The following is an 80,954-nucleotide window of genomic DNA, read 5'->3' on the forward strand; positions in this document are numbered from 1 at the left end:
GTGCCCGGCAGCGTCGTACCCTCACCACAGACCCTGGAACTCCTCGCCGCGCTGCTTACGGGAGACTGGGAGACCGCGGACGCGAGCGAACCGCGGTACGTCCGGGAGGGCAGCGGGCTGGTGTCCGCCTACCTGCACTGGCATCTGGAGCGCGGGCTGAGATCCCTGCGCTACGTAGAGAAGCAGACGTAGAGAAGCAACCCTGAGAGGGAGACGAGAACCACCATGGTCGTACGCGGGATCCTCGGTCGTCAGCGCCGCGAGTACCGGACGCCGGAACCGCACCCGTCCGGCGCCCGGGCGCCCAAGCTCCCCGGTGAGCTGATCCCCGAGCACGTGGCGATCGTCATGGACGGCAACGGCCGCTGGGCGAAGGAGCGCGGGCTGCCCCGCACCGAGGGGCACAAGGTCGGCGCCGAGCGGGTCCTCGACGTGCTCCAGGGCGCGATCGAGGCCGGCGTGAAGAACATCTCGCTCTACGCCTTCTCCACCGAGAACTGGAAGCGCTCGCCCGACGAGGTCCGCTTCCTCATGAACTTCAACCGGGACTTCATCCGCAAGACCCGCGACCAGCTCGACGAGCTCGGGATCCGGGTGCGCTGGGTGGGCCGGATGCCCAAGCTGTGGAAGTCGGTCGCCAAGGAGCTCCAGGTCGCCCAGGAGCAGACCAAGGACAACGACAAGCTCACGCTGTACTTCTGCATGAACTACGGCGGCCGGGCCGAGATCGCCGATGCCGCGCAGGCCCTCGCCGAGGACGTGAAGGCGGGCCGCCTCGACCCGGCCAAGGTCACCGAGAAGACCCTCGCGAAGTACCTGTACTACCCGGACATGCCCGACGTGGACCTCTTCCTGCGGCCCAGCGGCGAGCAGCGCACCTCCAACTACCTGCTCTGGCAGAGCGCGTACGCCGAGATGGTCTTCCAGGACGTCCTGTGGCCCGACTTCGACCGCCGTGACCTGTGGCGGGCCTGTGTCGAGTTCGCCTCCCGGGACCGCCGCTTCGGCGGGGCCGTCCCGAACGAGGAGCTGCTCGCCATGGAGGAGGCGATGAAGGGCGACCCGGAGGCCTGAGCCCCCGACCCGCCCTTCACCGACGTTCACCGACTACGAAGGACTCAGCTGGTCGTCACCGCCGTGTCGTCGATCACGAAGCTCGTCTGGAGCGAGGAGTCCTCGACCCCGGTGAACTTCAGCGTGACCGTCTGACCGGCGAAGGCCGCCAGGCTGAAGGACTTCTGGACGTAACCGCTGGCCGCGTTGAGGTTCGAGTACGTGGCCAGGGTCGTCGACCCGGCGGTCACCGTCAGCTTGTCGTACTGCGTGCTGGTGGTGGTCTCCGCCGTGTCGATGTGCAGGTAGAAGGTGAACGTGGTCCCGGTGCAGCCGCTCGGGACCGTCACCGACTGGGAGAGCGTGTCGGTGTGGGTGGAGCCGTAGCCGTCCAGCCACGCCTTGTAGGAGCCGGTGCGGGCGGCCTCGCCGCTGGCGTTGGTGATCACTCCGCTGGACGCGGTCCAGGTCGTGTTGCCCGACTCGAAGCCCTGGTTGCCGAGCAGCTGCGTCGAGGTGCAGCTGCCGCCGCCGGCCGCGTTCACGGTCCAGGTGAAGGACGCCGTGCCCGTCGCCCCCGTGCTGTCCGTCACCGTGACCGTGGTGCTGGAGGTCCCGGCCGTGGTGGGGGTGCCGGTGATCGCGCCGGTCGAGCTGCTGATCGACAGACCGGCGGGCAGACCGGTGGCCGCGTAGCTCAGTGAGCCGCTGTTGGTGCTGCTCGCGCTGATCTGGAGGCTCACGGCGGTGCCGACCGTGCTGGTCTGGCTGCCCGGGTTGGTCACCGTCACGCCGGTCGACGGCACGGTGATGTGGCTGCCCACGTTGATGCCCGCGAAGGCGTTGCCGACCCCGGCGTACTGCGTGGAGCTGGTGCCGTACAGGGCCGCGGCCGCGTTCAGGGCGGCGGTGCGGGCGCCGGCGTAGGTGGTGCTGGACGTCATGTACGTCGTCAGCGCCTTGTACCAGATCTGGAGGGCCGCGGCCCGGCCGATCCCGGCGACGGCGACCCCGTCGGAGGTCGTGCTGGTGTAGGTCACGCCGTTGATGGTCTTGGTGCCGCTGCCCTCGGAGAGCAGGTAGAACATGTGGTTCGCGGGCCCGGACGAGTAGTGCACGTCGAGGTTGCCGACCCCCGAGTACCAGCTGTCCGCCGAACTGCCGTCCTTGCTCGGCTTGTCCATGTACCGCAGCGGCGTGCCGTTGCCGTTGATGTCGATCTTCTCGCCGATGAGGTAGTCACCGACGTCGGTGGAGTTGTTGGCGTAGAACTCCACGCCGGTGCCGAAGATGTCGGAGGTGGCCTCGTTCAACCCGCCGGACTCACCGGTGTAGTTGAGCCCCGCCGTGTTGGAGGTGACGCCGTGGCTCATCTCGTGCCCGGCCACGTCCAGCGAGGTCAGTGCGTGCGTGCCGCCCGAGCCGTCGCCGTAGGTCATGCAGAAGCAGTCGTCGTCCCAGAAGGCGTTGACGTACGACGAGCTGTAGTGGACGCGGCTGTAGGCGGCCACCCCGTCGTTCTTGATGCCGCTGCGGCCGAAGGTGTTCTTGTAGAAGTCCCAGGTCTCCTGGGCGCCGTAGTGGGCGTCCACACCGGCGGTCTGGGTGTTGGAGCCGGAGCCGGTGCCCCAGGTGTCGTCGGCGTCGGTCATCAGGGTGCCGGTGCCCGACGTGCCGTTGTTGAGGCTGTACGTCTTGTGGCCGCCGCGGGTGGTGTCGTACAGCTGGTACGTCGAACCGGACAGCGTGGTGCTCAAGGGCACCGTGCCGCTGTACTGGCTGTTGCCGGTGCCGGTCTCCACGCCCTCGTAGCGGGAGAGTTCGGCGCCGGTCGTGGCGTCGGTGATGACGTGCAGCTTGCTGGGCGTGCCGTCGTCCTGGAAGCCGGAGACCACCGTCTCCCAGGCGAGCTTCGGGGTGCCCGAGCCGGCCCAGATCACCTTGCGGGCGCTCTGCGCGGCGGGGTTCTCGGCCTTGAGCGCCTTGGCGGTCCTGAGGGCCTTCGTCTGCGCTGCCGCCTTGCTGAAGGTGGCGGTCGTGGACTTCACCGAGACGGTACGGCGGTTGTTGTTGAAGGTGGTGCTCACGGTGCCGGCGGCCAGGGAGGCCGGGGGCGTGTGCACGACCAGGTCGCCGCCGAGGACGGGCACGCCGTCGTAGGTGCGCTCGTAACGGGTGTGCAGAGTGCCGTCGTTGTCCTTGACGACGTCCTTGACGACCAGTTTCTCCTTGGCGCCGAGGCCGAGGGAGTCGGCGGTCGCCTCGGCCTTGCCGGACGCGCTCTTGATCAGGGCCGTGCGCTGGGCCGGGGAGAGCTTGGCCTCGAGACCGCCCGTGCGCAGCGGGCTGGGGTGGGGGGAGGCGGGCCCCGCGGCGGCGGGGACCGTCTGGACGCCTACGGCGAGGAGGGACGCGGCGGCCACCAGGGACGCGGCGACGGCTGATCTTCGTGGGGAGGGTCTCACTCGTACTCCTACTGCGACGACGGGGTGGAGGTGCCGTGCGGGAACTGCGTGAGAGCTGGAGGGAGCGTGGCACGGTTGTCCGGGTCATGTCATGCAAAGGAGTACGAGCCAAGGGTTATCCCTCGGCTCTGCTGTGTGTTTCCTGTCGGTCAGCCCTGGGCGGCGGCCGCGCAGTCCGCGCAGGTGCCGAAGATCTCCACGGTGTGCGCCACGTTGACGTAGCCGTGCTCGGCGGCGATCGCGTCGGCCCACTTCTCGACGGCCGGGCCCTCCACCTCCACGGCCTTGCCGCAGACCCGGCAGACCAGGTGGTGATGGTGGTCGCCGGAGGAGCAGCGGCGGTACACGGACTCGCCGTCGGAGGTGCGCAGGACGTCGACCTCGCCCGCGTCGGCGAGGTTCTGGAGGGTGCGGTAGACCGTGGTCAGACCGACCGCGTCGCCCTTGTGCTTGAGCATGTCGTGCAGTTCCTGCGCGCTGCGGAACTCGTCGACCTCGTCGAGGGCCGCCGCCACGGCGGCCCGCTGCCGGGTGGCGCGGCCCTTCACGGGCGGTCCAGCGGTCGTCACGGGTTCCTCCTTCGTTCGGCTCCTGCCGGGCCATTGTGCCAGCCCGGCCTGTGCCGGGTCAGACTCCGGCCGTGCCCTCCGGTGCCCGAGTGGCCGGAATCGCACACTCTGCGGGGTCCCCGGCCGGCTGCCGGGCGGCCACCGCGCGGGCGCGGCGCCGGGCCAGCGGAGTGGCGAGGGCGGTCAGCAGGATGAACGCGGCGATGGTGAGCAGCACGATCGTCGCACCGGGCGGGACATCCTGGTAGTACGAGGTGACGGTGCCGCCGATCGTCACCGTCACCCCGATCGCCACCGCGATCGCGAAGGTGGCCGCGAAGCTCCGGCTGAGCTGCTGCGCCGCCGCCACCGGCACCACCATCAGCGCGCTGACCAGCAGCAGTCCGACCACGCGCATGGCGACGGTCACCGTCACCGCGGCCGTGACCGCCGTCAGCAGGTTGAGCGCGCGCACCGGAAGACCGGTGACGCGGGCGAACTCCTCGTCCTGGCTGACCGCGAAGAGCTGCCGGCGCAGACCGAGGGTGACGAGCACGACGAACGCGGCCAGTACGCAGATCGCGGTCACGTCGGACGCGCTCACCGTCGACAGCGAACCGAACAGGTACGACGTCAGGTTGGCGTTGGAACCGCCGGGCGCGAGGTTGATGAACATCACGCCGCCGGCCATGCCGCCGTAGAAGAGCATCGCGAGGGCGATGTCGCCCCGGGTCTTTCCGTACCAGCGGATCAGCTCCATGAGGACCGCACCGAGCACCGAGACCAGGGTCGCCATCCACACCGGCGACCAGGAGAGCAGGAAGCCGAGGCCGACGCCGGTCATCGCGACATGGCCGATGCCGTCGCCCATGAGGGCCTGGCGGCGCTGGACCAGGTAGATGCCGACCGCGGGGGCCGTGATGCCGACCAGGACGGCGGCGAGCAGGGCCCGCTGCATGAAAGCGTAGTCGAGGAGGTCCATCAGCTCAGCAGTCCTGTGCGCATCGGCTCGTGCTCGGGGGAGTGGGGGTGGACGTGGTCGTGTCCGGGCAGGGCGTGCTGACCGACCGCGCGCGGGGGAGGGCCGTCATGCAGGACGCAGCCGTCCCGCAGCACGACCGCGCGGTCGATCAGCGGCTCCAGGGGGCCGAGTTCGTGCAGCACGAGCAAAACCGTGACGCCCCGCGCGACCTGTTCCTCCAGTGCCCGCGCCAGCACCTCCTGGCTGGCCAGGTCCACGCCCGCCATCGGCTCGTCCATGATCAGGAGCTCGGGTTCGGCGGCGAGCGCGCGGGCGATCAGGACACGCTGGTGCTGGCCGCCGGACAGGGCGTCGACCGAGTCCTTCGCGCGGTCCGCCATGCCGACCATTTCCAGGGCCCGCCGTACGGCCTCGTGGTCGGCCCTGCGGAGCATCCCGAAGCGGGCGCGGGAGAGCCGGCCGGAGGAGACGATCTCGGTGACGGTCGCGGGGACCCCGCCCGCGGCGGTGGTGCGCTGCGGGACGTAGCCGATGCGGGCCCAGTCGCGGAAGCGCCCGCGCGGGGTGCCGAAGAGTTCGATCTCGCCCGCGGCGGTGGGGACTTGGCCGATGATCGTGCGGATCGCGGTGGACTTGCCGGAGCCGTTGGCCCCGAGCAGCGCGACGACCTCACCGCGCTCCACGGTGAGGTCGATGCCGCGCAGGACAGGCCGCGAGCCCAGGTCGGCGCGGACTGAGCGCAGAGAGATGACGGGCTCGGTCATGCCGTCCTCCGGTGTCATTTCGCTCCCAGGGCGCCCTGGAGGGCCTTGAGGTTGGCTTCCTGCACCGCGAAGTAGTCCTTGCCGCGGGACTTGGCGGTGATGCCCTCGATCGGGTCGAGGACGTCCGTCTTCAGCCCGGCGTCGGAGGCGATGGTCTTCGCGGTCCTGTCGCTGACGAGCGTCTCGTAGAACACGGTGGTGACGCCGTCGGCCTTCGCCATCGTCTCGAGGTCCTTGACGCGGTGGGCGCTGGGCTCCGACTCGGGGTCCAGGCCGTTGATGGCCTCCTCGGTGAGGCCGTAGCGCTCGGCGAGGTAGCCGAAGGCGGCGTGGGTGGTGATGAAGACCTTGGAGTCGGTGTGCGCGAGGCCGTCCTTGAACTTCGTGTTCAGGGCGTCGAGCTTCTTGACGAGGGCCGCTGTGTTGGCCTTGTAGTCGGCCGCGTGGTCCGGGTCGGCCTTCTCGAAGGCGGCGCCGACGCCCTGGGCGACCTCGGCGTACTTCACGGGGTCGAGCCAGATGTGGGGGTCCTTGCCGCCCGCTTCCTCGCCGTGCTCGTCGTCGTGCTCGGCCGCGTGGCCGCCGACCTCGTTGCCGTGCTCCTCCAGGGAGGTCAGCGTGGTCGCGTCGATCTTGGTCTTGATCCCGGACTGGGCGACCGCGTCGTCGACGGAGGGCTGGAGGTTCTTCAGGTAGAGGACCGCGTCGGACTCCTGGAGCTGCGCGGTCTGCTTGGCGCTGATCTCCAGGTCGTGCGGTTCCTGGCCGGGCTGGGTCAGGCTGGTGACGTGCACGTGGTCCCCGCCTATCTGCTCGGCGAGGAAGGCCATCGGGTAGAAGGACGCGACGACGTCGAACCTCCCGGTGTTCCCCGCGGCGGCGCTGTCGGTGGAGCACGCGGAGAGGGCGGCGAGGGCACCGGCGGCGGCGACCGCGGGTATGAGGCGTCGTCGTACGTTCATGACAGTCATTTTCATCAAATATGGAAACGGTTGTCAACAAAGCCCTGGCCCCGAACCGATTTGATACCGGGGGTGGCCACGCCGGTAACCTGAGGCATTCGCTGCCGTCCATTCGTCATGAAGAGAGCACCGTGGCCGCCGACAAGATCGACACCATCGTCAGCCTGAGCAAGCGCCGGGGCTTCGTTTTCCCCTGTAGTGAGATCTACGGCGGTCAGCGCGCCGCCTGGGACTACGGACCGCTGGGTGTCGAGCTGAAGGAGAACCTGAAGCGTCAGTGGTGGCGCTACATGGTGACGTCTCGTGAGGACGTGGTCGGTCTCGACTCGTCCGTGATCCTGGCCCCCGAGGTCTGGGTCGCCTCCGGTCACGTGGCCACCTTCTCCGACCCGCTGACCGAGTGCACCTCCTGCCACAAGCGGTTCCGCGCGGACCACCTGGAAGAGGCGTACGAGGCCAAGCACAAGCGCGCCCCGGAGAACGGCCTGGCGGACGTGAACTGCCCCAACTGCGGCAACAAGGGCCAGTTCACCGAGCCCAAGCAGTTCTCGGGCCTGCTCTCCACCCACCTCGGCCCGACCCAGGACACCGGCTCCATCGCCTACCTGCGCCCCGAGACCGCCCAGGGCATCTTCACCAACTTCGCCCAGGTGCAGACCGCTTCGCGCAAGAAGCCGCCGTTCGGCATCGCGCAGATGGGCAAGTCCTTCCGCAACGAGATCACGCCCGGCAACTTCATCTTCCGCACCCGCGAGTTCGAGCAGATGGAGATGGAGTTCTTCGTCAAGCCGGGCGAGGACGAGAAGTGGCAGGAGTACTGGATGGAGCAGCGCTGGAACTGGTACACCGGCCTGGGCCTGCGCGAGGAGAACATGCGGTGGTACGAGCACCCGAAGGAGAAGCTCTCCCACTACTCCAAGCGCACCGCCGACATCGAGTACCGCTTCCAGTTCGGCGGCAGCGAGTGGGGTGAGCTGGAGGGTGTGGCCAACCGCACCGACTACGACCTCAGCGCCCACTCCAAGGCCTCCGGCCAGGACCTCGTCTACTACGACCAGGAGGCCGGCGAGCGCTGGACGCCGTACGTCATCGAGCCGGCGGCCGGTGTCGGCCGCTCGATGCTGGCGTTCCTGCTCGACGCCTACGTCGAGGACGAGGCCCCCAACGCCAAGGGCAAGCTGGAGAAGCGCACCGTGCTGCGTCTCGACCACCGTCTCGCCCCGGTGAAGGTCGCGGTGCTCCCGCTGTCCCGCAACGCCGAGCTGTCCCCGAAGGCCAAGGGTCTCGCCCAGGCGCTGCGCCAGAACTGGAACATCGAGTTCGACGACGCCGGCGCGATCGGCCGCCGCTACCGCCGCCAGGACGAGATCGGCACGCCGTACTGCGTGACGGTCGACTTCGACACCCTCGACGACAACGCGGTGACGGTCCGCGAGCGTGACTCCATGAAGCAGGAGCGCGTCTCCCTCGACCAGATCGAGGGCTACCTGGCGAGCCGCCTGGTCGGCTGCTAGTCGGTCCGTCTTTCTCGGCCTTTCTCGGCCCCCGACGCAGGCCCTTGCGGGCTCGTGTCGGGGGCCGTTTTTTCTTCGCGAGGAGTGACAGCTGACAGATATTGAAATCTGTCAGCTGTCATGTCAGAGTGGAGGGCATGACGCTACGCACACGCACCCTCGGAACCACCGGCCCCCAGGTCTCCGCCCTCGGCCTCGGCTGCATGGGCATGTCGCCCATGTACGGCGACGTGGACCGCGAGGAGTCGATCGCGACGATCCACGCCGCCCTGGAGGCGGGCGTGACCCTGCTCGACACCGGCGACTTCTACGCCATGGGCCACAACGAGATGCTGATCGGCGAGGCCCTGCGCACCGCCCCCGCCGCCCGCCGCGAACAGGCCCTGCTGAGTGTGAAGTTCGGTGCGCTGCGCGGCCCGGGCGGTGAATGGTCGGGCTACGACGGCCGCCCCGCCGCCGTGAAGAACTTCGCCGCCTACTCCCTCCAGCGCCTCGGCGTCGACCACATCGACGTCTACCGCATCGCCCGGCTCGACCCGGACGTCCCGATCGAGGAGACGGTCGGCGCGATCGCCGAACTCATCGAGCAGGGCCACGTCCGCCACGTGGGCCTCAGCGAGGTCGGCGCCGACACCATCCGCAGGGCCGCCGCCACCGCACCCGTCTCCGACCTCCAGATCGAGTACGCGCTGATCTCGCGCGGCATCGAGGAGGAGGTCCTGCCGACCACCCGTGAACTGGGCATCTCCATCACCGCCTACGGCGTCCTGTCCCGCGGCCTGATCTCCGGCCACTTCTCCGCAGACCGGCAACTGGCCGCGAACGACTTCCGGGCCCACTCGCCCCGCTTCCAGGACGGCAACCTCCAGCACAACCTGAACCTCGTCGAGGCGCTCCGGAAGATCGCCGAGCAGAAGGGCGTCACCGTGGCGCAGATCGCCATCGCCTGGGTGCTGGCGCAGGGCGAGGACATCGTGCCGCTCGTCGGCGCCCGCACCCGGGAGCGGCTCACGGAGTCGCTGGGCGCCCTGGACGTCGTACTGGACGCCGACGACCTGCGCGCGATCGAGGACGCCGTGCCGGCCGACGCGGCGGCGGGCGAGCGCTATCCGGCCGCGCAGATGACCCACCTGGGCAGCAAGTAGCGAACGCCGTGCCAGGTACGGTCTAGGACATGGCACCGACCACCGAGACCCTGACCGCGGAGCGCATCCTCGAAGCCACCGAGGAGGTGCTGCGCCGGCACGGGCCCGCCAAGGCCACCGTGGTCGACGTGGCCCGCGCGCTCGGCGTCAGCCACGGCAGCGTCTACCGCCACTTCCGCACCAAGGCGGCGCTGCGGGCAGCGGTGATCAAGCGCTGGCTGGACCGTACCTCCGTGTCCCTCGCCGGTATCGCCGCGGACGAGGACCGGACACCGCAGACCCGGCTGCGCGACTGGCTCGCCGACCTCTTCGAGGCCAAGCGCCGCAAGGCGGGGGACGACCCCGAGCTGTTCGCCACCTACATGGTGCTGACCAGGGAGGCCGGCTCGGTGGTCGACGAGCACATCGCCGACCTCACCGGCCAGCTCACAGGCATCATCGAGGCGGGCACGGCCTCCGGCGCCTTCACCGGGGACCCGGCGGCCCAGGCCCGTGCCGTCTTCCAGGCCACCGGCCGCTTTCACGACCCCGCGTACTTCACCGAATGGGAGCGCCCGGAGGCCGACGGCGACTTCGCGGCGCTGGTGGAGCTTTTGCTGAGGGGGCTGCGGAACGGCTAGGCGGAGGGCCGGGCGGACAGGGCGGGCGTGCGGCCCAGGCGGAGGGGCGGACGGACCGGTCGGGCGGCCCAGGCGGACGGGGCGGGCGTACGGACGACGGGCCAGGTGTGCGGAGGCGTACGGACGTCGGGCCAGGGGTGCGGAGGCGTACGGACGACGGACCAGGTGTACGGGCTAGAGTGTGCCGCCCGGCCGAAGAGAAGGCGAGCGAGCCGATGTCCTCCACCATCCGCAGGGCCGTCATCCCCGCCGCCGGCCTCGGCTCCCGGCTGCTGCCGCTCACCAAGGCGACGCCGAAGGAGATGCTCCCGGTCGGCGACAAGCCGGTCATCGAGCACACCGTGCGCGAGCTGGTGGACTCCGGCATCACCGACATCACCATCGTCGTCTCCGGCGGCAAGTCCCTGATCCAGGACCACTTCCGCCCCAACCCCGCCCTGGTCGAGCAGTTGCGCGCCGACGGCAAGAGCGCCTACGCGGACGCCGTCGAGGAGATCGCCGAGCTGGCCCGCCGCGGCCACATCACCTACCTCGACCAGCAGGGCCCCTACGGCAACGGCACCCCCGTCCTCAACGCCGCCCGCTCCTTCGGCGACGAGCCCGTCCTGGTGCTGTGGCCGGACGACGTGTTCGTGGCCGAGGTGCCGCGCGCCCAGCAACTGATCCGGGCCTACGAGCAGACCGGCTGCCCGGTCCTCGCCCTGATGCCGATGGACCCCGTCGAGTCCCGGCGCTACGGCGTCCCGGTCGTCCAGGAGGACCTCGGCGGCGGCACCCTGCGCATCACCGGCCTGGTCGAGAAGCCCGACCCGGCCGCCGCGCCCTCGTCGTACGCGGCCATCGGCGGCTATGTCATCACCCCGGGCATCGTCGACGAACTGCGCGAGCGCACCCGGCGCTGGTACGAGCACCGCACCGGCGAGATCTACCTGACCGACGCCGTCAACGCCTACGCGGCGACCCGGGCGGTGTACGGCCAGGTCATCCAGGGCCGCTGGTACGACACCGGCAACCCGGCCGACTACCTCGTCGCCCAGATGGCCCACGCCCTGGCCCACCCCGAGTACGGCCCCCTGCTGCGCGGCCTGGTCGGCGAACTGGACGCCCCCGAGGGCGCCTGAGGACCGGTGGGGTCCGGTGGGGTCCGGAGGGGTCCGGTGGGGTCCGGTGGGTCAGCCCCCCGACGGATCCACCGTCGCCTGGTGCGCCTCCGCCAGGTGTTCCTCCGCCTTCAGCCAGGGCAGGAACTGCGCGGCCCGGCGCCAGCCGCAGGTCTCGCAGCTGATCGTGCGCTGGGGGCCCTTGCGCAGCACCTGGACGACGTGTTCCCGCCCGTCCTGGTCCCGGCGGCTCACCCTGCTCGTGTTCGTCTGCACCATGTGCCTCGCCTCCGGCAAGGAGTGTGCAGCAAGAACAACATCAACAGCAGTGTCTTCACGGGGTGTTCGCCGGGAGCCGGGCCGGGTCAGCTCATCGTGCGCGGCAGGCGCAGGCTCAGCACACCCGTCAGGGCCACCCCCGCCAGCTGCACGAGCAGCGTCGTCACCAGGGCGTCCCGCATGCCCAGGCCCGGCACCAGGGCGAGGAAGAGGCTGCCCAGCGTGGCCACGCCCAGGGCCAGCGAGGCCTGCTGTGTCGTGACCATCACGCCGCTGCCCACACCGGCCCGCGCGGGCGGCACCTCGGACAGCACCAGCCGCAGGACGACGGGGAGTTGGAGCGCCTGGCCGACCCCGGCGACCGCACCCCCGGGCAGCAGGGCGACCAGACCCAGGTCGGACCAGGAGTACCGGGCCGCCAGGATGATCAGGACGAGTCCGGCCCCCTGGATCAGCGCGCCCGCGGTCACCACCCGGGTGCCCCAGCGGGAGATCAGCCGCGGTCCGGCGATCGACGTGAACAGGAACGTCACCGCCAGCGGGACCAGAGCCAGGCCCGCCTGGACGGGGCTGCGGCCCGCGCCCTCCTGGAGCGCCACCGCGATCACGAACATGAAGCCCGCGAAGCCCATCGAGAACGGCACGATCAGGACCAGGCCCCGGCGCAGCGACACCAGCGCGAGGAGGCTGGGCGGCACCAGCGGCGTACGGCCCCGGCGGTCCGCCCTGCGCTCCACCGCGAAGAACGCCCCCGCGAGGAAGGGGAACGCCGCCAGCGACAGCCACGTCCACAGCGGCCAGCCCGCCGCCCTGCCCTCGGTCAGCGGGGCCAGCAGCGCCAGCAGGGCCGCGGCGAGCAGGACCGTGCCGGGGACGTCCACCGGCTCCGGGCGCGGGGAACGGGTCTCCGGGACCGCACGGGCCGCGAGCAGCAGGCCGACGAGCACGACCGGGACGTTCACCAGGAACGCGGCACGCCAGCTCGTGCCCGCGATGTCCGCCGCCACCAGGACCCCGCCGAGGATCTGGCCCGCCACCATCGCAAGGCCCGCGGTGGCGCCGTACAGGCCCATCGCCCGGGCCCGCCGGGGTCCGGCGGTCGCCGACTGGATGGTCGCGAGCACCTGCGGCAGCATCGCCGCCGACGCGGCCCCCTGGGCCACCCGGGCCGCGACCAGCGCCCACGCGCTCGGTGCCAGCCCGCATGCCAGTGAGGTCAGCCCGAACGCGGCCATGCCGCCCAGGAAGAGCCGGCGCCGCCCGAACAGGTCGCCGAGCCGGCCGCCGAGGACCAGGAGGACGGCGTACGCCAACCCGTAGCCCGCGACGACGAGTTCGAGGACCGACTCGCTCGCGGACAGGTCCGCGGCGATGGTCGGCAGCGCCACGTTGACGATGAAGAAGTCGATGAGGGGGAGGGCCGCGGCGAGCAGCACCGTGAACAGCCCGAGGCCGCCCAGCTCGGGTGGCGCGGCGGGGCGGGCGAGGCGTGGAGTCGTCGTTTCGGTGGTCACGGTCTCGAGCCTGCGCCTGCTCACAGAGGGGTACCAGAGTGTCCTTATCCTGGTAGAAGAACCACCTGGCAACAGGGTCCCGGTGCGGGCAGGCTGGAGGCATGACGACCATGGCCCAGGAGACCGCCGCGCCCGTGACGCCGTCCGTCTCGGAGATCCGGCGCCATGAACTCGCCGCCTTCCTGCGGCACCGCCGCGAGCACATCACCCCCGAGCAGGTCGGTCTGCCCCGCGGCCGCAGGCGGCGCACCCCGGGACTGCGCCGGGAGGAGGTCGCCCACCTCTCCGCGGTCGGCGTGACCTGGTACACCTGGCTGGAGCAGGCCAGGGACATCCAGGTGTCCGTACAGGTCCTGGACGCCCTCGCCCGCGCCCTGCTGCTCGACCCGAGCGAGCGCTCGCACCTCTTCCAGCTCGCCGGCGCGGTCGACCCGACCCCGGCCACCAGCTGCCCGTCGATCACCCCCGGGCTCCGGCTCGTCCTCGACCAGCTGGGGCCGATCCCGGTCTGCGTGTCCAACAGCCGCTACGACATCCTGGCCTACAACCGCACCTACGGCCTGCTGCTGTGCGACCTGGACGCGGTGCCCCCGCAGGACCGCAACGCCATGCTGCTCTCTTACACCCACGAGGAGTGGCGTTCCTCGATCGTGCACCTGGCCGAGGTGCAGCGGCTCATGGCCGCCCGCTTCCGCGCCGGGATGGCCGGGCATCTGGCCGAGCCCGCCTGGAAGACGCTCCTGAAACGGCTGCGCACCGAGTCCGCGGAGTTCCGCGAGATCTGGGACCGCCACGAGGTCGGAGCCTCCCGCCCGCGCCGCAAGGAGTTCCTCAACCGGTACGTCGGCCGGATCGCCGTCGACCACACCGACCTGTGGCTCGGCCCCGAAACAGGCTCCCGCCTGGTCACCTACGCCCCCGCCGACGAGGAGTCCCGGCAGCGACTGGAGAAACTGCACGCGATCGCCCTGGAGCGGGCCGCTCGGGCTGCGTGAGCGAGATCTCAACCGCCTTTCCGCGTCGGCTCCCACCTCCTCCCATGCGGCAGATGGATGCAACATGCACCTGACGTATTGGATCAGCCGCTCGTCCACTCGATGTACTTCCCGGACTGATCGAGGCCGCCCCCGAGCGCGGCCCAGTCACAGGGGAGAGCAACAACGTGTACGAGCAGTTCCTGTCGGCCAGGCTCCGTGATCTGCGAGCGGGCGGGCAGTACCACCCGAGCCTGGAGGGTGCCCTCGGCGAGAAGCCCCTCACCTCCCCGCACGTTCCTACGTCCGTGAGCAAGGACTCCGGCTCGCCCGCGCCCACCTGACGTGGGGCAGGGACCGCATCAACGACCACCGCCCGACCGTCGGCGTCACCAGCGAGGTCATACAGCAGCTTCACCAACATCGTCCGCGTGTCTGGCGGCGCGAGGACGGTCAGGAACGCACCCTGTGCGAGGTGGACACCCGGGACGCCCAGGTTCCCGACGCACAGCGCGCCGTCGTCAAACTGCGCCGACTCGCCCTGGACGTCGTACGTCATGTCGCCGACGGGACCGCGCCGAGGGTGCCGTTCGCCGGGCTCGCCGAGTCCGTCGCCACGCAGCGCCTGCTCAACGACATCGAAACCACCGCCCGCAGCACCGGCCCGGCCCGCTACTTCCCGCAGGGCCGCACCCCGGTGACCGAAGTGGACTGGGAGCGCCTCGGATGACCACACCCACCCCCACCACCCCCATGAACCGGCTCTTCATCCTCGTCCTCGGCGCCTTCGCGCTCGGCCTCGACGCCTACGTCATGGCCGGGCTGCTGCCCAAGGTCGCCGCCGACCTGCACACCAGCGAGTCCGCGGCAGGACAGATGGTGACCCTGTTCACCCTGTGCTACGCCCTCGCCGCCCCGGTCTTCGCGACCGCCCTGGCAGGACGGCCCGCCAAGACCGTCCTCACCGCGGCACTCCTGCTGTTCACCCTCGCCAACGCGCTGACCGCCGTCGCCGGCAGCCTGGCCGTGCTGCTCGTCGCCCGGGCCCTCGCGGGCGTCGGCGCCGGCGTCTACTCGCCGATGGCCGCCGCCACCGCCGCCTCCCTCGCCGGTGAGGAGCGGCGCGGCCGGGCCCTCGCCCTGGTCATGGGCGGGATGAGCATCGGCACGGTGATCGGCGTGCCGGTGGGTGTGCTGCTCGCCGACCATGTCGGCTGGCGCGGCACGCTCTGGCTGATCACCGGCCTCGGCGCCGTGGCCGTCACCGGGGTCGCCCTCGCCCTGCCCCGCCTGGCGGCCACCCCGCCGCCGCCCCTGCGCGAACGGGCCCGCATCCTGGCCCGGCGACCCGTCGCCGCGATCGCCGGCGTGTCCCTGATCGCCGGGGTCACCAGCCTCGGTCTGTACACCTACCTCGCACCCTTCCTCGCCGACGCCGGCGGTATCGACGGGACGCTCGGCGCGATGTGGGCCTGGGGCCTGGGCGGGGTGGCCGGAAGCCTGCTGATCGGCCGGATCGTCGATCGCACGGGACGGCCGTACGCCGTCGTCACCGTCGTCCTGCTCCTGCTGTGCCTCTCCCACCTGCTGCTGCCCCTCGCGGCCGAGACCACCTGGCTGCTCGCCGTGCCGCTGGGGGTGTGGGGCGCCACCGGCTGGGCGCTCCAAGTGCCCCAGCAGCACCAGCTCATCGCCGCCCGCCCCGACCAGGCGCCCGTCGCCGTCTCCCTCAACAGCTCGGCCGTCTACCTCGGCAGCGCGCTCGGTTCCGCCCTGGGCGGGGTCGTCCTCGCATCCGGAGTGGCCCCCGCGGACCTGCCGTACTGGACGGGCGGCCTGGTGGCGGTCGGGCTGATGCTGCACCTGGTCCTGGTCCGGATGCCCAGGCCCGCGCACTCGGACCACGAGAGCCGGCCGGAAGCGCGGGCGCCGGAATCGGTCACCGCGCGTGAGTAGTACCGTCGTGGCAATGGACGTAGGACTGCACCAGCTGCGCTGCTTCCTCACCCTCGCGGAGGAACAGCACTTCACCTGGGCCGCGGAACGGCTCGGCATCCCCCAGCCCACGCTCAGCCGCACCATCCGCAGGCTGGAGGAGCAGGTCGGCTGCCACCTGCTCGACCGCACCACCCGCCACCCCCGGCTGACCCCGGACGGCGAGCGGCTCCGCGCCGAACTCCAGGTGCTGCTGCCCCGCCTGGAGGCGGCCCTGCGTCCCGTCCCGCAGGACGAACCTCTCAGCCTGGGCTACACCTGGGGCTTCCCCCGGCGCCGCGGCCGGGACGCCATCGACCTGGTCGAAAGCCGGCACCACATCCTGGTCGAGCCGGTGCGCCGGGACGAGCGGTTGGCCGGCGTGCACACCGGGGCGGTGGACGCGGCGCTGCTGTGGGGAGCCGTGGAGGACCCCCGCCTGCACGCCGTGGAGATCGCCCGCGAGGAGAGGGTCGCCGCGGTGTCGGTCCGTTCCACCCTCGCCACCCGGCCCCGGGTGAGCTGGCGCGACCTGGGCCGCCGCTGCCTGGTCCTCAACACTGTCAGCGGCACCCTCACACCGGATGACTGGCCGGTGGGGGCCCGCCCCGAGGTCGGGGCCGAGGCCGCCAACCTGGACGAGTACCTGCACGCGGTGGCGGCCCGGCGGGGTGTGGGCGTCCTTCCGGCGTCGGTGGCGAGCCAGCACCCCGACCCCGATGTCCTCTACCTCCCGCTCACCGGAGCCCCGCCGGCCGTCCTCCACTACGCCTTTCCGCGCACCAACCCGCACCCCCACGCGGAGCACCTCGCCGAGGCGCTGCGGGACGCGGGTCGGCCCGCGCTTCAGAACGCCTGATCACATCCCCGTCCGGTGGGGTGAGCGGGCCGGGTTCGGGCACTCGGGCGGTCCGGAGGGGAGATCCCCACAGGCGAGCGAGTCGGGCGAGGCGAGTCATGGCCGAGCAGAAGTCGTCGCAGCAGGCAGCGCACACGTCCCCGGACCAGGCATCGGAGAAGGAACCGCAACAGCTTCCGCAGCCGCTGCGGGCCGCCGTGTCGGTGCTGGGGAAGGTTCCCGGGGCCGGGACGGTGGGCCGGGTGGCCGGCGGGGCCCTGGACCGGGTCGGGGCGGTGTCCCCGCGCGGCCGGCGGTACGCCGTGTACGCCGGCGCCGGAGTGCTCGGTGTCGCGGGCATCGTGGAATGGCCGATCGCGGTCACCGGGGCGGCGGTGGCCTGGCTGACACAGCCGAGGCCGGGGGAGGGGGACGCCAGCGCCGGACCGTCGGGGGACGCGAGCGCCGCGCCATCGGGGGACACGAGGGCCGCGCCTTCGGGGGACGCCAGCGCCGAGCCTCCGGGGGATACGAGCGCCGAGCCTTCTGGGGACGCGAGCGCCGAGCCTTCGGGGAATACGAGCGCCGCGCCTTCGGGCGACACGGGCGCCGCGCCTTCGGGGGACGCCGCGGGCGGGCCCACGCCGAAGGTGCTGGCCGCCTCGCACGGATCGCCTGGAGCGGCGACCGCCGCCGCTGCGGCCACCTCCTCGTCGCCCTCCGGCAAGCTCCCCCCGCACGAGAGCCCGTCGGTGCCGCCGGGGCAGGGCGGTCCTGGGGGGTCCACCACGGGACGTAACCGGTCCGGCCACTGAGAGCGAGCGATGAACCAAGCACTCCTCACCCGCCCCAAGACCACCGCCGCGAACCTCCTCCTGGCCGGCCCCCGGCTGCTCGCCCGCGCCACGCCCCCCGCGATCGGCGCCGCCGCCGGAGCCGCGGCCGGAACGGCCCGCGCCGGCGTACGCACCGCCGACTTCGCGGCCCGCGCCGCCAGAGCGGCTCGCGCGGCCCTCCCGGGAGCGCCCCAGGACTGGCGAGCGGGCCCCCGCGTCCACGTGCCCTTGCGCACGCAGGAGACGGACGAACGGGCGGACCAGGGGCAGGAACACCGCGCCCGCCGCCTCGCCGCCGCTCTCGCCGAGCACCCCGACATCGTGCTGGCCTACTGGGACCGAGGTCTCGGGCGGCTGGTCGTCACCGCCGCCGAGGGGGTCGCCACCGACCGGGTCGTCGCACGGGTGGCCGCACTCGCCGAGCGACACGGACTCACGGCGGCCGGCGCACAGGACGTCGAGGAACTCGCCCACCCCGGCGACCCCGGCTCGGTACGGACCGCCGCCCTCGCGCTCGGCGCCGACGCCGTCGGGGTGGTCGCCGCGGTCACCGGGTCCGCGCTGCGGCTGCCCGCCTCGCCGCGGCCGCTGACCGCCGGAGTGATGCTGCTGCGCGAGAACCCCCGCTTCAGGGGCTGGCTGCGAGGCCGGCTCGGCGCCGCACGGACCGACGTGGCGCTCGCCGTCGTCAACGCCGCCGTGCACGGCGCCGGCCAGAGCCCCACCTCCCTGCTGCTCGACGGCACCCTGCGCGCCTGCCAGTTGGCGGAGGCGATCGTGCGGACGGCCGCCTTCGAAGCCGTCCACGACGACCTGTGCGTCCCCGAACGGGACAGCGTGCCCGGGGACCCGGCCCTGCGCCCACCGCCGCTGCCCTCACCCGCCCAGGAGTACGCGGGCCACGCCTCCGCGGGCAGCCTCGCCGGCGCTGTCGCCGCGCTGCTCGTCAAGCACGACGTGACCGAGGCCGCGGAGGCCGTCCTCGCCGGCTCCCCCAAGGCCGCCCGCTACGGCCCCGCCGCCTACCACGCCGTCCTGAGCGCCGCCCTGTCCCGCTCCGGCGTCCTGGTGCGCGACCCGGACCGGCTGCGCCTGCTGGAGACCGTCGGCACCGTCCTGCTGCACCCGAGCGCCCTGCGCACCCCGGGCGCGGGCGCCGACCCCTGGGCCGAGCCCGTACTGGACGCGGCCCGCCGCGCCGGACTCCGGGTCGTCGTCCTGGACGACCCGGCCCTCGCAGACTTCACCGGCCTCGCCGACCAAGTCGTGTCCGCGGAAAGGCCGTTGAGGGAGGTCGTCGACCGACTCCGCGACGAGAGCGAGGACGGGGCCGGCGTCCTCACCGTCGCCCGCCCGCAGGACGCCGACGTCGTCGCCGGACTCCTCCGCGGCGACATCGCCGTCTCCCTCACCGACGGCGGCTGCGCGGTCGCCTGGGGCGCCGACGTCCTCGCCCCGCGCGGACTCCCCGACGTCTGGCGGCTGTTGACCGCCGTCCCCGCCGCCCGCGCGGTCGGCCGCCGCTCCCAGACCCTGGCCCGGTCCGGCGCCGCCCTGTCCGGACTCCTCGTCGCCGTCGGCGAGTCGGGCCGCGGCGGCCGCCGTACGGCACTCCCCGGCCTCCGGCACGCGCCCGTCGACGCCGCCGCGGCCGCCGCCCTGCTCAGCGGCGCCCGTGCCGCCCTGCGCGTCGCGGCCGCCGGCCTGCCCCACCCGCGACCCAGGGTGGCCTGGCACGCCCTGCACCCGGACGACGTACGCGACCGTCTGGAGCGGGACGCGCCCCCGGAGCCCACGCTCGTCGAACAGACCACCGGACGGGTGCGCGCCGGCGCCGAGACCGTCGTACGACTGCCCGTGCTGGCACCCGCCAGGTGGTCGGCGCAGCTCGCCAGGGCCGTGCGCGGGGAGCTCGACGACCCGCTCACCCCCGTCCTGGCGGTCGGTTCGGCCGCCTCCGCGATCCTCGGCTCCGCGATGGACGCCCTGCTGGTGGTCGGCGCCCTCGACCTGAACGCGCTCGTCGGCGGGCTCCAGCGGCTGCGCGCCGAGCGGGCCCTGTCCGGGCTGCTCGCCCAGCAGCAGCAGAAGGCCCGGGTGGCTGAGCCGGACCACGACGAGGAACCGCACGTGGTCGACGCCGCCCGGCTCAGCCCCGGTGACGTCGTCGAGCTCACCCTGGACGACGTCGTGCCCGCCGACGCCCGCCTGTTGTGGGAGGACGGCCTGGAGGTCGACGAGTCCGCGCTCACCGGCGAGTCCCTCCCCGTGAACAAGCACACCGACCCGAGCCCGCGCGCCCCGGTCGCCGAACGGCACTGCATGGTCTTCGAAGGCACGACCGTGGTCGCCGGACGGGCCCGCGCGGTCGTCGTGGACACCGGCGAACGCACCGAGGCCGCCCGTGCCGTGGCGCTCGCCGCCCGCACCCCGGCCGCCGGCGGAGTCCAGGCCCGGCTCCAGGAACTCACCCGCAAGGCCCTGCCGTTGACGATGGCCGGCGGCGCCGCCGTCACCGGCCTCGCCCTGCTGCGCGGCACACCCCTGCGGCAGGCCGTCAGCGGGGGAGTGGCGGTCGCGGTGGCCGCCGTACCGGAAGGGCTGCCGCTGGTCGCCACGGTCGCCCAGCTCGCGGCCGCTCGCCGGCTCAGCGCGCACGGCATCCTGGTCCGCGCCCCGCGCACCCTGGAGGCGCTGGGCCGCATGGACACCATCTGCTTCGACAAGACCGGCACCCTCACCGAGAACCGGCTGCGCCTGGTCCGGGTCACCGATCCGGACGGCACCGCCCGCACCCCCGGCGAACCCGGCGCCGACGGCCCGCTGCGCGTCGCCGCCCGCGCCTGCCCCCAGCTCGACGGCGACCCCGGGCAACGCCCGGCCCACGCCACCGACGAGGCCGTCCTGGACGCGGCCGCCCCCGACGAGCACTGGACCCAGCTGGAGGGCCTCCCCTTCGAGGCCGCCCGCGGCTACGCGGCCGCCGTCGGACACTCCGGCGACGACACCCCGGTCCTGGTGGTCAAGGGCGCCCCGGAGACCGTCCTGCCGGCCTGCGCCGGCCTCCCCGCCGACGCCGAGGACCGTGCCCACTCCCTCGCCGCCGACGGACTGCGCGTCCTGGCGGTCGCCCGCCGTACGGTCGACGGGGACACGCAGGCCGTGCTCGAAGAGCCCCTGCGGAACCTGGAGTTCGTGGGCCTGCTGGGCCTCGCCGACGTTCCCCGGGAGACCTCGCCCGCGCTGGTGCACGGGCTGCGCGAGGCCGGCGTACGGCCGGTCGTGCTGACCGGCGACCACCCGCGGACCGCCCACGCCATCGCCACCGACCTCGGCTGGCCCGAGGACGCCACCGTCGTCACCGGGGACGAACTCGCCGCCGCCGACCGCTCCGCGCGCTCCCGGATGCTGCGCGACGCCGATGTGGTGGCCCGGGTCGCGCCCGAGCAGAAACTCCAGGTCGTCGAGGCCCTCCGGGACGCCGGCCGGGTCGTCGGCATGGTCGGCGACGGCGCCAACGACGCGGCCGCCATCCGCGCCGCCGACATCGGCGTCGGCATCAACGCCCGCGGCTCGGCCGCCGCCCGCAACGCCGCCGACCTCGTCCTCACCGGCGACGACCTCTCCGTCCTCATCGAGGCCGTCCGCGAGGGGCACGCCCTGTGGCACAGCGTCGCCGACGCCATCGCCATCCTCATCGGCGGCAACGCGGGCGAGGTGGGCTTCGGCATCCTCGGCACCCTCCTCTCCGGCGCCGCGCCCCTGTCCACCCGCCAGATGCTCCTGGTGAACCTCTTCACCGACCTGTTCCCGGCGATGGCGGTCGCGGTGACGCCCACGGAGCGGCCCACCGACTCCGGCGACGACCCGTCGGTCGACACGGTCCTGGGCCCCGCCCTGACCCGCCAGATCCGCGCCCGGGCCCTCACCACCTGCCTCGGCGCCACGGTCGCCTGGCTCATCGGCCGCTTCACCCCGGGCACGGCCCGCCGCTCGACCACGATGGCCCTGTGCGCGGTGGTCGGCACGCAGTTGGCCCAGACGTGGGCGGACAGGAAGGAGAGTCCTCTGGTCCGGGTGACGACCCTGGGCTCGGCGGCGGTGTTGTTCGCGGTGGTGGAGACCCCGGGCGTGAGCAGCCTCTTCGGCTGCACACCGCTGGGGCCGGTGGCGTGGGCGGGGGTGGGGGCGGCGATCGGACTGGCGGTGGCGGGCCAGAGGTTCGTGCCGGCGGTGGAGCGAACGGTACGAGATCGGTTGGGGTGATGAGACCTACCCAGGGGCGCGGGGAACTGCGCGACCAGCCCCCACTGACCCGCACCCGCAGAACTACGCGCTGACCCCCGCTGCTTCGCGCACCTCCGCAGACTCCAACCGCTCAGCCGCACGCTCAGCAGAACGCCGGGCCCACGGCCCAGTGGTCACCGCGCCGAGCACCAGCACGGCAAGCCCACAGGCCGCCAGAATCCACCACCCCGGCACCGCAGCGGACACGAACTTCTCCTTGTACGACGAGGAGCTCAACCCGGACGCCAGCACCGCCCCGATCACCGCCACCCCGAGCGTCTGCCCGAGCTGACGGCTGGTGGAGGCGACGGCCGCCGCAACCCCCGCCTGGGCGCGCGGCATCCCCGACACCGCCGTGTTCGTGATCGGCGCGTTGACGAACCCGAACCCGATCCCGAACACCACGTACCCGAGCAGCAGCGTCACGTCGGACGTCTCCGCGTCGAAGGCCGCGAAGAGGACCCCGCTCGCCGTCATGGCGAACCCCGCGACCAGCAACGGCAACCGCGGCCCGCGCGAACCCACCAGCCGTCCGGCCAGCGGCGCGCACAGGAACATCGGTACCGCCATCGGCAGCATCCACAGGCCGGCGTGCAGCGCGTCCAGGCCCCGGACGTTCTGGAGGTACAGCGTCGAGAGGAACAGGAACCCGCCGAGACCCGCGAACGCGCTGATCGCGATCACGGTCGCCCCGCTGAACGGCGCGGACCGGAAGAACCGCAGGTCGATGAGGGGTTCGTCGCGCCGGGGCTCGTACCAGAGGAGTCCCGCCAGCGCTACGGCGGCCACCGCGACGAAGGGCAGCACCGAGCCGAGGGCGGAGGTCGGGGCCTCGATGATCGCGTACGTCAGCGAGCCGAACAGGGCGATGACGAGGACCTGTCCGACCGGGTCGGGCCGGCGGGCCCTGGGTGCCCGGGACTCGGGGACGTACCGCAGGGTGAGCAGCAGCGCGGCGATTCCGACGGGCAGGTTGACCCAGAAGATCGAGCGCCAGCCGACCGCGTCCACGAGCACGCCGCCGACCAGCGGACCCGCGGCCATGGAGATGCCGACGACCGCGCCCCACACCCCGATGGCCCGGGCCCGCTCGCGCGGGTCCGTGAAGGTGTTGGTGATGATCGACATGGCGACCGGGTTGAGCATCGAGCCGCCGACCGCCTGCACCATGCGGAAGGCGATCAGCGCGTCCAGGTTCGGTGCGGCGGAGCACAGCGCGGAGCCGATCGTGAAGACGACCAGACCGGCCATGAAGACCCGCTTGCGGCCGATCCGGTCGGCGGTGGAGCCGGCCAGCATCAGCAGGGAGGCGAGGACGAGGGTGTACGCGTCGATCGTCCACTGGAGGCCCGCCGTGCTCGCGTCCAGGCCGCGCTGGAGGGCGGGCAGGGCGACGTTGAGGGCCGTGGTGTCGAGGCTCACGATCAGGAGGCTCATGCAGCAGATCGCGAGCACCAGCATGCGTCGGCGAGGGCTGAGCTCGGGCATGGGGGTCATCGTACGCCGATTTCGATAGTGCGTCTAACTAATGGTCGGTACATGATCGATGCACGGGTACCCCGGGGCGTGCGTGACAACGGGTACCCCGGGGCGTGCGTGACAATGGGGGAATGTCCACGACCGTCCCGCCGCTCCAGATCGGCCCGCACACCGTCCAGCCGCCCGTCGTCCTCGCCCCGATGGCCGGGATCACCAACGCGCCCTTCCGCACGCTGTGCAGAGAGTTCAGCGGTGGCAAGGGCCTGTTCGTGAGCGAGATGATCACGACCCGGGCGCTGGTCGAGCGCAACGATAAGACCATGCAGCTGATCCACTTCGAGGAGAGCGAGAAGCCTCGCTCGATCCAGCTGTACGGCGTCGACCCCGTGACCGTCGGCAAGGCCGTCCGCATGATCGTGGAGGAGGACCTCGCCGATCACATCGACCTGAACTTCGGGTGTCCGGTGCCGAAGGTGACGCGCAAGGGCGGGGGTTCGGCGCTGCCGTTCAAGCGGCCTCTGCTGCGGGCGATCCTGCGCGAGGCGGTGAGCGGGGCGGGGGACCTGCCGGTCACGATGAAGATGCGCAAGGGGATCGACGACGATCACATCACGTACCTGGACGCGGGGCGGATCGCGGTCGAGGAGGGTGTGACGGCGATCGCGCTGCACGGGCGTACGGCGGCGCAGCACTACGGCGGCACCGCGGACTGGGACGCGATCGCGCGGCTCAAGGAGCATGTGCCGGAGATCCCCGTGCTCGGGAACGGGGACATCTGGTCGGCGGCGGACGCGTTGCGGATGGTCCGGGAGACCGGGTGCGACGGGGTCGTCGTGGGGCGGGGGTGTCTGGGGCGGCCTTGGCTGTTCGCCGACCTCGTGGCGGCGTTCGAGGGGCGGACCGATTTCCGTCGTCCCGCGCTGCGGGAGGTCGCGGACGTGATGGTCCGGCACGCGGCCCTGCTCGGGGAGTGGATCGGGGACGAGGCGCGGGGTGTCATCGACTTCCGCAAGCACGTGGCCTGGTACCTGAAGGGGTTCGCGGTCGGGTCGGAGATGCGGAAGCGGCTGGCGATCACGTCGTCGTTGGCGGAACTCCGTTCCGGGCTCGATGAGTTGGATCTGGATCAGGCGTGGCCGGTGGGGGCGGACGGGCCTCGGGGGCGGACGTCGGGGAACAACCGGGTTGTGCTGCCGGACGGGTGGCTGAAGGATCCGTACGACTGTGCGGCGGGGGTTGGAGAGGACGCGGAACTGGACACGTCGGGGGGTTGAGTGCGGCGTGGTGGGGGCGGGCGTTTTTGCGCAGTTCCCCGCGCCCCTGGAGGCCTGCGGCGGCCCGCGCGGCTTCGGTGGGGGCGTGTGTAGCGCGTTCCGTCCGGTGGATGGGTCGGTGCCGGGATGGGGGGTATCCGTCCTCGGTCCGGCGGCTCGGTCCCTCGGTCAGTTCTCGGTTCCGGACGCCGGCCGCTGCGGGCGGACACCCCCCACCCCGTCCCCTGCGCGCCGTCAGCGTCTGCACGAGCGTCCACATGACCCACCCAGGGGCGCGGGGAACTGCGCGACCAGCCGCAACGGACCCGCACTCGCCGAACAACCGAGCCCGGCACCCCCGTAGGCACCCTCCTCACCCGCTGGACGGATGCTTCGTCGAGCCGTACGCCGTCAGGAAGCGGTCCCTGAAGGCGCTCATCTTCCAGACCGGCGCGTCGTGGGCCGGCTTCAGGCCGTCCGTCCAGTTCCAGGACGTGATCCTGGCGAGGACCTTGGGGTCCTTGGCGACGATCGAGATCGGTACGTCACGGCTCGCGTTCTCGCCGCTGACCCGGGCGATCGGCTGGTGGTCGCCGAGGAAGACGAGGACCGTGTCGTCGGTGCCGTAGCGCTCCAGCCACTGGGTGAGGGAAGTGACGGAGTAGGAGATGGACTTGCCGTACTCCTGCTTGGAGCGGGTGGGATTGGCGATGATGTCGGAGGCCTTGTTGCCGGCTTTCTGGATGGCCTTGAAGATCGAGCCGTCGCCCAGGTCGTCCCAGTCGACCATCTTCGGGATCGGGGCCCACGGCTGGTGGCTGGAGGTCAGGATGATCTCGGACATCAGCGGTTTGTCGCGCTTCTTGCTGTGGACCTGCTTCTGGTAGGCCTCCAGCGCGTACTGGTCCGGCATCGTGGACCAGCTGAACTTGGGTCCCTGGTAGCCGAGTTGGAACGCGTTGTAGACCTTGTCGAGGCCGTAGTACTTCTGCTCGGGCCAGCCCTTCTGGACGCCCGGCATCACCCCGACCGTGTCCCAGTCGCCGGTCTTCTTGAAGGCCTTGGTGAGGCTGAGGTGGTTGCTGGCCATGACCGTGCGGTAGCGCTGCTGGTTGTCGATCCAGAGGCCGGAGAGGGTCGTGGAGTGGCCCAGCCAGCTGCTGCCGCCGTACGTCGCCGAGGTCAGCCAGCCGCTCTTCGCGTGGAAGCCGGCCTTGGCGAGGGCCGCGGTGCTGGTGTCGAGGGTTTTGTCGACGCCGGGCGCGATGAGCGGGTCCTCGATGGCACTGCGGCCGTAGCTCTCGATGAAGGTGAAGATCATGTCCTTGCCCCGCAGGTCGGGTACCAGCTGGGAGCCCGGCGTGTTCCCGAACGCGTCGACCTTGGCCACCTTCTCGAACGCCGCCTCGTCCCGCAGGGTGGACACCACCCGCTGCGCCTGGATCCCTGTGAGCGCGGCGGTGTGCTCGGAGGCGAGCGGCGGGCCGAGGATCTGGAGGCCGAGGGCGGAGCAGGTGATCCAGACGGTGGCCGCGACGAGCGTGCCCCGGACGGCCCGCTGCCGGTGCCGGGCCAGCAGGCCGCTGAGCCGGACCGTCGCCAGCGTCATGACGGTCGGCACCAGGAGCACGAGGACGATCGCGGCGACCATGGCGGCGATCGCCACGCCCCGGCCCATCGAGTCCGCCACGTACGACTGCGCGTCGTTGAGCAGTTCCCAGTCGAGGACCGGGTTGAAGGCCCGCCCCAGGTAGTCGTTGAACCCCATGTCGAGCAGGTTGAGGATCGTCATCACCCCGAGCCCGACGCCGGCCGCCACGGCCACCGCCAGCCGTGGGCGACGCGGCAGCGCCAGCACCAGGGCGGCCCCGAGGATCGCCTCCGCCGGAAGCCGCAGGAACTCCCCGGCGTGCAGATTGGTGATCTTGTTCGGCAGCAGCAGGGCCCCGAGGACGAGCAGCGCGGCGAGGGTGTTCAGGGTCCAGCGGGTGTTCCGTACGGCGGTGGGGTGCGCGTCCCGCCAACGGGCATACCGTGACGCCTTCTCCGCCTCGGTCACCTCGGCCTCGGGTGACGTGGTCTCTGCAAGGGTCTCGGACACCCGAGGGTCCTTCCGTACGGGTCCTGGTAGGAGGCGGACCCGACAGGGGGTCTCGAATCCGCCACATTCCCGTACGGCCCGTCTCGGGCCACAGTTCACGTCCCAGGGCAAACACCGCCCCAACGCTTGGTCAACGGTCGGGTGAGGGCCTCAAGGGGCGCGGGGCCGTATCGATGTGCGGCTCCGCCGCGTGGGCGCGACCAGCCCCCACCGGCCCGTAGCCGCCACACAACCGTCCCACCCCTCCGATCAGGCGCCACCAACCGCCGTCAGCAGAGCAAGCGGCGCCGCCGCCGACCGAGCCTCCCGCACACACGCGTGCGGATACGGCACCGGCTCCCCGTGCGACTCCCGCCCGTAGCCGGCCAGGACCTCCGGCAGCCGGTGCCCGGTCGCCGTCGCCGCGTCCACCAGCCCGTGCGCCACCGCCCGCGCCTCGTCGTGCAGGCCGTACCGCGCCAGGCCCAGCGTGATCAGCGCGTTGTCGTGCGGCCACACCGAACCCCGGTGGTACGACAGCGGGTGGTAGGCCGGCTGGCCGGACGCCACCGTGCGCACGCCCCATCCGGAGAAGAAGTCCGGCTCCAGCAGCCGTCGTCCCACCAGCTCCCCGTACTCCTTGTCGAGCAGCCCCGACCACAGCAGATGACCGGCGTCGGAGGCCAGCGCGTCGACGTGGCGGCCCTCTCCGTCCAGGGCGAGGGCGGGGAAGGCGCGGTCCTGCATCCAGAAGTCCCGCTGGAAGCGGTCCCGGAGATCGGCCGCGGCCTGTTCGAGGAGGGCTCCGTAGGTCTCGTCCTTCCACGCCGTGCGGGCGAGCCACGCGGTGCGGCGCAGCGCGTCGTAGGCGTAGCCCTGGGCGCCCGCCGCCATCACCGGTCCGCCGGCCCGGGTGCCGTCGGCGCCGCAGATCGCGCCGGGGGAGTCCTTCCAGTTCTGGTTGGCCAGGCCGCCCTGGTCAGCGCGGTAGACGAGGTAGCCGCGGGAGGTCAGGCCGCCGTGGTCGAGCATCCAGCCGATCGCGGCACGGGCGTGGGACTCCAGGCGCCGGGCGAGCGAGACGTCCCCGGTCTGTTCCACATAGGCGCCGAGGAGGACCAGGAACAGCGGGGTGGCGTCGACCGAGCCGTAGTAGCGGCCGTACGGCACCTGCCCGAAGTGCGCCAGCTCTCCGTGCCGTACCTCGTGCACGATCTTGCCGGGCTGGGCGACGGAGGCCGCGTCGGTCTCCGTGGCCTGGGTCGCGGCGAGCGCGGGCAGGGTGGCTGCGGCCAGCTGGGGGCGGTAGGGGAGGGCGAAGAGAGAGGTGAGGAGGGCGTCCCGGCCCAGGAGGGTCAGGAACCAGGGGGCCCCGGCGGCCGGGACACGCAGGTCCTCGCCGTCCGGGCCGGTGGCCGGAACCTGGAGCGAGGCCAGGTCGGCGAGACCGCGGGCGCAGGCGGCCGCCAGCTCCGGCCAGCCGGTCGGGAAGGCCACGCCCTCCACGAACTCGCCTTCCAGCGACAGGAGTTGACGGTTCAGGGCGGCAGGAGAGCTCGGTACCCGGCGGGCCCGCTTGTCGCCGTGCGGGCGGGCCAGTACGCGCAGGGTCAGCTCGGCCGAGCCGTGCGGTTCCAGGTCCAGCGTCCACACCAGGCGCCGGGCTCCGGTGCCCGTCTCCTCGACGCCGTCCGGGGCGGGCTCGGCCGTCACCGTCGTGCACGAACGCCATTCGCGGCGCTGGTAGCCGAACTCCACGCCGTCGTCGAGGACTTCGCGGGTGCGGGTGGCGCCGGGCTTGGTGTAGGTGCGGTAGTCGGAGCGGAGTTCGAACTGGTCCGTGAAGTCGGCGTCTGCGGTGACCGCGAGCCGGACCGTGGTCGGCACCGGGCGGTTGCTCGTCACCCGCAGGGATTCGACGAACGAGCCGTCCCCGACCGCCTGTTCGCGGAAGAGGGTGTGGGCCGGGGGTTCCTGGCGGCCGCCGCGCGGGACCAGGACACAGCGGGCGGTGTCGCCGTCGGCGACCGGCGAGAGGGTCTCGGGGACCGCGCCGTCGACCGTGAGCTGCCAGCGGCTCAGGTGCCGGGCGTCCCGTACGAACAGCCCGTCCGGGAAGCTGCCGCCCCGGACCCCGCTGATGTCCCCGCCGTCACCCACGGCAGCGAACGTCCCGCCGTGCACGAGCAGATGATGCCGGTCCGTCATCGCCGGTTCCCTCCCTTGAATCCCATGTCCGCCGTGACTGTGGTGCTGTTCGTGCTGTTCGTGCTGTTCGCGATCGTGGTGCCGTGCGTCGCCGACATCCCGCCAGGGAGCGTGGTGTCGCCCGCGGACTCGCCGTGCAGCAGGTCGAGCGCGAGCGCCGCCGTCCAGCTGAAGCCGGTCGCCCCGCAGCCCTCGCCGGTGTACGGGTCGACGTACTCCGCGAAGTCGGTGGCCGCGGCGAGTTCGAGGGCCGACTCCCGCAGGGCGTCCGCCTGTTGGCGCTCGCCGTGGGTGCGCAGCCCGCGCTCCACGAGCCACGCCGTGTTGAACCAGGCCGGGCCGCGCCAGTAGCGGTGGGCGTCGAAGGCCTCGCCGAGGAGGTCGTAGCTGGGGAGGAGGCGGGTGGTGGTGCCGAGGCCGAAGTGCGGGCCGGCGGCGGTGCGCAGCAGCGCCGTGACGATGTCCCGGGGGAGACCGGGCAGGAGCAGGGGGACGAGTCCGGAGACACCGCGCTCGGGGATCAGACCGGGGGCCGGGGCCGGGGCCGCGGGGGCCGGGGCAGGAGTCGGGGCCGGGTCCAGGTCAGGGGCGGGGGCCTCGTGCCCGGCGGTCGGCCGGGCGGGCGGCCGGTGCGGGGAGAACACCGGCCCGCGGTCGCCCGCCGTGGCGGCTCCGACCGTGGCGTGTCCGACCGGGGCGTGTCCGACCGGGGCCTGTCCGGCCGTGACGTGTCCGACCGTGGCCTGTCCGACCGCGTCGCGTCCGACCGGCGCCTGTCCGGCCGTGACGTGTCCGACCGCGTCGCGTCCGACCGCGTCATGTCCGACCGAGGCCTGTCCGACCGTGTCGCGTCCGACCGCGTCATGTCCGGCCGCGTCGCATCCGGCCGAGGCGGGCCCCCGCAGGTCCCGGCAGAGGAACATGCCGCTCGCCGGGTCCCACAGCCGCTCCACCAGCGCCTGTGTCAGGCGCTCCGCGCGCGCGTGCCGGGCCGTGCCGGTCGCGCCCAGTTCGTCGGCGATCCGGGCCAGCGCGTGCTCGGAGGCGATGAGCAGCGCGTTGAAGGCGGGGTCCTCGACGGCGAACTCACCGGTGCCATCGGCGTACCCGGCGTCCCGGTAGTCGGCCGCCAGGCGCACGTACCGCCCGTAGTCCAGATCCGTCGGCCGGTCCTCGGCCGCCCCGTGGTCGAGGTCGGCGCGGCGGAAGGAGCGGGCCGGGGCCGGGGTGACGCGGGACAGGGGGAGGTCCCAGGCGGGGCTGTTGTCCATACCCTGTTCCCAGGGGTGCACGACGGAGGCGAGGCCGCCGCCGCCGAGATCGCGGCGGTGCAGGAGGTAGCGGTGCCAGGCCGCCAGACGCGGGTACACGCGGGCGAGGAAGCCGCGGGACCGGGAGAGCCCGGGGTCGGCGCGGTGCACCAGCCACGCGGCCAGCGCGTGCACCGGTGGCTGCACGATCCCGGACGTCTGTACGGTGCGCGGGGCGCCCGCGGCGCGCCCCGCGGTCGAGGAGCGCCAGAAGTCGGGGCTCGGAAAGTACGCGTCGAGCGGTACGGAGGGGTTGAACACGATGTGCGGGATCCGCCCGTCGCCCCACTGGGCCGTCAGGAGGGTCTCCAGCTCGGTCTGCGCCCGCAGCGGCGAGAGGTGGCGCAGGCCGATCGCGATGAAGGCGGAGTCCCAGGACCACTGGTGCGGGTACAGGCCGCGCGAGGGGACGGTGGAGGCGCCGGTCCAGTTGGCCTCCAGCACCCGCGCGGCCCTGGCGTGCAGGGAAGGCGGTGAACCCGGCGGATCGTATGCGATCGAGCGCTCGGTGGAAGAGGTGACGAGCTGGGCAGTGCGATCCACTCGGGACTCCCCGAAAGACGTGTGGCTGACCGGTTCGGTCAGGGCTACCGTAGGGTTACGTCTATTTAACACGCAAAACCCAATATGTAATGCACAGTTGAGAAACACAAGGGGGTGCGCATGGCTGGACGGAGTCAGACCGGCGCCGGAGATCTGCTCGAACTGGTCCGCAGCGGGCGAGCCGTCACGCGCGGAGCGCTCCAGCAGGCCACCGGACTGTCCCGGGCGACCGTCGGCCAGCGCCTCGACCGGCTCTTCCGCGCGGGCTGGCTGCGCGAGGGCGCCGGCGGCCCGGTGGACTCCCCGCTGGGCGGCCGCCCCTCCATCACCCTGGAGTTCGACGACGCCCATGCCGTCGTCCTGGCCGCCGATCTCGACACCCGGCACGCGCGCGCGTGCGTGCTCTCCCTGACCGGCGAGATCCTCGCCGAGCACAGCGGCACCCTGGTGATCGAGGACGGCCCGGACGCCGTCCTCGGCGAGCTGGGCCGCTGGTTCGCCGAGCTGCTGGAGAAGGCGGGGCAGCGGGCCGAGGAGGTCTGCGGCATCGGGCTCGCCGTGCCGGGCCCGGTCGACCTGGAGAGCGGCCGGGTGGTCCAGCCGCCGATCATGCCCGGCTGGGACGGCTACGACATACGAGGCCGCCTCGCCCGGGCCTTCACCGAGCACACCGGCTCCGGCCCGGTCCCCGTGCTCGTCGACAACGACGCCAACCTCATGGCGTACGGCGAACAGCGCACCGGCCACCCCGACTGCTCGGCCTTCGTCCTGGTCAAGGTCTCGACCGGTATCGGCGCCGGAGTCGTCGTCGACGGCTCGGTCTACCGGGGCATCGACGGGGGTGCGGGCGACCTGGGGCACATCCGGGTGCCGGCGGGTGCGGAGGCGCTGTGCCGGTGCGGTTCCTACGGCTGTCTCGCCGCCGTCGCGAGCGGTGGTGCCGTCGCCCGGCGGCTGGCCGCGACCGGGGTGCCGGCGGCCTCCGGCTCGGATGTGCGGGACCTGCTGGCGTCCGGGCACCCGGGGGCGGCGGCGCTCGCGCGGGAGGCGGGGCGGCAGGTCGGGGACGTACTGGCGACGGTCGTGACGCTGCTGAACCCGGGGGTCCTGATGATCGCCGGAGATCTGGCCGGAACTCCCTTCCTCACCGGCGTCCGGGAGCTGCTGTACCAGCGGGCGCTGCCCCGCTCCACGGCCCGCCTCGAGGTGGTCACCTCGCGGCTGGGGGAGCGGGCCGGGCTGGTCGGGGCGGGTGCGCTGGTCGTGGAGCACCTGTACGCGCCCGAACGGGTCGAGGAGCGGTTGCTGGCGATGGGCGTATGACGTCCGTGTTGCGGTCCGGATACCCGTCCGCATGGTGAAATCCGGGCCGCTGTGGCAGCGTGATTCTCGCCACGCCTGATAGGGGTCGCGCTCGAATGAGCGGATCTTGGGCGACTGCACTTCTGAAAGGGGTGGCACTGAGTGCCACCCCTTGATCGTTCATCGATCGAAATCAGATGTGGCTACAGGGTGCTCATGTGAGCGGAAAGGGGGGTGGGTGAGCCCCTCCGTGTTCAAGAAGTGAAAACATTCGACGGCTGTCGCTTGCCAAGCTTTGACTTTCGATCCGCTGGCAGACACCTGGTTACGGGCGTATGACGCCCGAGCAGACGTACCCAGAAGCCTTCGATCTGGGTATGTTCCTCGCCGTCAGGGCAGCCACCGCGTCCTCGAGGGAGTCGAGACCCGTGTCGGAAAACAAAGAACCCCACGTAGCCAAGTTCGTCTACGACTTCACCGAGGGAAACAAGGACCTCAAGGACCTCCTGGGTGGCAAGGGCGCGAACCTCGCCGAGATGACCAACCTGGGACTCCCCGTTCCCCCCGGCTTCACCATCACGACGGACGCCTGCAAGGTCTACCTGGACAGCGGTGAGGAACCCGCGGCACTGCGTGACGAGGTGAGTGCGCACCTCGACGCGCTGGAGCAGCGCATGGGCAAGAAGCTCGGCCAGGCCGACGACCCGCTGCTCGTCTCCGTCCGCTCCGGCGCCAAGTTCTCCATGCCCGGAATGATGGACACGGTCCTGAACATCGGCCTCTCCGACAAGTCGGTCCAGGGTCTCGCGGCACAGGCCGGCGACGACCGCTTCGCCTGGGACTCCTACCGGCGCCTCATCCAGATGTTCGGCAAGACCGTCCTCGGCGTCGACGGCGACCTCTTCGAGGAGGCCCTCGACAAGGCCAAGGAGGCCAAGAAGGTCACCGTCGACACCGACCTGGAGGCCGCCGACCTCAAGAAGCTGGTCACCGCCTTCAAGAAGATCGTCAAGAAGGAGGCCGGCCGGGACTTCCCGCAGGATGCGCGCGAGCAGATGGACCTCGCCATCCACGCGGTCTTCGACTCCTGGAACACCGACCGCGCCAAGCTCTACCGCCGCCAGGAGCGCATCCCCGGCGACCTCGGCACCGCGGTCAACGTCTGTTCGATGGTCTTCGGCAACCTCGGCCCCGACTCCGGCACCGGTGTCGCCTTCACCCGCGACCCCGCCTCCGGCCACCAGGGCGTCTACGGCGACTACCTCCAGAACGCCCAGGGCGAGGACGTCGTCGCGGGCATCCGCAACACCGTGCCGCTCGCGGAGCTGGAGCAGATCGACAAGAAGTCGTACGACCAGCTGATGCAGATCATGGAGACGCTGGAGAACCACTACAAGGACCTCTGCGACATCGAGTTCACCATCGAGCGCGGTCAGCTGTGGATGCTCCAGACCCGGGTCGGCAAGCGCACGGCGGGCGCGGCCTTCCGGATCGCCACCCAACTGGTCGACCAGGGGCTCATCGACGAGGCCGAGGCGCTCCAGCGCGTCACCGGCGCCCAGCTGGCCCAGCTGATGTTCCCCCGCTTCGACGAGGACGCCAAGGTCGCGCAGGTCGGCCGGGGCATCGCGGCCTCGCCGGGCGCGGCCGTCGGCAAGGCGGTCTTCGACTCGTACACCGCGGTGAAGTGGTCCCGTTCGGGCGAGAAGGTCATCCTCGTCCGGCGGGAGACCAACCCCGACGACCTCGACGGCATGATCGCGGCCGAGGGCATCCTGACCTCCCGCGGCGGCAAGACCTCTCACGCGGCCGTCGTCGCGCGCGGCATGGGCAAGACCTGTGTCTGCGGCGCCGAGGAGCTGGAGGTCGACACCAAGCGGCGCCGGATGACGGTTCCGGGCGGGCACGTGGTGGAGGAGGGCGACCTGATCTCCATCGACGGGTCGTCCGGCAAGGTCTACCTGGGCGAGGTCCCGGTCGTCCCGTCTCCGGTCGTGGAGTACTTCGAGGGCCGGATGCACGCGGGTGCCAACGACGCCGACGAGCTGGTGGAGGCGGTGCACCGGATCATGGCGTTCGCCGACCGCAAGCGCCGGCTGCGGGTGCGGGCCAACGCGGACAACGCCGAGGACGCCATGCGGGCCCGTCGCTTCGGCGCGCAGGGCATCGGACTGTGCCGTACCGAGCACATGTTCCTCGGCGACCGGCGTGAGCTGGTCGAGCGGCTGATCCTGGCCGACACGGAGGCCGAGCGCGAGGAGTCGCTGAAGGCGCTGCTGCCGCTCCAGAAGCAGGACTTCGTCGAGCTGTTCTCGGCGATGGACGGGCTGCCGGTGACGATCCGGCTCCTCGACCCGCCGCTGCACGAGTTCCTCCCCGACATCACCGAGCTGTCGGTCCGCGTGGCGCTTGCGGAGTCCCGCCAGGAGCCGCACGAGAACGAACTGCGCCTGCTCCAGGCCGTGCACCGGCTGCACGAGCAGAACCCGATGCTGGGCCTGCGCGGGGTGCGCCTCGGTCTGGTGATCCCGGGTCTGTTCACCATGCAGGTGCGGGCGATCGCCGAGGCCGCGGCCGAGCGGAAGAACGCCAAGGGCGACCCGCGCGCCGAGATCATGATCCCGCTCGTCGGCACCGTCCAGGAACTGGAGATCGTGCGCGAGGAGGCCGACCAGGTCGTCGCGGAGGTCGAGGCGGCCACCGGTGTGGAGCTGAAGCTGTCGATCGGCACGATGATCGAGCTGCCGCGCGCCGCGCTGACCGCCGGTCAGATCGCGGAGGCGGCGGAGTTCTTCTCCTTCGGCACGAACGACCTCACCCAGACGGTGTGGGGCTTCAGCCGGGACGACGTGGAGGCGAGCTTCTTCACGGCGTACCTGGAGAAGGGCATCTTCGGAGTCTCCCCCTTCGAGACGATCGACAAGGACGGGGTCGGCTCCCTGGTGAAGCTGGCCGCGGAGGCCGGCCGGCGCACCCGCCCCGACCTCAAGCTCGGTGTCTGCGGTGAGCACGGCGGTGACCCGGAGTCGGTCCACTTCTTCCACCAGGTCGGTCTGGACTACGTCTCCTGCTCCCCGTTCCGCATCCCGGTGGCCCGCCTGGAGGCGGGGCGCGCGGCGATCACGGCGAACGGCAGCGACCACCGGTAGGCCCTCGCCGGGCCACTGGACCCCGGAACCGCCGCCCGTCCCCGACCCTCAACCGATGGGCGGCGGTTCCGGATCACGAGAGAGGGCGGCACCCTTGTGCGGGGGTGCCGCCCTCTCGTACGTCCCTCGCGGACACCTCTCTCGTGCGCCCCGGGCGGGCGCTGCTACCGTCACGCGATGTCCAAGAGCGAGATCGACGCGGTGACCGCCGAGTTCTTCGGGGCCTTCGACAACCGGGGCGGCAGGACCGCCGACGTCGGGCGGGTCCGGCGGCTGGTCCTCCCCGAAGGCGTGATCGTCAAGACCGGTCCCGAGTACACGGTCTACACCGTGGAGGGGTTCATCGAGCCCCGCCTGCGGCTGCTGACCGAGGGCCGGCTGGTCGAGTTCTCCGAGTGGGAGACCTCCGACCGCACCGACATCGTGGGGGACATCGCCTCGCGGGTCGGTACGTACCGCAAGTCCGGGATCCTGGACGGGGAGCCCTTCGACGGCGGCGGGACCAAGACGATCCAGTTCGTCCGGACCCCGCAGGGATGGCGTATCGCGGCGCTGGCCTGGTACGACCACGCCTGACCGGCGTGGGCGGGGCGGCGGCGTGGGTGCGGACTGCGTCAGCGTGTCGCTCGGCGTCTGCGGGCCGAGGCCACCAGGGCGCCACCGGTCAGCAGGACGGTCGAGCCGACGGCGGCGAGGTACACCGCGGTGTCGCCGCCGCCACCGGTCTCGGCGAGGTCCCGGTGCCGGCTGCCGGGGTCCTCTGCGGCCACGGTGTCGTCGTGGGCCCGGAAGTCCGCGGGCGGCTGATCGCAGCCGATGCCGTCGCCGTCCCGGTCGAGATGGCTGCCGTAGTGCTCGTCGCCCCTGGGGAGGTTCGCGTACCCGGCGGCGTAGGCCTCGGCGCAGTTCGCGAACGGGTGGTCGCCGTCATGGGCCGAGGCGGCACCCGGCAGCACGGCCAGGGCCAGCGCGGCGACGACGATCGCGCCGGGCTTGCGGAGCAGTTTCACAACGGGTCCTTCCGGGTTCGTGAGAGGTGACGAACCTAGTGAGACGCCGGTGCCGTGTCGGCGACATGAGAAACCCGTGACGCGAACGTGACGTGACCGGACGGTAGCTCTCCGCAAGCGTGACACTCGCTCAACTGTCGCAGGCCACGCCGTCGTTGTCCCGGTCCAGGTGGGAGGCGTAGCCGGGCTCGCCCCGGTGGATCGGCGCGGCACCGGCGGCGCGCGCTTCGGTGCAGTTCTTGTAGTAGACGCTGCCGGAGCCGGAATCGGACTCCGAGGCGCCGGAGTCGGCGTTCGCCCGGGCCGTCACCGTCCTGGTGACCTTGACCGTCTTCGTAACGGTCACCGTGGGCGCCGGTTCCGGCTCCGGCGTCGCCGTGGCGGTCGTCGTGACCGTCACCGTCGGCTGCGGCTTCGCGGCCGCGGGCTTGGCGTCGGTCGTCGTCTTGTCCTGATCGCCGGCGCCTATGCCGGCACCGAGGAAGAGGGCCAGCGCGAGAGCCGGCAGCACGTACCGCTTCCGGGCCCACTTGGGGGCGGTCCGGGGCGCGGTCGGCGGCGCCGGCGGCCACGGCGGCGCGGGCTGCGGCTGTGGCGCGTACGGGTTGGTCATGTCGTCCCCCTGAAACGTGTTACGTGAGGAGGTGACCGTAATGCGCAGGTCGCGGTTGTGGAGGTGAAGTGTTCATTCCGTGACCAATGCATGTCATGCGGATGGCCCCGGCCGCCTACTCCCCGCGCGCCCGCCCCTCCTAGGCTGGCCCGCAGTCGTCGAGGGAGGTAACGCCGTCATGCCCGGATGGAACGAGAAGGCCATCCCCGATCAGAGCGGACGCGTGGCTGTGGTCACCGGGGCCAACAGCGGGATCGGGTACGCCGCCGCGCGGGAGCTGGCCCGCAAGGGTGCCCGCGTGGTGCTCGCCTGCCGCAGTGAGCGGCGTGGCGGCGAGGCCCGGGACCGGCTGCTGGGCGAAGTGCCGGGCGCTGAGGCGGAGTTGGCCCGCCTGAACCTCGGAGACCTGGCCTCCGTGCGGGAGTTCGCGACCTCGTACCCCTACGACCGCCTCGACCTGCTGATCAACAACGCCGGCGTGATGGCGCTGCCGTACGGCACGACCGCGGACGGCTTCGAGACGCAGTTCGGCACCAACCACCTGGGCCACTTCGCCCTGACCGGCCTGCTGCTGCCCTCGATCCTCGCGACACCCGGCGCGCGTGTCGTGACGGTCTCCAGCGGGATGCACGCGGTCGCCAACATCGACATCCACGACCTCAACAGCGAGCGCCGTTACCGCCGCTGGATCGCCTATGCCCGCTCCAAGACCGCCAACCTGCTCTTCGTCCACGAGCTGGCCCGCCGGCTAGCGGCCCACGGCTCCGACGTGATCGCCGCGGCGGCGCACCCCGGGTACGCGGCCACCAACCTCCAGACCGCGGGCGTGCAGATGGAGGGCCGCACGGTGGCGGAACGGTTCATGCGGGTCGGCAACCGCTTCTTCGCCCAGTCCGCCGAGGCCGGCGCCCTGCCCACCCTCTACGCGGCCACGGCCCCCGATGTCACCCCGGACTCCTTCACCGGCCCCTCCCTCGCCGGCTGGCGCGGCGCCCCGGCCCCCTCCTGGCGGGCCCCCTGGACCCGCAACGACGAGGCGGGCAGGCGCCTTTGGTCCGCCTCGGAGGAGCTGACCGGGGTGACGTACGACGCCTTGAAGGGCTGACCCGTGCACAGGGTGAGGGTGGTGTTCAGGAAGTGACCGACCGGACCGCGCTGCTGGTCGGCCTGCGCCGGTTCGGCGAGGAGGGCCGTCCGGCCTCCGAGGCCGCGCGCTGGGTGATGCGAGAGATGGGGGACGACTTCAAGGTCTTCCCGCTCATGGTCCACTTCTTCAGCGCCTATCACGTTCCGGTGGCCCGCCTCCGGGAGATGGAGTGCTGGGAGGGCCTGGGCCTCGGCGGACCTCTCACGGACGCCCAACTGGACGAGGTCATCGGCCCGCTGAGGGTCCGGGAGACGCCGCTGTCCTGAAGGGGCGGTCACCACAAGGTGCCGCCCCTTCCCGCGCGCTCCTACGCCGCCCGCACCTCGTACGTCGCGATCCGTACCGACTCGTCGTCCAGGCACTGCCCGGTCTCCAGGTCGAAGCGCTGCTTGAGGAGGGGTGAGGCCACGAACGGGCGGCCCTGGTGGGTGCCGGTCAGGCCGCGGGAGAGGACCGCCGCGCCGCCGAAGGGGTCGCGGTTGTCGACGGCGTACAGATTGCCCGCGCGGTCGCGGAACAGGGCCGCCTGACGGCCGTCGGGCAGCAGGGCCGCCACTCCGCGGCCGGGGAGCAGCCGGGTCAGGTCGCAGACCGCGAACCAGTCGCCGTCCAGCTGGAGTTGGACCTTGAGGTCGGTGGTCTCGGGTGCCAGGGTCATCGCTGGGCGCTTCCTTCCAGGGGACGGTGGCCGATGGTCAGCAGCGGCAGGTCGGGCTTGATCTGCTCGCGCTCGGGGACGAAGCCGACGACCGGGTCGGGGGTGTCCGGCGCGTTCACGAAGGACACGAACCGGGCGAGCTTCTCGGGGTCGTTGATGGTGGTCGCCCACTCGTCGGCGTAGTGCGCCACGTGGGCCGTCATCAGGGACTCCAGCTCCTCGCAGATGCCGAGGGAGTCCTCCACGACCACGTCACGGACGTGGTCCAGGCCGCCGGGGATGCGCTCGAGCCAGGTCGAGGTGCGCTCCAGACGGTCCGCGGTGCGGATGTAGAACATCAGGAACCGGTCGATCAGCCTGACCAGTTCGGCGTCGGTGAGGTCCTGGGCCAGCAGGTCCGCGTGGCGCGGGGTCGCGCCGCCGTTGCCGCCGACGTAGAGGTTCCAGCCGCTCGAGGTGGCGATCACGCCGAAGTCCTTCGACTGGGCCTCGGCGCACTCGCGGGCGCAGCCCGACACCGCCGACTTGAGCTTGTGGGGCGACCTGAGCCCCCGGTAGCGCAGCTCCAGGTCGATCGCCATGCGGACCGAGTCCTGGACGCCGTAGCGGCACCAGGTCTGGCCGACGCAGGACTTCACGGTACGGAGGGACTTGCCGTAGGCGTGCCCGGACTCGAAGCCGGCGTCCACCAACCGGGTCCAGATCAGCGGGAGTTGTTCCACTCGCGCGCCGAACATGTCGATGCGCTGACCGCCGGTGATCTTCGTGTAGAGGCCGAAGTCGCGGGCGATCTCGCCGATCGTGATGAGCCCCTCGGGGGTGATCTCACCGCCGGGGATGCGCGGGACGACCGAGTAGGAGCCGTTCTTCTGGATGTTGGCGAGGAAGTGGTCGTTGGAGTCCTGGAGTGCCGCCTGCTCGCCGTCCAGGACGTAGCCGCTCGCGCCGATCGTCGGGGCGAGGGAGGCGATGATCGAGGCGACGGCCGGCTTGCAGATCTCGCAGCCGTCGCCGCCCCGGGCGCCGTCGCGACCGTAGCGGTCCAGGAGGTCCTGGTAGGTGTTGATGCGCAGGGCGAGGACGATCTCGTAGAGCTCCTCGCGGGTCTGCGAGAAGCAGCCGCACAGGCCCTTGTCGACCTCGACGCCGGACGCCTCCAGCTCGGCGGTGACCAGCTGTCCGAGCACCTTGACGCAACTGCCGCACGTGGTACCGGCCTTGGTGCACTTCTTCACCTCGGGCACCGTCGTGCAGTTGTGCTCGGTGACCGCCCCGCGGATCGTGCCCTTGCGGACGTTGTTGCAGGAGCAGATGATCGCGTCGTCCGGCAGTGCGGTCGGGCCGAGCTGCACCGACTCCCCGGCACCGGCGGGCAGAACCAGCGACTCGGGCTTGACCGGCGGGACCGAACCGGTGAACGCCTTCAGCGTGCCGTACGCCTCCGCGTCGCCGACCAGGATGCCGCCGAGCAGGGTGCCGTCCCGGCCGATGACCAGCTTCTTGTACAGGCCCGCGCGGGAGTCGGAGTACACGACGTCCAGGCAGTCCGCGGTCGCGCCGTGCGCGTCGCCGAAGGAGGCCACGTCCACGCCGAGCAGCTTCAGCTTGGTGGAGAGGTCGGCACCGACGAACGAGGCCTCGTCGGAGGCGATCGTCGCCGCCGCGGTCTCGGCCTGCTCGTAACCGGGGGCCACCAGGCCGTACACCCGGCCGTCGGCGGCCAGCGCACACTCGCCGATCGCGAACACGTGCGGGTCGGCGACCGTACGGCACTGCTCGTCGACGGTGATGCCGCCGCGCTCGCCGACGGTCAGGCCGCAGTCGCGGGCCAGCTGGTCGCGGGGGCGGACACCGGCGCTGAACACCACCAGGTCGGTGGCGAGTTCGGAGCCGTCGGACAGCTTCATGCCGGTGACGGCGCCGTTCTCGTCGACCACGATCTCCTGGGTGCCGACGCCCGTGTGGACGGTCAGGCCCATCCCCTCGATGGTGCGCAGCAGCGCCGCGCCACCGCCCTCGTCGACCTGCACCGGCATCAGCCGCGGCGCGAACTCCACGATGTGGGAGGTGAGTCCGAGACCCTTGAGCGCACCGGCCGCCTCCAGCCCGAGCAGACCGCCGCCGACCACGGCACCGGTGGTGCGGGTCCTCGCGTACTCCTCGATGGCGAGCAGGTCCTCGATCGTGCGGTAGACGAAACAGCCCTGGGCGTCCTTGTTCGGCACCGGCGGGACGAACGGGTACGAGCCGGTGGCGAGGACGAGGACGTCGTAGTCGAAGATCTGCCCGGACCTGGCCGTGACCTTCTTCGCGGAGCGGTCCACCGTGACGGCCGGGTCGCCGACGTACAGCTCGATGCCGTGCGTCTCGATGAACTCCATGTCCGTCATGGACAGTTCCTCGGGCGTCTTCCCCGAGAAGTACGAGGTGAGCGCGACGCGGTCGTACGCTGGACGCGGCTCCTCGCAGAGCACGACCACGCGGTGGGTCGCGGTCAGGCCGCGCGTGGCGAGGGCTTCGAGGAAGCGCTGGCCGACCATGCCGTGGCCGACGAGGACGATCGTGGGGGTGGCCTCTGTGGCCTCCGGGGTGGCGGTCATCAGGAGCCTCCATCGTTGGTGAGCAGGTGGAGCAGCGGGCCGCCTGCGGGGAGCGGTTCCGCTCCCTCCCAGGCGCGGGCGAGCGCGCCGACGGTGCCGAGTTCGCCGACGAGGACCCCGCCGACCAGGCGGTCGTCGCGGACGACGACCTTGCGGTAGGTGCCGCGGGTGGCGTCCGCGAGCTGGACGACGTCGTCGCCCGGCAGCGCCTCGGTCTCGCCGAACGCGGCCAGGTCGAAGGCGGTCTGTCCGGTGAGCGTGAGCCGCGTCAGTGAACGGGTGCCGGTGTAACGGGCGTTCGCGCGCCCGGCCAGCAACTCAGCCAGGGCATCCGCCTGTTCGAGAGCCGGGGTGGCGAGTCCGTAGACGGTGCCGTCGTGCTGGGCGCAGTCGCCGATGGCGTGGATGTGCGGGTCGGAGGTGCGCAGTTCGTCGTCCACGACGATGCCCTTGCGCACGTCCAGGCCGGCGGTCTGCGCGAGACCGACCCGGGGGTGGACCCCGCAGGCCAGGACCACGATCTCGGCGTCGAGCGTGTAACCGTCGGCCATCTCGACCGAGCGGACCGCGCCCCCGACACAGCGCACGTCCCGCACCCGCAGGTCGGTGTGGACCTCGACTCCGAGGTCCCCGAGGTGACGGCGGACCAGCTTGGACGCGCTCGGGTCGAGCTGGCGCTCCATCAGCCGTTCGGACTGCTGGGCCAGGATCACCTGGGCACCGCGCTGGGCGAGCGCGCGGGCCGCGGAGACGCCGAGGAGCCCGCCGCCGATCACGACGGCCTTCACCCCCGGCCGGACCGCCTCGGACAGCCCCAGGCAGTCGTCCATGGTGCGGAACGCGTGCACGCCCTTGGGCAGTTCGTGGTCCGCGGTGAACAGACCGCGCAGCGGCGGCAGCACCGGGTTGGAGCCGGTGGCCAGGACCAGCGTGTCGTATGCGATCTTCGAGCCGTCGGCGCACGCGACGGTCCGGGCCCCGCGGTCGATGCCGGTGACCCGGGCACGGGTCAGCGCGGCCGGCGCCGGGAGCGCGATCACGTCGGGGGTGTACCGCCCGGCCAGCACCTCGGCCAGGAGCACCCGGTTGTACGGGCGGTGCTCCTCCTCGCCGACGAGCGTCACGGGCGTGCCGAGCTCTCCGAGCCGCCGGGCGAGCCGTACGCCCGCGAGGCCGGCGCCGATCACCACCACACGCGTATTCGAGGTCATGATGTCGAGCGTGCGTTGCGGGTGTTACCCGACCGCATCGCGTCTGTTTCCCGTGAGGAACGCTGCCCTCAGTCGGCACCGGCGCCGGGTGTGAGGGTTCGGCAGGGGCGCCGGGGGCGCGGTGTGAGGAGGCCCGCGCGCGGGTGGATGAGGCCGTGAGGGATCCGCGCGTGCGGGTGGATGCGGCCGTGAGGGTTCACCGCGTGCGGGTGGATGCGGCCGTGAGGGTTCCCCGCGTGCAGGTGGACGCGGCCGTGAGGGTTCCCCGCGTCCAGGTAGGTGCAGGGCACACGAAGGGCGTCCCGTAGGGTCGCGATCATGCCCGACATATCGCTGACCACGGTCGTTCTCCTGTGCCTCGCGGCTCTCGCGGCCGGCTGGATCGACGCCGTGGTCGGCGGCGGGGGCCTCCTGCTGCTGCCGGTCCTGCTGCTCGGTCTGCCCGCGCACACCCCGGCCGCGCACGCGCTCGGCACCAACAAGGCGGTCGCCATCGTCGGCACCTCCGGGGCGGCGGTGACGTACGCCCGCAGGACACGGGTCGACGTACGGCTCGCCGTCCGCATCGGGATCGCGGCCCTCGCCGGCTCCTCGACGGGCGCGTTCCTCGCGGCCGGGATGAGCACGGAGGTGCTCAAGCCGCTGATCATGGTCGTGCTGCTGGGCGTCGCCGCCTTCGTGATCCTGCGCCCCGCCTTCGGCACCGCCCCCGCGACCGGCCCGGCCACCCGCCGCCAGGTCCTCGCCGCGATCGGCCTCGCCGGCCTCGGCATCGGGTTCTACGACGGTCTGATCGGCCCCGGCACCGGCACCTTCCTCGTCCTCACCCTCACCGCGGTCCTCCACCTGGACCTGGTGACCGCCTCCGCCACCGCGAAGATCGTCAATTGCTGTACCAACGCGGGAGCCCTCGCGATGTTCGCCTGGCAGGGTGCGGTCCTGTGGCAGCTCGCCGCGCTCATGGCGGTCTTCAACCTCGCCGGGGGCACCCTGGGCGCGCACACCGCGCTGAAGAAGGGCAGCGGTTTCGTCCGGGTCGTCCTGCTGACCGTCGTCTTCGCGCTGGTCGCGAATATTGCGTACGAACAGTGGCTCGCCTGACGTTACGGTGACGCGGTGACGACTCAGGTGATCGTGCTCAACGGCGGCTCCAGCTCCGGCAAGTCGGGCATCGCCCGGTGTCTCCAGGCGGTCCTGCCCGAGCCCTGGCTGGCCTTCGGGATCGACGGGTTCGTGGACTCGCTGCCGGCCGCGCTCCAGTCCTCGGACGAGGGCATCGACGTCGCGGCGGACGGCGGGGTGAGCGTCGGCGAGGAGTTCTCCCGGCTGGAGGCGGCCTGGCGGGCCGGGGTCGTCGCCACGGCATGGGCGGGTGCCCGGGTGATCGTCGACGACGTGTTCCTGGGCGGTGCGCACTCCCAGGAGCGGTGGCGCAAGAGCCTCGACGGCCTGGACGTGCTGTGGGTCGGCGTGCGCTGCGACGCCGAGGTCGCCGCGGGCCGGGAGATCGTGCGGGGCGACCGGGCGCGGGGGATGGCCGAGAAGCAGGCGGAGCTCGTCCACCGGGGCGTGGTCTACGACCTGGAGGTGGACACCACCCGCACCGAGGCCCTGGCGTGCGCGCGAACCATCGCGGAGGCGGTCGTCAGCGGCACCCCGTAAGCATCGCGAGCCCCGTCAACGGCTCCCCGTCAGATGCGCGAACACCACCACGTTCCCCCGGTAACCGGTCGCGCGTGAGTAACCGCCGCCGCAGGTGATCACCCGCAGCTCGGGCCTGGCCGCCGCCCCGTACACCTTCTCGTCGGGGAAGCCCTTCGCGTCGTACACCTCGACCGCGTCCACCGTGAACACCGCCACGCTGCCGTCGCGCCGGTCCACCTCGATCGCACTGCCCTTGCCGAGGGCGCCGAGGTCGTAGAAGACGGCGGGCCCCTCGGCGTTGTCCACGTGCCCGGCGACGATCGCGGTGCCCTTCTCACCGGGGGTGGTGCCGGCCTCGTACCAGCCGGCCAGGTTCTTCTTAGCGGCCGGCGGGACGTCGAGACTGCCGGTGCGGGTGAGGGCGAGGCCCATCAGGGGCGCGTCCACCCGGATCGAGGGGATGCGGATGCGGTCCGGCGGGGACGGCGGCAGCGCGGGCGCCGCGTCCCGTCCGGCGCCATCGCCCTGGGCGGAACGCGCCTGGGCGGCCGACGGCTGCGGCGGGGCGTGCGTCTCGTTGCCGCTGTGCAGCAGCCACGCGCCGCTGCACAGGGCCATCACGGTCACCCCGGCTATCGCGGTGTTCCCGAGTCCTCGGTTGCGCACAGGAGCTCCTCTACGGCCGGCCTGCCCGTCCCCCTCCGGGCCGCGAGGGGCGTCGGACCCGGAGGGGGAGGGGACATGCGGTACCGGCGGACGGACAGCGGAGGGTGTCCGTCACATCCCGTCGCCTCTCGCCCGGCGATGCAGGAGCCAGGTACCGCCCGCGGCGGCGACGGCAAGAGCCGCCACGCCGCCCGCGGTCTGCACGGGGTCGGGGCCGAGCGCGCCACCGACCCCCGTCTTCACACTTCCCCTGGGATGCACCGGCTGCCGCTGCGAGGTCAGCGACACCACCAGGTCACCGGTCACCCGCCGCCCGCTCTGCGCGCAGGTCGCGACGATCTCGTACGTCCCCGGCTGCGCGCTCGGCGGCACCCGGAACCCTCCGGTCGTGTCGCCCCCGTGCGTGCTGGGCGCCAGCGTGAAGGGGCCCGCGCCGACCGCGCTCGCGTCGCCGGCCGCGGCACCGTCCTCCCCGCACGCCGCCGTGGTCACCGTGACCTGCCCGCCCGGCACCACCGAGGACGGGAGGATCTCCAGTCCCCCCGCGTCCCCGGCGTGGGCCGGCGCGCAGACGAGTCCCGCGGCGGCGACGGCGAGCGCGCTGCCGGTGAGCAGGCGGACGGTGGTGCGCATGGTGCTCCCTCGAGCTCTCGGGTGGGGATCCCTGTGCCTTCGAGGTAAGTGGCAGTGGACCCGGACCGCTTCCTGAGAGGGCGTCAGAAATACGGTGAATGGGTGTCAGATCTGCGCGCGGCCCGGTCGGTCGTCCGAAGTTTCAGCAGGTCACCGCCGTACGGCGGAGGTGTCGTGGGCGAGAAGCGGAAGGGTGCGGCACGCGCGTGTGAACGGGTGACGCTCCCGGCGCCGCGCACGCTTGACCTCAACTTTGGTCGAGGTATCAGGCTGTCCTCCATGCAGACAGACACCGCTCAGACAGACACCGCTCAGACGGACACCGCTCGCACGGGCATCGCTCACCCGGACACCGCTCCGCTTCGCGTCGTCCTCGTCATCGGCAGCAACCGGCACGGCCGCTTCGGCCCGGTCGTCGCCGACTGGCTCCTCGACCGGCTGCGCGACCGCGACGACCTGGTCGCCGAGGTCGTGGACGTGGCCGAGGCCGACCTGCCCATGTCGTTCGCCTCGCCTCCGGCGCCCTCCGCCGTCACCCCGAAACTCGCGTCGGCCGACGCGTTCGTCGTCCTCACCCCCGAGTACAACCACTCCTTCCCGGCGGGCCTGAAGAACCTCGTCGACTGGCACTTCACCGAGTGGCAGGCCAAGCCGGTGGCCCTCGTCTCCTACGGCGGCGTCTCGGGCGGGCTGCGGGCCGTGGAACACCTGCGCCAGGTCTTCGCCGAGCTCCACGCGGTGACGGTGCGGGACACGGTGAGCTTCCACAACGCCGGCTCGTCCTTCGAGGACGGCCGCCCGAAGGACCCCTCCGGCCCGGACGCGGCGGCGAAGACGATGCTGGACCAGCTGGTGTGGTGGGGCAGGGTGCTGAGGCAGGGGAGGACGGCGATGCCCTACACCCGGTGAGGCCCTGCACCCGGTGAAGTCCAACGCCCAGGGAGGCCGAACACCCGGTGAGGCCGAGCCGGACGCCCCTCAGTGCCCGGCGAGCGCCTCGTCGATCGCCCGCTGACCCACCTCCGCCAGGACCGGGTTCTTCCCGCCCCGGTAGTAGTGCACCGCGCCCACGCCCCAGCACAGGGCCCACGCGCGTCCCCGTTCCCAGGTGGCGTCGTCGAACTCCGCCGCCTCCCGGAACAGCCGGCGGCTCTCGCCGGTGAACACGGTCCACGCCGGCAGGGTGTCCGCCGTGGGTTCCCCGACGCCGAGGCAGCCGAAGTCGATGACGGCGGTGAGACGGCCGTCCACGGCGAGCAGGTTGCCGGGGAGGAGGTCGGCGTGCAGCCAGACGGGCGCGCCGTCCCACCCGGGCAGTCGGCCGGCCTCGTCCGCGAGGGCGGTCGCCCCGTTCGCGTCCAGGAGGCCGGCGGCGCCGAGGTCCTGGATCGCCTCCCGGGTGCCGTCGTCGAAGAGGTGCAGGGGCCCGGGACGGTAGGAGGCCGGCCCGCCGGTCACGTCGACCGCCCGCAAAGCGGAGACGAACCGCCCCAACTCCACCGCGGCGTGGGTGAGTTCGGTGAGCGGTGAGTCGTAGGCGTTGTCCCCGTCCAGCCACCGGTACACCCCCCAGGGCAGCGCGTACCCCCGGCCGGGTTCCCCCTTGGCCAACGGCTCCGGCACCGCCAGCGGAAGCCGGGGTGCCAGCAGGGGCAGCCACCGGTGCTCGAACTCCACCTGGTGCCCGCCGCCGGGCAACCGCGGCAGCCGTACGACCATGTCGTCCCCGAGCCGGAACATCGCGTTGTCCGTCCCGGCCGACTCGACGCGGGAGACGGGGAGTTCGCCCCAGCGCGGAAACTGGTCGGCGATCAGCCCGCGCACCAACTCCGCGTCGATGTCGAGCTCGTCGGCGTGCATCTTCGTGGGGGACGACATGGGGCTCCGGGGGAGGGGGCGGGCATCGGCGGTGGAGCGTATCCACGGGGAGGAGTCCGCTGCCATCGCTTTTCCCGTGGGGAGGCGTCCGCTGCCATCGCGTTTCTCGCGGGGAGGAGTCCGCTGCCATCGCGTTTCTCGCGGAGAGGAGTCCGCTGCCATCCCTTTTCCCCCGCGGGAGGAACACTCTGCCCTCGCTCTCTCCCCCCCCCCCGGCCCCAGTGCGTGATCAGCCCCCGCTGCCGGACGAGAAACCCTCCGCGAGCGTGCGATGCCGCCCCGCCGCCTGCCGGGCCTCGGCGGACGTGACCGGAGACCCCGGCAGAGTGCCGATGCGCTCGATCTCGTCGGCGAAGCGCAGGTGCTCGGCGGGCGTGCTCCCGGCAGGCCAGACAGGTCACCCGGTCGGGCCGCGGCGAGGTCATGGCGTACGGCACCGTCAGCCCGCACCCGGTGTCGACGACGCTCGGCAGGTCCCCGGCGATCCCGAACGTGGCTGCGAGCATGGTGCGCACGGCGGCCTCGCCACGCACCACCTTCACCTCGACATGGATGTGCGGATCGTCCACGCCCACCTACCGTCTCGTTCCGTCACGGGTACGGCCGCCCCGGACTCCGGGGCGGCCGTGTCACACGTCGCAGGACGACGGATCGTCAGTTCACGTTCACCGCGCTCCAGGCGGCCGCCACCGCGTTGTACTCGGTGCTGCCCGCACCGTACAGGTCCTTCGCCGCGTTCAGCGTGGCCGTCCGCGCCCCCGCGTAGTTCGTCGAGGACGTCATGTAGACCGTCAGCGCCCGGTACCAGATCGCGCCCAGCTTGTCCCGGCCGATGCCGGTGACCGTGGAGCCGTTGGAGGTGGGGGAGTTGTAGCTGACGCCGTTGATGGTCTTCGGACCGCTGCCCTCGGCCAGCAGGTACGCGAAGTGGTTCGCGACCCCGGAGGAGTAGTGGACGTCGAGGTTGCCCACCGAACTGCTCCAGGAGTCCGCGGACTTGCCGTCCTTGGAGGGCTTGTCCATGTAGCGCAGGGCGTCCCGGCCGAAGCCGGAGCGGACGATCTTCTCGCCGATGAGGTAGTCGCCGAGGTCCGAGGAGTTGCCCGCGTAGAACTCCACCAGGCTGCCGAAGATGTCGGAGGTCGCCTCGTTGAGCCCGCCGGACTCGCCGGAGTAGGTCAGCGCCGCCGTCTTCGACGTCACGCCGTGCGACATCTCGTGCCCCGCCACGTCCAGCGACACGAGCGGGCCGAGCTGCGTCCCGTCACCGTCGCCGTACGTCATGCAGAAGCAACTGTCGTCCCAGAAGGCGTTGTTGTAGTTGTTGCCGTAGTGGACGCGGTTGTAGGAGCCCTTGCCGTCGCCGCCGATGCCGTTCCGCCCGTGGACGTTCTTGTAGTAGTCCCAGGTGACGTCGGTCCCGTACTGCGCGTCCACCGCCGCGGTGGCCCGGTCCGACGTCGCCCCCGTGCCCCAGTGGTTGTCGGCGTCGGTGAACAGGGTCGCGGGGGCCCGGCTGAAGCAGATGTTCAGGAAGCACAGGTCGGTCTTGTTGGCGGCGTCCCCGGTGTAGGTGTTCCCGCGCGTTGCGTCCTTGAGCTGGTACGTCGATCCCGACTGGGTGGTGTTCAGTGCGACCGTGCCGCTGTACAGCGACTTCCCGTCGCCGGCGGCCTGTTCGATGCTGTCCCAGGCGTCGATCTGGGCCCCCGTGCGGGCGTCGGTGAGGACGGTCCGGGCGACCGGGTTGCCGAGCGAGTCCTGTGCGGCCGCGTTGGTCTGCCAGGCCAGCTTCGGCGCCCCGTGCAGGGCGTCGACGACCAGCTGCGGCTTGGCGGTGAGCTTCTTCAGCGTCTCGCCGAGGTTGGCCGCCCGGAGCGCGTTCGTCGCGAGGCCGGCGGCCTTCGGGGCGGACACGGCAGGGGTCACGCTCGACAGGGAGATCGCGGCCTTCGTGGCGCGGGAGGAGCTCTTGTACGCCCCGTCCGGAGCCAGGTGGACCACGAAGTCGCCGCCCAGCACGGGCAGTTGACGGTAGGTGCGGTCGTAGCGGACGTGCTGCGTGCCGTCGGGGTCGACGATCACGTCACGGACCTTGGTGCGCTGCGCGGAGGTGAGGCCCAGTGCCGAGGCCTGGTCGGCCAGGACGGACGCCGCGTTGTCGAGCGCGGTGGCTCTGGTGGGCCGCTCGGCGGCGCCTGCGGCGGGGGAGAGGGCGGCGGCCAGCAGGGTGGCTGCGGTGGCGGCCACTCCGGCGGTGGCGAGCCGACGGGAACGGGCACCTCGGACGTACGGCCGTATCCGACTCATCGGTCTCCTCAGAACGGCGCCAGTGGGGCGCGTGGGGGTGGCGCGGACGTTGTCGAAGATTTAAGAGGTCATGACAAGCCGTGTCCATACCGCGTCACGTGCAGGTGTGTGAGGGGAGAGAATCGTTTCTGTGACCCCTGTACGGCTCCCGTTCTTCGTCTACGGCACCCTCCGCCCCGGCGAGGTCAACCACGACCTCTTCCTGCGTGGCCGCGTCCGCTGCGAGGAGCCGGGCCGGCTGCCCGGCGCGCTGCTCTACGACGGCCCCGGATACCCGTACGTCGTCGAGGAGCCGCACGGCGGACCGGTGTGCGGTGAGCTGGTCACCGCGGACCCCGGGGAGTACGACGAACTGCTCACCGCTCTCGACGAGTTGGAGGAGTACCGCCCGGGAGACCCGCGCAACCTCTACGAACGGGTCGCCCGCGAGGTGGTGCGCGTCGCCGACGGGACGGCCGTGCGCGCGTGGGTGTACGTGGCCGCGCCCTCCGTCGCCGTACGCCTGCGCTCGCGCGGCACGCTGATCGGGAGCGGCGACTGGCTCACCCGGCGTCCTGCCGCTCCACCGCCTCCACCCGCACCGCGCACGCCTTGAACTCCGGCATCCGTGACGTCGGGTCCAGCGCCGGATTGGTGAGGGTGTTGGCGCGGCCCTCGCCGTACCAGTGGAAGGGCATGAAGACGGTGTCGGGGCGGATGCCGAGCGTGATGCGGGCCGGGGCGACGGCCCGCCCGCGCCGCGAGACCACGGCCACCGGATCGCCCTCGGCGGCCCCGAGCCGCTCCGCGAGCCGCGGGTGCAGCTCCACGAAGGGTCCCGGCGCGGCGGCGTTCAGCTCGTCCACCCGGCGGGTCTGCGCGCCGGACTGGTACTGCGCCACGACCCGCCCGGTCGTCAGCAGTACCGGGTACTCCGCGTCGGGCTCCTCCGCGACCGCCCGGTGCGAGACGGGGACGAAGCGGGCCCGGCCGTCGGGGTGCGCGAACCGGTCCAGGAAGAGCCGCGGGGTGCCGGGGTGCGCCGCGGTGTCGCCAGCCGGGCGGGGCTGAGCCGTGGTGTCTGCGGTCGGGTGGGGCTGCGCTGCGGTGTTCCCGGTCGGCCCGGGCTCCGCCGTGGTGTCTCCGGTCGGGTGGGGCTGCACCGTGGTGTTCCCGGTCGGGCGGAGCTGCGCCGCGGAGTCCCCGGTCGGGCCGGGCTCCGCCGTGGTGTTCCCGGTCGGGCCGGGCTCCGCCGTGGTGTTCCCGGTCGGGCCGGGCTCCGCCGCCGTGTCCTCGGTCGGGCAGGGCCAGAACACCCCGTTCTCCTCGGCGAGCCGTCGGTACGTGATCCCGGAGTAGTCCGCCGGACCGCCCGCGCTCGCCCGCCGCAGCTCCTCGAAGACCTCCTCGGGGTCGGTCGGGAAGCCCTTCTCCACCCCCAGACGGTCGGCGAGTTCGTGCAGGACCTCCAGGTCGCTGCGGATGCCGTCCGGGGGCGAGATCGCCTTGCGGCGCAGCAGCACCCGCCCCTCCAGGTTGGTCGTCGTGCCCGTCTCCTCGGCCCACTGCGTCACCGGCAGCACCACGTCCGCGAGAGCGGCCGTCTCCGACAGCACGACATCGCAAACGGCAAGGAAGTCAAGGGACTTGATGTGCTCCTCGATGTGCGCGGCACGCGGCGCCGACACCACCGGGTTGGACCCCATCAGGAGCAGGGACCTGATGTCGGTACCGAGCGCGTCCAGCAACTCGTAGGCGCTGCGCCCCGGTCCGGGCAGCGTGTCGGGGTCCACGCCCCACACCTCGGCGACATGGGCCCGCGCGGCCGGGTCGTCCAGCTTGCGGTAGCCGGGCAACTGGTCCGCCTTCTGGCCGTGTTCACGCCCACCCTGTCCGTTGCCCTGCCCGGTCAGACACCCGTACCCGCTGTACGGCCGACCCGCGCGCCCGGTCGCCAGGCACAGGTTGATCCAGGCGCTCACGGTGTCGGTGCCCTTGGACTGCTGCTCGGGCCCGCGCGCGGTGAGCACCATCGCGGACTCCGGCTCGCAGAACAGCCGTACGGTCTCCCGGAGTTGGGGAACGGGGACGCCGGTGATCCGCTCGACGTACTCCGGCCAGTGGGCCATCGCGGCGGCCCGCGCGTCCTCCCAGCCGACCGTGCGCTCCCGGACGTACTCCTCGTCGACCCGGCCCTGAGCCACCACCAGGTGCAGCAGACCGAGGGCGAGGGCGAGGTCCGTGCCGGGCCTCGGCATCAGATGCAGGTCGGCCTGCTCGGCGGTCCTGGTCCGGCGCGGGTCGATGACGATCAGCGTGCCGCCGTTCTCCTTCAGCTCGGTGAAGAACCGCAGGGCGGGCGGCATGGTCTCGGCGGGGTTGGAGCCGACGAGGATCACACAGCCGGACTTCGGGATGTCCTCCAGCGGGAAGGGCAGCCCGCGGTCCAGGCCGAAGGCCTTGATGCCGCCGGCCGCCGCCGACGACATGCAGAAGCGGCCGTTGTAGTCGATCTGCGAGGTGCCGAGGACGATCCGGGCGAACTTGCCGAGCGTGTACGCCTTCTCGTTGGTGAGGCCGCCCCCGCCGAAGACCCCGCACGCGTCCGGGCCATGTTCCGAGCGCGTGCGGGCCAGCCCCCCGGCGATCCGGTCCAGTGCCTCGTCCCAGGTCGCGGGCACGAGCGTGCCGCCGGTGCGCACCAACGGGGAGGTCAGGCGCACCCGGGAGGAGAGCACCGCGGGCGCGGTACGGCCCTTGCCGCACAGCGCGCCCCGGTTCACCGGGAAGTCCGCGCGCTCACCGACCTCGACGGTCCCGTCCGGGGCGGGGGTCAGGTTCATCCCGCACTGGAGGGCGCAGTACGGGCAGTGCGTGGGCGTCGGGGAGTTCGGCATGTCCCTCAGCGTGCTTCGGCCGTGTTACGCCGGGGACGGCCCCGTGTTACGCACCCAAGACGACGACCTCCCGTCCGGCGCCCGGAAGCCGTGAGGCACGGACCCGTCCACCGGGTGGCCGCCGCCGGACGGTACGGAAGGTGCCTGCGATGTGAAAGACACCACATGTGGCGCGTTTTCTCGCGTAGTTGGCCGGTCACGCCTTGTTGAGTGTTGAAAAACCGCTACTACAGTCGAGCGCGGATCCAGCTTGGCGCCAGGCACCCCGTCATGCGAGAAGCCAGCCAGGAGGTTCCCCCGGCATGTCTCTGCGCCTGCTGACCAACCGTGATCAACACCTCTTCCGGGCCTACGGCCACGGTCCTGCCGTCCCCGTGCCCGACCCGCTCGTCCACCGCGCCGTCGAACGCCGGGCCGCCGCGGCCCCGCACGCCGTGGCGGCGGAACACGCGGGAGCGACGATCACCTACGGCGAGCTCGACCGGTACGCCGACGCCCTCGCCGCCCGCCTGATCCGCGAGGGCGTACGGCCCGGCGACCACGTCGGACTCTTCGTACGCCGTTCCGTCCCGATGCTCGTCGGCCTGCTCGGCATCCTGAAGGCGGGTGCCGCCTACGTCCCCCAGGACATCGGCCTCACCCCCGCGCCCCAGCTCGCCCACGTGATCGGCGCCGCCCGGACCCGGATCGTCCTCACCGTCGCCGAGCACGCGGGCCGCGTCCCCCGGGGCCCGCACGTGATCACCCTCGACGAACCGCTGCCGTACGAGCCGGCCGGCGCACCCGCACGGGCCGTCCGCCCGGACGACGGCTGCTACGTCCTGTTCACCTCGGGCACCACCGGCCGCCCCAACGGTGTGAAGGTCACCCACCGCAACGTCGCCAACCTCCTGCTCACCGAACCGGGCGGCCTCGGCATCCGCCCCGGCGACCGGGTGGCCCACCTCCTCAACGTGGCCTTCGACATGGCGGCCTGGGAGATCCTCGGCTGCCTCACCCACGGCGGCACCCTCGTCATCCGCGGCCGGGACCTCACGGCGGCGGCCCGGACCGCCGACGTCCTGATCGCCACCCCGACCGTGCTGTCCGGGATCGACCCGGCCGCCTGCCCGCGCGTCCGCACGGTCGCCGTGGCCGGGGAGCCCTGCCCGCGCCCGCTGGCCGACCGCTGGGCCGCGCGGGCCGCCTTCCACAACTGCTGCGGGCCCACCGAGACGACCATTGTCAACACCATGAGCCGCCACGACCCGGCGGCCCCGCTGCTGACCATCGGCCGCCCGACCCCCAACAACACGGTCTACGTCCTCGACGCCGACCGGCGTCCGCTGCCGATCGGCGCGGTCGGCGAGATGTGGGCGGGCGGCGCCGGTGTCTCGGCGGGCTACCTGGACAACCCGGCGCTGAATGCCGAGCGCTACGCCCCCGATCCCTTCCTCGGCGGCGAGCACCGCATGTTCCGCACCCGGGACCTCGGCCGCTGGACCGCGGACGGGCAGCTCGAACACCTCGGCCGCACCGACGACCAGGTCAAGGTCCGCGGCTTCCGCGTCGAGCTCGACTCCGTCTCCTCGGTCCTGGAGTCCGTCGAGGGCTGCGCCCGCGCGGTCACCCTCAGGCGGGACGCCCGCACCCTGGTCTCCTTCGTCTGCCCGGCGGACGTCGACCCCGACCGGGCCCGGCGGGCGGTCGCGGACGCGCTGCCGTACTACTGCGTCCCCGAGACTGTCATGCCCCTGCCATTCTTACCGGAGACGGACCGGGGCAAGATCGACAAGGCGGCGCTGCTGCGGCTGGCCCTGCACGGCGAGTCCCTCCAGGGAGCGGTCCGATGACCACGTCGCTCGACCGGGACACGGTCGACCTCCCGCCGCTGCTCCCCGGCGTCCGGCGTCTGCTCAAGCACCCGCGCCTGATGCACTACAACCGGCTGGCCGCCCTGGTGATCGCCGCGAACCTCGGCTTCCTGTACGCCGGTTGGGCGCCCACCCCGGCGACCATGGGCCGCGCGGCCCTCGTCAACCTGGCCCTGGCCGTGCTCGTCCGCCAGCAGTACGTCGTCAACCTCTTCTTCCGGCTGGCCACTTGGCCCCCGACGAGCTGGCCGCTGCGGATCCGCTGGACGCTCGGGAAGGTCTACCACTTCGGCGGACTGCACGTGGGCGGAGCACTGGCAGGCACGGCCTGGTACCTGGCCCTGACCGTCGCAACGCCCAACGGCCCCTCGACGGCCGTCGGTTGGGCGCTGATCGCCCTCCTCGCGCTCATCGTCGCCACCGCCCTGCCGCCCTTCCGGTCCCGTCACCACGACCACTTCGAGAAGATCCACCGCTTCGGCGGCTGGACGGCCCTGGCCCTCTTCTGGACGCACACGCTCCTCGCCGCTCCCGGCCCCTTCGACGTCACGGTCCTCGCCGTCGTCACCTTCAGCGTGGCCCTGCCCTGGCTGCGGCTGCGCAAGGTCGCCGTACGCCTCGAACGGCCCTCCCCGCACGTGGTGCTGGCCCGCTTCGACCACGGCGAGACCCCCTTCGCGGGCTCGTCCACCGCGATCAGCCGCAGTCCACTGAAGGAGTGGCACTCCTTCGCCAACGTCCCCGCCCCCGGCGAACCCGGCTTCCGGCTCACCATCTCCCGGGCCGGCGACTGGACCGGCGCCTTCATCGACGACCTGCCGCCGAAGGTCTGGGTCAAGGGCATCACCACCGCCGGCGTCGCCAACATCGAGACCCTGTTCACGAAGGTGGTGTACGTGGCGACCGGCAGCGGCATCGGCCCCTGCCTGCCCCACCTCCTCGCCGCCGAGGTGCCCTCCCGCCTGGTCTGGGCCACCCGCGACCCCCGCACCACCTACGGCGACGCCCTGGTCGACGAGATCCTCGCCGTCCAGCCGCACGCCCTGGTCTGGGACACCTCCCGGCACGGCAAGCCCGACATGGTGCGCCTCGCCTACGAGGCCTACCGGGACTTCGGGGCAGAGGCCGTCATCTGCATCTCCAACAAGAAGCTCACCTGGCAGGTGGTGCACGGCCTGGAACGGCGGGGCATCCCGGCGTACGGCGCGATCTGGGACTCGTAGAGAGGGATGACGATGAACCACCTGAAGCTCGAACGGCACGGCGCCGTCGTGACCGTACGCCTGAACCGCCCGCACGTCCGCAACGCGCTCAGCTCCGCGCTGCTGGCCGAACTCCTCGACGCGCTGCGCCCGTTGGACGCGGATCCGGAGGTGGGCTGCTTCGTCGTCACCGGCTCGGAGCGGGTCTTCGCGGCGGGCGCCGACATCAGGGAGATGGCCGGGAAGTCGGCCGTGGAGATGGCGGAGGAGGACTGGTTCGCCGACTGGGAGGAGTTCGCCGACCTGCGCACCCCGAAGATCGCCGCCGTCAACGGCCCCGCGCTGGGCGGCGGTTGCGAGCTGGCGATGATGTGCGACCTCGTCATCGCGGGGGAGTCCGCGGTCTTCGGGCAACCGGAGATCAAGCTGGGCGTGATCCCCGGGATCGGCGGCACCCAGCGGCTGACCCGCCTGGTCGGCAGGGCCACGGCGATGGACCTGGTCCTCACCGGCCGCACGATGGACGCGCGGGAGGCGGGGCGCTGCGGCCTCGTCTCCCGGGTCGTACCGGACGACCGGGTCCTGCCGGAGGCCCTGGAAGCGGCGGCCACCGTCGCCTCGTACGGACGCACGGCGGTCCGGGCGGCCCGTGAGTGTGTGAACCAGGCCCTGGAGACGGGCCTGCGCGACGGCATCCGCTTCGAACGCCGGGTCTTCCACGCCCTGTTCGCGACCGCGGACCAGAAGGAGGGCATGACCGCGTTCCTGGAGAAACGCACCCCACGCTTCACCGGCCGGTGACGGAGGACCCGGGTGCGGGACGTGCGGCGCCCCGCACCCGGGTCCACCCGCCTGCTCAGTGGGCGGAGGCCAGCGCGTTCGTCACGCCCGGCTCCTTCGGGCCCAGGAACCGGGGGTCCGGCCGGAACACCACGTCCAGCGCCGCCTTGCTCGCCGCCAGGATCTCCCGGGTGCCGCCGTAGTACCAGGTGACGTCGTGCTTGGCGGACACGCCGACCCCGTACGAGGAGATGCCCGCCGCCTCGCAGAGCGCGACCGCGCGCCGGATGTGGAAGTCCTGACTGATCAGCACCGCCCTGTCCACGCCGAAGATCTTCCGGGCCCGGACGCACGAGTCCCAGGTGTCGAAGCCCGCGTAGTCGCTGACGATCCGGGTGTCCGGGACGCCGTGCCGGGTCAGATACGCGCGCATGGCGTCGGGCTCGTCGTAGTCCTCGCGGCTGTTGTCCCCGGTGACGAGGACGGCCTTGATCCGCCCGTCCCGGTACAGCGTCGCCGCCGCGTCCAGCCGGTGGGCGAGGTACGGCGAGGGCTCGCCGTCCCACAGCCCCGCCCCGAACACGACGGCCACGTCGGTGCGGGGCGCGTCGGCCGTCGTCCCCAGCCGGCCCTCCGTCGAGAGGTACAGCCACGTCGACGGCAGCAGCGCGAGCACACACCCCGCCATCACGGCCTGCACCAGCCCGCGCCGCCCGGCACGCGTGCGTGGCAGACGCGGTCGGCGCATCTTCGGCAGTCGCATCGGACGGTCCCTCCCGGTGGTCTTTCCGACAACCAGGACGTCCCGCCGAACGGTCCGGTTCGCCGACCCCGACGTGACCAGGCTCACTCGCGACCGCGAACACCCAGGTCACGCGACCTCACACGGCACCCCCGCGGACCGTGAAGCCCCTGAAAGGCCGCGTTATTGCCGTGAAACGGGGAGGCAACCTCCAAGCGCCACCATCACTGCATGAACCGGATCAGCAGCCAGCCCGGCCTCGTCTCCCTCGACGACAGGCGCCGCCCCGAGCCGCCCGCCCTCGTCCTGGTGGCCCACGGCAGCCGCGACCCGCGCACCCTCGCCACGGTTCACGACCTCCTCGACCAGGTCCGCGACCGGCGCCCCGACCTGCCGGTCCACCTCGGCCACATCGAACTCAACGAACCCCTGCTGCCGGACACGCTGGCCTCCCTGGGCACGGCGGACGCGGTCCTGGTCCCGCTGCTCCTCTCCCGCGGCTACCACGTGAAGCGCGACATCCCGGACATGGCGGCCGCCTCCCCGGCACGCACGCGCGTGGCCGCTCCGCTGGGCCCCCATCCCCTTCTGGTGGACACCCTGCACGCCCGTCTGGTGGAAGCGGGCTGGCACACCGGGACGGACGAGGAGACCCGCCGCGAGAGCGCGGTCGTCCTGGCGTCGGCAGGTTCCCGGGACCCGGAGTCGGCCATCGACACCCGCCGCACGGCCCAGCTCCTCGCAGAGCGCCTCGGCGTCCCGGTGGTCCCGGCGTACGCCTCGGCGGCGACCCCGACGGTCGAGACGGCGATCAGGGCACTGACGGCGAGGGGCCGCCACAAGGTCGCAGTGGCCTCGTACTTCACCGCGCCGGGCCTGTTCGCGAGGCAGTGCGCGGAGAAGGCCCCGTGGATCGCCTCGGCCCCGCTGGGCACCCACCCGGCGATGGCCGACCTGATCCTCCACCGCTACGACCAGGCATCGGCGACTCAGGTGACATCAGCTGCCTAGGGGCGCGGGGAACTGCGCGACAAGCCACGATGGCGCCGCACTCGCCATATAACCGGAACCCGGCAGACGCACCGGCGAATTGTCAGTACCTGCCCGTACTGTCAAGACATGCCGTACGACCCGCAGTCAACCGAACGCTGGGCCCCCGAACCAGACAAGCGCCCCGGCCGCACCGCCTTCCAACGCGACCGCGCCCGCATCCTCCACTCCGCCGCGCTCAGAAGGCTCGCCGGCAAGACGCAGGTCGTCACCCCGGGCACCCTCAGCCAGGTCTGGGACGCCAGCCCCCGCACCCGCCTCACTCACTCCCTGGAATGCGCCCAGGTCGGCCGAGAGCTCGGCGCGGCCCTCGGCTGCGACCCGGATCTCGTGGAGGCCGCCTGTCTCGCCCACGACCTCGGCCACCCCCCGTTCGGCCACAACGGCGAACAGGCCCTGAACGAGTTCGCCGACGACTGCGGCGGCTTCGAGGGCAACGCCCAGTCCCTGCGGCTCCTCACCCGCATCGAGCCCAAACGCTTCACCGAGGAGGGCTCGGTGGGCCTGAACCTCACCCGGGCCACCCTCGACGCGGCCACCAAGTACCCCTGGGCGCGCGGCGCGCACCCCACCCGGAAGTTCGGCGTGTACGAGGACGACCGTCCCGTCTTCGACTGGATCCGCAAGGACGCCCCCGACACCCGCACCACCTTCGAGGCGCAGGTCATGGACTGGTCCGACGACGTGGCGTACTCCGTCCACGACGTCGAGGACGGCCTGCACGCCGGCCACATCGACCCCAACTGCCTGCACGCCGAACCGGAACGCGCGGCGGTCTTCGAGGTGGCCCTCGGCCGGTACGTCCCCGCCGACACCGACCCGGCGGAGCTCGCGGCCGCCCTCGACCGGCTCCAGGACCAGGAGTGGTGGCCGCACGGCTACGACGGCTCCGCCGTGGCCCAGGCCCGCCTCAAGGACGCCACCAGCCAGCTCATCGGCCGCTTCTGCCTGTCCGCCGAGGCCGCCACCCGCGAGCGGTACGGCACCGGGCGGCTCACCCGATACGGCGCCGAACTCGTCGTACCGCACGGGACCCGGCTGGAGTGCGCGGTCCTCAAGGCCGTCGCCGACCGGTACGTCATGCAGCGCGCCGAGCAGGAGCGGCTGCGGGCCGACCAGCGGATCGTGGTCGCGGAACTCGCCGAGGCGCTCACCGCCCGCGCCCCCGACGGACTCGACCCGCAGTTCCGGGCCCTGTTCGACCAGGCGTCCGACGACCGTGCCCGCAAGCGGGTGATCGTCGACCAGATCGCGTCCCTCACCGACGCGTCGGCGCGCTCGCTTCATGCGCGTCTCATGGGGCACGTGTAGAAAGCACGCGACAGGAGTGACGGGAAACGAGCCCGAAGGTGACCCTCCGTGGCCTGATCGGGCCACTCCCTCTTCCCCCCTCACGCTCCGTGCGGGAGGCTCCAAGGTGGCGGCACCCCTACGAGGAGGCATCAAGTGGTCGACGCGGATCAGACTTTTGTCATCGTGGGAGGAGGTCTCGCCGGGGCGAAGGCGGCCGAGACGCTCCGCACGGAGGGCTTCACCGGCCGCGTGATACTGATCTGCGACGAACGCGACCACCCCTACGAGCGCCCGCCGCTCTCCAAGGGCTACCTCCTCGGCAAGGAGGAGCGCGACAGCGTCTTCGTCCACGAACCCGCCTGGTACGCGCGCAACGACATCGAGCTGCACCTCGGCGAGACCGTCGACGCCATCGACCGTACGGCGAAGACGGTCCGCTTCGGCGAGGACGGCACCGCCGTCCACTACGACAAGCTGCTCCTGGCCACCGGCGCCGAGCCCCGCCGGCTGGACATCCCCGGCACCGACCTGGCCGGCGTCCACCACCTGCGGCGCCTCGCCCACGCCGAGCGTCTCAAGGGCGTCCTGGCGGCGCTCGGCCGGGACAACGGCCACCTCGTGATCGCCGGTGCCGGCTGGATCGGCCTGGAGGTCGCGGCAGCGGCCCGGGAGTACGGCGCGGAGGTCACCGTCGTCGCCTCCTCGCCCACCCCGCTGTACTCGGTGCTCGGCCCCGAGCTCGGCAACGTCTTCGCGGAGCTGCACCGCGAGCACGGCGTCCGCTTCCACTTCGGGGCGAGGCTGACGGAGATCGTCGGACAGGACGGCATGGTCCTCGCGGCCCGGACCGACGACGGCGAGGAGCACCCGGCGCACGACGTCCTCGCGGCGGTCGGCGCGGCCCCGCGCGTCGCCCTCGCGGAGCAGGCGGGTCTCGAGCTGGTGGACCGGGCGCAGGGCGGCGGGATCGCGGTGGACGAACAACTGCGCACCTCCGACCCGGACATCTACGCGGCCGGTGACGTGGCCTCCTTCCATCACGCCCGCTTCGACACCCGGCTGCGCGTCGAGCACTGGGCCAACGCCCTCAACGGCGGACCGGCGGCGGCCCGCGCGATGCTGGGCCGCCAGGTGACGTACGACCGGGTGCCCTATTTCTTCTCCGACCAGTACGACCTGGGCATGGAGTACAGCGGCTGGGCGCCCCCGGGCTCCTACGACGAAGTGGTGATCCGGGGAGACGCCGGCAAGCGCGAGTTCATCGCGTTCTGGGTGAAGCAGGGCCGGGTGCTGGCCGGGATGAACGTCAACGTGTGGGACGTCACGGAGCCGATCCAGGCACTGATCCGCTCCGGCACCCCGGTGGACACCGAGGCGCTGGCGGACCCGCACGTTCCGCTCGAAAGCCTCGTCCCGTAGGTGTCAGTCCGTCCCCGTAGACTTCACGCGTGGCAGGACGGATCAACGACGAGGACGTGAAGGCGGTACGGGACGCGGTCCCGATCGACGCCGTGGTGTCCGAGTACCTCCAGCTGCGCAACGCGGGTGGCGGCAACCTCAAGGGGCTGTGCCCCTTCCATGACGAGAAGTCGCCGTCCTTCCAGGTCAGTCCGAGCAAGGGCCTCTTCCACTGCTTCGGCTGCCAGGAGGGCGGCGACACCATCACGTTCGTGATGAAGGTCGACCACCTCTCCTTCTCGGAGGCGGTCGAGCGCCTCGCCGCCCAGGCCGGCATCACCCTGCGCTACGAGGAGGGCGGCTACAACCCCGCCCACCAGCGCGGCGAGCGCATCCGCCTGGTCGAGGCCCACAAGATCGCCGCCGACTGGTACATGGAGCAGCTGGCGAGCAGCCCGGAGGCCGACACCGGCCGCCAGTTCCTCGCCGAGCGCGGCTTCGACCAGGCGGCCGCCGCGCACTTCTCCGTCGGCTACAGCCCGCAGGGCTGGGACCACCTCACCCGTTTCCTGCGCGGCAAGGGCTTCACCGACAAGGAGCTCCTGCTCTCCGGCCTCTCCCAGGAGGGCCGCCGCGGCCCCATCGACCGCTTCCGCGGCCGCCTGATGTGGCCCATCCGCGACATCGGCGGCGAGGTCGTCGGCTTCGGCGCGAGAAAGCTCTACGAGGCGGACAACGGCCCGAAGTACCTCAACACGCCCGAGACCGCGATCTACAAGAAGTCCCAGGTCCTCTACGGCATCGACCTCGCCAAGAAGGACATCGCCAAGTCCTCCCGCGCGGTCGTCGTCGAGGGCTACACCGACGTCATGGCCTGCCACCTCGCCGGCGTCACCACCGCCATCGCGACCTGCGGCACCGCCTTCGGCGGCGACCACATCAAGATCCTGCGCAGGCTGCTGATGGACAACGGCTCGGCCCGCGTGATCTTCACCTTCGACGGCGACGCGGCCGGCCAGAAGGCGGCCCTGCGCGCCTTCGAGGACGACCAGAAGTTCGCCGCCGAGACCTACATCGCCATCGCCCCCGACGGCATGGACCCCTGCGACCTGCGCCTCGCCAAGGGCGACGACGCGGTCGCCGACCTCGTCGAACCCCGCACCCCGCTCTTCGAGTTCGCGCTGCGCCAGATCGTCGTCCGCTACGACCTCGACACCCCGGCGGGCCGGGCCGCAGCCCTCGACGAGGCGGCCCCCATCGTCGCCCGCATCAAGAACAGCGGCGCCCAGCACGAGGTCGCCGTCCAGCTCGCCGGCATGCTCGGCATCCTCGACACCCAGTTCGTGGTCAAGCGGGTGGCCCAGCTGGCCCGTTGGGCCCGCGACCGCGGCGGCAAGGGCCCGGCCCCGCAGGGACGCGGCCCCCAGCAGCCGTCGTACGACTCGGCCCACCGCCCCGCCGTCTCCGGCCCCGCCCTGACCCTGCGCAACCCCGTCTACGCCACCGAGCGCGAGCTGCTCAAGCTCGCCCTCCAGCGCCCCGAGCTGGTCTCCCCGGCCTTCGACGCGTACGGCGTCGACGAGTTCACCGCCCCGCCCTACGCCGCCGTACGCCAGGCCATCATGGACGCGGGCGGCGCCGAGTACGGCGTCCAGGACTCCCAGGACTACCTGGTCCGGGTCCGCGAGGCCGCCCCCGACGACGCGGTCCGCGCCATGGTCACCGAGCTGGCCGTCGAGGCGATCATGCGGCGCACGGTCGACGAGAACTACGCGGGCGAACAGCTCGTCTGGGTCCGCCGCCGTGCCGTCGACCGCCGCATCCAGGAGGTCCAGGGCACCCTGATCCGCCTGGGCACCGGCGGCGACCCCGCCCACCTGGCCGCCGTGCAGAACGAACTGTGGGTCCTCCAGCAGTACGGCCAGGCACTGCGCGAGCACGGGGCCGCGGCCCTCTGAGAAACCCTACGGCGGGGTAACCACGGGGTCACGGGCCGATTGCAAAAAGTCACCGCACGCCCCTCGTGGCGGCGATGTGTCGTACTCCACACTGGGTCCGGTGCCTGAGTCCTCGGAGCGCGGCCGATCCGTCCCCAGCGGGTCCCACACCCCCGCGGTTCCGCTCATCGCGTACGGGACGGACAGCGGCGAGGCCGCCGACTCCGCCCCCGAAGCGCCGCTGCCGTACTCCTTGGCAGCGATCATCCTGGAGGTCGCCCCCGTGCAGACCCAGACCCTCACACAGACCGAGAACAGTGCGGACGACACGGCAGAACCGGACGCCGAGACCGACGTGCTCGTCGCGGTGCCCCCGCAGAACCGTGTCGTGCACCACCCCGAGGCGGAGCCGGACGCCCCGCCCGCCGAAGCGCTCGACGCCGTGGAGACCGAACCCGTCGAGCCGCCCGAACCACCCCGCGGCCGCGCCACCGACACCGGCGGCCCCTCCTCGGACCTGTTCCGCCAGTACCTGCGCGAGATCGGCCGTATCCCGCTGCTCACCGCGGCCGAGGAGGTCGAACTCGCCCGCCGGGTCGAGGCCGGCCTGTTCGCCGAGGAGAAACTGAGCAACACCCCGTCCCTGGACAGCCAGTTGGCGCTCGACCTGGACCGCCTGGTGGTGATGGGCCGGATGGCCAAGCGCCGCCTCATCGAAGCCAACCTGCGCCTGGTCGTCTCGGTCGCCAAGCGGTACGTCGGCCGCGGCCTGACCATGCTCGACCTGGTCCAGGAGGGCAACCTCGGCCTCATCCGCGCGGTCGAGAAGTTCGACTACGCCCGCGGCTACAAGTTCTCCACCTACGCCACCTGGTGGATCCGCCAGGCCATGTCCCGGGCCCTCGCCGACCAGGCCCGGACGATCCGGGTCCCGGTCCATGTCGTCGAGCTGATCAACCGGGTCGTCCGGGTGCAGCGGCGCATGCTCCAGGAACGCGGGTACGAGCCGACGCCGGAGGAGGTGGCCGCGCATCTGGATCTCGCGCCGGAGCGGGTGAGCGAGGTGCTGCGGCTCGCCCAGGAACCGGTGTCTCTGCACGCCCCGGTGGGGGAGGAGGACGACGTCGCCCTCGGTGACCTGATCGAGGACGGGGACGCGACGTCTCCGGTGGAGTCGGCGGCGTTCCTGCTGCTCAGGGAGCACCTTGAGGCGGTGCTGTCGACGCTGGGGGAGCGGGAGAGGAAGGTCGTGCAGCTGCGGTACGGGCTGGCTGACGGCCGTCCCCGTACGTTGGAGGAGATCGGGCGGATCTTCGGGGTGACCCGGGAGCGGATACGGCAGATCGAGTCGAAGACGCTCAACAAGCTGCGGGATCACGCATTTGCGGATCAGCTGAGGGGTTATCTGGACTGAGAAAGGGGTCGTTTCGCAACGACCCCTTTCCGCTAGTCCACCTCTGCCACCGCCTGTGCGAACTGCGCCTTGTACAGGCGGGCGTAGGCTCCCCCGGCCTCCAGCAGGTCCGTGTGGGTGCCCTGTTCGACGATCGAGCCGTTCTCCATCACCAGGATGGTGTCCGCGTCCCGGATCGTGGAGAGGCGGTGGGCGATCACGAACGACGTGCGCCCGTGGGCCAGTTTGGCCATCGCCTTCTGGATCAGGACCTCGGTGCGGGTGTCGACCGAGCTGGTCGCCTCGTCGAGGACCAGGATCACCGGGTCCGACAGGAACGCCCGGGCGATCGTGATGAGCTGCTTCTCGCCCGCGCTCACCCCGCTGCCCTCGTCGTCGATCACGGTGTCGTAGCCGTCGGGGAGCGTGCGGATGAAGCGGTCCGCGTGCGCCGCCCTGGCCGCCTCCTCGATCTCGCCCCGGGTGACCTCGCGCGAGGCGCCGTACGCGATGTTCTCCGCGATCGTGCCGCCGAACAGCCAGGTGTCCTGGAGGACCATGCCGATCCCGGCGCGCAGTTCGTCGCGGGTCATCCGGGCGATGTCCACGCCGTCCAGGGTGATCCGGCCGCCCGAGACGTCGTAGAACCGCATCAGCAGGTTGACCAGGGTCGTCTTGCCGGCGCCGGTCGGGCCGACGATCGCGACGGTGTGCCCGGGTTCGACCTTCAGGGAGAGGTCCTCGATGAGCGGCTTCTCGGGGTCGTAGCGGAAGGACACGTGCTCCAGGGCGACCCGTCCGCGCAGTTCCTCGGGCCGCTCGGCGGCCTTGGGATCCGCCTCCTGCTCCTCCGCGTCCAGGAGTTCGAAGATCCGCTCGGCCGAGGCGACGCCCGACTGCACGAGGTTCGCCATCGACGCGACCTGTGTCAGCGGCATCGAGAACTGCCGGGAGTACTGGATGAAGGCCTGCACGTCACCGATGGACAGCGCACCGGACGCGACCCGCAGCCCGCCCACGACCGCCACCAGCACGTAGTTGATGTTCGAGACGAACATCATCAGCGGCTGCATGACCCCGCTGTTGAACTGCGCCTTGAACCCGGCCTCGTACAGCGCCTCGTTCTGCTCGGCGAACTGCGCCGCCGACTCGTCCTGGCGCCCGAACACCTTCACCAGGGTGTGCCCGGTGTACATCTCCTCGATGTGGGCGTTGAGCTTGCCGGTGGTGCGCCACTGCTGCACGAAGTGCGGCTGCGAGCGCTTGCCCACGCGCGTGGCGACCACGAACGACAGCGGCACGGTGACCAGCGCGACCAGCGCCAGCAGCCAGGACACCCAGAACATCATGGCGAGCACGCCGATGATGGTGAGCAGCGAGTTGATGAGCTGGCCCATCGACTGCTGGAGGGTCTGCCCGATGTTGTCGATGTCGTTGGTGGCGCGGGACAGCACCTCGCCGCGCTGGCGCTTGTCGAAGTACGACAGCGGCAGCCGCGACAGCTTCGTCTGGACGTCCTCGCGCATCCGGAACATCGTGCGGTTGACGGTCCGGTTGACCAGCCGCGTCGCCACCGCCATCAGCAGCCCGGCGATCAGGAACACCCCGACGGCGAGCAGCAGGACGTGCCCCACGGCCGTGAAGTCGATGCCCTCGCCGGGGGTGAAGTCGGTGCTGCGGAGCATGTCGGCGACCTGACCGTCGCCGCGCTCCCGCATGCGGGCCAGGACCTCCTCCTTGCTCGCCCCGGCCGGCATCTGCCGTCCGATGATGCCCGCGAAGACCAGGTCGGTGGCCTGGCCGAGGATCTTCGGGCCGACCACGTTGAGGCCGACGCTGACCACCACGCAGGCCAGCATGGCGTAGAGGGTCAGCCGCTCCGGCTTGAACTGGGCGAGCAGCCGCCTGCCGGACACCTTGAAGTCCAGCGAACGGTTCTCGGGGCCGCCGCCGGCCATCATGCGCCCCATGGGCCCGGCCATCAGGCAGCCTCCGCTTCCGTGAGCTGGGAGAGCACGATCTCCCGGTAGGTCTCGTTGTCCGCCATCAGCTCGCGATGGGTGCCGGTGCCGACGACCCGCCCCTCGTCGAGGACGACGATCCGGTCGGCGTCGCGGATGGTCGCCACCCGCTGGGCCACGATCACGACGGTCGCCTCCGCGGTCTCCTCGGCGAGCGCCGCGCGCAGTGCCGCGTCGGTCGCGTAGTCGAGGGCGGAGAAGGAGTCGTCGAAGAGGTAGATCTCCGGCCGCTGCACCAGCGTGCGCGCGATGGCGAGCCGCTGCCGCTGACCGCCGGAGACATTGGTGCCGCCCTGCGCGACGGGGGAGTCGAGCCCGTTCTCCAGCCGCTCGACGAAGTCCTTGGCCTGCGCCACCTCCAGCGCGTGCCACAGCTCCTCGTCGGTGGCGTCCGGATTGCCGTAGCGGAGGTTGGTGGCGACCGTGCCCGCGAAGAGGTACGGCTTCTGCGGCACCAGCCCGACGGTCTTCGCGAGCAGCTTCGGGTCGATGGTCGACACGTCGGTGCCGTCGACGAGGACCTCGCCGTCGGTCGCGTCGAAGAGCCGGGGGACCAGGCCGAGCAGCGTGGACTTGCCGCTGCCGGTCGAGCCGATCACGGCGGTCACCTCGCCGGGCCGGGCCACCAGGTCGATCGCCTTGAGCACCGGCTCCTCGGCGCCCGGATAGCGGAAGCCCGCCGCCCGGATCTCCAGATGCCCGTGCCGCCGCAGCTCGGTGACGGGCGCCGTCGGCGGGACCACGCTCGACGAGGTGTCCAGGACCTCCTGGATGCGCTCGGCGCACACCTCGGCGCGCGGCACCATCATGAACATGAAGGTGGCCATCATCACGGACATGACGATCTGCATCAGATAGGCGAGGAACGCGGTCAGGTCACCGATCTGCATGCCGCCGCTGTCGATCCGGTGGGCGCCGAACCAGACCACCGCGATCGACGACAGGTTCACCGTCGTCATGACCACGGGGAACATCAGTGCGAGCAGGTTGCCGGTCTTCAGCGAGATCTCGGTGAGGTCGGTGTTCGCCTTCCGGAAGCGCTCCTCCTCGTAGGTGTCCCGCACGAAGGCCCGGATGACCCGGTTGCCGGTGATCTGCTCGCGCAGCACCCGGTTCACGGTGTCGAGGCGCACCTGCATGGACCGGAACAGCGGCCGCAGCCGCCGTACGATCAACGTCACGCAGATGCCCAGCGTGGGCACCACGGCCACCAGCACGGCGGACAGCGGCACGTCCAGGCCGAGCGCGAGCACGATGCCGCCGACGCACATGATGGGCGCCGACACCAGCAGCGTGAAGGTCATCAGGGCCAGCATCTGGACCTGCTGAACGTCGTTGGTCGTACGGGTGATCAGCGTGGGCGCACCGAAGTGGCCCACCTCGCGTGCCGAGAACGACTGCACCCGGTCGAACACCGACGCCCGCAGGTCCCGGCCGAGCGCGGCCGCGGTCCGGGCGCCGTAGAACACGGCCCCGATGTTGCACACCACCTGCGCCAGCGAGATGCCGATCATGAGGGCGCCGTAGCCGAGGATGTAGCCGGTGTCCCCGTTCACCACGCCGTTGTCGATGATGTCGGCGTTGAGCGTGGGCAGGTAGAGGGTGGCGCAGGTCTGGAGGAACTGGAGCAGCACCAGGATGCTGATGGGTTTCTTGTAGGGCCTGAGATAGGTCCGTAGAAGTCGTATGAGCACGCTACGTCTCTCGGAGTCGGCGGCGGGCGGTTGGTTGCCCTTGGCCCCTATCGTCGGACACTCCACCCGCGTTACCTCAACCGATTAAGCCGACAGCAGTGCTTCTTGCGGCCTTACGGGTCCTCACGCCCGCCGGACTCCTACCGGACTCTTACCTTCCGCGGCTTGCTCTACCGGACGCCCGGTGCCTGTGCCAGGCCTTCGGGTCTAGCGGAACGCCCCCGGGTACATCTGCTCCCGCACCGCCACGAACTGCTGGCGCACCGCCTGGCCCACCGCCAGTTCCTCGCCCGGCTCCAGGACCTGGGCGGCCGGGCCCTGCCACATCGGCGGGGTGCGCGGATCGAGGGTGCCCTGGGAGGCGCCGAGTGCCCAGGCCGCCTGGCGGGCGGCACCGATCGCCGCGTAGTCCGCCGGCTGCGGCACCACGACCTGCGCCCCGAACAGCGCGGGCGCGGCGGCCTGTACGGCGGACAGCTCGGCGGCGGCCCCCAGCAGGAAGACCCGCCGCACCTCGACACCCCGGCCGCGCAGCACGTCGAGCGCGTCGGCGAGCCCGCACAGCATGCCCTCGAACGCGGCCCGCGCCAGGTGCTCCGGCTTCATCGACTCCCGCCGCAGCCCGCTGAGGGTCCCCGCGGTGTGCGGCAGGTTCGGCGTCCGCTCACCTTCCAGATAGGGCAGCAGGACGAGCCCGTGGGACCCCGGCGTCGACTTCATCGCCAGGTCGGACAGGCTCTCCAGGTCGCTCAGCCCGAGCATCTCGACGGCCCCGCGCAGGGTCCGTACGGCGTTCAGGGTGGTGACGACGGGCAGGTGCATGCCGGTCGCGTCGGCCAGAGAGGTGATCATCCCGGTGTTGTCGACGAGTGCCTCGCGGTGCACGGCCATCACGGACCCGGAGGCGCCCAGCGAGACGACGGCGTCCCCGAGCCCGATCCCGAGCCCGAAGGCGGCGGCCATGGTCTCGCCGGTCCCGGCGGAGATCAGCAGCCCCTCCGGGGTCGTACCGGCCGCCTCCGCCGGGCCGATCACCTCGGGGAGCATCACCTGGTGGCCGAGAGCCAGCTCGACGAGGTCGGAACGGTAGGAGCCGGTGGCGGCGGACCAGTAGCCGGTGCCGGAGGCGCCCCCGCGGTCGGTGGTTCTCCTGACCGGTCGCCCGAGCAGCTGCCAGACCAGCCAGTCGTGTGCCTGGAGCAGGACGGCGGTGCGCAGGGCGGCGTCGGGTTCGGTCTTGTTCAGCCAGCGCAGCTTGGTGACGGGCTGGGCGGCCTGCGGGACACACCCCACCGCCTGGGCCCACGCCTCGCGTCCGCCGAGCGCGTCGACGAGGTCGGCGGCAGCGACCTGGGCGCGCTTGTCGCCGCCGACCAGGGCCGGGCGGACGGTGTTGCCCTGGGCGTCGAGGGGGACGACGGCGTTCTGCTGGGCCGACACACCGATGGCCTGGACACCTTCGAGGAGACCCCCGCCGGCGGCCTCACCGAGGGAGAGGAGCCAGGCCTGGGGGTCGACGTCGGACGGTCGGCCCTCGACCGGGTGCGGCGCGTACCCCTGTTTGAGCACGGCTCCCGTGTCCGCGTCGCAGACCACGATGCGAGTGAATTCGGGCGAGCTGTCCAACCCGGCGACTATCCCCATGGCGCGAATTCTATGGGCGTAGCGTCGCGGCTGGTGCGCGGCGACGGCGGCCGCGGAATCGTCCTCGCTGGTCGCGCCGTCCGCCGCGCTCCGGGGTAGTTTTCGTCACCCCGTCGTTCAGGTGGTGCTGGTGCTGGTGCTGGTGTGGTGCTGGTGTCCCGGGGTTCAGGTGTTGCTGGTGCCCCAGTCGTCCTCGGGGGCGCCGTTGTGGTTGCGGTCGCGCAGGGAACGCACCCGCTGGGTCACCGACTCCGGGACCCGGTCGCCGACCTTGTCGCTGACCACGTGGTAGGCCTTGCCGGCGAACTGGCGGCCCTGCTGGGCGGCGGTCTCGGCGGTGTTGCGGACCGCGGGGTTCTGGGCGACCTGGCGTGCGGACTTCTTCAGCTGTTCGTAGCGCTCGCGTCCGGCACGGGTGCCCAGCACGTAACCCAGTGTCAGTCCGACAACGAACGTGAGCTTGTAACGCATGGTGGCCGCCCTCTCTCTCGCGTGGTCTCCGGTGCGACGTCGGTGCCGGGGGAACCGATTGGCGGAGCACCCCCCTGCTTGCGCTAATGTATGTGTCGCAGCGAGCGCCCGCCCCCTGGCGAATACCCAGGGAGGTACGTTCGATGCACCGAGGCGATCCTCCGTAGCTCAATTGGCAGAGCAGCCGGCTGTTAACCGGCAGGTTACTGGTTCGAGTCCAGTCGGGGGAGCTTCGATCTTCCGTAGCTCAATTGGCAGAGCAGCCGGCTGTTAACCGGCAGGTTACTGGTTCGAGTCCAGTCGGGAGAGCAGGGAAGCAGGAAAGAGGCAGGACGAAGGAGGACCCCGATGGGGTCCTTTTTCATGTGCGGGGGAACCGTGCAGGTCACGGCGGAGTCCTGAAGGGCATGCGAAGTCGCCCCTGCGGAGCAGGAGATCGTATGAGCGGCTATGCTGCGGCAGACGGCGCGCACACATGTACGCGACACGCCGCTATGGGGCGGTAGCTCAGCCGGTTAGAGCAGCGGACTCATAATCCGTCGGCCGTGGGTTCGAGTCCCACCCGCCCCACTTGCGCAGGCCTGTGACCTGCGGAAACGTTCAATTTGTCCTGGCGGATCGTCAACTTTGCCTCAACGGACTGAATCCGCTGCTCGTGAGTTTGAGACGCAATGCAGCTTGGGACGCGAGGACTTCTCTGACCTGCGGCGATGCGAGCAGGCGTGTAACTGACTCCGCTGTGCCCGTTCTGAAGTGCTCTGGTCGGCGGGTTCCGTGTGCGGGGCCTGTTACGACGCCTGCCCAGTCAAGATCGACATTCCCGAGGTGCTCGTCCATCTGCGGGCGAAGGCCGTGGAGGCCAAGCGGCGGAACCGGCTGCTGCTCACCCCCGAGGCGCTCGCCATGAAGGCCGCGGGCAAGGTGCTGTCCGCCCCGAGGCGGCTGGCGGCGGTTCAGCGACTCGCCGCACCGGGTGCCCGGCTGGTGGCCCGCGACGGCCGGATCGGAGTCCTGCCCGGCCCGTTAGCCCGCTGGTCCGGCACCCCTGACACCCCCGCGCCGGCCCGCGAATCCCTGCGCGCCTGGTGGCGACGGACGAGGGAAGCAGGCCGTACGACGACGGAAGGGAAGGGCCGATGAGCGGCCGCGACACTGTACTGGGCGCCATCCGCAGCGCGCTGGTCGACGTGCCGGATGGCGAGGTTCCCGACGGCGACCCCGTCCCGCACGATCCGCGCTCCCACGAGGCGGGGCCGGACGTCGTCGAGCTGTTCATCCAACGCGCCGCCGACTACCGCGCCACTGTCGTCCGTGTGCCACCGTCCGACGCCGTCGCCGCCGTGGGCCGCGCGCTGGCCCGTACCGGAGCAAGGTCGGTCGTGCTGCCCCCGGGTTGGATTTCTCTTCCCTCGCAAGCCTCCGGAGTGCTCGGTGAACGTCCTGTTGTGGGTTGTCCAGTCCCTCCTCGCCGCCGCCTTCCTCGCCGTCGGTGCCATGAAGATCTTCCGGAACAGGACTGAACTCGCGGCCACCTTCGGCTGGGTCGAGCAGTTCTCCGACCTGAGCGTGAAGGCGATCGGCGCCCTGGATGTCCTGGTGGGCTTCGGCCTGGTACTCCCGTGTGCCACTGACATCGCCCCGACGCTGGTCCCCTGGGCGGCGCTCGGCGGGATAGCTCTCGCGGGCGGCGGTTCGGTGGTCCACCTGCGCCGGTCCGAGACCCAGCTCGCCGCCGTGAATGTCCTCTACATAGCCCTGCTGGCCCTGATTGCCTGGGGCCGCTTCGGCCCGTACGCCTACTGACGGCCTGAGACCGGGCCGCCACTGTTCAACACGCTGACGTACCGACCTCGATCCCGGTGACGTCGATGTGGCAAGGCGTGCTGAGTGGAGACCAAACTGGACCTGGTCCTGCCGCAAGCTCGCCCTGCCGTGAGGCGCAGCGGCTGCTGGACGTGGGCTGCGGCTGGGGCTCGCCGGCCATGCGTGCGGCCGAAACTGAAGATGGAACGGCGGGGCCCGCACTGGCCCCGTGAGGTGCCGGCTCAACCAGTGGCAGGACACGGGCGGGGTGCCTCCACGGCTGACGATGCCGCCGTCATCCAGTACACCTGCAACGGCGCCGCGAACCAGATGTTCACCCTCAACCCCGTCACCGCGCTCGGCACAGCAAGGACTACCAGATGGTCGCCGCCACAGCGTCAAATGCGTCGACGTCAGCGAGACCTGTCCCCGGTCTTGTGGGCGACATCGGCTGTCTTCGCGGGCCTCGTTCGACCGGCTGTCAAATCGCTCGCAGCGTCCATCGACGAGTTGAATACGGTGTTCGCGGTCGAGCAGGCTGCCGCGTGCTGTCCAACTCCGCGAAATAGGCGGGCCGGTTTAATCACCAGCTTCTGCATTCTGCGACCGGCGCCATTCGACCCGCCGAACACGAGGCCGATTACTACCCTCAGCGCCAGCCCTCAACCGGGTGTCGGACCCGCCCGTACTGCCTCCACTGTTCCCGGAACGGTCCAGTGCGTGCAGGTGGGTGGGCCTGTCGCGCGGAGGACTCACCACTCAGTCGATCACTCAGCGAATGGCTACCAACGGGTCCGGTCACCAATTCCCGGCCGACCGCGCCTTATTGATGACTACGCCTGTCATCGTAACCGTCCCTTTATCGGCTCCCCTTACCAAGTCGCTGTGACGCTTGCTAGGTTGAGCCCGCGCCTCGATGCGAAGGCGGGCAGATCCCGCAGCCTCACAAAAGGCGTTACCCCCCCCATGCCTTCACCAAGGCCTTCTTCAGGTGCCCGAACCGTAGCGACAGAATTCGCGCCGCTTCCGGCACATTTCACGCCGCGTCCTTCTGGCATTCACCCCCCCAACAACTGGAAAGCGCTCGTAAGTGATGAGATCCCTTCAGAGTGTCGGCCCCCGGCTGGCTCTCGCTGCCATGACGATCGTGCTGGGCACTCCCGGACTGGCCGCCGCCGACGAGGCGACCGGCGCCAAGGACACCACGTACTACATCTCGCTCGGTGACTCCCTGGCTTCCGGCTACCAGCCGGACGTCGACAAGGACACCGACGTCGCCTACACGGACCAGCTCTACGCGCAGCTCAAGCAGCGCACCCCCGGACTGAAGCACATACGCCTGGGTTGCACCGCCGAGACCACCGAGTCTCTGATCAAGGGCGGAAAGTGCGACTATCCGCACGCCAAGTCCCAACTGGACGCCGCCCTGCAGGCCATGGCCCAGCACCACGGCAAGGTCGCCTACGTGACCCTCAGCGTGGGCGCGGACGACATCCTCCTCAACTGCGTCACCCCGGCCCGCACCCTCGACGGGGCATGCCTGAACAGCAAGAGCCAGACCATGGCGCAGAACCTCGCCCAGATCGCGGGCGCGCTTCGCAAGGCCGGTACGGGCAACACCCAGTTCGTGGGCTCGACGTACCACAACCCGTTCCTGGCTGCCTGGCTGCAGGGCGCCGCGGGGCAGCAGGCCGCCAAGGAGTCGGCGCCCCTGGTCGCGGCCGCCAACACCGGGATCGCCCAGGTGTACAAGTCCACCGGCTTCAAGGTGGCGGACGTGGCCGGGGCCTTCTCCTCGAACGACTTCACCACACTGGTGAACGTGCCCGGCGCGGGCGAGGTGCCGGCGAACGTGGCCAAGATCTGTCAGCTGACCTGGGCCTGCACGAAGCAGGACCCCCACCCCAACGCCGAGGGCCACAAGGTGATCGCGGGCGCCTTCGCGGCGCAGCTTGCCCAGGTCGACGCGCCCGGTGAAAGCCCGTCCCCGACCCCCACCCCCAGCGCGTCGGCCACGCCCGAGCCCGGCGCCAGTACCGGCAGCGGCACCGGCGCGGGGGCGAACCAGCCGACCACGAACGGGGATCTCGCCGACACAGGCGCGTCGAGCAGCACACCCGTCCTGGCGGGCGCCGGTCTCGCGGTCGCGGCCGCCGGCACCGCCGCGGTCTACTTCGCGCGCAGGCGCCGTACGAGCGAACAGCGCTGACGAAGAGTCACCAGTCTGCCTGGTAGGTGTGGTCGGGCACTCTGAGTTCGTCTCGAAAGGACGCCGGACGCCACCCCGGCCCGCTAAAACCCGAGTGGCGTCCGGAACCGACCTCCAACGGGTGCCAGGCGAAGCCTCCAGGGCCGCCGTCCTAGGCTTCGCTTGGCACCGCCCCGACCTCAGCGTGGCGCCCGCCCGGACGGCGCCCCGATCTACGTGATCCTGGACAACCTGTCCGCCACAAAGGCGCCAGACATCCGCCGCAGTGCGGAGAAGAACAAGGTCGAGTTGCGCTTCACCCCGACCTACGCCTCGTGGGCGAACCCGATCGAGGCCCACTTCGGACCGTTGCGGCAGTTCACCATCGCCAACTCCCACCACCCCGACCACACCGTTCAGACCCGGGCCCTTCACGCCTACCTGCGCTGGCGCAACGCCAACGCCCGCCACCGTGACGTCCTGGCCGCCGAACGACGTGAACGCGCCCATCCGCAGTGAGAAAGGCATCCGCTGGGGCGGTCGGCCCCTGTCAGCGGGAGCACTGGGTCGGTGGCAAGGTGCGTCGCCGAGATCGTTGGGCGGCGGTTGCCAGATAGCGTTCCAGCACGCCGATGGCCAGTGCTGATGCGGCCATCAGCCCGAACACGATCGCGCTCGGACTGCCGCCGCGATGGCGCTCCCAAATACGGAAATCGACCAGCAGGACAACGGCTGCAAACAGCACGACCTGTATCCGGAGACAACGTCTGGCCTGTGGAAATGGCCACAGAGGCTCCGCCTCGAGCAGAGGGGCGGCCTCTGCGCGTTGGAAGGGAAATCCGCTGCGGGCGGGTTCGAAGGCCGTCCTTGAGCTGGCGCCATCGTCCTTCGGGCCTTCAGCACGATCCTGTCGGGCCTCATTGAGACCGAGTTGAGGCCGCAAGGACAGGAACAGAGCGACAAGGGCTGACTGGCCCCAACATGGATAACCTCGTCTGACCTGCGAAAACGTCAAGGATGAGCGTTGATCGGCAAGGACCGCCGAGATCCTCAAAGGACTCATGATCCGTCGGCCGTGGGTTCGAGTCCCACCCGCCCCACCTGTGCAGGTTCTTGACCTCCGGAAACGTTCGATTTTTCCCTGTCGGGTCGTCAATCGGTATTGATCCACGCTGTTCTGGCCTGCGTAGATGTCGCGTTCCGGTGACGGCGTGAGTGGCGGCGGGTGGTGTGTGCGAGGCCTTGGGCGCTGAGGCCGTCCCACCCTCGGCGGAGCGCGGCGAGCTGCTCGGGTGCGCTCGGCCCGGAGGAGCAGGTCAGCGCCGCGGAGTGGTGGCTGCCGCGGGGATGAGTTTCGGGGACGGGGCGAGTCTGTACAGATATGGAGACTGCGCGGGCCGCTGCCGGCCGTCGATGGGCGTCCGCCGTTGTTCATGATCGGGCAGCCCATGGACGCTTCCGGCTTCGTGGCGCTCGCCGCACGTTTCCCTGAGCGGACGGTGGTCACCTATGACCCGCGGGGTCTGGGCCGCAGCGTCCGTAACGACGGGCGGGTCGACCACTCACCGCGGACCGAGGCTGACGACGTGCACGCTGTCATCGAGGCCCTCGGGGTGGGGTCGGTGGAGATGTTCGCCAGCAGTGGGGGAGCGGTCACCTCGCTCGCGGTCGTGGCGGCGTATCCGGCCGACGTGACCACTCTGGTCGCGCACGAGCCGCCGCTCATCACCCTGCTGCGGGACGCCCCGGCGGCCGTGCGGGCGCGGGCCGCGGTCACGGAGGCCTACGAGAAGCGGGGGTCGGGGGCCGGGATGGCCGCGTTCGTGGCGATGACCTCGTGGAAGGGGGAGTTCACCGACGCGTACCTCGCACAGCCACCGGCCGATGCCGCGGCGTTCGGGACGCCCACGGAAGATGACGGCTCACGGGGTGATCCGCTGCTGTCCGACCGGTCATGGGCGGTCAGCGACTATCGACCGGATGCCGAGGGGGTCGCGGCCGCGCCGACCCGCGTCGTGATCGCTGTGGGCGAGGAGTCCGAGGACGTGCTGACCGGGCGCACCGCCGTCGCGACCGCTGAACTGCTAGGGCAGCGGGTGAGCGTGTTCCCGAGCCATCACGGCGGGTTCATGGGCGGGAAGTTCGGCTATGCGGGCAAGCCCGACGAGTTCGCGCATCGACTGCGCCAGGTCCTTGACGGCGCCTCATAAGCCAATCGCAGGCCGGGAGTTCTGCTGCCCAGTGCGCGAGGGTGTCCCGGCCGAGTTTTTCCGCGCGCTCCCCGATTGCCGTACGCGTGGCTGGGACGGCGGCTTCGCATTCGAGGGCAGCGATGCTCAGCCCGTTGCCGGTGGCGGGGTCGATGAGGTGACAGCCGCTCGCGCGATCACCGCCGCTCCCAGTTCGGTCGAGTCTCCTGGCTGTCGCAGGCAGGAGACCGAGTCTCTCTCCCCTCTCGCGGTCCGCTATGAACCTATGTATGGCGATATCAGTAGTATTGCCTCATGCCGATCAAGCGGCTCGTGGTCTTCCGGTTTCACCGCGACCCTCTGGTCTGCCGGACCCGTGTCGACCTGATCCGGCGGCTCAATCCCGGCGTGCCCGTGCACGGTCTCTTCGGTGGGCCGGGTGGTGCGCGCGGCGCGGCCTTCCGGCTGGCCGGTCGACGGGTGCTGGGGCTGGACGCGCTGTACGTCTCGCGGCACAGCGGTCCCTGGAACTGGAAGAACGGCGACCTGGTGCTGCTGGACTGGTACCGCGAGACAGGCCACCGGCTGTCCTTCGACGTCCTCCATTTCATCGAGTGGGACCTGCTGCTGACAGAGCCCTTGGAACGGGCCTACGCCGGGGTGCCGGCCGGCGCCGTCGGGCTGACCGTTCCGACGCCCTTGAGCGTCATCGGCGACGACTGGCGCTGGATCGCCGGACAGGACGAGGCCCGGGAGTGGCGGGAACTCCTGGCCTTCGCCCGGACCCGCTACGGCTACGGCTGCGATGACGGCTACGACCCGGTCCCGCACGGCTGCCTGGGCGATGGTCCCTGCTTCCCCCGGGCGTTTCTCGACGACTACGCGGCCGCCGACCCGCCCGCCCTCGGCAACGACGAGCTTCGCTACCCGCTGTTCGCCCAGCTCCTGGGGTACCAGGTGGTCGACACGGGATTCCGGCGCGCCTGGCACTGCCCGGCGGACGACCCGTACTTCAACGCCTTCGGCGACAGGAACATCGAGAGGGCGACGATCGCCGCGGAGCTGGCGAAGCCGCACGGCCGCCGCGCCTTCCACCCGGTCCGAACGCCCCTGCGCGGGCTGCACTCCTTTCCTGTACGTCGGTCGGCGGGCGGCGGTTGAGGCGGCGGCGACTAACGATCGCGGAGTCCAGATGCGCGGAGCGTGTTGTCGCCGTGGTGGCGCATCCTGACGACGCCGAGCTCCTCGCCTACGGCACCCTGCGGCGCTACCGCGAACTCGGTGCCACGGTGACCGTGCTCTGCCTGACTCACGGGATCAACGGTGTCTCCGTCATCGACGCGGCTCGTGGTGCCCGCCTCACCGAGAGGGAACGGATCGACGAGGCGCAGGCCGCGTGGGACGGAGCGGGCGTGGAGGTGACCTGCCTCGGACTGCCCGACGGGGCCCTGCACCCGGACCGCGAGCTGATCTCGCTGGTCGAAAGCGACCTCATCGCCCGTGAATGCACCACGCTGATCACACACAGCCCACACGGCCGCCAACGATCACCAGGACCACCTCGCCCTCGGCGGGGCCACCACCAATGCCGCCGCCCGCGTCCCCACCTGTCACACACTGCTGTACGGCGAGCCCCACGCGCCCTGCAGCGGGTTCTCGTCGACATCACCGAGTTCCTCGACGACAAGATCAAGGCCCTGTCCCGGCACACCGGGTCTGCGCCGACATATGCCGTGACCTGCGGAGACTTCTCATCTGGGGCGCGGGGGCGGGGCGTTGGGTCACGGAGCTTTACTCAGACCTGCGCGGTCACGGTCGGGCGGTCGGATCGGTCTGAAGCTCGGCATCGCTCGAGCTTTACTGCCGAGGTCTATCGCGCGGACCGGCTGCCCTGTCGTGCGGGCGATGGTCTCGAAGTCGCGGTCGTAGTGGAGGAGGGTGAGTCCCGCTTCTTCCGCGGCTGCGGCCACCAAAAGGTCGACGGGGCCCGCGCTGCGGTGTTCTCCCTTGGCGGTCAGTTGTTCCTGGACGACACGGGAGCGGCGGTGGACGCCGTCGGGCATGGGGCACCAGGCGTAGTGGGCGTCGAGGGCTGCCTTCATGCGCGTGCGGTCCTGGGCGGAGCGGGCCGAGTAGAGGACTTCCAGTTCGGTGAGGTCGCAGATCGCGACGAGGCCGGCGCCGATCCTGTCGTCCCATTCGGCGGTGTTCTGGCGGAGCAGGACGCGGGCGAGGGCCGAGGTGTCGATGAGGTAGTCGGCGACGGTCACGCGTCCGCTCCGGTCCCGCGGTCTTCGGTCGCGGCGGCCGCGCTCATGGGGCGGTAGGCGCGCTTGTCCAGCAGCAGGCCCATGTCCAGGGCGCCCTCGGCCGCCAATTCGCGGGCTTCGTCTAGTGCGCGGAGCCGTCGGTAGCGGGCCGTGACTTCCCGCAGGGCTGTGTTGATCGTGTCGCGCTTTGTAGTGGTGCCGAGTTCTTTGGCCGCTTCTTCCAGTGCCTCGTCGTCGAGATCGATGACCGTACGGCTCATGGTGGCCTCCCGGGTGGGATATATAAACCTGAGTGTATCAAGATACAAGATCTTTTGTATATCGGGTAAGTCCTGTCCCTGTCGGAGGTCCGTCGAAGCAGCACACGGCGATGGTGTGGTCGGGAAGGTGATCGGGGTGGGTGTCGGTGGCCAGGAGCACGGTGTAGACGTCGTGGTCGAAGACCTGGACGGGCTGGGGTTACGTGCTCATCCACGCGATGCCGTGAGCTCCCGCTGCGACGGGTTCGACAGCGTCCACCATGCGGCGCAACACGTCGCCAGTGCGCCCGGCGGAGAGGAACTGCCCGGGGGTGAGCTGTGCGGTGGGCACGTGCGGCAGCATGGCGTTCGGGCCGTCCGCCAGGTTGTCGGCGGTGTTCCGGTAGCCGAGGACGTGGATCAGGCCATGCACCGGATGGTGCTGCCTTCCACAGTGCAGATCGTGCCGGAGAACGCGGCCTCACCCGTGGAGATGCACGCGGCGGCGAGGTACCGGCCGACTGTTCGTGGTGACTTCGGCGGCTGCGGGATCAGTGGCTGAGCACGTGGAAGGAACGGAACGGGGAGAGCCCACGGTTGTCGGCGGTGTCGACTCCACCCGACACCGCCGACGACCGGGGGCTCTGTCACCCCGCCGTCCCGTTGCTGGACAAGCCCTCAGCCCTTCGGGGCGATCGGCCCCGGTCTAGGCATTCGACGACAGACCAAGATAGGTGCCGTTGAGCGCCCCGAAGGAGTTCACCGGGCTGCTCTGTGCGAGGGTCGTTCCGAAGCAGACCGACCAGGAATTCGCCCCGACACCCGAGGATGGGCACTTCCAGTCGCCCAAGTGCGTGCCGGAGGCGGTGTAGAGGTCCATCCGCGCTTGCGCGCCGTAGAGTCCGGCTTGGTTGTTGCGCACGATCACCGCTGCCTGGACCCCGGTTCCGCTGGACGACCTGATCGCGCAGACCTGCGCGAGCACGTTGGTGGCGATCGTCTTGCTGCCCCCGCAACGCCACGTGCTGGAGCTGGAAGTGATCGGGTTCGTGTTGCCGTAGGCGCGCCAGACCCCGGCCGCGGCCGCAGGGGGAACGGCGACAGTGGAGACCCAGGAGCGCAGGTCGTCCACACGGGTGCTGACCGCGCCCGTCCGGGTCACGGCCGGATCGGTGCCGAAGCAGCCGCCCTGCCAGGATCTGCTGCTGACGGCGACCAGTTCCGGCTTGCCGCCGGCCACGCGCACGGCAGGGCCCCCGGTGTCGCCCATGCAGACACTCGCGCCGTTCTCGCCGGTGGTGGCGACCGTCTCCGTGGTGACCGAGTCGACGGCGAAGGTGCCGCTGTGCAGACGCAGCGGGGACCATTCGGTGGCGGTGCGGCCGTATCCGGCCACCGTCAGCTTCTCGCCGGGCGTGGCCGCGGTGGCGGCCAGACTCACGGGTGCGATGGTGGTGACGGGGCGGCTGAGCCGCGCCAGGACGGCGTCCCGTGACGGGTGCGCGACGAGTTCCACGACCGTGCGGGTCTCACCGCCGGAGGTCGTGAGGTCGGTGCGGCCGACGGTCGCGGTGGTCTTGAGCGTGGGCGCGCCGGCCGGTATGCCGAGGCTCGTGTTCGGGTCGTCGGCGAAACAGCTTGTGGCGGTGAGCAGCCAGTACGGGTCCACCAGGGCCGCGGAGCAGGCCTTCTGGCCGTCGCCGATGTCAAGGCGGGCGGTGAACGCGAGCGTGCCGTCCACCGCGGGGGTGCCGGAGACGGCGTTCGCGGCGGTGGCGCTCAGCGCCAGCAGCATCGCGACGAGTGGTGCGGCGAGGCGGGTGGCGAATGTTCTGGTGAGGGGCACGGGGCGTTGGTCTCTGAGGTGTCGCATGACCTTGGCTTCCTTGGTGGGAGACGCGTGCGGCTCATGCGCTCGACGGGCCCCCGCAGGGACGGAGCCGAGGCGCCGGTGAGGGTGCTGCTGGGCGGACCCGGGGTCGGCGAGCCTGCGCTCGCGTCGCTCCGGGTCCGCGCGGTGTCGGCAGCGGCCGTGGGCCGTGGCGCCGGAGGGATCGTTCTCGTCAGAGGGAGCGTTCTCGTCAGAGGGTGATCATCACGGTGCCGCCGTCGAAGTAGGTGCCCATGTTCTTGCGGACGGCGACTTTGCCGTCCGCAATCGTGTGGACGAACAAGTCGGCCTTTCCGTCACCGGTGGAATCGCCGAAGCGGATGCGGCCCATGTCGGTGCCGGTGACGAATCGGCCCCAGCCGGCGCTCCAATGGGTGCCGCCGTCGAAGTAGGTGCCCATGTTCTTGCGGACGGAGACATTGCCGTCTGTGCCGTGCACGATGAGGTCGGCTTTTCCGTCGCCGGTGATGT

67 protein-coding genes, 3 tRNA genes and 4 pseudogenes (1 of these 74 running past the window's edge) are annotated in these 80,954 nt (G+C 71.4%); 42 read left to right on the forward strand and 32 right to left on the reverse strand.

Annotated features, from left to right (window positions below):
• A protein-coding gene (gene recO / locus AQJ54_RS08350; protein ID WP_062027757.1) for a DNA repair protein RecO crosses the window boundary here: on the forward strand, positions 1-192 show its final stretch. 561 nt of this gene lie to the left of the window's left edge; only the last 192 of its 753 coding nucleotides appear in the window; its start codon lies beyond the left edge, outside the window; its stop codon occupies positions 190-192.
• 33 nt (positions 193-225) lie between these two features.
• Complete coding sequence (locus AQJ54_RS08355; protein ID WP_062235556.1) at positions 226-1,074, forward strand: isoprenyl transferase; 849 nt, start codon at positions 226-228, stop codon at positions 1,072-1,074.
• 44 nt (positions 1,075-1,118) lie between these two features.
• On the opposite strand, the gene AQJ54_RS08360 is transcribed toward AQJ54_RS08355, so the two are convergent.
• From AQJ54_RS08360 to AQJ54_RS08380, 5 genes are all read right to left on the reverse strand, one after another.
• A complete protein-coding gene (locus tag AQJ54_RS08360; RefSeq protein WP_211278509.1) occupies positions 1,119-3,518 on the reverse strand; it encodes a M4 family metallopeptidase in 2,400 nt (799 codons plus the stop codon).
• A 149-nt stretch (positions 3,519-3,667) separates the two neighbouring features.
• Entirely contained in the window at positions 3,668-4,087 is a 420-nt protein-coding gene (locus AQJ54_RS08365; protein WP_028809401.1) for a Fur family transcriptional regulator, read from the reverse strand.
• Between the two features lie 58 nt (positions 4,088-4,145).
• Positions 4,146-5,048, reverse strand: coding sequence for a metal ABC transporter permease (locus AQJ54_RS08370; RefSeq protein ID WP_062235561.1), 903 nt, complete (start codon positions 5,046-5,048; stop codon positions 4,146-4,148).
• Positions 5,048-5,830: a metal ABC transporter ATP-binding protein gene (locus tag AQJ54_RS08375; protein ID WP_062235564.1), complete on the reverse strand. Its 783-nt coding sequence runs from the start codon at positions 5,828-5,830 to the stop codon at positions 5,048-5,050. The genes AQJ54_RS08370 and AQJ54_RS08375 overlap by 1 nt, the downstream gene beginning before the upstream one ends.
• Positions 5,827-6,774: a metal ABC transporter substrate-binding protein gene (locus AQJ54_RS08380; RefSeq protein WP_062235566.1), complete on the reverse strand. Its 948-nt coding sequence runs from the start codon at positions 6,772-6,774 to the stop codon at positions 5,827-5,829. Before AQJ54_RS08380 ends, AQJ54_RS08375 begins: the two co-directional genes overlap by 4 nt.
• Before the next feature lie 131 nt (positions 6,775-6,905).
• On the opposite strand from AQJ54_RS08380, the gene AQJ54_RS08385 reads away from it, so the two are divergent.
• From AQJ54_RS08385 to AQJ54_RS08400, 4 genes are all read left to right on the forward strand, one after another.
• On the forward strand, positions 6,906-8,288 hold the full coding sequence (locus AQJ54_RS08385) for a glycine--tRNA ligase (protein ID WP_030314834.1): 1,383 nt from the start codon (positions 6,906-6,908) through the stop codon (positions 8,286-8,288).
• Between the two features lie 137 nt (positions 8,289-8,425).
• Entirely contained in the window at positions 8,426-9,433 is a 1,008-nt protein-coding gene (locus tag AQJ54_RS08390; protein WP_062235569.1) for an aldo/keto reductase, read from the forward strand.
• A gap of 29 nt (positions 9,434-9,462) precedes the next feature.
• Positions 9,463-10,053 (forward strand): TetR/AcrR family transcriptional regulator, encoded by a 591-nt coding sequence (locus AQJ54_RS08395; RefSeq protein ID WP_062235572.1) that lies wholly within the window; start codon positions 9,463-9,465, stop codon positions 10,051-10,053.
• A 215-nt stretch (positions 10,054-10,268) separates the two neighbouring features.
• Complete coding sequence (locus tag AQJ54_RS08400) at positions 10,269-11,174, forward strand: UTP--glucose-1-phosphate uridylyltransferase (RefSeq protein ID WP_062028074.1); 906 nt, start codon at positions 10,269-10,271, stop codon at positions 11,172-11,174.
• A 51-nt stretch (positions 11,175-11,225) separates the two neighbouring features.
• Here AQJ54_RS08400 and AQJ54_RS08405 read toward each other — a convergent pair whose 3' ends face one another.
• A complete protein-coding gene (locus tag AQJ54_RS08405) occupies positions 11,226-11,432 on the reverse strand; it encodes a hypothetical protein (RefSeq protein ID WP_062027773.1) in 207 nt (68 codons plus the stop codon).
• Positions 11,433-11,518: 86 nt separating this feature from the next.
• Complete coding sequence (locus tag AQJ54_RS08410; RefSeq protein ID WP_062237034.1) at positions 11,519-12,946, reverse strand: MFS transporter; 1,428 nt, start codon at positions 12,944-12,946, stop codon at positions 11,519-11,521.
• Between the two features lie 101 nt (positions 12,947-13,047).
• On the opposite strand from AQJ54_RS08410, the gene AQJ54_RS08415 reads away from it, so the two are divergent.
• The 7 genes from AQJ54_RS08415 to AQJ54_RS08445 all read left to right on the forward strand — a co-directional run bounded on the left by AQJ54_RS08415 (position 13,048) and on the right by AQJ54_RS08445 (position 21,834).
• A complete protein-coding gene (locus AQJ54_RS08415; protein ID WP_062235575.1) occupies positions 13,048-13,941 on the forward strand; it encodes an MmyB family transcriptional regulator in 894 nt (297 codons plus the stop codon).
• 167 nt (positions 13,942-14,108) lie between these two features.
• Entirely contained in the window at positions 14,109-14,264 is a 156-nt protein-coding gene (locus tag AQJ54_RS45595) for a hypothetical protein (protein ID WP_159055511.1), read from the forward strand.
• A gap of 131 nt (positions 14,265-14,395) precedes the next feature.
• Entirely contained in the window at positions 14,396-14,650 is a 255-nt protein-coding gene (locus AQJ54_RS08425; protein ID WP_062235580.1) for a hypothetical protein, read from the forward strand.
• A complete protein-coding gene (locus AQJ54_RS08430; RefSeq protein ID WP_248845325.1) occupies positions 14,647-15,876 on the forward strand; it encodes an MFS transporter in 1,230 nt (409 codons plus the stop codon). Before AQJ54_RS08425 ends, AQJ54_RS08430 begins: the two co-directional genes overlap by 4 nt.
• Before the next feature lie 13 nt (positions 15,877-15,889).
• Positions 15,890-16,753: a LysR family transcriptional regulator gene (locus AQJ54_RS08435; protein ID WP_062235582.1), complete on the forward strand. Its 864-nt coding sequence runs from the start codon at positions 15,890-15,892 to the stop codon at positions 16,751-16,753.
• Positions 16,754-16,851: 98 nt separating this feature from the next.
• Positions 16,852-17,547 (forward strand): hypothetical protein, encoded by a 696-nt coding sequence (locus AQJ54_RS46630; protein WP_248845326.1) that lies wholly within the window; start codon positions 16,852-16,854, stop codon positions 17,545-17,547.
• Positions 17,548-17,556: 9 nt separating this feature from the next.
• Positions 17,557-21,834 carry a cation-translocating P-type ATPase gene (locus tag AQJ54_RS08445; protein WP_062235586.1) on the forward strand — a complete coding sequence of 1,426 codons (4,278 nt, stop codon included), beginning with the start codon at positions 17,557-17,559 and terminating at the stop codon, positions 21,832-21,834.
• Between the two features lie 63 nt (positions 21,835-21,897).
• On the opposite strand, the gene AQJ54_RS08450 is transcribed toward AQJ54_RS08445, so the two are convergent.
• Positions 21,898-23,343 (reverse strand): MFS transporter, encoded by a 1,446-nt coding sequence (locus tag AQJ54_RS08450; protein WP_062235588.1) that lies wholly within the window; start codon positions 23,341-23,343, stop codon positions 21,898-21,900.
• A 122-nt stretch (positions 23,344-23,465) separates the two neighbouring features.
• Between AQJ54_RS08450 and dusB the strand changes: the two genes are divergently transcribed.
• Entirely contained in the window at positions 23,466-24,608 is a 1,143-nt protein-coding gene (gene dusB / locus AQJ54_RS08455) for a tRNA dihydrouridine synthase DusB (RefSeq protein ID WP_062235591.1), read from the forward strand.
• A gap of 352 nt (positions 24,609-24,960) precedes the next feature.
• On the opposite strand, the gene AQJ54_RS08460 is transcribed toward dusB, so the two are convergent.
• The 3 genes from AQJ54_RS08460 to AQJ54_RS46635 all read right to left on the reverse strand — a co-directional run bounded on the left by AQJ54_RS08460 (position 24,961) and on the right by AQJ54_RS46635 (position 30,728).
• The gene (locus AQJ54_RS08460; RefSeq protein ID WP_211278510.1) at positions 24,961-26,688 is read right to left on the reverse strand and encodes an LTA synthase family protein; all 1,728 of its coding nucleotides are present in this window, start codon (positions 26,686-26,688) and stop codon (positions 24,961-24,963) included.
• 249 nt (positions 26,689-26,937) lie between these two features.
• Positions 26,938-28,875, reverse strand: a complete 1,938-nt coding sequence (locus tag AQJ54_RS08465) for an amylo-alpha-1,6-glucosidase (protein WP_062027788.1) — start codon at positions 28,873-28,875, stop codon at positions 26,938-26,940.
• Positions 28,872-30,728, reverse strand: a complete 1,857-nt coding sequence (locus tag AQJ54_RS46635; RefSeq protein ID WP_248845327.1) for an MGH1-like glycoside hydrolase domain-containing protein — start codon at positions 30,726-30,728, stop codon at positions 28,872-28,874. The genes AQJ54_RS08465 and AQJ54_RS46635 overlap by 4 nt, the downstream gene beginning before the upstream one ends.
• 120 nt (positions 30,729-30,848) lie before the next feature.
• On the opposite strand from AQJ54_RS46635, the gene AQJ54_RS08480 reads away from it, so the two are divergent.
• From AQJ54_RS08480 to AQJ54_RS08490, 3 genes are all read left to right on the forward strand, one after another.
• Positions 30,849-32,051, forward strand: coding sequence for an ROK family protein (locus AQJ54_RS08480; protein ID WP_062027792.1), 1,203 nt, complete (start codon positions 30,849-30,851; stop codon positions 32,049-32,051).
• A 407-nt stretch (positions 32,052-32,458) separates the two neighbouring features.
• Complete coding sequence (ppdK, locus tag AQJ54_RS08485) at positions 32,459-35,179, forward strand: pyruvate, phosphate dikinase (protein WP_062235594.1); 2,721 nt, start codon at positions 32,459-32,461, stop codon at positions 35,177-35,179.
• Positions 35,180-35,356: 177 nt separating this feature from the next.
• Entirely contained in the window at positions 35,357-35,755 is a 399-nt protein-coding gene (locus tag AQJ54_RS08490; protein WP_062235597.1) for a nuclear transport factor 2 family protein, read from the forward strand.
• A gap of 38 nt (positions 35,756-35,793) precedes the next feature.
• On the opposite strand, the gene AQJ54_RS08495 is transcribed toward AQJ54_RS08490, so the two are convergent.
• Together AQJ54_RS08495 and AQJ54_RS08500 are read right to left on the reverse strand one after the other, a co-directional pair.
• A complete protein-coding gene (locus AQJ54_RS08495; RefSeq protein ID WP_062235600.1) occupies positions 35,794-36,189 on the reverse strand; it encodes an excalibur calcium-binding domain-containing protein in 396 nt (131 codons plus the stop codon).
• A gap of 130 nt (positions 36,190-36,319) precedes the next feature.
• The gene (locus AQJ54_RS08500; protein WP_062235604.1) at positions 36,320-36,802 is read right to left on the reverse strand and encodes an excalibur calcium-binding domain-containing protein; all 483 of its coding nucleotides are present in this window, start codon (positions 36,800-36,802) and stop codon (positions 36,320-36,322) included.
• Between the two features lie 178 nt (positions 36,803-36,980).
• Here AQJ54_RS08500 and AQJ54_RS08505 point away from each other — a divergent pair, with 178 nt between their 5' ends.
• Complete coding sequence (locus AQJ54_RS08505) at positions 36,981-37,907, forward strand: oxidoreductase (RefSeq protein WP_062235606.1); 927 nt, start codon at positions 36,981-36,983, stop codon at positions 37,905-37,907.
• 32 nt (positions 37,908-37,939) lie between these two features.
• Entirely contained in the window at positions 37,940-38,215 is a 276-nt protein-coding gene (locus AQJ54_RS08510) for a hypothetical protein (RefSeq protein ID WP_062235609.1), read from the forward strand.
• A 41-nt stretch (positions 38,216-38,256) separates the two neighbouring features.
• On the opposite strand, the gene nirD is transcribed toward AQJ54_RS08510, so the two are convergent.
• Genes nirD through AQJ54_RS08525 form a run of 3 tightly spaced genes read right to left on the reverse strand, consistent with a single transcriptional unit; the run spans position 38,257 to position 42,418 of the window.
• Positions 38,257-38,607 (reverse strand): nitrite reductase small subunit NirD, encoded by a 351-nt coding sequence (nirD, locus tag AQJ54_RS08515; protein WP_062027806.1) that lies wholly within the window; start codon positions 38,605-38,607, stop codon positions 38,257-38,259.
• Complete coding sequence (nirB, locus tag AQJ54_RS08520) at positions 38,604-41,207, reverse strand: nitrite reductase large subunit NirB (protein WP_062235612.1); 2,604 nt, start codon at positions 41,205-41,207, stop codon at positions 38,604-38,606. The genes nirD and nirB overlap by 4 nt, the downstream gene beginning before the upstream one ends.
• On the reverse strand, positions 41,207-42,418 hold the full coding sequence (locus AQJ54_RS08525; RefSeq protein WP_062027810.1) for an NAD(P)/FAD-dependent oxidoreductase: 1,212 nt from the start codon (positions 42,416-42,418) through the stop codon (positions 41,207-41,209). Before AQJ54_RS08525 ends, nirB begins: the two co-directional genes overlap by 1 nt.
• 318 nt (positions 42,419-42,736) lie before the next feature.
• Between AQJ54_RS08525 and AQJ54_RS08530 the strand changes: the two genes are divergently transcribed.
• Positions 42,737-43,519: a sulfite exporter TauE/SafE family protein gene (locus AQJ54_RS08530; RefSeq protein ID WP_062235615.1), complete on the forward strand. Its 783-nt coding sequence runs from the start codon at positions 42,737-42,739 to the stop codon at positions 43,517-43,519.
• Between the two features lie 15 nt (positions 43,520-43,534).
• Positions 43,535-44,080, forward strand: coding sequence for a chloramphenicol phosphotransferase CPT (gene cpt, locus AQJ54_RS08535; protein ID WP_211278511.1), 546 nt, complete (start codon positions 43,535-43,537; stop codon positions 44,078-44,080).
• Positions 44,081-44,095: 15 nt separating this feature from the next.
• On the opposite strand, the gene AQJ54_RS08540 is transcribed toward cpt, so the two are convergent.
• On the reverse strand, positions 44,096-44,728 hold the full coding sequence (locus AQJ54_RS08540; RefSeq protein ID WP_062027813.1) for a class F sortase: 633 nt from the start codon (positions 44,726-44,728) through the stop codon (positions 44,096-44,098).
• Between the two features lie 111 nt (positions 44,729-44,839).
• Entirely contained in the window at positions 44,840-45,361 is a 522-nt protein-coding gene (locus AQJ54_RS08545) for a hypothetical protein (protein WP_062027816.1), read from the reverse strand.
• Positions 45,362-45,640: 279 nt separating this feature from the next.
• Here AQJ54_RS08545 and AQJ54_RS08550 point away from each other — a divergent pair, with 279 nt between their 5' ends.
• Positions 45,641-46,270 (forward strand): NADPH-dependent FMN reductase, encoded by a 630-nt coding sequence (locus AQJ54_RS08550; protein ID WP_079069787.1) that lies wholly within the window; start codon positions 45,641-45,643, stop codon positions 46,268-46,270.
• Positions 46,271-46,339: 69 nt separating this feature from the next.
• Here the strand turns inward: AQJ54_RS08550 and AQJ54_RS08555 are convergent, their stop codons facing one another.
• Positions 46,340-47,239: an aminoglycoside phosphotransferase family protein gene (locus AQJ54_RS08555; RefSeq protein ID WP_062235621.1), complete on the reverse strand. Its 900-nt coding sequence runs from the start codon at positions 47,237-47,239 to the stop codon at positions 46,340-46,342.
• A gap of 654 nt (positions 47,240-47,893) precedes the next feature.
• Positions 47,894-49,549, reverse strand: coding sequence for a M4 family metallopeptidase (locus AQJ54_RS08560; RefSeq protein ID WP_062235624.1), 1,656 nt, complete (start codon positions 49,547-49,549; stop codon positions 47,894-47,896).
• A 130-nt stretch (positions 49,550-49,679) separates the two neighbouring features.
• On the opposite strand from AQJ54_RS08560, the gene AQJ54_RS08565 reads away from it, so the two are divergent.
• A complete protein-coding gene (locus AQJ54_RS08565; protein WP_211278512.1) occupies positions 49,680-50,144 on the forward strand; it encodes a gamma-glutamylcyclotransferase family protein in 465 nt (154 codons plus the stop codon).
• Here AQJ54_RS08565 and AQJ54_RS08570 read toward each other — a convergent pair.
• A complete protein-coding gene (locus AQJ54_RS08570) occupies positions 50,092-52,425 on the reverse strand; it encodes a molybdopterin oxidoreductase family protein (protein ID WP_062235629.1) in 2,334 nt (777 codons plus the stop codon). The two genes, AQJ54_RS08565 and AQJ54_RS08570, sit on opposite strands and share 53 nt — an antisense overlap.
• A 302-nt stretch (positions 52,426-52,727) precedes the next feature.
• Between AQJ54_RS08570 and AQJ54_RS08575 the strand changes: the two genes are divergently transcribed.
• From AQJ54_RS08575 to AQJ54_RS08585, 3 genes are read left to right on the forward strand one after another with little or no spacing between them, the layout of a single operon-like run.
• A complete protein-coding gene (locus tag AQJ54_RS08575) occupies positions 52,728-54,257 on the forward strand; it encodes an amino acid adenylation domain-containing protein (protein ID WP_062235633.1) in 1,530 nt (509 codons plus the stop codon).
• Complete coding sequence (locus AQJ54_RS08580) at positions 54,254-55,501, forward strand: ferredoxin reductase domain-containing protein (protein ID WP_062235636.1); 1,248 nt, start codon at positions 54,254-54,256, stop codon at positions 55,499-55,501. The genes AQJ54_RS08575 and AQJ54_RS08580 overlap by 4 nt, the downstream gene beginning before the upstream one ends.
• Positions 55,502-55,513: 12 nt before the next feature.
• The gene (locus AQJ54_RS08585; protein WP_062237046.1) at positions 55,514-56,281 is read left to right on the forward strand and encodes an enoyl-CoA hydratase-related protein; all 768 of its coding nucleotides are present in this window, start codon (positions 55,514-55,516) and stop codon (positions 56,279-56,281) included.
• 55 nt (positions 56,282-56,336) lie between these two features.
• On the opposite strand, the gene AQJ54_RS08590 is transcribed toward AQJ54_RS08585, so the two are convergent.
• Positions 56,337-57,023: a SanA/YdcF family protein gene (locus tag AQJ54_RS08590; RefSeq protein ID WP_062235638.1), complete on the reverse strand. Its 687-nt coding sequence runs from the start codon at positions 57,021-57,023 to the stop codon at positions 56,337-56,339.
• A gap of 210 nt (positions 57,024-57,233) precedes the next feature.
• Between AQJ54_RS08590 and AQJ54_RS08595 the strand changes: the two genes are divergently transcribed.
• From AQJ54_RS08595 to AQJ54_RS08615, 5 genes are all read left to right on the forward strand, one after another.
• A complete protein-coding gene (locus AQJ54_RS08595; protein ID WP_062235641.1) occupies positions 57,234-58,013 on the forward strand; it encodes a sirohydrochlorin chelatase in 780 nt (259 codons plus the stop codon).
• 108 nt (positions 58,014-58,121) lie between these two features.
• A complete protein-coding gene (locus tag AQJ54_RS08600) occupies positions 58,122-59,363 on the forward strand; it encodes a deoxyguanosinetriphosphate triphosphohydrolase (RefSeq protein ID WP_062235644.1) in 1,242 nt (413 codons plus the stop codon).
• A 135-nt stretch (positions 59,364-59,498) separates the two neighbouring features.
• Positions 59,499-60,764, forward strand: coding sequence for an NAD(P)/FAD-dependent oxidoreductase (locus AQJ54_RS08605; RefSeq protein ID WP_062027838.1), 1,266 nt, complete (start codon positions 59,499-59,501; stop codon positions 60,762-60,764).
• Between the two features lie 29 nt (positions 60,765-60,793).
• On the forward strand, positions 60,794-62,701 hold the full coding sequence (gene dnaG / locus AQJ54_RS08610) for a DNA primase (protein WP_062235647.1): 1,908 nt from the start codon (positions 60,794-60,796) through the stop codon (positions 62,699-62,701).
• A gap of 100 nt (positions 62,702-62,801) precedes the next feature.
• Positions 62,802-64,094, forward strand: a complete 1,293-nt coding sequence (locus AQJ54_RS08615; protein WP_062237049.1) for an RNA polymerase sigma factor — start codon at positions 62,802-62,804, stop codon at positions 64,092-64,094.
• 32 nt (positions 64,095-64,126) lie between these two features.
• Here the strand turns inward: AQJ54_RS08615 and AQJ54_RS08620 are convergent, their stop codons facing one another.
• The 4 genes from AQJ54_RS08620 to AQJ54_RS08635 all read right to left on the reverse strand — a co-directional run bounded on the left by AQJ54_RS08620 (position 64,127) and on the right by AQJ54_RS08635 (position 69,903).
• Positions 64,127-66,055 (reverse strand): ABC transporter ATP-binding protein, encoded by a 1,929-nt coding sequence (locus AQJ54_RS08620; protein ID WP_062027842.1) that lies wholly within the window; start codon positions 66,053-66,055, stop codon positions 64,127-64,129.
• A complete protein-coding gene (locus tag AQJ54_RS08625) occupies positions 66,055-67,788 on the reverse strand; it encodes an ABC transporter ATP-binding protein (protein ID WP_062235650.1) in 1,734 nt (577 codons plus the stop codon). The genes AQJ54_RS08620 and AQJ54_RS08625 overlap by 1 nt, the downstream gene beginning before the upstream one ends.
• Positions 67,789-67,995: 207 nt before the next feature.
• Complete coding sequence (locus AQJ54_RS08630; protein WP_174856966.1) at positions 67,996-69,432, reverse strand: FGGY family carbohydrate kinase; 1,437 nt, start codon at positions 69,430-69,432, stop codon at positions 67,996-67,998.
• Positions 69,433-69,597: 165 nt separating this feature from the next.
• Complete coding sequence (locus tag AQJ54_RS08635) at positions 69,598-69,903, reverse strand: hypothetical protein (protein ID WP_020136332.1); 306 nt, start codon at positions 69,901-69,903, stop codon at positions 69,598-69,600.
• A gap of 157 nt (positions 69,904-70,060) precedes the next feature.
• On the opposite strand from AQJ54_RS08635, the gene AQJ54_RS08640 reads away from it, so the two are divergent.
• From AQJ54_RS08640 to AQJ54_RS47560, 8 genes and pseudogenes are all read left to right on the forward strand, one after another.
• Positions 70,061-70,133: transfer RNA gene (locus AQJ54_RS08640), tRNA-Asn, on the forward strand.
• A gap of 6 nt (positions 70,134-70,139) precedes the next feature.
• Positions 70,140-70,212, forward strand: a tRNA-Asn gene (locus AQJ54_RS08645).
• Between the two features lie 187 nt (positions 70,213-70,399).
• A tRNA-Ile gene (locus AQJ54_RS08650) sits at positions 70,400-70,473 on the forward strand.
• Positions 70,474-70,728: 255 nt separating this feature from the next.
• On the forward strand, positions 70,729-71,043 hold the full coding sequence (locus tag AQJ54_RS08655; RefSeq protein ID WP_211278513.1) for a hypothetical protein: 315 nt from the start codon (positions 70,729-70,731) through the stop codon (positions 71,041-71,043).
• A gap of 291 nt (positions 71,044-71,334) precedes the next feature.
• Positions 71,335-71,706, forward strand: a complete 372-nt coding sequence (locus AQJ54_RS08660) for a DoxX family protein (RefSeq protein ID WP_062235655.1) — start codon at positions 71,335-71,337, stop codon at positions 71,704-71,706.
• A 109-nt stretch (positions 71,707-71,815) separates the two neighbouring features.
• Positions 71,816-71,897, forward strand: a pseudogene (locus tag AQJ54_RS47730) (SAM-dependent methyltransferase); the annotation flags it as partial.
• A gap of 947 nt (positions 71,898-72,844) precedes the next feature.
• The gene (locus AQJ54_RS08665; protein ID WP_062235658.1) at positions 72,845-73,915 is read left to right on the forward strand and encodes an SGNH/GDSL hydrolase family protein; all 1,071 of its coding nucleotides are present in this window, start codon (positions 72,845-72,847) and stop codon (positions 73,913-73,915) included.
• A 183-nt stretch (positions 73,916-74,098) separates the two neighbouring features.
• A pseudogene (locus AQJ54_RS47560) lies at positions 74,099-74,456 on the forward strand (transposase); the annotation flags it as partial.
• Here the strand turns inward: AQJ54_RS47560 and AQJ54_RS46045 are convergent.
• A complete protein-coding gene (locus AQJ54_RS46045; protein ID WP_162637282.1) occupies positions 74,445-74,639 on the reverse strand; it encodes a hypothetical protein in 195 nt (64 codons plus the stop codon). The pseudogene AQJ54_RS47560 and the gene AQJ54_RS46045 sit on opposite strands and share 12 nt — an antisense overlap.
• A 688-nt stretch (positions 74,640-75,327) precedes the next feature.
• Here AQJ54_RS46045 and AQJ54_RS08675 point away from each other — a divergent pair.
• The 3 genes and pseudogenes from AQJ54_RS08675 to AQJ54_RS47565 form a co-directional block, all read left to right on the forward strand.
• Positions 75,328-76,104 (forward strand): alpha/beta fold hydrolase, encoded by a 777-nt coding sequence (locus tag AQJ54_RS08675; RefSeq protein ID WP_107121054.1) that lies wholly within the window; start codon positions 75,328-75,330, stop codon positions 76,102-76,104.
• A 294-nt stretch (positions 76,105-76,398) separates the two neighbouring features.
• Positions 76,399-77,244, forward strand: coding sequence for a hypothetical protein (locus tag AQJ54_RS46640; protein ID WP_062235661.1), 846 nt, complete (start codon positions 76,399-76,401; stop codon positions 77,242-77,244).
• Positions 77,245-77,300: 56 nt separating this feature from the next.
• A pseudogene (locus AQJ54_RS47565) lies at positions 77,301-77,612 on the forward strand (PIG-L deacetylase family protein); the annotation flags it as partial.
• Between the two features lie 336 nt (positions 77,613-77,948).
• On the opposite strand, the pseudogene AQJ54_RS08690 reads toward AQJ54_RS47565, so the two are convergent.
• From AQJ54_RS08690 to AQJ54_RS44895, 5 genes and pseudogenes are all read right to left on the reverse strand, one after another.
• Positions 77,949-78,353 (reverse strand): annotated as a pseudogene (locus AQJ54_RS08690) (PIN domain-containing protein); the annotation flags it as partial.
• Positions 78,350-78,613, reverse strand: a complete 264-nt coding sequence (locus tag AQJ54_RS08695) for a type II toxin-antitoxin system VapB family antitoxin (protein ID WP_062235667.1) — start codon at positions 78,611-78,613, stop codon at positions 78,350-78,352. The pseudogene AQJ54_RS08690 and the gene AQJ54_RS08695, both read right to left, overlap by 4 nt.
• A gap of 199 nt (positions 78,614-78,812) precedes the next feature.
• A complete protein-coding gene (locus AQJ54_RS08700; RefSeq protein WP_062235669.1) occupies positions 78,813-79,025 on the reverse strand; it encodes a hypothetical protein in 213 nt (70 codons plus the stop codon).
• Positions 79,026-79,298: 273 nt separating this feature from the next.
• Positions 79,299-80,465: a S1 family peptidase gene (locus tag AQJ54_RS08705; RefSeq protein ID WP_062235673.1), complete on the reverse strand. Its 1,167-nt coding sequence runs from the start codon at positions 80,463-80,465 to the stop codon at positions 79,299-79,301.
• 208 nt (positions 80,466-80,673) lie between these two features.
• On the reverse strand, positions 80,674-80,954 hold a 281-nt coding region (locus AQJ54_RS44895; RefSeq protein ID WP_169808226.1), incomplete at its 5' end, for an FG-GAP repeat domain-containing protein.

Origin of the sequence: Streptomyces griseorubiginosus, from assembly GCF_001514195.1 — a bacterium.
GTDB lineage: Bacteria > Actinomycetota > Actinomycetes > Streptomycetales > Streptomycetaceae > Streptomyces > Streptomyces griseorubiginosus.

Excerpts from the sequence above, each read along its gene's own strand:
- AQJ54_RS08355 (WP_062235556.1), top strand. The coding sequence starts at position 226 with ATGGTCGTACGCGGGATCCTCGGTCGTCAGCGCCGCGAGTACCGGACG.
- AQJ54_RS08370 (WP_062235561.1), bottom strand. The coding sequence starts at position 5,048 with ATGGACCTCCTCGACTACGCTTTCATGCAGCGGGCCCTGCTCGCCGCC.
- AQJ54_RS08375 (WP_062235564.1), bottom strand. The coding sequence starts at position 5,830 with ATGACACCGGAGGACGGCATGACCGAGCCCGTCATCTCTCTGCGCTCA.
- AQJ54_RS08380 (WP_062235566.1), bottom strand. The coding sequence starts at position 6,774 with ATGAACGTACGACGACGCCTCATACCCGCGGTCGCCGCCGCCGGTGCC.
- AQJ54_RS08390 (WP_062235569.1), top strand. The coding sequence starts at position 8,426 with ATGACGCTACGCACACGCACCCTCGGAACCACCGGCCCCCAGGTCTCC.
- AQJ54_RS08395 (WP_062235572.1), top strand. The coding sequence starts at position 9,463 with ATGGCACCGACCACCGAGACCCTGACCGCGGAGCGCATCCTCGAAGCC.
- AQJ54_RS08400 (WP_062028074.1), top strand. The coding sequence starts at position 10,269 with ATGTCCTCCACCATCCGCAGGGCCGTCATCCCCGCCGCCGGCCTCGGC.
- AQJ54_RS08405 (WP_062027773.1), bottom strand. The coding sequence starts at position 11,432 with ATGGTGCAGACGAACACGAGCAGGGTGAGCCGCCGGGACCAGGACGGG.
- AQJ54_RS08415 (WP_062235575.1), top strand. The coding sequence starts at position 13,048 with ATGACGACCATGGCCCAGGAGACCGCCGCGCCCGTGACGCCGTCCGTC.
- AQJ54_RS08430 (WP_248845325.1), top strand. The coding sequence starts at position 14,647 with ATGACCACACCCACCCCCACCACCCCCATGAACCGGCTCTTCATCCTC.
- AQJ54_RS08435 (WP_062235582.1), top strand. The coding sequence starts at position 15,890 with ATGGACGTAGGACTGCACCAGCTGCGCTGCTTCCTCACCCTCGCGGAG.
- AQJ54_RS46630 (WP_248845326.1), top strand. The coding sequence starts at position 16,852 with ATGGCCGAGCAGAAGTCGTCGCAGCAGGCAGCGCACACGTCCCCGGAC.
- AQJ54_RS08445 (WP_062235586.1), top strand. The coding sequence starts at position 17,557 with ATGAACCAAGCACTCCTCACCCGCCCCAAGACCACCGCCGCGAACCTC.
- AQJ54_RS08450 (WP_062235588.1), bottom strand. The coding sequence starts at position 23,343 with ATGCCCGAGCTCAGCCCTCGCCGACGCATGCTGGTGCTCGCGATCTGC.
- dusB (WP_062235591.1), top strand. The coding sequence starts at position 23,466 with ATGTCCACGACCGTCCCGCCGCTCCAGATCGGCCCGCACACCGTCCAG.
- AQJ54_RS08465 (WP_062027788.1), bottom strand. The coding sequence starts at position 28,875 with ATGACGGACCGGCATCATCTGCTCGTGCACGGCGGGACGTTCGCTGCC.
- AQJ54_RS08480 (WP_062027792.1), top strand. The coding sequence starts at position 30,849 with ATGGCTGGACGGAGTCAGACCGGCGCCGGAGATCTGCTCGAACTGGTC.
- AQJ54_RS08490 (WP_062235597.1), top strand. The coding sequence starts at position 35,357 with ATGTCCAAGAGCGAGATCGACGCGGTGACCGCCGAGTTCTTCGGGGCC.
- AQJ54_RS08500 (WP_062235604.1), bottom strand. The coding sequence starts at position 36,802 with ATGACCAACCCGTACGCGCCACAGCCGCAGCCCGCGCCGCCGTGGCCG.
- AQJ54_RS08505 (WP_062235606.1), top strand. The coding sequence starts at position 36,981 with ATGCCCGGATGGAACGAGAAGGCCATCCCCGATCAGAGCGGACGCGTG.
- nirD (WP_062027806.1), bottom strand. The coding sequence starts at position 38,607 with ATGACCCTGGCACCCGAGACCACCGACCTCAAGGTCCAACTCCAGCTG.
- nirB (WP_062235612.1), bottom strand. The coding sequence starts at position 41,207 with ATGACCGCCACCCCGGAGGCCACAGAGGCCACCCCCACGATCGTCCTC.
- AQJ54_RS08525 (WP_062027810.1), bottom strand. The coding sequence starts at position 42,418 with ATGACCTCGAATACGCGTGTGGTGGTGATCGGCGCCGGCCTCGCGGGC.
- AQJ54_RS08530 (WP_062235615.1), top strand. The coding sequence starts at position 42,737 with ATGCCCGACATATCGCTGACCACGGTCGTTCTCCTGTGCCTCGCGGCT.
- AQJ54_RS08545 (WP_062027816.1), bottom strand. The coding sequence starts at position 45,361 with ATGCGCACCACCGTCCGCCTGCTCACCGGCAGCGCGCTCGCCGTCGCC.
- AQJ54_RS08550 (WP_079069787.1), top strand. The coding sequence starts at position 45,641 with ATGCAGACAGACACCGCTCAGACAGACACCGCTCAGACGGACACCGCT.
- AQJ54_RS08555 (WP_062235621.1), bottom strand. The coding sequence starts at position 47,239 with ATGTCGTCCCCCACGAAGATGCACGCCGACGAGCTCGACATCGACGCG.
- AQJ54_RS08560 (WP_062235624.1), bottom strand. The coding sequence starts at position 49,549 with ATGAGTCGGATACGGCCGTACGTCCGAGGTGCCCGTTCCCGTCGGCTC.
- AQJ54_RS08570 (WP_062235629.1), bottom strand. The coding sequence starts at position 52,425 with ATGCCGAACTCCCCGACGCCCACGCACTGCCCGTACTGCGCCCTCCAG.
- AQJ54_RS08575 (WP_062235633.1), top strand. The coding sequence starts at position 52,728 with ATGTCTCTGCGCCTGCTGACCAACCGTGATCAACACCTCTTCCGGGCC.
- AQJ54_RS08580 (WP_062235636.1), top strand. The coding sequence starts at position 54,254 with ATGACCACGTCGCTCGACCGGGACACGGTCGACCTCCCGCCGCTGCTC.
- AQJ54_RS08585 (WP_062237046.1), top strand. The coding sequence starts at position 55,514 with ATGAACCACCTGAAGCTCGAACGGCACGGCGCCGTCGTGACCGTACGC.
- AQJ54_RS08590 (WP_062235638.1), bottom strand. The coding sequence starts at position 57,023 with ATGCGACTGCCGAAGATGCGCCGACCGCGTCTGCCACGCACGCGTGCC.
- AQJ54_RS08595 (WP_062235641.1), top strand. The coding sequence starts at position 57,234 with ATGAACCGGATCAGCAGCCAGCCCGGCCTCGTCTCCCTCGACGACAGG.
- AQJ54_RS08600 (WP_062235644.1), top strand. The coding sequence starts at position 58,122 with ATGCCGTACGACCCGCAGTCAACCGAACGCTGGGCCCCCGAACCAGAC.
- AQJ54_RS08620 (WP_062027842.1), bottom strand. The coding sequence starts at position 66,055 with ATGGCCGGGCCCATGGGGCGCATGATGGCCGGCGGCGGCCCCGAGAAC.
- AQJ54_RS08630 (WP_174856966.1), bottom strand. The coding sequence starts at position 69,432 with ATGGGGATAGTCGCCGGGTTGGACAGCTCGCCCGAATTCACTCGCATC.
- AQJ54_RS08635 (WP_020136332.1), bottom strand. The coding sequence starts at position 69,903 with ATGCGTTACAAGCTCACGTTCGTTGTCGGACTGACACTGGGTTACGTG.
- AQJ54_RS08665 (WP_062235658.1), top strand. The coding sequence starts at position 72,845 with ATGACGATCGTGCTGGGCACTCCCGGACTGGCCGCCGCCGACGAGGCG.
- AQJ54_RS08675 (WP_107121054.1), top strand. The coding sequence starts at position 75,328 with ATGATCGGGCAGCCCATGGACGCTTCCGGCTTCGTGGCGCTCGCCGCA.
- AQJ54_RS46640 (WP_062235661.1), top strand. The coding sequence starts at position 76,399 with ATGCCGATCAAGCGGCTCGTGGTCTTCCGGTTTCACCGCGACCCTCTG.
- AQJ54_RS08695 (WP_062235667.1), bottom strand. The coding sequence starts at position 78,613 with ATGAGCCGTACGGTCATCGATCTCGACGACGAGGCACTGGAAGAAGCG.
- AQJ54_RS08705 (WP_062235673.1), bottom strand. The coding sequence starts at position 80,465 with ATGCGACACCTCAGAGACCAACGCCCCGTGCCCCTCACCAGAACATTC.